At 71.6% G+C, this 114,437-nt stretch carries 100 protein-coding genes, 1 tRNA gene and 1 pseudogene (2 of these 102 running past the window's edge); 64 read left to right on the top strand and 38 right to left on the bottom strand.

Annotated elements, in window-relative coordinates:
• On the top strand, positions 1-1,036 hold the 3' portion of the coding sequence (locus ACIGQF_RS06065; RefSeq protein WP_399706044.1) for an ABC-F family ATP-binding cassette domain-containing protein. Its footprint begins 608 nt before the window's first position; the window shows 1,036 of its 1,644 coding nt (coding positions 609-1,644); its start codon lies beyond the left edge, outside the window; its stop codon occupies positions 1,034-1,036.
• Between the two features lie 5 nt (positions 1,037-1,041).
• Here ACIGQF_RS06065 and ACIGQF_RS06060 read toward each other — a convergent pair whose 3' ends face one another.
• Positions 1,042-1,746 carry an HAD family hydrolase gene (locus tag ACIGQF_RS06060; RefSeq protein WP_399706041.1) on the bottom strand — a complete coding sequence of 235 codons (705 nt, stop codon included), beginning with the start codon at positions 1,744-1,746 and terminating at the stop codon, positions 1,042-1,044.
• Between the two features lie 198 nt (positions 1,747-1,944).
• Positions 1,945-2,032 (bottom strand) — tRNA-Leu (locus ACIGQF_RS06055).
• Positions 2,033-2,328: 296 nt separating this feature from the next.
• Between ACIGQF_RS06055 and ACIGQF_RS06050 the strand changes: the two genes are divergently transcribed.
• The 3 genes from ACIGQF_RS06050 to ACIGQF_RS06040 all read left to right on the top strand — a co-directional run bounded on the left by ACIGQF_RS06050 (position 2,329) and on the right by ACIGQF_RS06040 (position 5,187).
• A complete protein-coding gene (locus ACIGQF_RS06050) occupies positions 2,329-3,675 on the top strand; it encodes a M20/M25/M40 family metallo-hydrolase (RefSeq protein WP_399706038.1) in 1,347 nt (448 codons plus the stop codon).
• Between the two features lie 266 nt (positions 3,676-3,941).
• Positions 3,942-4,175 carry a chaplin ChpH gene (gene chpH / locus ACIGQF_RS06045; RefSeq protein ID WP_052867476.1) on the top strand — a complete coding sequence of 78 codons (234 nt, stop codon included), beginning with the start codon at positions 3,942-3,944 and terminating at the stop codon, positions 4,173-4,175.
• Positions 4,176-4,347: 172 nt separating this feature from the next.
• Positions 4,348-5,187, top strand: a complete 840-nt coding sequence (locus ACIGQF_RS06040; RefSeq protein ID WP_399706034.1) for a chaplin — start codon at positions 4,348-4,350, stop codon at positions 5,185-5,187.
• A 318-nt stretch (positions 5,188-5,505) separates the two neighbouring features.
• On the opposite strand, the gene ACIGQF_RS06035 is transcribed toward ACIGQF_RS06040, so the two are convergent.
• On the bottom strand, positions 5,506-5,694 hold the full coding sequence (locus tag ACIGQF_RS06035) for a DUF5703 family protein (protein ID WP_030252120.1): 189 nt from the start codon (positions 5,692-5,694) through the stop codon (positions 5,506-5,508).
• Between the two features lie 47 nt (positions 5,695-5,741).
• Between ACIGQF_RS06035 and ACIGQF_RS06030 the strand changes: the two genes are divergently transcribed.
• Entirely contained in the window at positions 5,742-6,569 is an 828-nt protein-coding gene (locus tag ACIGQF_RS06030; RefSeq protein WP_399706030.1) for a hypothetical protein, read from the top strand.
• Between the two features lie 189 nt (positions 6,570-6,758).
• On the opposite strand, the gene ACIGQF_RS06025 is transcribed toward ACIGQF_RS06030, so the two are convergent.
• Positions 6,759-9,311: a helix-hairpin-helix domain-containing protein gene (locus ACIGQF_RS06025; protein ID WP_399706393.1), complete on the bottom strand. Its 2,553-nt coding sequence runs from the start codon at positions 9,309-9,311 to the stop codon at positions 6,759-6,761.
• A gap of 509 nt (positions 9,312-9,820) precedes the next feature.
• Entirely contained in the window at positions 9,821-10,804 is a 984-nt protein-coding gene (locus ACIGQF_RS06020) for an aldo/keto reductase (protein WP_399706027.1), read from the bottom strand.
• Between the two features lie 285 nt (positions 10,805-11,089).
• Here ACIGQF_RS06020 and ACIGQF_RS06015 point away from each other — a divergent pair, with 285 nt between their 5' ends.
• Complete coding sequence (locus tag ACIGQF_RS06015; RefSeq protein WP_399706024.1) at positions 11,090-12,145, top strand: LLM class F420-dependent oxidoreductase; 1,056 nt, start codon at positions 11,090-11,092, stop codon at positions 12,143-12,145.
• Between the two features lie 285 nt (positions 12,146-12,430).
• Positions 12,431-13,219 carry a ferritin-like domain-containing protein gene (locus ACIGQF_RS06010; RefSeq protein WP_399706022.1) on the top strand — a complete coding sequence of 263 codons (789 nt, stop codon included), beginning with the start codon at positions 12,431-12,433 and terminating at the stop codon, positions 13,217-13,219.
• Positions 13,220-13,296: 77 nt separating this feature from the next.
• Here ACIGQF_RS06010 and corA read toward each other — a convergent pair whose 3' ends face one another.
• Positions 13,297-14,307 (bottom strand): magnesium/cobalt transporter CorA, encoded by a 1,011-nt coding sequence (gene corA / locus ACIGQF_RS06005; protein ID WP_399706019.1) that lies wholly within the window; start codon positions 14,305-14,307, stop codon positions 13,297-13,299.
• A gap of 82 nt (positions 14,308-14,389) precedes the next feature.
• Between corA and ACIGQF_RS06000 the strand changes: the two genes are divergently transcribed.
• The 4 genes from ACIGQF_RS06000 (at position 14,390) to mshC (ending at position 17,922) form a co-directional block, all read left to right on the top strand.
• On the top strand, positions 14,390-15,088 hold the full coding sequence (locus ACIGQF_RS06000) for a histidine phosphatase family protein (protein ID WP_399706016.1): 699 nt from the start codon (positions 14,390-14,392) through the stop codon (positions 15,086-15,088).
• Between the two features lie 103 nt (positions 15,089-15,191).
• On the top strand, positions 15,192-15,782 hold the full coding sequence (locus ACIGQF_RS05995) for a DUF3090 domain-containing protein (protein WP_361563559.1): 591 nt from the start codon (positions 15,192-15,194) through the stop codon (positions 15,780-15,782).
• Complete coding sequence (locus ACIGQF_RS05990) at positions 15,746-16,582, top strand: SCO1664 family protein (RefSeq protein WP_399706013.1); 837 nt, start codon at positions 15,746-15,748, stop codon at positions 16,580-16,582. The genes ACIGQF_RS05995 and ACIGQF_RS05990 overlap by 37 nt, the downstream gene beginning before the upstream one ends.
• Positions 16,583-16,692: 110 nt before the next feature.
• Positions 16,693-17,922, top strand: coding sequence for a cysteine--1-D-myo-inosityl 2-amino-2-deoxy-alpha-D-glucopyranoside ligase (gene mshC / locus ACIGQF_RS05985; protein ID WP_399706011.1), 1,230 nt, complete (start codon positions 16,693-16,695; stop codon positions 17,920-17,922).
• 116 nt (positions 17,923-18,038) lie between these two features.
• Here mshC and ACIGQF_RS05980 read toward each other — a convergent pair whose 3' ends face one another.
• From ACIGQF_RS05980 to ACIGQF_RS05945, 8 genes are all read right to left on the bottom strand, one after another.
• The gene (locus ACIGQF_RS05980) at positions 18,039-18,626 is read right to left on the bottom strand and encodes a hypothetical protein (RefSeq protein WP_399706008.1); all 588 of its coding nucleotides are present in this window, start codon (positions 18,624-18,626) and stop codon (positions 18,039-18,041) included.
• 52 nt (positions 18,627-18,678) lie between these two features.
• The gene (locus ACIGQF_RS05975; RefSeq protein WP_399706005.1) at positions 18,679-20,424 is read right to left on the bottom strand and encodes a S8 family peptidase; all 1,746 of its coding nucleotides are present in this window, start codon (positions 20,422-20,424) and stop codon (positions 18,679-18,681) included.
• A 372-nt stretch (positions 20,425-20,796) separates the two neighbouring features.
• Positions 20,797-21,978, bottom strand: coding sequence for a PAC2 family protein (locus ACIGQF_RS05970; RefSeq protein ID WP_399706003.1), 1,182 nt, complete (start codon positions 21,976-21,978; stop codon positions 20,797-20,799).
• Positions 21,979-22,333: 355 nt separating this feature from the next.
• Complete coding sequence (locus ACIGQF_RS05965; protein ID WP_399706000.1) at positions 22,334-23,005, bottom strand: FadR/GntR family transcriptional regulator; 672 nt, start codon at positions 23,003-23,005, stop codon at positions 22,334-22,336.
• Between the two features lie 164 nt (positions 23,006-23,169).
• Positions 23,170-24,783, bottom strand: a complete 1,614-nt coding sequence (locus ACIGQF_RS05960; RefSeq protein ID WP_399705998.1) for an FAD-dependent oxidoreductase — start codon at positions 24,781-24,783, stop codon at positions 23,170-23,172.
• Positions 24,784-24,787: 4 nt separating this feature from the next.
• Positions 24,788-26,314, bottom strand: a complete 1,527-nt coding sequence (gene glpK, locus ACIGQF_RS05955) for a glycerol kinase GlpK (RefSeq protein ID WP_399705997.1) — start codon at positions 26,312-26,314, stop codon at positions 24,788-24,790.
• Positions 26,315-26,381: 67 nt separating this feature from the next.
• Positions 26,382-27,170, bottom strand: coding sequence for an MIP/aquaporin family protein (locus ACIGQF_RS05950; RefSeq protein ID WP_399705995.1), 789 nt, complete (start codon positions 27,168-27,170; stop codon positions 26,382-26,384).
• A gap of 237 nt (positions 27,171-27,407) precedes the next feature.
• On the bottom strand, positions 27,408-28,172 hold the full coding sequence (locus ACIGQF_RS05945; protein WP_399705992.1) for an IclR family transcriptional regulator: 765 nt from the start codon (positions 28,170-28,172) through the stop codon (positions 27,408-27,410).
• 295 nt (positions 28,173-28,467) lie between these two features.
• Here ACIGQF_RS05945 and metH point away from each other — a divergent pair, with 295 nt between their 5' ends.
• The 4 genes from metH (at position 28,468) to ACIGQF_RS05925 (ending at position 36,550) form a co-directional block, all read left to right on the top strand.
• Entirely contained in the window at positions 28,468-31,977 is a 3,510-nt protein-coding gene (metH, locus tag ACIGQF_RS05940) for a methionine synthase (RefSeq protein WP_399705989.1), read from the top strand.
• 172 nt (positions 31,978-32,149) lie between these two features.
• Complete coding sequence (locus ACIGQF_RS05935) at positions 32,150-32,851, top strand: HAD family hydrolase (RefSeq protein ID WP_399705986.1); 702 nt, start codon at positions 32,150-32,152, stop codon at positions 32,849-32,851.
• 374 nt (positions 32,852-33,225) lie between these two features.
• Entirely contained in the window at positions 33,226-34,833 is a 1,608-nt protein-coding gene (locus ACIGQF_RS05930; RefSeq protein WP_399705983.1) for an ABC transporter substrate-binding protein, read from the top strand.
• Between the two features lie 130 nt (positions 34,834-34,963).
• Positions 34,964-36,550: an ABC transporter substrate-binding protein gene (locus ACIGQF_RS05925; protein WP_399705980.1), complete on the top strand. Its 1,587-nt coding sequence runs from the start codon at positions 34,964-34,966 to the stop codon at positions 36,548-36,550.
• Between the two features lie 115 nt (positions 36,551-36,665).
• On the opposite strand, the gene ACIGQF_RS05920 is transcribed toward ACIGQF_RS05925, so the two are convergent.
• Both ACIGQF_RS05920 and ACIGQF_RS05915 read right to left on the bottom strand, forming a co-directional pair.
• Positions 36,666-37,337 (bottom strand): response regulator, encoded by a 672-nt coding sequence (locus tag ACIGQF_RS05920; protein ID WP_399705978.1) that lies wholly within the window; start codon positions 37,335-37,337, stop codon positions 36,666-36,668.
• Positions 37,334-38,284, bottom strand: a complete 951-nt coding sequence (locus tag ACIGQF_RS05915) for a RecB family exonuclease (protein ID WP_399705976.1) — start codon at positions 38,282-38,284, stop codon at positions 37,334-37,336. The genes ACIGQF_RS05920 and ACIGQF_RS05915 overlap by 4 nt, the downstream gene beginning before the upstream one ends.
• A gap of 148 nt (positions 38,285-38,432) precedes the next feature.
• Here ACIGQF_RS05915 and ACIGQF_RS05910 point away from each other — a divergent pair, with 148 nt between their 5' ends.
• The 3 genes from ACIGQF_RS05910 to ACIGQF_RS05900 all read left to right on the top strand — a co-directional run bounded on the left by ACIGQF_RS05910 (position 38,433) and on the right by ACIGQF_RS05900 (position 42,135).
• Positions 38,433-39,932 (top strand): site-2 protease family protein, encoded by a 1,500-nt coding sequence (locus ACIGQF_RS05910; protein ID WP_399705974.1) that lies wholly within the window; start codon positions 38,433-38,435, stop codon positions 39,930-39,932.
• 243 nt (positions 39,933-40,175) lie between these two features.
• On the top strand, positions 40,176-41,195 hold the full coding sequence (locus ACIGQF_RS05905; protein ID WP_399705971.1) for a tRNA (adenine-N1)-methyltransferase: 1,020 nt from the start codon (positions 40,176-40,178) through the stop codon (positions 41,193-41,195).
• Positions 41,196-41,529: 334 nt separating this feature from the next.
• Positions 41,530-42,135 (top strand): hypothetical protein, encoded by a 606-nt coding sequence (locus ACIGQF_RS05900; RefSeq protein WP_399705968.1) that lies wholly within the window; start codon positions 41,530-41,532, stop codon positions 42,133-42,135.
• 237 nt (positions 42,136-42,372) lie between these two features.
• Here ACIGQF_RS05900 and ACIGQF_RS05895 read toward each other — a convergent pair whose 3' ends face one another.
• Positions 42,373-42,666, bottom strand: a complete 294-nt coding sequence (locus ACIGQF_RS05895) for a ferredoxin (protein WP_030252045.1) — start codon at positions 42,664-42,666, stop codon at positions 42,373-42,375.
• A gap of 252 nt (positions 42,667-42,918) precedes the next feature.
• On the opposite strand from ACIGQF_RS05895, the gene arc reads away from it, so the two are divergent.
• The 6 genes from arc (at position 42,919) to prcA (ending at position 49,153) form a co-directional block, all read left to right on the top strand.
• A complete protein-coding gene (gene arc / locus ACIGQF_RS05890; RefSeq protein ID WP_361564862.1) occupies positions 42,919-44,685 on the top strand; it encodes a proteasome ATPase in 1,767 nt (588 codons plus the stop codon).
• A 273-nt stretch (positions 44,686-44,958) separates the two neighbouring features.
• Complete coding sequence (gene dop / locus ACIGQF_RS05885; RefSeq protein WP_399705965.1) at positions 44,959-46,470, top strand: depupylase/deamidase Dop; 1,512 nt, start codon at positions 44,959-44,961, stop codon at positions 46,468-46,470.
• 216 nt (positions 46,471-46,686) lie between these two features.
• Positions 46,687-46,905: a ubiquitin-like protein Pup gene (locus ACIGQF_RS05880; RefSeq protein WP_030252037.1), complete on the top strand. Its 219-nt coding sequence runs from the start codon at positions 46,687-46,689 to the stop codon at positions 46,903-46,905.
• A 7-nt stretch (positions 46,906-46,912) separates the two neighbouring features.
• Positions 46,913-47,506 carry an endonuclease VII domain-containing protein gene (locus ACIGQF_RS05875; protein ID WP_361564868.1) on the top strand — a complete coding sequence of 198 codons (594 nt, stop codon included), beginning with the start codon at positions 46,913-46,915 and terminating at the stop codon, positions 47,504-47,506.
• On the top strand, positions 47,458-48,303 hold the full coding sequence (prcB, locus tag ACIGQF_RS05870; RefSeq protein ID WP_399705963.1) for a proteasome subunit beta: 846 nt from the start codon (positions 47,458-47,460) through the stop codon (positions 48,301-48,303). The genes ACIGQF_RS05875 and prcB overlap by 49 nt, the downstream gene beginning before the upstream one ends.
• A gap of 76 nt (positions 48,304-48,379) precedes the next feature.
• Positions 48,380-49,153 (top strand): proteasome subunit alpha, encoded by a 774-nt coding sequence (gene prcA, locus ACIGQF_RS05865; RefSeq protein ID WP_399705961.1) that lies wholly within the window; start codon positions 48,380-48,382, stop codon positions 49,151-49,153.
• A 128-nt stretch (positions 49,154-49,281) separates the two neighbouring features.
• Here the strand turns inward: prcA and ACIGQF_RS05860 are convergent, their stop codons facing one another.
• Positions 49,282-50,277 (bottom strand): LacI family DNA-binding transcriptional regulator, encoded by a 996-nt coding sequence (locus tag ACIGQF_RS05860; protein WP_399706390.1) that lies wholly within the window; start codon positions 50,275-50,277, stop codon positions 49,282-49,284.
• Between the two features lie 254 nt (positions 50,278-50,531).
• Here ACIGQF_RS05860 and ACIGQF_RS05855 point away from each other — a divergent pair, with 254 nt between their 5' ends.
• From ACIGQF_RS05855 to ACIGQF_RS05805, 11 genes are all read left to right on the top strand, one after another.
• Entirely contained in the window at positions 50,532-51,788 is a 1,257-nt protein-coding gene (locus tag ACIGQF_RS05855; protein WP_399705957.1) for an MFS transporter, read from the top strand.
• Positions 51,789-51,797: 9 nt separating this feature from the next.
• Positions 51,798-53,159 (top strand): Pup--protein ligase, encoded by a 1,362-nt coding sequence (gene pafA / locus ACIGQF_RS05850; RefSeq protein WP_052867447.1) that lies wholly within the window; start codon positions 51,798-51,800, stop codon positions 53,157-53,159.
• Between the two features lie 159 nt (positions 53,160-53,318).
• Entirely contained in the window at positions 53,319-54,287 is a 969-nt protein-coding gene (locus ACIGQF_RS05845) for an FKBP-type peptidyl-prolyl cis-trans isomerase (RefSeq protein WP_399705954.1), read from the top strand.
• Positions 54,288-54,374: 87 nt separating this feature from the next.
• On the top strand, positions 54,375-54,749 hold the full coding sequence (locus tag ACIGQF_RS05840) for an FKBP-type peptidyl-prolyl cis-trans isomerase (protein ID WP_399705952.1): 375 nt from the start codon (positions 54,375-54,377) through the stop codon (positions 54,747-54,749).
• 217 nt (positions 54,750-54,966) lie between these two features.
• Positions 54,967-55,965: a WYL domain-containing protein gene (locus ACIGQF_RS05835; protein ID WP_361564886.1), complete on the top strand. Its 999-nt coding sequence runs from the start codon at positions 54,967-54,969 to the stop codon at positions 55,963-55,965.
• A gap of 17 nt (positions 55,966-55,982) precedes the next feature.
• Complete coding sequence (locus ACIGQF_RS05830; RefSeq protein WP_361564889.1) at positions 55,983-56,933, top strand: WYL domain-containing protein; 951 nt, start codon at positions 55,983-55,985, stop codon at positions 56,931-56,933.
• Positions 56,934-56,990: 57 nt separating this feature from the next.
• Complete coding sequence (locus tag ACIGQF_RS05825; protein ID WP_052867442.1) at positions 56,991-57,233, top strand: hypothetical protein; 243 nt, start codon at positions 56,991-56,993, stop codon at positions 57,231-57,233.
• 94 nt (positions 57,234-57,327) lie between these two features.
• Positions 57,328-57,546: a hypothetical protein gene (locus ACIGQF_RS05820; RefSeq protein WP_399705947.1), complete on the top strand. Its 219-nt coding sequence runs from the start codon at positions 57,328-57,330 to the stop codon at positions 57,544-57,546.
• Positions 57,547-57,743: 197 nt separating this feature from the next.
• On the top strand, positions 57,744-58,037 hold the full coding sequence (gene tatA / locus ACIGQF_RS05815; RefSeq protein ID WP_031062580.1) for a Sec-independent protein translocase subunit TatA: 294 nt from the start codon (positions 57,744-57,746) through the stop codon (positions 58,035-58,037).
• A 62-nt stretch (positions 58,038-58,099) separates the two neighbouring features.
• Positions 58,100-59,071 carry a twin-arginine translocase subunit TatC gene (gene tatC / locus ACIGQF_RS05810; RefSeq protein ID WP_399705945.1) on the top strand — a complete coding sequence of 324 codons (972 nt, stop codon included), beginning with the start codon at positions 58,100-58,102 and terminating at the stop codon, positions 59,069-59,071.
• Between the two features lie 139 nt (positions 59,072-59,210).
• Positions 59,211-62,036 (top strand): DEAD/DEAH box helicase, encoded by a 2,826-nt coding sequence (locus ACIGQF_RS05805; protein WP_399705943.1) that lies wholly within the window; start codon positions 59,211-59,213, stop codon positions 62,034-62,036.
• A gap of 135 nt (positions 62,037-62,171) precedes the next feature.
• On the opposite strand, the gene ACIGQF_RS05800 is transcribed toward ACIGQF_RS05805, so the two are convergent.
• From ACIGQF_RS05800 to ACIGQF_RS05790, 3 genes are all read right to left on the bottom strand, one after another.
• On the bottom strand, positions 62,172-64,472 hold the full coding sequence (locus ACIGQF_RS05800; RefSeq protein WP_399705941.1) for an ATP-binding protein: 2,301 nt from the start codon (positions 64,470-64,472) through the stop codon (positions 62,172-62,174).
• 164 nt (positions 64,473-64,636) lie between these two features.
• Complete coding sequence (locus ACIGQF_RS05795) at positions 64,637-65,110, bottom strand: ABA4-like family protein (RefSeq protein ID WP_399705938.1); 474 nt, start codon at positions 65,108-65,110, stop codon at positions 64,637-64,639.
• Positions 65,107-66,033, bottom strand: coding sequence for a hypothetical protein (locus tag ACIGQF_RS05790; RefSeq protein WP_399706388.1), 927 nt, complete (start codon positions 66,031-66,033; stop codon positions 65,107-65,109). Before ACIGQF_RS05790 ends, ACIGQF_RS05795 begins: the two co-directional genes overlap by 4 nt.
• Positions 66,034-66,228: 195 nt before the next feature.
• Here ACIGQF_RS05790 and ACIGQF_RS05785 point away from each other — a divergent pair, with 195 nt between their 5' ends.
• Entirely contained in the window at positions 66,229-66,852 is a 624-nt protein-coding gene (locus ACIGQF_RS05785) for a MerR family transcriptional regulator (RefSeq protein ID WP_399705937.1), read from the top strand.
• A 103-nt stretch (positions 66,853-66,955) separates the two neighbouring features.
• Here the strand turns inward: ACIGQF_RS05785 and ACIGQF_RS05780 are convergent, their stop codons facing one another.
• Together ACIGQF_RS05780 and ACIGQF_RS05775 are read right to left on the bottom strand one after the other, a co-directional pair.
• Entirely contained in the window at positions 66,956-67,822 is an 867-nt protein-coding gene (locus ACIGQF_RS05780) for a siderophore-interacting protein (RefSeq protein WP_399705936.1), read from the bottom strand.
• A 56-nt stretch (positions 67,823-67,878) separates the two neighbouring features.
• Positions 67,879-68,790 (bottom strand): 5'-3' exonuclease H3TH domain-containing protein, encoded by a 912-nt coding sequence (locus ACIGQF_RS05775; protein ID WP_399706386.1) that lies wholly within the window; start codon positions 68,788-68,790, stop codon positions 67,879-67,881.
• A 342-nt stretch (positions 68,791-69,132) separates the two neighbouring features.
• Between ACIGQF_RS05775 and ACIGQF_RS05770 the strand changes: the two genes are divergently transcribed.
• From ACIGQF_RS05770 to ACIGQF_RS05760, 3 genes are all read left to right on the top strand, one after another.
• Positions 69,133-70,389 (top strand): betaine/proline/choline family ABC transporter ATP-binding protein, encoded by a 1,257-nt coding sequence (locus ACIGQF_RS05770; RefSeq protein ID WP_399705934.1) that lies wholly within the window; start codon positions 69,133-69,135, stop codon positions 70,387-70,389.
• Positions 70,382-72,985, top strand: a complete 2,604-nt coding sequence (locus ACIGQF_RS05765; RefSeq protein ID WP_399705931.1) for an ABC transporter permease/substrate binding protein — start codon at positions 70,382-70,384, stop codon at positions 72,983-72,985. The genes ACIGQF_RS05770 and ACIGQF_RS05765 overlap by 8 nt, the downstream gene beginning before the upstream one ends.
• Positions 72,986-73,090: 105 nt before the next feature.
• Positions 73,091-73,828, top strand: a complete 738-nt coding sequence (locus ACIGQF_RS05760; RefSeq protein ID WP_399705928.1) for a helical backbone metal receptor — start codon at positions 73,091-73,093, stop codon at positions 73,826-73,828.
• A 61-nt stretch (positions 73,829-73,889) separates the two neighbouring features.
• Here ACIGQF_RS05760 and ACIGQF_RS05755 read toward each other — a convergent pair whose 3' ends face one another.
• Positions 73,890-75,032, bottom strand: a complete 1,143-nt coding sequence (locus ACIGQF_RS05755) for a TDT family transporter (RefSeq protein ID WP_399705926.1) — start codon at positions 75,030-75,032, stop codon at positions 73,890-73,892.
• Between the two features lie 70 nt (positions 75,033-75,102).
• On the opposite strand from ACIGQF_RS05755, the gene ACIGQF_RS05750 reads away from it, so the two are divergent.
• Positions 75,103-76,077, top strand: a complete 975-nt coding sequence (locus tag ACIGQF_RS05750) for a LysR family transcriptional regulator (protein WP_399705925.1) — start codon at positions 75,103-75,105, stop codon at positions 76,075-76,077.
• Between the two features lie 54 nt (positions 76,078-76,131).
• Here the strand turns inward: ACIGQF_RS05750 and ACIGQF_RS05745 are convergent, their stop codons facing one another.
• The 6 genes from ACIGQF_RS05745 to ACIGQF_RS05720 form a co-directional block, all read right to left on the bottom strand.
• Positions 76,132-76,857 carry a protein kinase gene (locus ACIGQF_RS05745; protein ID WP_399705924.1) on the bottom strand — a complete coding sequence of 242 codons (726 nt, stop codon included), beginning with the start codon at positions 76,855-76,857 and terminating at the stop codon, positions 76,132-76,134.
• Between the two features lie 442 nt (positions 76,858-77,299).
• Entirely contained in the window at positions 77,300-77,731 is a 432-nt protein-coding gene (locus ACIGQF_RS05740) for an ATP-binding protein (RefSeq protein WP_399705922.1), read from the bottom strand.
• A gap of 90 nt (positions 77,732-77,821) precedes the next feature.
• Positions 77,822-78,208: a DUF6415 family natural product biosynthesis protein gene (locus tag ACIGQF_RS05735; protein ID WP_399705920.1), complete on the bottom strand. Its 387-nt coding sequence runs from the start codon at positions 78,206-78,208 to the stop codon at positions 77,822-77,824.
• Between the two features lie 55 nt (positions 78,209-78,263).
• Complete coding sequence (locus ACIGQF_RS05730; RefSeq protein ID WP_399706385.1) at positions 78,264-79,517, bottom strand: helix-turn-helix domain-containing protein; 1,254 nt, start codon at positions 79,515-79,517, stop codon at positions 78,264-78,266.
• Positions 79,518-79,771: 254 nt separating this feature from the next.
• A complete protein-coding gene (locus ACIGQF_RS05725) occupies positions 79,772-81,106 on the bottom strand; it encodes a uracil-xanthine permease family protein (protein ID WP_399705917.1) in 1,335 nt (444 codons plus the stop codon).
• Positions 81,107-81,109: 3 nt separating this feature from the next.
• Complete coding sequence (locus tag ACIGQF_RS05720; RefSeq protein ID WP_399705915.1) at positions 81,110-82,243, bottom strand: arylsulfotransferase family protein; 1,134 nt, start codon at positions 82,241-82,243, stop codon at positions 81,110-81,112.
• A gap of 111 nt (positions 82,244-82,354) precedes the next feature.
• Here ACIGQF_RS05720 and ACIGQF_RS05715 point away from each other — a divergent pair, with 111 nt between their 5' ends.
• Positions 82,355-82,909, top strand: a complete 555-nt coding sequence (locus ACIGQF_RS05715; protein ID WP_399705913.1) for a helix-turn-helix domain-containing protein — start codon at positions 82,355-82,357, stop codon at positions 82,907-82,909.
• A gap of 32 nt (positions 82,910-82,941) precedes the next feature.
• Here the strand turns inward: ACIGQF_RS05715 and ACIGQF_RS05710 are convergent, their stop codons facing one another.
• The 3 genes from ACIGQF_RS05710 to ACIGQF_RS05700 form a co-directional block, all read right to left on the bottom strand.
• Entirely contained in the window at positions 82,942-83,652 is a 711-nt protein-coding gene (locus ACIGQF_RS05710; protein ID WP_399705910.1) for a gamma-glutamyl-gamma-aminobutyrate hydrolase family protein, read from the bottom strand.
• Positions 83,653-83,684: 32 nt separating this feature from the next.
• The gene (gene eat, locus ACIGQF_RS05705; RefSeq protein WP_399705908.1) at positions 83,685-85,157 is read right to left on the bottom strand and encodes an ethanolamine permease; all 1,473 of its coding nucleotides are present in this window, start codon (positions 85,155-85,157) and stop codon (positions 83,685-83,687) included.
• 120 nt (positions 85,158-85,277) lie between these two features.
• Positions 85,278-86,015, bottom strand: a complete 738-nt coding sequence (locus tag ACIGQF_RS05700) for a FadR/GntR family transcriptional regulator (RefSeq protein WP_399705905.1) — start codon at positions 86,013-86,015, stop codon at positions 85,278-85,280.
• A gap of 73 nt (positions 86,016-86,088) precedes the next feature.
• Between ACIGQF_RS05700 and ACIGQF_RS05695 the strand changes: the two genes are divergently transcribed.
• The 5 genes from ACIGQF_RS05695 (at position 86,089) to ACIGQF_RS05675 (ending at position 92,080) form a co-directional block, all read left to right on the top strand.
• Positions 86,089-87,456 carry a glutamine synthetase family protein gene (locus tag ACIGQF_RS05695; protein ID WP_399705903.1) on the top strand — a complete coding sequence of 456 codons (1,368 nt, stop codon included), beginning with the start codon at positions 86,089-86,091 and terminating at the stop codon, positions 87,454-87,456.
• 11 nt (positions 87,457-87,467) lie between these two features.
• Positions 87,468-88,835 carry an aldehyde dehydrogenase family protein gene (locus tag ACIGQF_RS05690; protein ID WP_399705900.1) on the top strand — a complete coding sequence of 456 codons (1,368 nt, stop codon included), beginning with the start codon at positions 87,468-87,470 and terminating at the stop codon, positions 88,833-88,835.
• A gap of 1 nt (position 88,836) precedes the next feature.
• Positions 88,837-89,619: a 3-oxoacyl-ACP reductase gene (locus ACIGQF_RS05685; RefSeq protein WP_399705899.1), complete on the top strand. Its 783-nt coding sequence runs from the start codon at positions 88,837-88,839 to the stop codon at positions 89,617-89,619.
• 98 nt (positions 89,620-89,717) lie between these two features.
• Complete coding sequence (locus ACIGQF_RS05680; RefSeq protein WP_399705897.1) at positions 89,718-91,019, top strand: haloacid dehalogenase-like hydrolase; 1,302 nt, start codon at positions 89,718-89,720, stop codon at positions 91,017-91,019.
• Between the two features lie 29 nt (positions 91,020-91,048).
• Entirely contained in the window at positions 91,049-92,080 is a 1,032-nt protein-coding gene (locus tag ACIGQF_RS05675; protein ID WP_399706382.1) for a DUF2510 domain-containing protein, read from the top strand.
• A 45-nt stretch (positions 92,081-92,125) separates the two neighbouring features.
• Here the strand turns inward: ACIGQF_RS05675 and ACIGQF_RS05670 are convergent, their stop codons facing one another.
• On the bottom strand, positions 92,126-93,340 hold the full coding sequence (locus tag ACIGQF_RS05670; RefSeq protein ID WP_399705894.1) for an amino acid deaminase/aldolase: 1,215 nt from the start codon (positions 93,338-93,340) through the stop codon (positions 92,126-92,128).
• A 227-nt stretch (positions 93,341-93,567) separates the two neighbouring features.
• Here ACIGQF_RS05670 and ACIGQF_RS05665 point away from each other — a divergent pair, with 227 nt between their 5' ends.
• From ACIGQF_RS05665 to ACIGQF_RS05650, 4 genes are all read left to right on the top strand, one after another.
• Positions 93,568-94,722 (top strand): hypothetical protein, encoded by a 1,155-nt coding sequence (locus ACIGQF_RS05665; protein WP_399705892.1) that lies wholly within the window; start codon positions 93,568-93,570, stop codon positions 94,720-94,722.
• The gene (mycP, locus tag ACIGQF_RS05660) at positions 94,719-95,858 is read left to right on the top strand and encodes a type VII secretion-associated serine protease mycosin (RefSeq protein ID WP_399705889.1); all 1,140 of its coding nucleotides are present in this window, start codon (positions 94,719-94,721) and stop codon (positions 95,856-95,858) included. Before ACIGQF_RS05665 ends, mycP begins: the two co-directional genes overlap by 4 nt.
• A gap of 109 nt (positions 95,859-95,967) precedes the next feature.
• Positions 95,968-96,702, top strand: a complete 735-nt coding sequence (locus ACIGQF_RS05655; RefSeq protein WP_399705885.1) for an SseB family protein — start codon at positions 95,968-95,970, stop codon at positions 96,700-96,702.
• 221 nt (positions 96,703-96,923) lie between these two features.
• A complete protein-coding gene (locus ACIGQF_RS05650; protein ID WP_399706380.1) occupies positions 96,924-97,670 on the top strand; it encodes an MIP family channel protein in 747 nt (248 codons plus the stop codon).
• A gap of 100 nt (positions 97,671-97,770) precedes the next feature.
• On the opposite strand, the gene ACIGQF_RS05645 is transcribed toward ACIGQF_RS05650, so the two are convergent.
• Positions 97,771-98,160 carry a DUF1844 domain-containing protein gene (locus ACIGQF_RS05645; RefSeq protein WP_399705882.1) on the bottom strand — a complete coding sequence of 130 codons (390 nt, stop codon included), beginning with the start codon at positions 98,158-98,160 and terminating at the stop codon, positions 97,771-97,773.
• A gap of 462 nt (positions 98,161-98,622) precedes the next feature.
• Between ACIGQF_RS05645 and infC the strand changes: the two are divergent.
• The 10 genes and pseudogenes from infC to ACIGQF_RS05595 all read left to right on the top strand — a co-directional run bounded on the left by infC (position 98,623) and on the right by ACIGQF_RS05595 (position 109,567).
• Positions 98,623-99,271: pseudogene (gene infC, locus ACIGQF_RS05640) on the top strand (translation initiation factor IF-3).
• A 124-nt stretch (positions 99,272-99,395) separates the two neighbouring features.
• On the top strand, positions 99,396-99,590 hold the full coding sequence (gene rpmI / locus ACIGQF_RS05635) for a 50S ribosomal protein L35 (protein WP_030251934.1): 195 nt from the start codon (positions 99,396-99,398) through the stop codon (positions 99,588-99,590).
• Positions 99,591-99,691: 101 nt separating this feature from the next.
• Positions 99,692-100,075 (top strand): 50S ribosomal protein L20, encoded by a 384-nt coding sequence (rplT, locus tag ACIGQF_RS05630; protein WP_030251930.1) that lies wholly within the window; start codon positions 99,692-99,694, stop codon positions 100,073-100,075.
• Positions 100,076-100,192: 117 nt separating this feature from the next.
• Entirely contained in the window at positions 100,193-101,047 is an 855-nt protein-coding gene (locus tag ACIGQF_RS05625) for a TrmH family RNA methyltransferase (RefSeq protein WP_399705878.1), read from the top strand.
• A 38-nt stretch (positions 101,048-101,085) separates the two neighbouring features.
• Positions 101,086-102,246: an ATP-binding protein gene (locus ACIGQF_RS05620; protein ID WP_399705876.1), complete on the top strand. Its 1,161-nt coding sequence runs from the start codon at positions 101,086-101,088 to the stop codon at positions 102,244-102,246.
• A 140-nt stretch (positions 102,247-102,386) separates the two neighbouring features.
• Positions 102,387-103,514, top strand: a complete 1,128-nt coding sequence (gene pheS, locus ACIGQF_RS05615; RefSeq protein WP_399705874.1) for a phenylalanine--tRNA ligase subunit alpha — start codon at positions 102,387-102,389, stop codon at positions 103,512-103,514.
• On the top strand, positions 103,514-106,021 hold the full coding sequence (gene pheT, locus ACIGQF_RS05610) for a phenylalanine--tRNA ligase subunit beta (RefSeq protein ID WP_399705870.1): 2,508 nt from the start codon (positions 103,514-103,516) through the stop codon (positions 106,019-106,021). Before pheS ends, pheT begins: the two co-directional genes overlap by 1 nt.
• A gap of 252 nt (positions 106,022-106,273) precedes the next feature.
• Positions 106,274-107,575, top strand: coding sequence for a PP2C family protein-serine/threonine phosphatase (locus ACIGQF_RS05605; protein ID WP_399705867.1), 1,302 nt, complete (start codon positions 106,274-106,276; stop codon positions 107,573-107,575).
• A 73-nt stretch (positions 107,576-107,648) separates the two neighbouring features.
• Positions 107,649-108,986: a transcriptional regulator gene (locus ACIGQF_RS05600; RefSeq protein ID WP_361564989.1), complete on the top strand. Its 1,338-nt coding sequence runs from the start codon at positions 107,649-107,651 to the stop codon at positions 108,984-108,986.
• A gap of 50 nt (positions 108,987-109,036) precedes the next feature.
• Entirely contained in the window at positions 109,037-109,567 is a 531-nt protein-coding gene (locus tag ACIGQF_RS05595; protein ID WP_399705864.1) for an NUDIX hydrolase, read from the top strand.
• Positions 109,568-109,634: 67 nt separating this feature from the next.
• Here the strand turns inward: ACIGQF_RS05595 and ACIGQF_RS05590 are convergent, their stop codons facing one another.
• Together ACIGQF_RS05590 and ACIGQF_RS05585 are read right to left on the bottom strand one after the other, a co-directional pair.
• The gene (locus tag ACIGQF_RS05590; RefSeq protein WP_361564994.1) at positions 109,635-109,892 is read right to left on the bottom strand and encodes a hypothetical protein; all 258 of its coding nucleotides are present in this window, start codon (positions 109,890-109,892) and stop codon (positions 109,635-109,637) included.
• Positions 109,893-110,356: 464 nt separating this feature from the next.
• Entirely contained in the window at positions 110,357-111,214 is an 858-nt protein-coding gene (locus ACIGQF_RS05585; protein WP_399705861.1) for a 3-hydroxybutyryl-CoA dehydrogenase, read from the bottom strand.
• A gap of 158 nt (positions 111,215-111,372) precedes the next feature.
• On the opposite strand from ACIGQF_RS05585, the gene ACIGQF_RS05580 reads away from it, so the two are divergent.
• From ACIGQF_RS05580 to ACIGQF_RS05565, 4 genes are all read left to right on the top strand, one after another.
• A complete protein-coding gene (locus ACIGQF_RS05580) occupies positions 111,373-112,659 on the top strand; it encodes a glycoside hydrolase family 10 protein (RefSeq protein WP_399705859.1) in 1,287 nt (428 codons plus the stop codon).
• Positions 112,660-112,841: 182 nt separating this feature from the next.
• Positions 112,842-113,039, top strand: a complete 198-nt coding sequence (locus ACIGQF_RS05575) for a DUF1918 domain-containing protein (protein WP_399705856.1) — start codon at positions 112,842-112,844, stop codon at positions 113,037-113,039.
• Positions 113,040-113,109: 70 nt separating this feature from the next.
• Positions 113,110-113,625 (top strand): GNAT family N-acetyltransferase, encoded by a 516-nt coding sequence (locus ACIGQF_RS05570; protein WP_399705853.1) that lies wholly within the window; start codon positions 113,110-113,112, stop codon positions 113,623-113,625.
• A 52-nt stretch (positions 113,626-113,677) separates the two neighbouring features.
• Complete coding sequence (locus ACIGQF_RS05565) at positions 113,678-114,247, top strand: histidine phosphatase family protein (RefSeq protein WP_399705850.1); 570 nt, start codon at positions 113,678-113,680, stop codon at positions 114,245-114,247.
• 39 nt (positions 114,248-114,286) lie between these two features.
• On the opposite strand, the gene ACIGQF_RS05560 is transcribed toward ACIGQF_RS05565, so the two are convergent.
• Positions 114,287-114,437, bottom strand: partial view of a D-2-hydroxyacid dehydrogenase family protein gene (locus ACIGQF_RS05560; protein ID WP_399705848.1) — the final stretch only. Its footprint extends 809 nt past the window's final position; 151 of the gene's 960 nt are visible here — the last part of the coding sequence; its start codon lies beyond the right edge, outside the window; it ends in the stop codon at positions 114,287-114,289.

Below are 114,437 nucleotides of genomic sequence, written 5' to 3'. Positions count from 1 at the left end.
CCACGACCGGGAGCTGCTCGACCTGGTCGACCAGATAGCCGACCTCCGGGCCGGCGAGGTCCACTGGTACGGCGGCAACTTCACCGCTTACGAGGCCGCGCTCGCCGTCGAGCAGGAGGCCGCCGAGCGCATGGTGCGGGTCGCCGAGGCCGACGTGCAGCGTCAGCGGCGCGACCTGAGCGACGCCCACGTCAAGCTGGCCCGCCGGGTCCGCTACGGCAACAAGATGTCGGCCAACAAGCGCGAGCCGAAGGTCATCATGAACGAGCGCAAGCGCCAGGCCCAGGTCTCGGCCGGCAAACACCGCATCATGCACACCGAGAAGCTCAAGGAGGCCAGAGAACGGCTCAGCGAAGCGGCCGAGGCGGTCCGTGACGACGAGACGATCCGCGTCGACCTTCCGCACACCGCCGTGCCGCCGGGTCGCGGCGTGCTCACCCTGCGGGACGTGACCACCCGCTGCGGCACCCACGTCAACCTCGAACTGCGCGGCCCCGAGCGGCTGGCGCTCGTCGGCCCGAACGGCTCCGGCAAGACCACCCTGCTCCGTACGGTCGCCGGCGCACTCGCGCCGACTGCGGGCGAGGCGACGGTCCACGTACCGCACCGCTTCCTGCCCCAGCGGCTGGACGTGCTCGACGACGGGCTGTCCGTCGCCGAGAACGTGGCCCGCTTCGCCCCGCAGGCCACCGACAACCACATCCGGGCCCGGCTGGCCCGCTTCCTGTTCAAGGGCGCCCGGGCCGATCAGCCGGCCGCCACCCTCTCCGGGGGCGAACGCTTCCGCGCGACCCTCGCCGCCCTCATGCTCGCCGAGCCCGCCCCGCAGCTCCTGCTGCTGGACGAGCCCACCAACAACCTCGACCTGGCGTCCGTGCGCCAACTGGTCGCCGCACTCGACGCCTACGAAGGAGCGCTGATCGTGGTGAGTCACGACGAACGATTCCTGGCCGAAGCGGGCATCACCCGCACGCTCGACCTGGGCGATCCGCCCCAGGGCCCCGGCGCGGGGGAGGGCGCGCCGCCCATGGAATAGCCGCCTCAGAAGTGGTGCAGCAGCTCCGGGAAGGCGGTGAGCCGCAGCACCTTCTCGTCCGCGGGATCCAGCTCGCTGTGCTCCAGCACCCACGTGTGGTCGTTCGGGATGAACACCGCGTTCATCCCGGCGGCACGCGCGGGCAGAATGTCGGATTTGGGGGAGTTGCCGATCATCCAGGCCGACTCCGGCGCCAGCGCGTACTCCCGCACCAGGGCGCGGTAGGTCGAGACGTCCTTCTCCGCGACGATGTGCACACCCCGGAAGTGGTGCGCCAGCGCGGAGTTGTCGACCTTCCGCCGCTGCTCCTCCGCGTCTCCCTTGGTCAGCAGCAGCAACTCGTGCCGGGCGGCCAGCTCGGCGAGGGTGGTGGCGACCCCGGGAATCAGCTCCACGGCGCCCCCGTCGAACGACGCCGCCCACGCCGCGATCCGCGCCAGCTCCTCCGCGGTGGCTTCCCTGCCGTGCAGCTGCGCCAGACACTCGCCCAGGCTGCGCAGGAACACCTTGCTGCCGTAGCCGTGCGCCTTCGCGTTCGCCGCCTCGACGGCGTCCAGCGCCGCGCGTACGCCCTCCCGGCCGAGCCGCAGCCCGATCTCCGGGTCGGTCATCCAGTCCAGGAACTCCTCGATGATCCGCTCGAAGACGACGTTGTTCTCCCAGAGAGTGTCGTCCGCGTCGAATACGAGAACCTTCTCCGTGCCGCCCAAGGCAGCCCCCTCCCGCGCTGTACTGATCCGTCGGCCGTCCGGCCCGCGCAGCGTAATGAGCGCGTCCGGCGTGACGCACGGGGTTATTGCGGAGAGCCGCCCGCCGGGGTCGTGCACGGAGGACCGGCCTCCGCTGGACACGCACGGGTCCGGAAACGACGATTCCCCACGGTCTGCGGGAGACCGTGGGGAACCGGTTGGTGTCCGAGGGGGGACTTGAACCCCCACGCCCGATAAAGGGCACTAGCACCTCAAGCTAGCGCGTCTGCCATTCCGCCACCCGGACAAGGTGTCTGTCGGGCGGGCCGTCTGCGCCCTTCCGACGTGGAAAACCATAGCAAACATTTGGGGGTGGTCGATCACGCGCTCGGCCGAGGGGGCGGCGCCGGCCACCTCGGAGGGGAGTGGGCGCGGCAGCGGCGGGTGCCGGACCGGCCGCCACCCGCACGCCCGTGACCAGCGTGTGTCGGGAGGATTGCGGCCTTGGGCCCGGGCCGGGGGAGAGGGAGGATGGCAGCGGACCCCGCCGCGGTGACCGCGCGTACCGGCGCGAGCCGCGGCCGTGAACCATGAGGAGGCAGCGTGAGCGAGTCCAAGCCCGCACCGGCCACATCGAAGCCGGCCCCGGGCGTCACCGGCGAGGACGAGGTCGTCGACCTGTGCCGCGACCTGATCCGGATCGACACGAGCAATTACGGCGACCACTCGGGCCCGGGGGAACGGGCCGCCGCCGAGTACGTCGCGGAGAAACTGGCCGAGGTCGGCCTGGAGCCGCAGATCTTCGAATCCCACAAGGGCCGGGCCTCCACGGTGGCCCGGATCGCGGGCGAGGACCCCTCGCGCCCCGCGCTGCTGATCCACGGGCACACCGACGTCGTCCCCGCCAACGCGGTGGACTGGACGCACGACCCCTTCTCCGGCGAGATCGCCGACGGGTGCGTGTGGGGCCGCGGCGCGGTCGACATGAAGGACATGGACGCGATGACCCTCGCGGTCGTCCGCGACCGGCTGCGCTCCGGCCGCAAGCCGCCGCGCGACATCGTGCTGGCGTTCCTCGCGGACGAGGAGGCGGGCGGCGTGTACGGCGCGCGCTACCTGGTCGACAAGCACCCGCACCTCTTCGAGGGCGTGACCGAGGCCATCGGCGAGGTCGGCGGCTTCTCCTTCACCGTCAACGAGAACCTGCGGCTCTACCTCGTCGAGACGGCCCAGAAGGGCATGCACTGGATGCGGCTGACCGTGGACGGCACGGCCGGCCACGGCTCGATGACCAACAACGACAACGCGATCACCGAGCTGTGCGAGGCGGTCGGGCGGCTGGGCCGGCACAAGTTCCCGGTGCGGGTGACCAAGACCGTGAAGTCCTTCCTCGACGAGTTGTCGGACGCCCTGGGGACCGAGCTGGACCCCGAGAACATGGACGAGACGCTGGCGAAGCTCGGCGGCATCGCGAAGATCATCGGCGCGACGCTGCAGAACACCGCGGCCCCGACCCAGCTGGGCGCCGGCTACAAGGTCAACGTCATCCCGGGCCAGGCGACCGCGCACGTCGACGGCCGTTTCCTGCCCGGCCTCGAAGAGGAGTTCCTGACCGACCTGGACCGGATCCTCGGGCCGCGGGTCAAGCGCGAGGACGTGCACGCGGACAAGGCGGTGGAGACCGACTTCGACGGCGCGCTCGTCGACGCCATGCAGTCCGCGCTGAAGGCCGAGGACCCGATCGCGCGGGCCGTGCCGTACATGCTCTCCGGCGGTACGGACGCCAAGTCCTTCGACGACCTCGGCATCCGCTGCTTCGGCTTCGCGCCGCTCAAGCTGCCGCCGGAGCTGGACTTCGCCGGCATGTTCCACGGCGTGGACGAGCGCGTCCCCGTGGACGGCCTCAAGTTCGGCACGCGGGTCCTCGACCGGTTCATCGAGCAGAGCTGACGGCTTCGTCGAGCAGGGCTGACGACCGGCTCACCGAGCGGGGCCGGCCCCTTCGCCGTACCGGGCCCAAGGGTCCCCGAGCAGGGGCAAGGAGGTGCGCGGGGCTGACGCCGACGTCCACCACGGACGTCAACTCAGGTCAGCCTTTCGTGAGCATTTAACTGAAAAGAGTGAATGCAACCATAGGCTCGTAGCTTCATTACGCCTTCCTCGTTACAGGAAATGCGACCCGAGGTTTGCGGTCGCATTGCCTACAAGGAGGAACAATGATCAAGAAGGTCGTCGCTGCTGCGGCTGCTGCTGGTGGTCTCGTGCTCGCCGGTGCGGGTCTGGCCGTTGCCGACTCGGGCGCGCAGGGTGCTGCCGTCCACTCGCCGGGTGTCCTTTCCGGCAACGTCGTTCAGGTCCCGGTTCACGTGCCGGTGAACGCCTGCGGCAACACGATCTCCGTGATCGGGCTGCTGAACCCCGCCTTCGGCAACACCTGCGTCAACAAGTGACGTTGGGCATCACCCCCAGGGGGGAGTGATCCGGTCGGCTCCGCGGCGCATGCCATGCGCTCCGGGGCCGACCGGCTTTCGGCGGGCGGACACCCACGACCGTCCGCCCCGGGGGGACGGAAACCCACGCTCCGTCCGCCCTTCGAAATGCGAAATGGGGAAGGGACGACCTATGCGTAAGGTCGCGAGAAAGAGCCTGATCACTGTCGTGGCCGCGGGCGGCGTACTCGCCGTTTCGGGTGGCTACGCGCACGCCGATTCGGGCACGAGCGGCTCGGCCGCTCATTCGCCGGGGGCGCTGTCGGGGAATTCGGTCCAGGTCCCCGTGGACGTCCCGGTCAACGTCTGCGGGAACACCGTGAACGTGGTCGGCCTGCTCAACCCGGCGGCGGGCAACAGCTGCGGGAACGCCTCGGGCGGCGGGCAGCACGGCGGCTCGGGCCCCTCGGCAGGGGCTCAGGGGGGCACGCACGACTCCCCGGGCGTCGGCTCGGGCAACAGCGTGCAGGTGTCCGTGAACGTCCCGGTCAACATCTGCGGCAACAGCGTCAACGTCATCGGCGGGCTCAACCCCGCCACCGGTCAGGACTGCGGCAGCGACGGCTCCACCAAGCCGCCGGGCAACCCGGACGAGCCGGGCCCGTCCCAGCCGCCGGGCGGCGACGACACGCCGCCCCCGCAGGAGCCGGACCACCCAGGGGAGCCGGACAACCCCGGGAACCCGGACAACCCAGGAAACCCGAACAACCCGGATCACCCCGGAAACCCGGCGGAGCCGTCGCACCCGGGCGGCGGTGACCAGGGCGGGGACATCCATCCGCAGACGCCGCCGCACTCGCACCACGAGATCGTCACCACGCCCGCCGCCGATTCCCGGCCGGCCGGGAGTCAGCAGCTCGCGGAGACGGGCCCGGGCCCGGTCGGCGCACTGCTTCCGGCCGGTGCGGCGCTGCTCGGTGCGGGCGTGATCCTGTACCGCAAGGCGCGTACGGCGAGCGGGGTGCGCGGCTAGCAGGCGGCCGGAAGAAGGGGCTGCCGCTTCCGGTCCCGTTGTGCTGCGGGGATGCCGGGCCGGCGGGATCGCCGGTGAGGCCGCCGAGGGGTCACGCAGGGGCGGTTATCGGCCGCCGCGCGTACGGAACTGGCCTTTTTCGGTGAGACGGCAGACGGACCGAATTCTCGTCGCGCTACTTCTCGAAGTGGAACAAACCGGGAGAAATACCCGCACCTTCGGGTGATGCCCCGCCTCCGGATATCCGGGGCGGGGCAGCTTTCGGCTCTCGACCGGCGTGGCGAACGGAGTGCGGCACGGACCCCTCACGGGCCCGTGTCACCAGGTCGCGCGAATCTGGCGGATGATCCGGCGGCGCAGCCGCACCTTGCGGCTGCCGTCCGGGTTCAGGCGGAGGCGGTCCAACTCCCAGTGTCCGTACTCGGCGTGGTCGGTCAGCAGGCGTGTGGCGGCCTTGCGGGAGACGCCCCGCGGCACATACACATCGCAGAATTCATATTCCGGCATCGCATCTATTGTGCGGGACCGGCCCGGGTACGGATAGCGTCTGCACTATGTCTGATGCTGCGCAGCCCTCCGCTGCCGAGGTACGTGCCGCCGCCGAGGCGGTCAAAGCCGCGCTGGACCGTCACCTCGACGCGGTCGAACGCCGCTCGGGTGAGGACGATGCCGCCGTCTACGCCGCGTTCGATCAACTGGCCGCGGCGGCCGAGGCGTACGACGAGCTGCTCTACGACACCTACGACGAGGTCACGCCCTTCGAGATTCCCGGCAGCGACGGGCTGCCCGCGTACGCGGGGCCCGAGGAGCCGAGCGCGCTCAGCGTGCTGATCCGCCGGGACTACACCGTCGTGGAGCCGCAGCGGCTGCTGTCGCAGGCGCAGCGCATCGCCGACCTCGACCCCGGGTCGGCCACGGAGCCGGGGGCCGCGCAGAGCCCGGCGAAGCCCGGCGGGAACGCCGCGTCCGCCGTCGTCGGCAGCAGTGTGCACGCGGCGCTCGGCGTGCTCTTCGGGGAGTACGAGCCGGACGAGATCGCCTCCCGGCACAAGGAGTTCGGCCTGGAGGAGGGCGACTCCACGCTCTGGGTCGCGGCGGCGGAGGAGCCGCCGGAGCCGGGCGAGTGGCTGGCCGCCCCCTTCGACCAGGCCGACCCGCAGCGCGTCGTCTGTCGCTTCGACGTCAGCTCCGTCTTCGACGAGGAGCTGGACTTCGACGACGAGGACGATCACGCAGCGCACGCGTCCGACGACCCCGACAACGATCTCCTCGACCCCGACCCCACCGAGGGCCCTGTCCGCCCCCGCAGCCGCCCGGTCTCCGGAGCCCGCGGCAGCGGACCGGGACTGGAGGCGATCGAGGCGGCCGACCGGGAACGCTGAGGGGCGGCGCGGGCGGCTGACCGAGGGCGCCGATGCAGGGCGCGGCCGGCCGACCGGGAGCGCTGAGGCAGGCCGGCCGGTCGGCCGACCGGCTTAGCCGCGTGGCCCGCGAATGAGCCGAGGTGACGGGGCCCGTCCGCTGTGGTGCGGGCGGGCCCCATCACGTCGGCGTTATCGGCGCCATCGGCGTCAGGCCGGGGGCGCTTCCCACTGGGTCTGCTGGAGCTGGAGCAGCGTACGCAGGCGGGTCGTGCGTTCCTTGGCGGGGATCTCGGCCACCGCGCGGGGCAGCGCCTGGTCCGCGCCCTGGACCACGGACAGGTGCCGCTCGCCGCGCCCGAAGGCGGTGTAGACCCACGAGCGGGTCAGCCCCGGGGCCGCGTCGCCCGGCACCACCACCACGGCCGCCGGCCAGCGCATTCCCACCGCCTGGTGCGCGGTGAGCGCCCAGCCGTGGCGCAGCGCGCCGCTCGCCACCTGGTCGCGGGGGACGACGACGGGCGCGCCGCCGCATTCCAGCCGCAGCCCGTCCGCTTCCGCACCGGTGACCCGGCCCGGCACCGTACGGCCGGGGACCGGGCTGTACGCCACCCGGTCGCCGGGGTCGAAGCCGCCGAACTTGCCCGGGCCGGGGTTGAGACGCTCCTTGAGCGCGGCGTTGAGCGCGCGGGTGCCGGCCGCTCCGCCGTGCCCCACGGTGATGACCTGGGTCTCCGCCGTCGGCACGCCGATCGCACGCGGTACGGAGTCGGCGACCAGCTGGACCGTACGGTGCACCGCCTCGCCGGGGTCCCGCACCGGGACGATCACGACCTCCTTCTCCGGCGCCTCGACCTGCGCCAGTTCGCCGATGCCGATGCCCGAGACCAGCTCGCCGATGGGGCCGAAGTCGGGCGTGCGGGAGGCGATCTGCGGGCAGCAGCGGGCGGCGAGCACGTCGGCGAAGAGCCGGCCGGGACCGGCGGACCAGAGCACGCCGGGGTCGCCGCTGAGGACGAGGCGGGCACCGTCGGCCAGCGACTCGATGAGCAGCGCGGCGGTCTCCAGGTCCAGCTGCGGAGCGTCCAGGACGACGAGCAGGTCCAGGGCGAGCGAGCCGTCCGCGTCCCGGCCGGGGCCTTCGCGGCCCGCGAGCAGCCCGCTGAGGGTGACGGCGGGGGAGGACTCCGCCGCCGCGCCGGCCTGCGCCGTGGGGGCGGACGCGGGGAGGCCGGAGGCGTCGTAGTGCGCGGTGGCCTCGGTGACGAGATCGGCGAGCCGGCGGCGGCCGTCCGCCGTGTGGGCGGCGCCGGCCGCCCGCAGGCCGAGTGCGCGGGCCGCGGCGATCAGCGCGGCGGGTTCGGCGCGTGCGGCCTCACCGCCGGTGTGCGCGACCAGGCCGCTCTGCGCAGCGGCCCGGATCAGCGTCCCGGCGGAGGACGACGGCGCGGCCGCCGCGACGGCCTCCCAGCGGGCGGCCGACACCCGGACGGGACGCGGGGGGATGTCGTCGGCGGGCCGGGCACCGGCCTGCGCTTCGGTACCGGTCTGCTCGTCGATACCGGCCCGCTCGTCGGCATCGGTCTGCTCTGCGGCGCCGGCCTGCGCTTCGGTGCCGGCTTCCGTGTCCGTACCGGCCGATGTGTCCGTGTCGGCTGACGTGTTCGTGCCGGCTTCGGGGGACTCCGTGTCCGCTTCCGCGGGCGTCCCGGCAGCGTCGGCGGCGGCTTCCTCGTCCGTCTCCGGGAGCGGTTCGAAGGTGTTGAGCAGGCGGGAGAGGCCGTCCGCGACGCTCTCCTCGGCCATGGCGAAGCGGTCCAGGCCGAAGAGCAGCCGGACGGGCTGTTCCTCGTCGTCCTCCGCGTCCGCCGGGCGCGGCGGCGCGGACGGGTCGTCCAGGGCGTCCTGGAACACCAGCACTTCGCCCTCGGCGATCGCGGTCTGCATGGCCTCGTCCGGGTCCGGAACGGAGCGGGCGGCCAGCGCGGAGCGCAGAGCGCTCGCTTCCAGGGCGGAGTGCCCCGCCAGCGCGGCCTGCTCCAGGAGCCAGCCGATCAGGGCCTGGGCACGGCGCTCGTCGCCGGGGCCGCACTCGGGGCCGAGCAGGGTGCGGGCGAAGGTGTCGGCCTGCTCGGGCCGGACACCCGCGACGGAGAGGAGCCGCCAGGGGTCCTCGCGCAGCGTCTCACCGGCCTGCTCGCCGAGTGCGCGTACGGCCTGCTCCGCGAGGGCCTCGGGCGCGCCACCGGCCGTGAGGACGTGCCGCACCCCGGCGATCCCGGGCGCGACGGGCCCACCCGGCGCCTGCCGCGCCGCATCCCCGTACGCACCGGCCCCCTGCGGCCCGTCCGGCCGCGCCCCCTGCGGGCCGCCACCGGGCCCGTAGGCACCGCCGGGACCGTTCATGCCGCCCGAGGGGCCGCCGCCCGGGCCCGCGTGACCACCGGTCCCCGGACCGCCCGTACCCGGGCCTCCCACGGGGCCGCCGCCCGCAGGTCCCCCGGCGCCGGGGCCGCCCGCTCCCGGGCCACCTGCTTCCGGGCCCGCAGCCGGTCCCGACGCGTACCCGGAAGGTGACGGAGCGCCCTGCGCACCGGCCCCCTGTCCACCGGGCCCATAGCCGCCAGCACCATCGGGGCCCGTCGCCGGGCCTGCCGGGCCATGTGAATCACCGGTGCCGGGTCCCGCCGGCGGACCGCCCTGGCCGCCAGGGCCTCCCGGACGGCCCGCAGGGCCCGCGCCCGGAGCCCCGGGAGCCGGAATCCCGGGCGACCGCTGCGCGCCCGGTGTCCGCAGGGCGCCCGGGGCGGACGGAGCCGGCCCGCGCGGGGCCTCATTGAAGAACGAGGCCGCCGACCGTTCGCCGCTCTCGACCGCCCGTACCGCGGCGGCCAGCGCGGCCGCGGACGCCTTGCTGCCACCCGCGCCGGCACCCGCAGCGCCGGCCGGGCCGCCCGCGGCTCCGCCGCCGGCCCCCGCCGAGCCGCCCGCGCCCGCGGTGCCACCCGCGCCATCCTCTTCCCGCACCGCACCCGCCGAGCCACCCGCAGCGCCGGACGAGCCGTCAGCACCCGCCGAGTCGCCCGAGCCGGTCGAAGCGCCCGACGCGCCGTCAGCACCCGCCGGGCCCCCCGCAGCACCGCTCCCGCCCTCAGCGCCCGCCGCGCCGCTCGTGCCCGTCGCGGTCGCGTCGCCCGAGCCGTCGGCGCCCGCCGGGGCCGGCGGGTCCGGGGCCTCGGCAGGGGCGGGGGCGCCGGTGGGCTGGTCGGTGTTCACAGGGTGCTCCAGTCGTGGTCGGGGTAGCGGTGCACGGGCGCGGAGACGTCGTCCAGTGCATGCCGGATCTCGTCAGGAAGACTAAGGGTCTCCACTGACAAAGCCGCCCTGAGCTGCTGCGCGGTGCGTGCGCCGAGGAGCGGGGCGGTGACGCCGGGACGGTCGCGGAGCCAGCACAGGGCGACCTGGAGCGGGGTGACGGCGAGACCGTCCGCCGCCGTGGCGACCGCGTCGACGATCCGGCCGGCCGTGTCGTCGAGATACGGCGCGACGAAGGGCGCGAGGTGCTCGGAGGCGCCGCGCGAATCGGGCGGCGTGGCATGCCGGTACTTGCCCGTGAGGACGCCGCGGCCGAGCGGGGAAGCGGGCAGCAGGCCGAGGCCGAGGTCGAGGGCGGCGGGCACCACCTCGCGCTCGATGCCGCGCTGCAGGAGGGAGTACTCCATCTGCGCGCTCGCCAGCCGGGTGCGTACGGCCGGCGCCGCCAGCTGCCAGGTGGCGGCCTTGGCGAGCTGCCAGCCGGAGAAGTTCGTGACGCCGACATAGCGGGCGCGGCCGCTGGTCACGGCCGTGTCCAGGGCTTGGAGGGTCTCCTCCATGGGGGTGAACGGGTCGAAGGCGTGGACCTGCCAGAGGTCGACGTAGTCGGTGCCGAGGCGCTGCAGGGAGTCGTCGAGCGCCGCGAGGAGATGGCGCCGGGAGCCGTCGACCCGGCGGTCCGCCTCCAGCACGCTGCCGGCCTTGGTCGCGACGACGAGGTCGCCGCGGGGGATCAGGCTCTCCATGATCCGGCCCAGGAGGTACTCGGCGCCGCCGTCGGCATAGACGTCGGCGGTGTCGACGAGGGTGCCGCCCGCCTCCCAGAACGTCTTGAGCTGGTCGGCGGCGTCGCGGTCGTCCGTGTCGCGCGCCCAGGTCAGCGTGCCCAGGCCGAGACGGGACACGCGCAGGCCGGTGCGGCCGAGGTGCCTTTGCTCCATGGGCCCTGAGGTTACTGGCCTGTCCCGGGCTCGCGGGGACCTGTGGACAACGCCGTGCGGCGACCTGTGGACAACGCCCGGAACGGGGTCCGCCACAGCAGGTCTTCGACAGATCTCCGCCAGGTCTCCGGCAGGTCTTACGCCCCGTCCCGGCGCCGCAGTACAGTCCCCGGACAGCATCACTACTGATGAGTAATCCGATGGATCCGGAGCTACCCGTAGCGCCGGCCACCGGACATCGCATATGACGGCGGATGATCGTCATCGATGAGTGAGGGGAGCCGCATGAAGCTCGGGATCAACCTCGGTTACTGGGGTGCCGGCATGGACGGGGACAACCTCGCCGTGGCGCAGGAGGCCGACCGGCTCGGGTACTCGGTCTGCTGGGCGGCGGAGGCGTACGGCTCCGACGGGCCGACCGTGCTGTCCTGGGTGGCCGCGCAGACCGAGCGGATCGACGTCGGCTCGGCGATCTTCCAGATCCCGGCCCGCGCGCCCGCCATGACGGCGATGACCGCCGCCACCCTGGACTCCCTCTCCGGCGGCCGCTTCCGGCTCGGCCTCGGCGTGTCGGGGCCGCAGGTCTCCGAGGGCTGGTACGGCGTCAAGTTCGACAAGCCGCTGGCGCGCACCCGGGAGTACGTGGAGATCGTACGGAAGGCGATGTCGCGCGAGCGGCTGTCCTACGAGGGCGAGCACTGGACGCTGCCGCTGCCCGGCGGCCCCGGCAAGCCGATCAAGCTCACGGTGCACCCCGAGCGCGAGCGCATCCCGCTCTACATCGCGGCGATCGGGCCGAAGAACCTGGAGCAGACGGGTGAGATCGCCGACGGCGCGCTGCTGATCTTCCCGGCCGCCGAGCATCTCCAGGACACGGCGATCGCGCCCCTGCGCGCGGGCCGGGAGAAGGCCGGGCTGACCATGGAGGGCTTCGACGTCTGCCCGACGCTGCCGATCGCCGTCGGCGAGGACAAGGACGTGCCCACGCTCGCCGACGCCTTCCGCCCGTACACCGCGCTCTACGTGGGCGGCATGGGCAGCCGCAAGCAGAACTTCTACAACCGGCTCGCGCAGCGGATGGGCTATGAGCAGGCCGCCGCGGAGATCCAGGACAAGTACCTGGCCCGCGAGAAGGACGCAGCGGCGGCGGCCGTGCCGCACGAGCTGATCGACTCCACCACCCTGCTCGGTTCGGTGGACCGGATCGCGGACCGCATGCAGGCGTACGCGGCGGCCGGGGTGACGACGCTGACGCTGTCCCCGGCGGGCTTCACGCTGGAGGAGCGGATCGCCGCGCTGCGGGCGGGCACCGAGGCGCTGGAGCGGGCCGGCCTGGCCTGAGGGCCGCCCTAGGGGCCGGTCCGGGGCAGGAGAACGGCCCTGGGGGAGGGGGGACGGCCCCAGGGCCGGACGGCTGCGGCCGTGGTGGGGGCTCGGGGGTCTTCCCCGCCACGGCCGTCACACAGCACAACGCGCCGACGTCCGGGGTGGTTACGCCCCGCATATGTGCCCACGGTCCATCGTTCGGGGGAGTTCGAGGGGCTTCGTGTTGCCGCGGACACCGCGGCGCACTTGACTTTTCCTTTGCGGGTGTCCTGTTCGAGGTGGAGTCATGGAGGTCCGTCGATGCTCACGGCGAAAAGTCTCTTCCAAGAAATCCTGGACCACGACGAGTCCTTCCGGCTGTTCTGCTCCATCGCCGCGAGCGGCGAGACCCAGGGCGGGTGGGAGAACGGGCGGATCGCCGTGCTGGTCCCGGAGAGCCAGCGGGCGATGGCCCGCAAGGTCGCGCGGCACGGCGCGGACGAGGAGAAGCACGGCCGGATCTTCAACGCCCTGCTGCGGCGGCGCGGGCTCCAGGCCGTCGCGGTACCGGCCGCCGCCGACTACACCATGCTCCTGGAGCGGCGCGGCATCGGCCTCGCGCACGAGAAGCTCCAGCGCGACGAGCCGCTGACGGAGTCGGACATCGTCACGTACCTGGCGCACAGCCGGATCACCGAGGAACGGGCCGCCGCCCAGATGGCGCTGCTCGTGAAGCACTTCGGTGACCACCCGGAGGTCGGCAAGGCGGTACGGATGATCGCCAGGGACGAGGACAACCACCTCGCGTACTGCCACGAGGAGCTGCTCCGGCTGTCCGACGAGGGGCACGCCGAGGAGATCCGGCGGATCCTGCACGAGAGCGTGCAGGCCGAGATCGCCGTCTACCGCGACGTCAGCCTCGCGGTCATGGAGCGGATGGGCCACATCCTGCGCTGGCCCCGCGCGAAGCGGGCGGTGCTCACGGGCGGCATCCACGCCGTGTACGCCTACGAGCGGGCCGTCGGGTGGCGGCGGATGGTCAGCCTGCGGATGCCCGAACGGCGGGACGCGCTGGGCGGCCCGGCCGCCGCGGCGCCGGAGTTCGCCTGACGGCTACAGCCGCCCCCGGGGCCCTACAGCCGCCGCCCCAGGCCCCCTCCCGGGCCCCACAGCCGCCGCCCAGGGCCCTACAGCCACCCGCGCCGCTTGAACATCCGGTAGAGCAGCACTTCCAGGACGGCCATGACCAGCAGGCACCCGGGATAGCCGTAGGTCCACTTCAGTTCGGGCATGTGTGTGAAGTTCATGCCGTAGATGCCCGCGATCATGGTCGGTACGGCGGCCAGCGCGGCCCAGGCCGAGATCTTGCGCATGTCGTCGTTCTGCCGCACGCCCATCTGGGCCAGGTGGGCGGAGAGGATGTCCGACAGCAGCCGGTCCATGCCCTCCACGGACTCGTTGGCCCGGGTGAGGTGGTCGTCCACGTCGCGGAAGAACGGCCGCGCCTCGTCGTGCACAAACGGTACGCCCGGGTTCTGCAGCCGCGACATCGGCTCGGCCAGCGGCCCCGTGGCCCGCCGGAACTCCAGCACCTCACGCTTGAACGCGTAGATCGTCTGCGCGGTGTTCTTGCTGCTCGTGCCGCTCCTCACGTCCGAGCCCACCGGCGCGAAGACGTCGGCCTCCAACTCGTCCAGGTCGAGCTGGAGTTCCGCGGCCACGTCGATGTAGTGGTCGACCACCGCGTCGCTGACCGCGTACAGGACCGCCGTCGGGCCGTGCTTGAGGACCTCGGGCTCGTGTTCCAGGCGGCGGCGCACGGCGGCCAGCGGGCTGCCCTCGCCGTGCCGCACGGTCACCACGAAGGAGTCCCCGATGAAGAGCATCAGCTCGCCGGAGCTGATGCTGCTGTCCTCGTCGTCGTAGGCGATCGGCTTCAGAACCATGAACAAGGAATCGTCGTACACCTCCAGTTTCGGCCGCTGGTGGGCCTTGAGCGCGTCCTCCACGGCCAGCGGGTGGAGCCCGAACTCCTCGCTGACCTGCTCGAACTCCTCCTCGCTCGGCTCGTGCATACCGAGCCACAAAAAGGAGTGCCCCTCCGCGCGGGCTTCGTCGAGCGCGGTGGAGTATCCCGCCGGCTTCTCGATCCGCCGGCCGTTCCGGTAGATGGCACAATCCACGATCACATGGGGCATTCTCGCTGCCCCGGTCCACTCCCGCCAGATCGGCCCCGGGCGGCACGTCCTCCGCTCGCGGCAGGGACGTAGGGTGGTCGCCATGCCCACGCTGATCCTCGTACGGCACGGCCGCTCCACCGCCAACAACTCCGGCGTCCTCGCGGGGCGCACGCCCGGCGTCGCCCTGGACGAGCGGGGCGCCGCGCAGGCCGCCGCGCTGCCGGACAGGCTGGCCGGCCTGCCGCTGGCCGCCGCGGTCGCCAGCCCCCTGCAGCGCTGCCGCGAGACGCTGGCTCCGCTGCTGGCGGCGCGCCCGGACCTCCCGCTGCACATCGAGGACGGCATCAACGAGTGCGACTACGGCGACTGGTCGGGGCGCAAGCTCGGCGAACTGACCGACGAGCCGCTGATGACCACCGTGCAGCAGCACCCCTCCGCCGCCGGCTTCCCCGGGGGCGAGACCATGCGCACCATGCAGAACCGCGCCGTGGACGCGGTCCGGGCCTGGAACGCGCGCATCGAGGCGGAGCACGGCTCCGAAGCGGTGTACCTGATGTGCTCGCACGGGGACATCATCAAGTCGCTCGTCGCCGACGCCCTCGGCATGCACCTGGACCTCTTCCAGCGGGTGTCCGTCGAGCCCTGCTCGGTGACGGTCGTCCGCTACACACCGCTGCGCCCGTATCTCGTGCGGCTCGGCGACACCGGGGATCTCGGTTCGCTGGCCCCGAAGGAGGACGGCTCCGGCGCCTCCGCGGAGCGCGACGCGGCGATCGGCGGTGGCGCGGGAGCATCGTGATCAGCGGGCGCAGTAGGGTGGTGCGACGGCGCTGCCCGCCACGCCACCTGTGATCCTTGTCCGTGACCACAGATCCCCGCAGTCGAGCAATCGGAGCAGGACCTTGTCCCGTCAGGTGTTCTTCTACGACGCGCCGGACCGCTTCGTGGCCGGCACGGTCGGGCTGCCTGGCCGCCGCAGCTTCTTCCTTCAGGCCACAGCGGCCGGCCGCACCACCAGCGTCGCCCTGGAGAAGACCCAGGTGGCCGCACTCGCCGAGCGCATGGACGAGCTGCTGGACGAGGTGGTGCGCCGCAGCGGCGGCAATGCCCCGGTGCCGGCCGTCGCCCCCTCGGAGATCTCCGACACCGCGCCGCTGGAGAGCCCGGTGGAGGAGGAGTTCCGCGTCGGCACCATGGCCCTGGCCTGGGACGGCGACGAGGAGCGAATGATCGTCGAGGCCCAGGCGCTGGTGGAGCTGGACGCCGACAACGACGAGGACCTCGCCGAGGCCGAGGAGCGGTTGCTCCAGGACGACGAGAACGGCCCCCCGATGCTCCGCGTCCGGCTCACCGGCACCATGGCCCGCGCCTTCGCCAAGCGGGCCCTGGAGGTCGTGAACGCCGGCCGCCCGCCGTGCCCGCTGTGCAGCCTGCCGCTCGACCCGGAGGGACACGTATGTCCGCGCCAGAACGGATACCGTCGGGACGCCTGACGCCCGCCGAGCTCGAGAAGCACCTTGAGCACGGCGAGCTCACCGTCCTCGGCCGGGTCCGTGAGGCGTCCAACGCCGTCCTGTACTGCTCCGTCACGTACCGGGACCGGACCGGCCACTGCGTGTACAAGCCGGTCGCCGGGGAGCGCCCGCTGTGGGACTTCCCCGACGGCACGCTCGCCCAGCGCGAGGTCGCCGCGTACGAGATCTCCCGCGCCACGGGCTGGGAGCTCATCCCGCCCACGGTGCTGCGCGACGGGCCGTACGGGCAGGGCATGGTCCAGGAGTGGGTGGACCCCTCCGACGAGGGCGACAGCCCCGAGCTGCTGGCGCTGGTCGAGACCGAGGAGCCGGAGCCGGGCTGGAAGGCCGTCGGCTTCGCGCAGGTCGGCGAGGGGCGTACCGCCCTCCTCGTGCACGCCGACGATCCGCGGCTGCGCCGGCTCGCCGTCCTGGACGCGGTGATCAACAACGGGGACCGCAAGGGCGGCCACCTGCTGCCCACCGCGGACGGCCGGGTCCTCGCCATCGACCACGGCGTGACCTTCCACGTGGAGGACCGGCTGCGCACCCTCCTGTGGGGCTGGGCCGGCGAGCCGCTGACCGAGGAGGCAGTGGCGGTGCTGGAGCGGCTGGCCGCGGAGACCGCGGACGGGGAGCCGCTCGCCGCCCGACTGGCCGAATGTCTCACCGCCGACGAGATCGCCGCACTGCGCGAGCGGATCGCCGGAATGCTGAATTCCAAAGTCCATCCGCAGCCCGGTGGCGAGTGGCCCGCGATTCCCTGGCCCCCGGTGTGACCGGTACGGCCCGGTGACGCACAGCCGGGCCGAAGACGCAAGAGCGCCTATCAGGCCAAGACCCACACTCCGGTTCGTATCCGGAAGCTGCGTCCGGTTACGCTCATGTCATGCATGCATGGCCCGCTTCTGAGGTCCCCGCCCTGCCCGGTCAGGGCCGCGACCTGAGGATCCACGACACCGCGACCGGCGGACGGGTAACTCTCGCCCCCGGTCCCGTCGCCCGTCTCTATGTCTGCGGCATCACGCCGTACGACGCGACCCACATGGGGCACGCGGCGACCTACAACGCGTTCGACCTCGTTCAGCGCGTGTGGCTCGACACGAAGCGGCAGGTCCACTACGTGCAGAACGTCACCGACGTCGACGATCCGCTCCTGGAGCGGGCCGTGGCCACCGGCGACGACTGGACCGCGCTCGCCGAGCGTGAGACCGCCCTCTTCCGCGAGGACATGACCGCTCTGCGGATGCTCCCCCCGAAGGACTACATCGGCGCCGTCGAGGCCATACCGGGCATCGTGCCGCTGGTGGAGCGCCTCCGTGACGCGGGCGCCGCGTACGACCTGGACGGCGACGTCTACTTCTCCGTCGAGTCCGACCCGCACTTCGGCGAGGTCTCGAACCTCGACGCCGAGGCGATGCGGCTGCTGTCCGCCGAGCGCGGCGGTGACCCGGAGCGCCAGGGCAAGAAGAACCCGCTCGACCCGATGCTGTGGATGGCCGCCCGCGACGGCGAGCCCAGCTGGGACGGCGGCTCGCTCGGCCGGGGCCGCCCCGGCTGGCACATCGAGTGCGTCGCCATCGCCCTGGACCACCTGGGCATGGGCTTCGACGTGCAGGGCGGCGGGTCCGACCTGGCCTTCCCGCACCACGAGATGGGCGCCTCGCACGCCCAGGCGCTGACCGGCGAGCACCCCTTCGCCAAGGCGTACGTGCACGCCGGGATGGTCGCCCTGAACGGCGAGAAGATGTCCAAGTCCAAGGGCAACCTGGTCTTCGTCTCCAAGGTGCGGCAGGACGGCACCGACCCGGCCGCGATCCGGCTCGCCCTGCTGGCCCACCACTACCGCGCCGACTGGGAGTGGACCGACCAGGTCCTGCAGGACGCCGTCGACCGGCTCGCCCGCTGGCGCGCCGCGGTCTCCCGGCCCGACGGCCCGTCCGCCGAGGCGCTCGTCGAGGAGATGCGCGAGGCGCTCGCCGACGACCTGGACTCGCCGGCCGCGCTCGCCGCCGTCGACCGCTGGGCCGAGCGGCAGCAGGCCGAGGGCGGCACCGACGAGGGCGCGCCGGGCCTGGTGTCCCGGGCCGTGGACGCGCTGCTCGGCGTGGCGCTGTGACCCGCTGACCCGGCAGACGTAACGGGGCGCTTCCTCCGAGGAGGAAGCGCCCCGCTGGTTTTCCGGTACCCGGGTCACCGGTCAGCCGGTGACCCGGTGTGCGCCCGGTCCGCCGGTCAGAACTTGCGGATCTGGATGCTGCGCAGGATGTGCGGGGTCTGCTGCTCCCAGACACCGATGACCTGGAAACCGCTCTTGAAGGCCTCGGAGACCTGGTCGAAGGTGGTGTCGTTGGGGTTGTTCAGCACGCGGATCTCGTTCTCGATGCGCAGGAAGATCGCGCGGGGGTGACCCGGGATCGGCTGGGGAACGGCGACGAAGCCGTTCGCCTGGCCGGCCCGCAGCTGCTGCTGCTGGACCTGCTGCACGACCTGCTGCACAGCCTGCTGCGTGACCTGCTGGAGGTGCTGCAGGACCTGCTGCTCCTGCTGCTGCGACTGGCCCATCTGCTGCCCGAACTGCTGCAGCAGGCCCTGGAAGGGCTGCTGCTGGCCGAGCTGCTGGAGCTGCTCCAGCATCCCGCCCTGCTGCTGGGGCTGCATCTGCCCGAACGGCTGCTGCTGCTGGCCGAACGGCTGCTGCTGCCCGTAGGGCTGCTGCTGGCCGTACTGCTGGCCCATGCCCTGCTGACCGAACGGGGAGGTGCTGGGCTGCTGCTGGCCGAGCTGACCGAGCTGCGCGAGCGGGTTCATCTGAGTGGTCATTGCTACCTTTCCCTGACTTGTTGGTGTGCTTCAGCCGGTGACGACCAGCTCGTCAGCCTGTGATGACCAGACCCACGACCTCGTCGTCGGAGTACCACACACGTACGTCGGGCCGTCCCCCCGCGAAGGCGGAGTGCACCGCCTGGCGCACCTCGGGCGCCGGCCGGTTCAGGTTCCGCCAGGCGCCGGCCACGAACAGCCGGAGCCGCGGGGGGAGTTCTCGGGGGTACGGGAGCAACTCGTCCCAGTACCGCTCGGCCTGGCCGGAGCCGACCGAGGTGGGCACCAGGTGCGTTACCGCCGCCCTGATGTCGGGCCGGTTGCCGATCCTCTGGGAGGCCGGCCGGCCCGGTGCGTCCTGCTGCGGGGACCCGGTGTTCCGCAGCACGTCACGTGCCTGCTCGGGACCCATCGGCTCCAGGCCCGCGGCCTTGAGCATGCCCTGGAGCGACGCCACCGCGCCGACCACGATGGGGGATGCCGATGAGGTGCCCGAGAAGCTGTCGGTGTACCAGGCGATCTCCTCGGTGCCGCCCTGGAGATCGCCGGGCCGGTCCCAGAAGCCGCCGGTCGTGGTGACCTCGCGGCCCCAGCCCTGGGCGTCCAGCCGGTTGCCGTAGTTGGAGAACCCCAGCCGGGACCGGTCCGGGCCGTGATCGCGGCCGTGGGTACCGGGCGGCGGGGCGCCGGCCCCGACGAAGATCGCGCCGGACGCCTGGTTGGAGGGGTTGAAGGGGTTGCGCCACCACTCCGGGAAGCGGTCGGGGCGGCGCTCGTAGAGCGCGTCGTCCAGGCTCTCCGCGCCGTTGCCGGCGGCCTCCACCACGACCACGCCCTTCGCCGTCGCCCAGCGGATCGCGGCGAAGTCGTCCGGCCACCACTCCAGCGCGATGTAGCCGCGCTGGTCGTCGCGGTGCTCGTAGTCGAACCGGGGGCCCGGCCGGTGCAGTTCGATCAGCAGGATGTCCCCGCGGGAGAGCCGCTCGGCCGCCGCGTGGATCGCGGCCGCCGAACCGATGCCCTGGATCGAGGCGGCGGCGGTCACGGCTCCGGGCGCGATGCCCACCACGCCCTTGTCGTTGCGGTCGCCCCCGATGACACCGAGGACGGCCGTACCGTGGTTGCGCCAGGCCAGGTCCTGGTACGGAGTGCCGACCACGACGCCGGCGAGCCGCTCGGACAGGTCCTCGTGGCCCAGCTGCCAGGCACCCTCGACGTCGATGATGGTGACGCCCTCGCCGTCGCCGCCCTGCCGCTGCCAGGCCCACACGGCGTTCACGCCCTCGGGCGCCGCACCGAGATGGCCCTGACGGCCCGTGAAGTCGGGCGTCGCCGGCGCACCCTCCTTGCGCCCCTGGCCCTCCTCGGGGTCGCGGGCGGCCGAAGAAGCGGGCACGGCCCCCGGCTTGAGGTACGCCGTCTCGATCTCCGGGAGGGCGGAGAGGCGGGCGGTCAGTTCGACGGCCCGGTTCTCGCCGCCCCGCACCCGGTAGAAGAGGGTGAGGTCCGGGAGCGTACCGGTGCCCGCCGTGGGCTCCTGGGGCATGGCCGCCCGGATCCGGTCCTCGTTGCCGAACAGCGGCTCGAAGGTGAGCTGCTGGTCACTCAGGAACATCTCCAGCGCGGAGATGTCCGCGCCCGAGGCCGACCGTACGCCGCCAGCGCCGGCGCGGAGCCGGGGCTCGGCCCGCGCGACGACGATCAGCTCCGGTTCGGCTCCTTGGTAGGTGAATCCCGCTCCGTCGGGTCCGGGGCCCGCCATACCGGGGCCCGTACCGGGAGGTGCCTGATCGGTCATCGCTGGGACCGCTCCCTTCGGGTGCTGCTCCGTGCCCTGCCCTGCCGCTCGTCGGCTGCGCACCCGGCACACGCCGCTACGTGCAACAGCGGTGTGCACCGGATGTTGCGGCGCTGTGTCGCCGGGGCTCCGGGGCGTCACCCTGCTACCTCCGTCCGCCTTCGTCCAGCGGGTGAGGGCCCCTGCGTTTGGGATCCGGCCGAAGTGGGAACCGTGGGCAAATCGGCCGGAAACCTATGACACCCCGTCAAGCGGTCAAACACTACGGAGACGTACGCGGGGTGCTGGGACGGAAGTGCCCGCTGACCACCTGTTCGGGGGCGGGAACGACGAAGCGGGGCGGTGCAAATGCACCGCCCCGCTCCGTTCCGGTCAGTCCTCCGAGGTATCGGGATCCGCAGAGTCCGGCGGATCCGCCGGCGCCGCCGGGTCCGTACTCCCGGGCCCCTTCGGGGCCGTTCCCCCGGAGCTCTTCGTGTCCGCGTCCTCGGAGGCTTCGGCGGCCCGCGGTCCGGTGTCCTGCTCCTCGTCCTGCTCGCGTTCCGGCCTGCCCTGCTGTTTCGCGGAACCGTCGTCCGCGCGGGCCGGGCCCTGACCGCCGTCCGGCTTCGGCGGCCTGGGCGGCCGGGTCCGTCCGCTGGGCGAGTCGCGCAGGTAGGAGCCGTCGCGGCTGTCGGCGAGCCCGCCGTCGGTGGCCAGGCCGGGCCCGGCCTGCGGGTCCCGCCGCCGCAGATAGCGCTCGAATTCGCGCGCGATGGCCTCGCCCGACGCCTCCGGCAGCTCGGCGGTGTCCCGGGCCTCCTCCAGCGACTGGACGTACTCGGCGACCTCGCTGTCCTCGGCCGCGAGCTGGTCCACGCCCAGCTGCCACGCCCGCGCGTCCTCGCTCAGCTCGCCCAGCGGGATGCGCAGGTCCAGCAGGTCCTCCAGGCGGTTCAGCAGGGCCAGCGTCGCCTTGGGGTTGGGCGGCTGCGAGACGTAGTGCGGCACGGCCGCCCAGAGGCTCACCGCGGGCACCCCGGCGTGCGTGCAGGCCTCCTGGAGGATGCCGACGATGCCCGTCGGGCCCTCGTACTTGCTCTCCTCCAGGTCCATCGTGCGCGCCAGGTCGGGGTCGGAGGTGACGCCGCTGACGGGGACCGGGCGGGTGTGCGGGGTGTCGCCGAGCAGCGCGCCCAGCACGACGAGCATCTCCACGCCCAGCTCGTGCGCGAAGCCCAGGATCTCGTTGCAGAAGGACCGCCAGCGCATGCTCGGCTCGATGCCGCGCACCAGCACCAGGTCGCGCGGCTTGTCGCCGCCCACCCGGACCACGGAGAGCCGGGTCGTCGGCCACGTGATCTTGCGTACGCCGTCCTCCATGAAGACGGTGGGGCGGTTGACCTGGAAGTCGTAGTAGTCCTCGGCGTCCAGCGCGGCGAAGACCTCGCCCTTCCACTCCCGGTCCAGGTGCGCGACCGCGGCGGAGGCGGCGTCGCCGGCGTCGTTCCAGCCTTCGAACGCGGCCACCATGACCGGATCGATCAGCTCGGGCACCCCCTCCAGCTCGATCACCCAACGCCTCCTTCCGGCCGGTGGGCCCTTCTTCGGCGGCCACCGGTTGCTGTTCCCGTTCCGTGCGCCCCCAGCCTACGGCGTCCGTGGTACCCGAACGCAGCCCCTCTGCACTAACGAGTGCTCATTCATCCGATCTGTTCCTGTCAACCACCAGCCGTTTGACCGGCGATGACGAGGCACCGAGGCCATACATCGGAGCGCGGCACAGATCGGATGTCCCTCCGTGCCACCGCCCCGCTCCGGCCGCCGCGCGGGCCCGGCGGCGGTCGCCGGCCGCCCGGCACGACGGCCGGTTTCCACGGCTCGCCGGCCACCCCCGGAACGGCCCGCCGGCCTCACCCGCGAGCGCCCGTCACAGTGACGCCCGCAGCCACTGCTCCACGCTGGCGATGTGCACGGTGGCCCAGGCGCGGGCGGCCTCCGCGTCGCGGGCCCGCAGCGCGCCGACGATGGCCCGGTGCTCGGTGAGGGTGCGGGCCACCGCGTCCTTCTGGGTCAGCCCGCGCCAGATACGGGCGCGGGTGGTGGGCCCGGAGAGGCCGTCCAGCAGCGAGCAGAGCACCGAGTTGCCGGAGGCGGCCACGATGCTGCGGTGGAACTCCAGATCGCAGGCGACCAGGTCCTCCACCGGTGGCGCCGTGCCGAGCGCGTCCAGCTGTGCGTCGAGCGCGTCGAGCTGCTCGGGCGTGATCCGGGCCGTGGCCATCGCGGTGGCGGCGGGCTCCAGGATGCGGCGGACGGCGAGGAACTCCAGGACGGTGTCGTCGCGGTGGAAGTCCACGACGAAGCTCATGGCCTCCAGCAGCAACTGGGGATCCAGGCTCGTGACGTACGTGCCGTCGCCCTGGCGGACGTCCAGGATGCGGATCAGCGCCAGGGCGCGGACGGCCTCGCGCAGGGAGTTGCGGGACAGGCCCAGTTCGGCGGCGAGTTCGCTCTCCTTGGGCAGCCGGTCGCCGGGGCGCAGCGCGCCGGAGACGATCATGCCCTTGATCTTCTCGATGGCCTCGTCCGTGACCGCCATGGCCGACCTCCCCGCTCGGAACGCCTGAAAGCCCGAAAACTGCCGCCAGACATCGGATGTCTGATGGGAGGCCATTATGCCCACGGGAACGCCTCGGGGCGGGACCCCGGTACCCGGAATCCCGCCCCGTCCTCGCCGGCGGACCGCCACCGCCGGGCGGTGCCTCAGCTCTTGCGGGCCGCCAGCACGTCCGTCACCTTCGCGCGGACCTCGTCCGTGGCCAGGCCCCGGATCGTCAGCGTCGTACGGCGGCGCAGCACGTCGTCCGCGGTCTCGGCCCACTCGTGGTCCCGGGCGTACACGACCTGCGCCCAGATCTCGGGCGCGTCGGGGTGGATACGCTCGGCCAGCGCCGGGTCCTCGTTCGCCAGGCGCGCGATGTCGAAGGACAGCGAGCCGTAGTGGGTGGCGAGGTGGCGGGCGGTGTCGGCGGACATCCGCGGGCCGGGGGTGCCGCCGTCGACCAGCAGCCGGTGCGCGACCGCCTGCGGGTTGGCGATGCCGGGCAGCGGCAGCTTCTTCGGCAGCTCGGAGACGGGCTCCATGTTCTCGCCGAGCGGGTGACCGGGCAGCGCGGCCAGCTTGCTCATGACCGTACGTCCGATGTGCCGGAACGTCGTCCACTTGCCGCCGGCCACCGAGAGCATGCCGCCGGCACCTTCGGTGACGACCGTCTCGCGCTTGGCCTTGGAAGTGTCACCGGGGCCGCCCGGCAGCACCCGCAGGCCCGCGAAGGAGTAGTTGATGAGGTCGCGGTCCAGCTGCTGGTCGCGGACGGAGAAAGCGGCCTCGTCCAGGATCTGCTTGATGTCCTTCTCGGTGACCGCGACGTCCGCCGGGTCGCCCTCGTACTCCTCGTCGGTGGTGCCCAGCAGCAGCTGGTCCTCCCACGGCAGCGCGAAGGTGATGCGGTACTTGTCGATCGGGGTCGCCAGCGCCGCGTTCCAGGGGGAGGTGCGCTTGAGGACCAGGTGCGCGCCCTTGGAGAGGCGGATGGAGGGGGCCGCCGCGGGGTTCTCCATCTTGCGCAGGTGGTCCACCCACGGCCCGGTGGCGTTGAGCACCAGGCGGGCGTTGACGCCGAACTCGGTGCCGTCGGTGCGGTCCTTCAGGTCGGCTCCGGTGACCCGGCCCTGGGTGAAGCGCAGCCCGGTGACCTCGGCGTGGTTCAGCACGGTCGCGCCGGCCGCGGCGGCCGCGCGGACCGTCATCAGAGCCATCCGGGAGTCGTTCATCTGGTCGTCGCCGTACACGGCCACGGCCTTGAGGTTCTCCGTACGCAGCTCCGGCACGTCGCGCTGGGCCTTGGCCGGGCTGATGACGTGGCCGACGCCGTCGCCGAACGCGGAGAGCGCGGAGTAGGCGAAGACGCCCGCGCCGAGCTTGGCCGCGCCGTGCGGGCCGCCCTTGTAGACCGGCAGGTAGAAGGTCAGCGGGTTCGACAGGTGCGGGGCGACCTGGCGGGAGACGGCGCGGCGCTCGAAGTGGTTCTCCGCCACCAGCTTCACCGCGCCGGTCTGCAGGTAGCGCAGGCCGCCGTGGAGCAGCTTGGAGGAGGCGGAGGAGGTGGCGCCGGCGAAGTCGCCGGCGTCCACCAGGGCCACCCGCAGTCCCGACTGCGCGGCGTGCCAGGCGGTGGAGATGCCCAGGATGCCGCCGCCGATCACCAGGAGGTCGTACGTCGCCTTGTCGAGCCGCTCCCGGGTCTCGGCGCGGCTCGGGAGTGAACCGTCGGCCGGGTGCGTCCCGAGTGCCGGGACGCTCTGCAGGGTGCTCATGTGATTACTCCTCGTCCTCGATCCAGCCCATGGTCCGCTCGACGGCCTTGAGCCAGCTCTTGTACTCGCGGTCACGGGTGGCCGCTTCCATGCGGGGGGTCCATTCGGCGGCCCGCCGCCAGTTGGCGCGCAGCTCGTCGGTGCCGGACCAGAAGCCCACGGCCAGGCCGGCCGCGTAGGCAGCGCCGAGGCAGGTGGTCTCGGCGACCATCGGGCGCACCACGGGGGCGTCCAGGAAGTCCGAGATCGTCTGCATCAGCAGGTTGTTGGAGGTCATGCCGCCGTCGACCTTCAGTGCGGTCAGCTCGACGCCGGAGTCCTTCGTCATGGCGTCGGTGATCTCGCGGGTCTGCCAGGCGGTGGCCTCAAGGACGGCGCGCGCGATGTGCGCCTTGGTGACGTACCGGGTCAGGCCCGCGATCACGCCGCGCGCGTCGGAGCGCCAGTACGGGGCGAACAGGCCGGAGAAGGCCGGTACGAAGTAGGCGCCGCCGTTGTCCTCGACCGTGGAGGCCAGGGTCTCGATCTCGGCGGCGGAGTTGATCAGGCCCATCTGGTCGCGCATCCACTGCACCAGCGAGCCGGTGACGGCGATGGAGCCTTCCAGGGCGTAGACCGGGGGCTCGTTGCCGATGCGGTAGCCGACGGTGGTCAGCAGGCCGTTGTAGGAGTTGACGGGCTCGCCACCGGTGTTCATCAGCATGAAGGTGCCGGTGCCGTACGTGGACTTGGCCTCGCCGCTGGCGAAGCAGGTCTGGCCGAACAGGGCCGCCTGCTGGTCGCCGAGCGCGGAGGCGACCGGGACACCGGCCAGCACACCGGAGGCGGTCTCGCCGTACACCTCGGCGGAGGACTTGATCTCCGGCAGCACCTCGGCGGGGATGCCGATGGAGCTGAGGATCTTGGGCTCCCACTGGAGGGTGCGCAGGTTCATCAGCAGGGTGCGGGAGGCGTTGGTGACGTCGGTGACGTGCTTGCCGCCGTTGACGCCGCCGGTGAGGTTCCAGATGACCCAGGAGTCCATCGTGCCGAAGAGGATGTCGCCGCGCTCGGCGCGCTCGCGCAGGCCCTCGACGTTGTCCAGCAGCCAGCGGATCTTCGGCCCGGCGAAGTACGAGGCGAGGGGGAGGCCGGTCTCGCGGCGGAAGCGGTCCTGGCCGACGTTCCGGCCCAGCTCCTTGCAGAGCGCGTCGGTGCGGGTGTCCTGCCAGACGATGGCGTTGTGGACCGGCTCACCGGTGTTCTTGTCCCACATCAGCGTGGTCTCGCGCTGATTGGTGATGCCGATGGCCTTGACGTCGTCGGCGGTGATGCCCGCCTTGTCGATGGCGCCGGCCACGACCTGCTGGACGTTCTCCCAGATCTCGGTGGCGTCGTGTTCGACCCAGCCGGGCTTGGGGAAGATCTGCTCGTGTTCCTTCTGGTCGACCGAGACGATGCGGCCGTCGCGGTCGAAGACGATGCAGCGGCTGGAGGTCGTGCCCTGGTCGATGGCCGCGATGAACGGGCCGGTGGTGTGGGTGTCGCTCATGGTGTGTGCTCCAGGAGGTGCTGTGGGGAGTGCGGCTCTTGTCTCGTACGGCTTCTGCTGCGGCGGCTCAGGCGAACGCGAGCTGGTAGATGCCACCCGCGAGGGCGCCGCCGATCAGCGGACCGGCCACCGGGATCCAGGCGTAGCCCCAGTCGGAGCCGCCCTTGTTCGGCAGCGGCAGCAGCGCGTGCACGATGCGCGGACCGAGGTCACGGACCGGGTTGATGGCGTAACCGGTCGGGCCGCCCAGCGAGAGGCCGATGCCGACCACCACGAACGCGACCAGGAGGCTGCCGAGCGGGCCGACGCCCTTGCCGTCGTCGCTGAGGCCGAGGGTCAGGATCGCCAGCACGAGCACGATGGTGGCGATGATCTCGGTGACGAGGTTCTGCCACGCGTTGCGGATCTCCGGGCCGGTGGAGAAGACGCCGAGGACCGGGCCGGCCTTGGGCGCCTGGGCCTGGTCGACGAGACCCTCGTCACCCCGCGGCGGGTTGATGACCTCGGGGTCCGTGAGGTGGGCCTTGAACTGGCCGTGGTAGGAGAGCCACACACAGACCGCGCCGATCATCGCGCCGAGCAGCTCACCGGCGAAGTACACCGGGACCTGGCTCCACTCGATGCCGCCCTGGATGGCCAGGCCGACCGTGACGGCGGGGTTCAGGTGCGCGCCGGACTTGGCGGCGATGTACGCGCCGGTGAGGACGGCGAATCCCCAGCCGAGCGAGATGGCCACCCAGCCGGCCTCATGGGCCTTCGAGCGCTTGAAAGTGACGGCGGCGCACACGCCACCGCCGAGCAGGATCAGCACAGCGGTACCGATGGTTTCGCTGATGAAGATGTCGGAGCTGGACACCCGCGACTCCTTTGTCCTTCGTCCAGATGGACACCGAGATGCGCCGTACCCCGGGTCCCTCCGGTGGTCCGAGCCCTCGGTGAGGGCGTTGGTCGGCGATCCGGCACTGACCACCATACGACAATCGTCGTATTGCGTTCGACAATGCCGACCGACGAACGGCAGTTTTGTTTACGGCCAGTAGCCCGTCAAGGGTTCTGTGAGGGAAAACCTAAGCTGAAATACCGGACAAACCGGTTAGAAGCGCTGTGCGCCAAGATCCCTGGACACGGCACGCGCGCAGTCCCGCACGGCCGCGATGATCTCCGGCCGCAGCTCCCCTTCCCGTCGCACCCGCTCCACGGCGCCGGAGATCCCCACCGCGCCCACCGGCATCCGCCGCCGGTCGTGGATGGGCGCGGCCACCGCTGCCACGCCCTCCCACGTCTCCTCCACGTCCGCCGCCCAGCCCCGGGCGCGGGTGAGATCCAGCACGCTCTCGAAGTCCTCCAGGTCGGTGAGCGTGTGCGAGGTGAACGCCTCCCGCGGCGCTTCCACCGCCTCGCTGTGCGCCACCGGGTCGTACGCGGAGAGGACCTTGCCCAGCGCGGTGCTGTGCAGCGGCTGCATGGCGCCCACCTCCAGCACCTGGCGGCTGTCGTCCGGCCGGAAGACGTGGTGCACGATCAGCACGCCCTGCTGGTGCAGCACGCCCAGATAGACGCTCTCGCCGCTGGAGCGCGCCAGGTCGTCGGTCCAGACGAGGGCGCGGGCCCGCAGCTCGTGCACGTCGAGGTAGCTGTTGCCCAGCCGCAGCAGCTCGGCGCCCAGCTGGTACCGGCCCGACGCCGCGTCCTGCTCCACGAAACCCTCCTGCTGGAGGGTGCGCAGGATCCCGTGGGCCGTGCCCTTGGCCAGGTCCAGCGCGGAGGCGATGTCGGAGAGCCCGAGGCGCCGTTCGCCGCCGGCCAGCAGCCGCAGCATGGCCGCGGCGCGCTCCAGCGACTGAATGGTCCGTGCCATGGAGCTACCTCCGGGAAGAGCGGTTCGACAATGCCAAACGATATCGGTCGATGCCGACCCCAGGGGAGTGGGTCGCGCACCGGACCATGATCATGGCCCGGCGGACGCCACGCCCACCGCCCCACCCCGCGCAGGTCAGCCGCGCGCCGCGGCCACCCCTGCCGTACGAGTGCCCCGCCGTCCCACGCCGTGGGACGCCCGCCACCGAAAGGTGCCCGCCAGCTAGGCTGGCCCGGTGCGCCCTCGTACCGGAAGGCGCAAAGCCGACAGCCGTCGCAACCACGGGAGCATCTCCATGGCCTCGCACACGCCTACGACCACACCCTCAGCCCGCATCGAAGCCTTCCGTGAGGCCCTCGCCTCGCGCGTCGTGGTCGCCGACGGAGCCATGGGCACCATGCTCCAGGCCCAGGACCCCAGCCTGGACGATTTCCAGCAGCTCGAGGGCTGCAACGAGATCCTGAACCTCACCCGCCCCGACATCGTGCGTTCGGTCCACGAGGAGTACTTCGCCGTCGGCGTCGACTGCGTGGAGACCAACACCTTCGGTGCGAACCACGCGGCGCTGGCGGAGTACGACATCCCCGAGCGGGTCTTCGAGCTGTCCGAGTCCGGCGCGCGCATCGCCCGCGAGGTGGCCGACGAGTTCACCGCCTCCACCGGGCAGCAGCGCTGGGTGCTGGGCTCCATGGGCCCCGGCACCAAGCTGCCCACCCTCGGCCACGCCCCGTACACCACCCTGCGGGACGCCTACCAGCAGAACGCCGAAGGCATGATCGCCGGCGGCGCGGACGCGCTGCTGGTGGAGACCACCCAGGACCTGCTGCAGACCAAGGCCGCCGTCCTCGGCGCCCGCCGCGCCCTGGAGGCCACCGGCACCCACCTGCCGATCATCTGCTCCGTGACGGTGGAGACCACCGGCACGATGCTGCTGGGGTCGGAGATCGGTGCGGCGCTGACGGCGCTGGAGCCGCTGGGCATCGACATGATCGGCTTGAACTGCGCGACCGGCCCGGCCGAGATGAGCGAGCACCTGCGCTACCTGGCCCGCCACTCCCGCGTCCCGATCTCCTGCATGCCCAACGCGGGCCTGCCGGTGCTGGGCAAGGACGGTGCGCACTACCCGCTGACGGCGGGCGAGCTGGCCGACGCCCAGGAGACCTTCGTCGCCGAGTACGGCCTGTCCCTGGTCGGTGGCTGCTGCGGTACCACCCCCGAGCACCTGCGCCAGGTCGTGGAGCGGGTCCGCGGCACCGCCCCGACCGAGCGCCGCCCGCACCCCGAGCCCGGCGCCGCCTCGCTCTACCAGACCGTCCCGTTCCGGCAGGACACCTCGTACCTGGCGATCGGTGAGCGGACCAACGCCAACGGTTCGAAGAAGTTCCGCGAGGCGATGCTGGAGGGCCGTTGGGATGACTGTGTGGAGATGGCCCGGGACCAGATCCGCGAGGGCGCGCACATGCTGGATCTGTGCGTGGACTACGTGGGCCGCGACGGTGTGGCGGACATGACCGAGCTGGCGGGCCGGTTCGCCACCGCCTCCACCCTGCCGATCGTGCTGGACTCCACCGAGGTCCCGGTCATTCAGGCGGGGCTGGAGAAGCTCGGCGGCCGCGCGGTGATCAACTCCGTCAACTACGAGGACGGCGACGGGCCGGAGTCGCGCTTTGCGAAGGTCACGGCGCTGGCCCGGGAGCACGGGGCTGCGCTGATCGCGCTGACCATCGATGAGGAGGGCCAGGCCCGTACCCCCGAGCACAAGGTCGCCATCGCCGAGCGGATCATCGAGGACCTCACCACCAACTGGGGGATCCGCGAGTCCGACATCCTCATCGACACCCTGACCTTCACCATCTGCACCGGTCAGGAGGAGTCCCGCAAGGACGGCATCGCCACCATCGAGGCGATCCGGGAGCTCAAGCGCCGCCATCCGGAGGTGCAGACCACGCTGGGCCTGTCCAACATCTCCTTCGGCCTGAACCCGGCCGCGCGCATCCTGCTGAACTCCGTGTTCCTGGACGAGTGCGTCAAGGCGGGCCTGGACTCGGCGATCGTGCATGCCTCCAAGATCCTGCCGATCGCGCGGTTCGACGAGGAGCAGGTCACCACCGCCCTGGATCTGATCTACGACCGGCGCGCGGAGGGCTATGACCCGCTGCAGAAGCTGATGCAGCTCTTCGAGGGCGCCACGGCGAAGTCGCTGAAGGCGGGCAAGGCCGAGGAGCTGGCCGCGCTGCCGCTGGAGGAGCGGCTGCAGCGCCGCATCATCGACGGCGAGAAGAACGGTCTGGACGCCGACCTGGACGCGGCGCTGGAGACGCGCCCCGCGCTGGAGATCGTCAACGACACGCTGCTGGCGGGCATGAAGGTGGTCGGCGAGCTGTTCGGTTCGGGACAGATGCAGCTGCCGTTCGTGCTGCAGTCCGCCGAGGTGATGAAGTCCGCGGTGGCCTACCTGGAGCCGCACATGGAGAAGACCGACGACGACGGCAAGGGCACCATCGTGCTGGCCACCGTCCGCGGCGACGTCCATGACATCGGCAAGAACCTCGTGGACATCATCCTGTCCAACAACGGCTACAACGTCGTCAACCTCGGTATCAAGCAGCCGGTCTCCGCGATCCTGGAGGCCGCTGAGGAGCACAAGGCCGACGTCATCGGCATGTCGGGGCTGCTGGTGAAGTCCACGGTGATCATGAAGGAGAACCTGGAGGAGCTCAACCAGCGCAAGATGGCGGCCGACTTCCCCGTCATCCTCGGCGGCGCCGCGCTGACCCGCGCCTATGTCGAGCAGGACCTGCACGAGATCTACGAGGGCGAGGTCCGCTACGCCCGCGACGCCTTCGAGGGTCTGCGCCTGATGGACGCCCTCATCGCGGTCAAGCGCGGCGTGCCCGGGGCGACCCTGCCCGAGCTGAAGCAGCGCCGGGTGCCCAAGCGGGACACCGCTGCGCTGGAGGTCGAGGAGCCCGAGGGCGCGGTCCGCTCCGACGTGGCCACCGACAACCCGGTCCCGGAGCCGCCGTTCTGGGGCACCCGGGTCGTCAAGGGCATCCAGCTCGCCGACTACGCCTCCTGGCTGGACGAGGGCGCCCTCTTCAAGGGCCAGTGGGGCCTGAAGCAGGCCCGTACGGGTGACGGCCCGACGTACGAGGAGCTGGTGGAGACCGAGGGCCGGCCGCGGCTGCGCGGCTGGCTGGACAAGCTCCAGCGGGACAACCTCCTGGAAGCCGCGGTCGTGCACGGGTACTTCCCCTGCCACTCCAAGGGCGACGACCTCATCCTGCTGAACGAGGACGGCACCGAGCGGACCCGCTTCACCTTCCCGCGTCAGCGCCGCGGCCGCCGGCTGTGCCTGGCGGACTTCTTCCGCCCGGAGGAGTCGGGGGAGACCGACGTGGTCGGCCTGCAGGTCGTCACCGTCGGCTCGAAGATCGGCGAGGAGACCGCCAAGCTGTTCGCGGCCGACTCCTACCGCGACTACCTGGAGCTGCACGGCCTCTCCGTCCAGCTCGCCGAGGCCCTCGCGGAGTACTGGCACGCCCGCGTCCGCGCCGAGCTGGGCTTCCAGGGCGAGGACCCGGCCGAGATGGAGGACATGTTCGCGCTGAAGTACCGCGGCGCGCGCTTCTCCCTCGGGTACGGCGCCTGCCCCGACCTGGAGGACCGCGCGAAGATCGCGGACCTGCTCCAGCCGGAGCGGATCGGCGTCCAGCTCTCCGAGGAGTTCCAGCTCCACCCGGAGCAGTCCACGGACGCCATCGTCATCCACCACCCGGAGGCGAAGTACTTCAACGCGCGATAGCGCATTTGCAGTGTTCCCGGAGGTCCGAAGCCGGGCCTCCGGTCGGGGACCGAAGCGTACGGACCGGCACAGTCGTACACTTATCGGTCCGGTAGCGGCCGGTCGTCTTTCCCCGCGGGAAGGCGGCCGGCCCTTTTGTCCCTCCGGGGACCCCTGCAACGGAGGTGTACGGATGACCAGCAGCATCCCCGCCGTCGGCACCCGAACGGCCGAAGGCTCCACCCTCCAGGCCGTCTTTCTCGATCTGGACGGCACCCTCGTCGACACCGAGAACTTCTGGTGGGAGGCGGAGGCCGAGGTCTTCGCCGACCTGGGGTACGTCCTGGACGAGGCGCACCGCCAGGTCGTGGTCGGCGGGCCGATGAGCCGCAGCGCCTCGTACCTCATCCAGGCCACCGGTGCCACGATTGCGCTCGCCGAGCTGACCGTGCTGCTCAACGCCCGTTTCGCCGCCCGGATCGCCCGCGGCGTGCCGCTCATGCCCGGCGCCCGCAGGCTGCTGGCGGAGCTGGCGGCACACCAGGTGCCGACCGCGCTGGTCTCCGCCTCGCACCGCGACATCATCGACCGCATGCTCGAATCGCTGGGCGCGGAGCACTTCCACCTCACCCTCGCCGGTGACGACCTCGCCCGCACGAAGCCGCACCCCGACCCGTACCTGACCGCCGCGGCCCGGCTCGGCGTGGACCCGGCGCGGTGCGCGGTGGTGGAGGACACGGCGACCGGCGTGACGTCGGCCGAGGCGGCCGGCTGCCGGGTGGTCGCCGTACCGTCGCTGCTGCCGATCGAGCCGACCCCCACGCGGACCGTCGTGGGTTCCCTGGAAGAGGTCGACCTGCCCTTTCTGCGGTCCCTCATCACGGAAAAGCGATGAGCCGGCACTGAGCGTCGTCGGAGGAAAGGCCGAAGGGACGCTGAGGAGCGGACTGCTCATTTTCCGTGACTAATACAGCCACTGAATTCCCATGCTGCTGGTTGCATTGTGATCCGTGACGTTTATCACGCCTCCGCCTCTCGACAGTCGGGGGGAATGCTGTTCCAAGGGGGTGAGTGAAGGGGGTGGGCGGGGGTAAGTGTCCGGATTGATGAATCGGCGTACGAATCGTTCCAGTGTCCGGATATCGGTCACCCCGGGAGTGTTATCCCGGCGTGATATGCGCTCAACTCTGCTGTGTCACGGACCCGCTGACCGTTCCTACTAATGTCGACGCGAGCAACACCTCTGCGCTGATAAGGAACCTGCCGACGATGAATCGCAAGACCTTGGTGCTGCCGGCCCTGGCCGGTCTGCTCGCCCCTGTGCTGGCCGCCTGCGGCGGTGGCGACAGCGCAGGTGGAGACGGTAAGGCGATCGTCGTCGGTACCACCGACACCATCGAGGCGTCCAAGGCTGCCCCGGCCCCCTTCGACCCCGTCCAGACGTACGACGTCGGCGCCTGGAACGTCCTGCGCGGCACCTACCAGACCCTGATGCGGCTGCCCCGCACCGGCACCGAGCCGGTCCCCGAGGCGGCCCGCTCCTGCGGCTTCCGCGACACCCGGAACGAGCAGTACCGCTGCACCCTCCGCGACGGCCTGAAGTTCTCCAACGGCGACTCGCTGACCGCGGCCGACGTGAAGTTCTCCGTCGACCGGATGCTGCGCATCAACAACACCAACGGTCCGGTGACGCTGATGAACAACATCGACACCGTGGAGACCTCAGGGCGGCACGAGGTGGTCTTCCACCTCAAGAAGCCCGACGCCACCTTCCCGCAGAAGCTCGCCACCCCCGCCGCCGCGATCGTCGATCACAAGGTCTACCCGCGCAACGCCCTGTACAAGGGCTTCGACCTGGTCGGCTCCGGCCCGTACCAGCTCAAGGCCGAACACAGCGGCAACCGCGTCACCAAGGCCGTCTTCACCCGCAACCCCGAGTACAAGGGGGGCATCGAGCCGCAGAACGACGAGGTCGAGATGCGGTTCTTCGACGACTCGGAGGCCATGGAGAAGGCGCTGCGCAAGGGCGACATCGACCTGATGAACCGCACCCTGTCGCCGCATCAGATCGAGGGCCTGCAGAACGCCCGGGACTCCCACGTCGTGCTCCAGGAGATGCCCGGCCAGGAGATCCGCTACCTCGCCTTCAACACGGACGCGCCCGTCGTACGCAACAAGGCGGTACGCCAGGCCATGGCCCAGCTGGTCGACCGCCCGGCGCTGGTCCGCGACGTGTACGCGCACACCGGCGACCCGCTGTACTCCCTGGTGCCGACCGGCCTCACCGGCCACATCAACTCCTTCTTCAGCAAGTACGGCAACGCCGACCCGGCCGAGGCCAAGCGCGTCCTGCGCAGCGCCGGCATCCACACGCCGGTGAAGATCACCCTGGCCTACACCGAGAACCACTACGGCTCGACCACGAAGGACGAGTTCGAGGAGCTGCAGAAGCAGCTGAACAAGGGCGGTGTGTTCGACGTGAGCCTCAAGGGCGTGGACAGCTGGCAGACGTTCCGCGAGGACTCCGGCAAGGGCAAGTACCCGGTCTGGGGCATGGGCTGGTACGCCGACATCCCGGACGCCGACAACTACCTCGCGCCCTTCATCGGCAAGGGCAACTTCCTCGGCTCCCCGTACCGCAACCGCGAGATCGAGGACCGGCTGATCCCCGCCACCCGCCAGCAGGCGGACCGCAACGCCGCGGCGGGCAGCTTCAAGCAGGCACAGAACATCGTGGCCGACGACGTTCCCGTCCTCCCGCTGTGGCAGGGCAAGCAGTACGTCGCCGCGCGTGATGACATCACCGGCGTGGAGTGGGCACTGAACTCCTCCTCCGCGCTGCAGATCTGGGAATTGGGCCGCGGCGTCGCCGACTGACGCCGGAGCAACGGCCGGCCGGCACCCACCAGGGCGCCGGCCGGCCCGCCCGCAGAGCGAGCCTCTCGCTCTCATCGGCCGGCGGCCTCGTCGGCAGGCAACCGCGACACCAACTGTGAGGAACGCGCACGTGAGGAAACGTGACCAGCTGCTCGCCGCCCCCTTGTGTGCGGGGCTGGCCGCAGCCCTGCTTGCCGGGTGCGGCTCGGGCGACGACGAGGGTGCCGGGGTCGGCGAACCTGTGGTCATGGGCATGACGGACACGATCCAGTCGATCGACCCGGCGGCCGGCTACGACCCCGGCTCCTGGCTCCTGTTCAACAATGTGTTCCAGTCCCTGATCAGCTTCCCCAAGGGCAGCACCACCCCCCAGCCGGAAGCCGCCAAGAGCTGCACCTTCACCGACGACAGCAGCAAGGTCTACCGCTGCACCCTCAAGGACGGGCTGGAGTTCAGCAACGGGGACCCCCTCACGTCCAAGGACGTGAAGCACTCCTTCGACCGCACCCTGCGGATCAACGACAAGAACGGCCCCGCCGTCATGCTCGCCGGCCTGGACAAGATCCAGACGCCGAACGACAAGACCGTGGTCTTCCACCTCAAGACGCCCGACGCGACCTTCCCCATGAAGATCGCCTCCGGCGCCGGCTCCATCGTCGACCGCAAGGAATACCCGGCCGACAAGCTCCGCACCGACGGCAAGGCCATCGGCTCCGGCGTCTACAAGCTCGACAGCTACGGCACCAAGCAGGCCGTCTTCTCGGTCAACCCCTCCTACAAGGGGCCGGCCAAGGTCAAGAACTCCGGCATGACCATGAAGTTCTACGACTCCCAGACGACGCTGAAGCACGCCGTGCAGGACGGCAAGGTCGACCTCGCCTACCGCGGCCTCGCCAACAAGGACATCGCCGGCCTCGACCAGGCCGTCGACAGCGGCCGTACCCAGGTCGTCGAGGGCGACAGCGCCGAGACCATGAACCTGGTCCTCAACACCAAGGACCCGGTCGCCGGCAAGCTCGGCGTCCGCAAGGCCATGGCGTACACCATCGACCGCGCCGCCCTGGTCCGCGACGTCTACCAGCGCACCGTCGAGCCGCTGTTCTCCATCGTGCCCGCCGGCATCACCGGCCACAGCACCGCCTTCTTCGACACCTACGGGTCCCGCCCGCAGCACGACAAGGCCGAGGCCGCGCTCCGCGGCGCCGGCATCCAGGGCAAGGCGAAGCTCACCCTCTGGTCCACCCCGACGCGCTACGGCCCCGACACCGACGCGGCCCTCCAGGAGATCGCGCAGCAGCTCAACTCCAGCGGCCTCTTCGACGCCAAGGTCAAGAGCGTGCCGTTCGACCAGTACGAGAAGGGCGTGGCGGCCGGGAAGTACCCCGTGTACGTCAAGGGCTGGGTCCCCGACTACCCGGACCCCGACAACTTCACCCAGCCGTTCTTCGGCAAGGGCAACGTCCTGAACAACGGCTACGACTCCGCGCGCATCGCCCGCGGCCTGCTCCCCAGGACCGCGGCCGAGCCCGACCGCGGCGCCGCCAAGAAGGACTACCGCGAGGTGCAGCAGATCGTCGCCGACGAGCTGCCGGTGATCCCGCTCTGGCAGGGCAAGCAGTACGCCGTGGCCCGGGACACCGTCTCCGGCCTGGAATGGACCCTGGACTCCTCGACCGTCTTCCGCTTCTGGGAGATCAGCAAGAGCTCGGAGGAGTGAGCACGGCCCTCGCCCCCGCCGCATAGCGGCACGCACGGCGAAAGGCCCGGCGCGGTTCTCCCGCGCCGGGCCTTCGTGCCAGCTGCCGCCCCGAGTGCCGGCGGCGCGGGCGGCGTCACTGCGCGCCGGGACGCACCAGCCCGCTCTCGTACGCGTACACCGCCGCCTGCACCCGGTCCCGCAGGCCCAGCTTCGTCAGTACATGCCCCACGTGCGTCTTCACCGTCGTCTCGCTGACGAACAGGTCCGCCGCGATCTCCGCGTTCGACAGGCCGCGCGCGACCAGCTTCAGCACCTCCACCTCACGCTCGGTCAGCGTGCCGAGCGTGTCCGGCACCGGCTCCTCGCCCGACGGGAGATGCGTGGCGTACTTGTCCAGCAGCCGGCGCGTGATGCTCGGCGCGAGCATCGCCTCACCGGCCGCCACCACCCGGATCGCCTGCACCAGCTCGTTCGCCGGCGCGTCCTTCAACAGGAAGCCGCTCGCCCCCGCCCGCAGCGCCTCCACCACGTACTCGTCCAGATCGAACGTGGTCAGCACCAGGACCTTCGCCGGGCCGTCCTTCGCCGGACCGGTGATCCGGCGGGTCGCCTCCACGCCGTCCATCCGCGGCATACGGATGTCCATCAGCACCACATCGGGCTGGAGCGCCCGCACCTGATCCAGCGCCTGCACGCCGTCACCGGCCTCGCCGACGACCGCGATGTCCTGCTCCGCCTCCAGGATCATCCGGAAGCCGGTACGCAGCAGCGGCTGGTCGTCGACCAGCAGGACGCGGATAGTCACGAACTCTCCTTCGATTGGCCTGCGGCCCCATTCTGCCCTGCCGCGCCGTCCCCGGACTGCGGCGACGGGATCACCGGCAACGTCCCGTCGGCGGCCGGCGCCCCCGGCGCCAGCGGATACGGCGGGGGAGTGCCCCCGAACTCCGGACACACCGCCTGGTGATCGCACCAGTTGCACAGCTTCGTCGGCCGCGGCCGCCAGTCACCCGAATCCGTCGCCCGCTGGATCGCGTCCCACAGCGCCAGCAGCTTGCGCTCCACACCCCGCAGATCCGCCTCGGACGGGTCGTACGTCAGCACGTCGCCACTGCCCAGATAGACCAGCTGCAGCCGGCGCGGCACCAGCCCGCGCAGCCGCCACAGCACCAGCGCGTAGAACTTCATCTGGAACAGCGGGCCCTCGCTGTACTCCGGGCGCGGGGCCTTGCCGGTCTTGTAGTCCACCAGGCGCACCTCGCCCGTCGGCGCCACGTCCACCCGGTCGATGAAGCCGCGCAGCCGCAGCCCCGACTCCAGCACCGTCTCCACGTACAGCTCGCGGTCGGCCGGCTCCAGCCGCGTCGGGTCCTCCAGCGAGAACCACCGCTCCACCAGCGCCTCGGCGTCCGTCAGCCAGCGCGCCAGCCGCTCGCCCTCCGGATCGTCGGCGAACAGCTCCGCGAGCTCCGGACGCTTCTCCAGGAGCTTCGCCCACTCGCCCGGCACCATGGCCCGCGCGCTCGGCGCCGTACGCTCCGCCGCCGGCGCGTCGAAGAGCCGCTCCAGGACCGCGTGCACCACCGTGCCACGGGTGGCCGCCTCGCTGGGCTTCTCCGGCAGCTTGTCGATCACCCGGAAGCGGTACAGCAGCGGGCACTGCATGAAATCGCTCGCGCGGGAGGGCGACAGCGCCACCGGGCGCGCCGCGGCCGGCGCTGCCCGTACGGCCTTCTCGGTGCTCGTGTCCATAGCCATAGACCCTACGGCCCGCCACCGACAGCATTCCGCATACCATCGACGCGGACCGCTTCGCCCTGCATGATCGTGGTACTGAGAGCGTGGTACCGAACCGGACAGGCCGGTCAGGGCGAAGGCCGCACACCGACGAGGGGACACCGTGGACGAGAGCGGGAAGCCGCAGGGCCCGCAGGACGCCCAGGAGTCCGCCGCCGCACCGGAAACCGCAGACGACGGACCGCGGGACGGAGGAGCGGAGCCCGGCAAGGACGCACCCGAGAAGGAGGCGCCCGAGAAGGGCGTGGCCGGCGAAGCCGCACGCGGCGAGGATGTTCCCGCGAGGGACGTACGCGGTGAGGACGTGCCGGAGAAGGCCGTACGCGCCGAGGACGTACCCGAGAAGGAAGTACGCGCCGAGGACGTACCCGAGAAGGTGACGCCCCCGCCGGCCGGTGGCCGGCCCGCCGTCACGCCCGGGTCCGTCGACGGCGCCGCCAACGGACGCCGCGGCCCCGGCGGCGGCATCCTCATGGGCAAGCCCTTCGGCGTGCCCGTGTACGTCGCCCCCAGCTGGTTCCTGGTCGCCGCCCTCATCACCTGGGTCTTCGGCGGCCAGCTGGAGCGGGTGCTGCCCGAGCTGGGCGCAGCCCGCTACCTCGTCTCCCTCTTCTTCGCCGTCGCCTTCTACGCGTCCGTCCTGGTGCACGAGCTGGCGCACACCGTCGCCGCGCTCCGGTTCAAGCTCCCCGTACGCCGCATCCAGCTCCAGTTCTTCGGCGGCGTCTCGGAGATCGAGAAGGAGTCCGAGACCCCCGGCCGGGAGTTCGTCCTCGCCTTCGTCGGCCCGCTGCTCTCCCTCGTGCTCGCCGGCGTCTTCTACGGCGCGATGTACCTCGTCGAACCCGGCACGGTCCCCGGCGTCCTGATCGCCGGACTGATGATCTCCAACCTCATCGTGGCGATCTTCAACCTGCTCCCCGGCCTCCCGCTCGACGGCGGCCGGATGCTCCGCGCCGTCGTCTGGGCCGTCACCGGCAAGCCGATGACCGGCACCGTCGCCGCCGCCTGGGTCGGCCGCGCGCTCGCCGTCGCCGTGCTCATCGGACTGCCGCTGCTCACCCACACCGGAGCGCTCGGCAACGAACGCCCCGAGATCGGCGGCGTCGACTCCCTCACCGACGCCCTGCTCGCCGCGATCCTCGCCGCGATCATCTGGACCGGCGCCGGCAACAGCCTGCGCATGGCCCGGCTCCGCGCACACCTCCCCGACCTCCGGGCCCGTACGCTCACCCGGCGCGCCGTCCCCGTGGAGCCGAGCCTGCCGCTCTCCGAAGCGCTGCGCCGCGCCAACGAAGCGGGCGCCCGCGCCCTGGTCGTCGTGGACGGGCACGGCGTGCCCACCGCCGTCGTCCGCGAGGCGTCGATCGTCGCCGTCCCCGAGCACCGCCGCCCCTGGGTCGCGGTCAGCGGCCTCGCGCAGGAGCTGAAGGAGGGCATGCGGGTCCCGGCCGAGCTGGCCGGCGAGGACCTCCTGGACCACCTCCGCACCACCCCGGCCACCGAGTACCTGGTCGTGGAGGACACCGGCGAGATCTACGGCGTCCTCTCCGCCGCCGACGTCGAAAAAGCCTTCGTGGCGGCGATGGCGCGGCCCTCCTGAGAGCGCCGAAAAGCGCCGGAGGAGCGCCGACCGCGATTCCCGCAGAGCGCCGACCGCGATTCCGGCCCACCCCTCCTGGGTAACCCCCAGCCGGGGGGACGTGGGTGTTCGACCCGCCCCGTAGGCGCCGCGCCCGGGTGCCCCCGGCTGCGCCGGCCCCGCCCCACCCACGTGCCCCGCCCCGCCCCCGCCTCCCGGCCCGCCCTGGTACGGAGTGCTCCGCACGCCCGGTAGGCTGGTCACATGTCCGAACCGACCGGTGCCGCCCGCCGTCGCGGGCCCTTCAAGGTCGGGGACCAGGTCCAGCTCACCGATCCCAAGGGTCGCCACTACACGTTCACGCTCGAAGCGGGGAAGAGCTTCCACACCCACAAGGGAGCCTTCCCCCACGACGAGCTGATCGGCGCTCCCGAGGGCAGTGTTGTCCGTACCACCGGGAACGTCGCCTACCTCGCGCTGCGCCCCCTGCTCCCCGACTACGTCCTGTCCATGCCCCGCGGTGCCGCCGTGGTCTACCCCAAGGACGCGGGGCAGATCCTGGCGATGGCCGACATCTTCCCCGGCGCCCGCGTCGTCGAGGCGGGAGTCGGATCCGGCTCGCTCAGCAGCTTCCTGCTGCGCGCCATCGGCGACCAGGGCATGCTGCACAGCTACGAGCGGCGCGCCGACTTCGCCGAGATCGCCACCCAGAACGTCGAGCGCTACTTCGGGGGCCCGCACCCCGCGTGGACGCTCACGGTCGGCGACCTCCAGGACAATCTCTCCGACACCGAGGTCGACCGGGTCATCCTGGACATGCTCGCTCCCTGGGAGTGCCTGGACGCCGTCTCCAAGGCGCTCGTCCCCGGCGGCATCCTCTGCGCGTACGTCGCCACCACGACGCAGATGGCCCGCACCGTCGAGGCCATCCGCGAGCACGGCACCTTCAACGAGCCGTCGGCCTGGGAGACCATGGTCCGCACCTGGCACGTCGAGGGCCTCGCCGTCCGCCCCGACCACCGCATGATCGGCCACACCGGCTTCCTGCTCACCGCCCGCCGCCTCGCGGACGGCGTGGAGCCGCCGCTGCGCCGCCGCCGGCCCGCCAAGGGCGCGTACGGCGAGGACTACACCGGCCCCGGTGGCCAGTCCGCTCCCGCGCAGGAGCACAAGAGCCCGGCCCAGAAGCTGCGCGAGAAGAAGGAGCGCGAGCAGGCCGGTCAGGAAGCGGCCGCGCAGGCGGACGCCGGCCCGGAGAGCCGCGAGGACTCCACCGAGAGCTGACTCCGTACGGCTCACCGTCACGTACCGAACCGCACGGCGCCGCCCGTGAGTTCCCGACAGGGAACCACCGGCGGCGCCGACGCGTTTCGGGACACGGGACGAGGCACGGGACGAGGCACGGGACGAGGCACGGGCGCCGGGCGTCCGCATGGCCGGTTCCGGTGTGTTTTTCACCGTTCGGGAACCCCGCGTGGGGCAGCCGCGTTCCCAGGGCAAGGACCGAGTTCTTCAAGTTTTCTTCTTGGTCCGGACTTGTTGGTTCCGTGGCAGGGCGTCGTGTGGAACGATGCCGGGCAACCCCCACCGCCACAGCTCTTCCCAGGAGTTATTCCGCGTGCAGTCCTTGGCAGGCCCGGACCTTCCGCACACCAGCACGACCTTCATGCAGTGGCTGGCCACCGCGACCGCCGTCGCGGGCGTGGTCGCCCTGGCCTCCCTCGTCCAGCCTGCCGGCACGGTCCCGACCGCCTCCGCCGCGACCTCGGCCGGCGGCCGCCCCGCCCCCGCGGCCACCGCCCCGGACGCCCGGTCTGCGCACTACCCGCTCGACTGCGGGCCCAATCCGGTCCAGGTGACCGAGAAGGTCTCGGGGGACCTCGACGGCGACGGCGGACCGGAGACCGTCGCGGTGGTGCGCTGCAAGGCCGAGATGGGCACGCCGCCCAGTGGTGTGTACGTCCTCGCCGCGCCGTCCGTGGAAGGGGCCGCGCCGCGCGTCGTGGCGACTCTCGTCGACCCCGCGGACAAGTTCAGTGTCCAGGGCCTCACGCTCTCGGGAGGGGCCGTGAGCGCCACCCTGCTGGGGTACTCCGACACCGATGTGCCGCGCTGCTGCCCCGACATTCACAAGGGCACCAAGTGGCGGTGGCAGAACGGCAAGTTCGTCCAGAGCGAAACGTCCAGCGCCGGAAGCGAGTTCCCCGCCTCCCAGGGCATCTGACCCCGGCCCGCCCTACCCGGGCATCACACCGCGGCATCCGGCCTCGCCGTGCGTGCGCCCGACCGCTTCCCCGACCACTTCCTGCGAGTGCCCATCCGAACAGTGCGGTTTCCGGCCACTCCCTATGAGTGTCCGACCGTACGGCGCGGGCCCTTGTTCCGGTCGGCCGGCCGTCACGTGACGTGACCGGCGGCCACCGTCCCGCCCCGCCCCCGCCCGGCGGCCGCGGCCCGCCGGCTACTCCGCGTCCGGGCCGTAGACCTCGGCCTTGTCCGACACCCGGCGCACGTGGATGCAGTCGCCGGGGCACTCCTTCGCGGAGTCCCGCACGTCGTTGAGCAGCGGCAGCGGTACCGGCGTGGTGGCGCCCTTGTCCTGGAGCAGCTCGTCGTCGGCGCTCTTCACGTACGCGAGCCCGTCGATGTCGAGCTCGAAAACCTCCGGCGCGTACTGCGCACAGATGCCGTCGCCGGTGCACAGGTCCTGGTCGATCCAGACCTCGAGCTCGGTGGCTTCTTCCTGGGCGCTCATCTCGCCTGCCGTTCCTACGTGCGTTTAACCGATGTTGACTAAGTAGTGCCAGCACTGACGGGTGTTGACCGTGTCGACGATACAACCGGTCGCTTTCGGATGTTGTCGGGTGGGTATCACCCCAGGGTGAGGACGTGCGCAAGGGTGAAGATCGGACACACCCCGACAGTCTTTTCGATCTAGGGGTTTCAACCTGCACCGGCCCAGGTAGGGTCAGGAAGCGTCCAGCTCCCCTTGGAGGAGGTGAGGACCGTGGCAGCCCACGACGACGACATCAACCGCGGCATCCGGCCGGGGCGGGGGTCTGACGACCCTGCCGGCCAGGTTGCCTATCTCGAGCAGGAGATCGCCGTCCTGCGACGCAAGCTCGCCGACTCTCCGCGTCACACGAGGATTCTCGAAGAGCGGATCGTCGAGCTGCAGACAAACCTGGCCGGCGTATCGGCTCAGAACGAGCGACTCGCCAATACTCTCCGTGAGGCCCGCGACCAGATCGTCGCGCTCAAGGAGGAAGTCGACCGGCTCGCGCAGCCGCCGGCCGGCTTCGGTGTCTTCCTGACGGCGAACGAGGACGGCACGGCCGATATTTTCACCGGAGGCCGAAAGCTCCGGGTCAATGTCAGCCCGAGCGTCGAGCTCGAAGAGCTCAGGCGTGGCCAGGAGGTCATGCTCAATGAAGCGCTCAACGTGGTCGAGGCCATGGAGTTCGAGCGCGCCGGGGACATCGTCACCCTCAAGGAGATCCTGGAGGACGGCGAGCGCGCCCTGGTGATCGGGCACACCGACGAGGAACGGGTGGTGCGGCTCGCCGAGCCGCTGCTGGACATCACCATCCGCCCCGGCGACGCCCTGCTGCTCGAACCCCGCTCCGGCTACGTCTACGAGGTCATCCCCAAGAGCGAGGTCGAAGAGCTGGTCCTCGAAGAGGTACCGGACATCGACTACACCAAGATCGGCGGTCTGGGCGGCCAGATCGAGCTGATCCGGGACGCCGTCGAGCTCCCGTATCTCTACCCCGATCTGTTCAAGGAGCACGAACTGCGCCCGCCGAAGGGCGTCTTGCTCTACGGCCCGCCCGGCTGCGGCAAGACACTCATCGCCAAGGCGGTCGCCAACTCCCTCGCCAAGAAGGTCGCCGAGGTGACCGGCAAGCCCGCGGGGAAGAGCTTCTTCCTCAACATCAAGGGCCCCGAGCTCCTCAACAAGTACGTCGGCGAGACCGAGCGGCACATCCGCCTGGTCTTCCAGCGGGCCAGGGAGAAGGCCAGCGAGGGCACGCCCGTCATCGTCTTCTTCGACGAGATGGACTCCCTCTTCCGCACCCGTGGCTCCGGGGTCAGCTCGGACGTGGAGAACACCATCGTCCCGCAGCTGCTCTCCGAGATCGACGGCGTGGAGGGCCTGGAAAATGTGATCGTCATCGGTGCCTCGAACCGTGAGGACATGATCGACCCGGCGATCCTGCGCCCCGGCCGTCTCGACGTGAAGATCAAGATCGAGCGTCCGGACGCCGAGGCCGCCAAGGACATCTTCTCGAAGTACCTCACCGACCGGCTGCCGCTGCACACCGACGACCTCTCCGAGCACGGCGGGTCGCCGAAGGCCGCGGTCAGCGCCATGATCCAGTCGGTCGTCGAGCAGATGTACGCGGAGTCCGAGGAGAACCGCTTCCTGGAGGTCACCTACGCCAACGGTGACAAGGAAGTCCTGTACTTCAAGGACTTCAACTCCGGCGCCATGATCGAAAACATCGTCGGACGCGCCAAGAAGATGGCCATCAAGGCCTTCCTCGAACAGAACCAGAAGGGCCTCCGGGTCGCCCATCTGCTCCAGGCGTGCGTGGACGAATTCAAGGAGAACGAGGACCTCCCGAACACCACCAACCCCGACGACTGGGCCCGCATCTCCGGAAAGAAGGGCGAGCGGATCGTCTACATCCGCACCCTCGTCACCGGCAAGCAAGGCGCGGACACCGGCCGCTCGATCGACACGGTGGCGAACACCGGTCAGTACCTGTAACACCGCTCACCGGCTGCGGATGTCCCAGGCGGGGCGTCCGCAGCCGGACGCATTTCCAGGGGTGGGACGCCCCCTGGAGGGGACCCGGCGGAACAGGGAAAACCGGACTGGAGCAATGACTGTAATGATCTCCCCAGCGCCGCATCGGCGTTCTAGGCTCTTCGGTACCGCCGCACCACTCAGTGCGGAAGCGGGGACCGCATACGGACCGGAAGCGCAGCGGTACTTGAGCGCCGACCCCAGCAGGGGGCGCCGCCGGGCAAGGAGGGCCGCATGACCGTACGGCGAGTAATGGGCATCGAGACGGAGTACGGCATCTCCGTCCCCGGCCACCCCAACGCCAATGCCATGCTCACCTCGTCCCAAGTCGTCAACGCCTACGCGGCGGCGATGCACCGGGCCCGACGCGCCCGGTGGGACTTCGAGGAGGAGAACCCGCTGCGGGACGCCCGCGGCTTCGACCTCGCACGTGAGAACGCGGACTCCAGCCAGCTCACCGACGAGGACATCGGCCTGGCCAACGTCATCCTCACCAACGGCGCGCGCCTCTACGTCGACCACGCGCACCCCGAGTACAGCGCCCCCGAGGTCACCAACCCGCACGACGCCGTGCTGTGGGACAAGGCCGGCGAACGCATCATGGCCGAGGCCGCCGAGAAGGCCGCCCAGGTCCCCGGCGCCCAGCAGATCCACCTCTACAAGAACAACACCGACAACAAGGGCGCCTCCTACGGCACGCACGAGAACTACCTGATGAAGCGGGAGACCCCCTTCTCGGACATCGTGCGCCACCTCACCCCCTTCTTCGTCTCCCGCCAGGTCGTCTGCGGCGCCGGCCGCGTCGGCATCGGTCAGGACGGCCACGAGCACGGCTTCCAGATCAGTCAGCGCGCCGACTACTTCGAGGTGGAGGTGGGCCTGGAGACGACGCTCAAGCGGCCCATCATCAACACCCGCGACGAGCCGCACGCCGACGCCGAGAAGTACCGCCGGCTGCACGTCATCATCGGCGACGCGAACCTCTCGGAGATCTCCACCTACCTGAAGCTGGGCACGACGGCGCTGGTCCTCTCCATGATCGAGGACGGCTTCATCAACGTCGACCTCGCCATCGACCAGCCCGTACGCACCCTCCACCAGGTTTCGCACGACCCGTCGCTGCAACAGCTCATCACGCTCCGCAGCGGCCGGACGCTCACCGCCGTACAGCTCCAGATGGAGTACTACGAGCTGGCGCGCAAGTACGTCGAGGAGCGCTTCGGCGCCGACGCGGACGCGCAGACCAAGGACGTCCTCAGCCGTTGGGAGGACGTGCTCGGCCGGCTGGAGAACGACACGATGAGCCTGTCCGGCACGCTGGACTGGGTCGCGAAGCGGGAGCTCATGGAGGGCTACCGGCGCCGCGACAACCTCGACTGGGACGCGGCGCGGCTGCACCTGGTCGACCTCCAGTACGCCGACGTACGGCCCGACAAGGGCCTCTACAACCGGCTGGCGGCGCGCGGCAAGATGCAGCGCCTGCTGACCGAGGCGGACGTGGAGAAGGCGGAGATCAAGCCGCCGGAGGACACCAGGGCCTACTTCCGGGGTCGCTGTCTGGAGCAGTACGCGGACGATGTCGCGGCCGCCTCCTGGGACTCCGTGATCTTCGATCTGCCCGGCCGCGACTCCCTCCAGCGGGTCCCGACCCTGGAGCCGCTGCGGGGCACCCGGAACCACGTCAAGGAGCTCCTGGACCGCTGCCGCACGGCGGAGGACCTGGTCCGGGTACTGAGCGGCGGCTGAGGCGGTAAGGAGGCGTACGGGCCGCTCACGGCCTGATGAGAGGCCCGATCGTGACCGATCCGGCGCCCGCCGGGCGGCTGAAAGGCCCGCCCGGCGGGAATCATCGAAGTGGGTCCCGGACGTTGAGGGAAAGTGCAGGGCCGATGTCGGACCCAGCTTGTAAGGTCTGATCTTGACAGTCACATCGAGCGGGGCGAACCGAGCGGGGTGAGGGATATGGCGACCAAGGACACCGGCGGCGGACAGCAGAAGGCTTCGCGCAGCACCGAAGAGGTCGAGGAGCAGACTCAGGACGCGGAAGCGTCCGAGGACCTCAAGGAGCGCCAGGAAAAGCTGTCTGACGACGTGGACTCCGTGCTGGACGAGATTGACGATGTCCTCGAGGAGAACGCTGAGGATTTCGTGAGGTCATTTGTCCAGAAGGGTGGCGAGTAATCCCTAGATGTCCGAATTGCATCACGAGAAGAACTGCTCACGATGCAGACGGACGTTGTCGTCGGGGGCATTCGCCAGCAACAAGTCGATGCGCGACGGCCTGCAGGCGTACTGCCGGGAGTGCTCCGCGGAGTACTACCGGCAGCGCCAGGCGGCCAAGGGGCGGACGGTCCGCGAGAAGATTCCTGTGCCTCGCGGATCCAAGCGGTGCCCCCAGTGCGAGGAAGTAAAGCCGCACGACCAGTGGGAGCAGAACAAGTCGTCGTCGGACGGCTGGGCAAGCTACTGCCGGTCGTGCCGAGCCGAGCGGAATCGCGAGAGCTACTTCCGACGCAAATACGGCCTCACCGAGGCCGAGCGGGATGCTCTTCGCGCCGAGACGAAGGGGCTCTGTCCCATCTGTCTCGCGGCTCCGGCCGTGCATGTGGATCACGATCACGATACGGGTAAGGTCCGTGGCGTGCTGTGCTTCAGCTGTAACGCAGCGCTTGGGCAATTCAAAGATCGGCCGGACGTCCTGAGGCGTGCGGCCGAGTATCTGGAAGGAAAAGTGTGGAAGCCAATACTCGAAGCACCGGGCGTCTACCGTCTGCCTTCCTGACGCCTGGATCCTCCTCGTTCATGGACTTTCTCAGCGAGCACTCGCCGGAGCTGCTGCCGGGGAACCGGCCGTTGCCGCCCGTGCAGGGGGCGATCGAGGCGCCGCACGGCACGACGATCGTCGCGGTGACGTTCCCCGGGGGCGTCGTGCTGGCCGGTGACCGTCGCGCGACGATGGGCAATGTCATCGCGCAGCGGGACATCGAGAAGGTCTTCCCGGCGGACGAGTACAGCGCGGTCGGCATCGCCGGCACCGCGGGCCTGGCTGTCGAGATGGTCAAGCTCTTCCAGCTGGAGCTGGAGCACTACGAGAAGGTCGAGGGCGCGCAGCTGTCCCTGGAGGGCAAGGCGAACCGTCTTTCGACGATGATCCGCAGCAATCTGGGCATGGCCATGCAGGGCCTGGCCGTGGTGCCGCTGTTCGCGGGGTACGACATCGACCGCGAGAAGGGCCGTATCTTCTCGTACGACGTGACCGGCGGGCGTTCGGAGGAGCGGAATTACGCCGCGACGGGCTCCGGTTCGGTCTTCGCGCGCAGTGCTCTGAAGAAGCTGTTCCGGGACGACTTCTCGGAGAACGACGCGGCGACCGCTGTCGTGCAGGCGCTGTACGACGCCGCGGACGACGACTCGGCCACCGGTGGGCCGGACATGGGCCGGCGGATCTATCCGATCGTCACGGTGATCAATGACGAGGGCTTCAAGAAGCTCACCGAGGACGAGGTCTCCGAGATCGCCCATGCCGTCCACGAGCGGCGCATGGAGCAGCCCGACGGCCCGCGGGCCGCACTGCTCTGACGTGACGACAGCGGATGACGGATCCGGAGGGGCTTTCGCCGTGAGAGAGCCATTGACAGAAAGGGACGGATAGCCGGTGTCGACGCCGTTCTATGTCTCACCCCAGCAGGCCATGGCCGATCGCGCCGAGTACGCCCGCAAGGGCATCGCGCGCGGACGCAGTGTTGTCGCCCTGCAGTATGCCGACGGCGTCGTTTTCGTCGCCGAGAATCCTTCCCGTGCACTGCACAAGGTCAGCGAGATCTATGACCGGATCGCCTTCGCGGCGGTCGGTAAATACAACGAGTTCGAGAACCTCCGTATCGGTGGTGTGCGCTACGCCGATCTGCGGGGGTACACCTACGACCGTGAGGACGTGACGGCGCGCGGGCTGGCGAACACCTACGCCCAGACGCTCGGTGCGATCTTCTCCAGCGCCGGTGAGAAGCCGTACGAGGTCGAGCTGTTGGTCGCCGAGGTGGGGAACACCGCCGAGGACGATCAGATCTACCGGCTGCCGCATGACGGTTCGATCGTGGACGAGCACGGTTCGGTCGCGGTCGGTGGTAACGCCGATCAGATCAGCAGCTATCTCGACCAGCACCACCGGGACGGCATGACGCTGGGCGAGGCGCTGAAGCTCGCCGTGGAGTCGCTGTCGCGGGACAACAACGGTGGTGAGCGCACGCTGACCGCCGAGCAGCTGGAGGTCGCGGTCCTGGACCGCAAGCGGCCGCAGCAGCGGAAGTTCAAGCGGGTGCTGGGCCGCCAGCTCGCGCGGCTGCTGGAGTCGGACGGTGCGGCCACGGCGCCGGCCGCCGAGGCCGATGCCGGGGGCGAGGCCGAGGAGGGCTCCGACTCGGAGAGCTGAGCGCCGCTCGCGTACGTTCCGCGCCGCCCCGGTGGGTTGTTTCCCGCCGGGGCGGCGCGGTGTGTGCGGGCCCCGGCGGGAACCCACAGGCATCCTGACAGCGCGTCAGGGGTGCGGCTCGCGGTGTGTCAGGAGCGCGGCTCGCCGGGTGGGGGCGGGGCGGTCGAGCCGCGGGTGACCAGTTCGACGGGGAGGGTGGTGGGCGCGGCGGGTGGCCGGCCGGCCAGGACGTCGATGAGGGCGCGCATGCCGGCGGCGCCGAACTCCTCGGCGGGCAGCCGTACGGTCGTCAGCTCGGGTTCGACGGCGGTGGCCAGCGCGAGGTCGTCGAAGCCGGTGATGGAGACGTCCTCGGGTACGCGCAGGCCGAGGCGGCGGGCGGCCTTGCAGGCGCCGGCGGCGAGCAGGTCGTCGTCGCAGACGAGGGCGGTGGGGCGGGGGCCGGGGGCGGTCAGCGCGGCGTGGGCCGCGTGCAGTCCGGCGTCCACGCTGAGCGGTGCGGGCAGGCGGTGCAGCGCTGCGCCCGGTACGGCCGCCACGGTCTCCGCGAGGGCTTCTGCGCGGAGGTGGAAGGTCCAGGAGTCGACGGCGGCGGCGAGGTGGGTGAGCCGGCGATGGCCGAGGCCGAGCAGGTGGCGGGCGGCGAGGCGGGCGCCGTGGGCGATGTCGAGGTTGACGGTGGCGGCGGCGGGGGTGCTGTTCGGGTCGCTGTCCAGCATGACGAGGGGGAGGCCCTCGCCGTAGAGGGCGGTGAGTGCGTCCGCGGCCATGGAGGAGGCGATGACGCCGTCGAGGGTGGCGCGGGCGGAGTCGAAGGGGTCGCGGGCCGGGCCGATTCCTTCGGGGGAGGGGTAGAGCACGAGGCCGAAGCCGCTGTCGGCGGCGATGCGGGCGGCGCCGGTGTAGACGCGGGCGAAGAATTCGGTGGTGAGGGCGGGGACGACGAGCAGGGCGGTGCGGGTGCGGCCGAGGCGGAGGCTGCGGGCCGCGAGGTTGGGGCGGTAGCCGAGTTCGCGTGCCGCGGTGCGGACGGCGTCGGCCTTGGCCTCGGAGACCCGGCCGCGCCATTTGTCGCCGAGGACGAGGGAGACGGCGGCCTGGGAGACGCCGGCGGCCCGCGCCACGTCCTTGCTGGTGACGCGGGGTGCTTCGGCCGCCGTGTGCGACCGGGGGCGGTGTGTCCCCGTGTCCGGCGTTCCGGTGTCCCGTGCCGCCGCGCCCTGTTCGGTCACTGGTGTGGCTGCCCTTCGTGCGGCGGTGCTGTTGTGGTTGCGCGGTGGACCCGCGGTCAGCGGCCATGGTACGTATGGCGGGACACGTTATACGTAACACTTGATGGCGGGCACCCGGCCTCGGCGGCCGGCGGAGAGGGGCGGACATGGCCGCGGGTTACGCGGAGCTGCTCAGGACGCGCCACGCGGCGCGGTTGCTGGTCGGCACGTTGGTCGGACGGCTGCCGAACGCCACGGCGGCGCTGGCGGTGGTGCTCTTCACCCGGGCGGAGGGCGGCAGCTACGCCCTGGCGGGGGTCCTCTCGGCCGTGTACGGCCTCTGCAACGCCGTAGGACAGCCGCTGCTGGGCCGCGCGGTGGACCTGTGGGGCCAGCCGCGCGTCATGCTTCCCGCGGCCCTCCTGTCGGCGCTGGGCATGGTCCTGCTGGCCGCGGTCGGCATCGATCCGGTGTGGCCGGCGTACGCGGCCATGGTGGTCGCCGGGTTCTTCACGCCGCCGCTGGAGGGCGGGCTGCGGGCACTGTGGCCGGGCGTCCTGAAGCGTCCGGAGCGGGTGCACGCGGCGTACGCACTGGACGCGGTGGCGCAGGAAGTGATGTTCGCGGTCGGCCCGCTGCTGGTGACGCTGAGCGTCGCGGCCTGGTCCGAACGGGTCGCGCTGCTGGTCATCAATGTCCTCGGTGTGCTCGGCGCGCTGTCGGTGGTGGTGTCGGCGCCGTCGCGCGAGTGGCGCAGCGCGCCGCGCGAGGCGCACTGGCTGGGGGCGCTGCGCTCGTCCGGCATGCTGGTCCTGATCGGGTCGTTCTTCTTCGTGGGGCTGGCGCTGGGGTCGATCGCGGTGGCGGCGGTGGCGTACGCCGATACGCACGGCGGCGGGATGGTCTCCAGCTACCTTCTCTCCGCGCTGGGCGCGGGGGCGCTGGTCGGCGGTGTGGTGTACGGGGCGCGCGAGTGGCCGGGGGAGCCGGAGCACCGGTTGCGGGTGCTGATCGGGCTGCTGGCGCTCGGGTATCTGCCGTTGTCGCTGGCGCCGGGGGTGGCCGGGATGACGGCGCTGACCGGGCTTGCGGGTGTGTTCCTGGCGCCGGCGCTGGCGTGCGCGTTCATCGTGGTGGACCGGCACGCGCCGGGCGGCACGGTGACGGAGGCGTTCTCGTGGCTGGTCACGACGTTCGGGGTGGGAGCCGCTGTGGGTACGTCCGTGGTGGGCCCCGCGGTGGAGCTGGGCGGCGCGACGGCGGGTTTCGCGGTCGCGGGCGGCGGTGGCGTGGCCGCGCTGGCCGTGATGACGGCGGCGCGGCGTTTTCTGCTGCCGTCCGGGATTCGGACGGGTGGCGTCCAGGCGGAAAATGATCGGAACGGTGCCGTCGAACCCGGTTTCAGAGCTGGCCGTCAGGCGTAATGTTCAGTCATGGACCGCCGCATTTTCGGGCTGGAGAACGAGTACGGCGTCACGTGTACGTTCAGGGGACAGCGCCGCCTGTCTCCCGACGAAGTGGCGCGGTACCTCTTCCGCCGTGTCGTGTCATGGGGCCGCAGCAGCAATGTCTTCCTGCGGAACGGTGCCCGCCTGTACTTGGACGTGGGATCGCACCCGGAATACGCAACTCCCGAGTGCGACAACGTGACCGAGCTGGTCACCCACGACAAGGCCGGCGAGCGCATTCTCGAAGGCCTGCTCGTCGACGCCGAACGCCGCCTGCATGAGGAGGGAATCGCCGGAGACGTCTATCTCTTCAAGAACAACACCGATTCGGCGGGAAACTCGTACGGCTGCCACGAGAACTACCTCGTGGCACGGCACGGGGAGTTCTCCAGGCTCGCGGACATCCTCATTCCGTTCCTGGTGACCCGTCAGCTGCTGTGCGGTGCCGGAAAGGTGCTGCAGACGCCGCGCGGTGCGGTGTACTGCGTGAGCCAGCGCGCCGAACACATCTGGGAAGGGGTCTCCTCCGCGACGACCCGTTCCCGGCCGATCATCAACACCCGGGACGAGCCGCACGCGGACGCCGAGCGCTACCGCCGGCTGCACGTCATCGTGGGTGACTCCAACATGTCCGAGACGACCATGCTGCTGAAGGTCGGCGCCACCGACCTCGTGCTGCGCATGATCGAGGCGGGCACGGTGATGCGGGACCTGACCCTGGAGAACCCCATCCGGGCGATCCGCGAGGTCAGCCACGACATCACCGGTCAGCGCAAGGTGCGGCTGGCGAGCGGCCGGGAGGCCTCGGCCCTGGAAGTCCAGCAGGAGTACTACGAGAAGGCGGTGGACTTCTGCGACCGCCGTGGCATCCGTACGGGCACCGTCGAGCGGGTCCTGGAGCTGTGGGGCCGCACGCTGGAGGCGATCCGGGACGAGCAGCTGGACCGGGTCGCGACGGAGATCGACTGGGTGATGAAGTACCAGCTGATCGACCGTTACCGCGCCAAGAACAACATCACCATGTCCCACCCGAGGGTGGCGCAGATAGACCTCGCGTACCACGACATCCACCGCCGTCGCGGGTTGTACTACCTCCTGGAGAAAAAGGGCCAGGCGGCGCGGGTGTGCAACGATCTGAAGATCTTCGAGGGCAAGTCCGTGCCGCCGCAGACGACACGGGCCAGGCTGCGCGGCGATTTCATTCGCCGGGCCCAGGAGCAGCGCCGGGACTTCACCGTCGACTGGGTGCATCTCAAGCTCAATGACCAGGCGCAGCGCACGGTGCTGTGCAAGGACCCGTTCCGGTCGGTGGACGACCGGGTGGAGAAGCTCATCGCGGGAATGTGACGCCTTCCGCGGCACGGCGGTGTGTCAACGGCCATTGAGCCGGTGCACACCGCCGTGTTGTCTCCGGAAAAGGGGCGGCGTTCGGCTCGTGGCGCGGAGGGGTTCAGGTCGTAGAGTGGCGGGCATTGCCCACCCACCCCTCTAGCCCGAGTTGGACTGATGAAGCTCACGAAGAACACCCGCCGTGCCGCGGCCGCGGCGATCGCCGTGCCCGTCCTGATGTTCACCGCCGCGTGCGGGTCCGATGACGACTCCGCCGATTCGGGCGTCGTGAAGGTGGACGGCAAGGCCGGCGAGCAGCCCAAGATCAGCGTGCCCAAGGGCGCCAAGCCGTCGGACAAGACGGTCGTGAAGACGCTCCACGAGGGCAAGGGCGCGACCGTGAAGAAGGGCGACTTCGTTCGGCTGGACTTCATCGGGCAGACGATGAAGGGCCAGTCGCTGGGCAGCACCTGGTCCAAGCAGCCGGGCGCCAAGGAGCGGGCGCAGGTCGTCGGGGAGGTCGGCCAGCCCTCGCAGATGCTGCCGTCCCAGGTGATGGAGGAGGCGGAGGGGAAGAAGGTCGGTACCCGCTTCGAGATCGAGGGCACCGCCAAGTCGATCATCGGTGACCAGCTGAACCCGCAGGCGGGTGTGAAGGCGGGCGACGGCCTGGTCTGGGTCGTCGACGTCGTCAACGCCAAGAAGGTCGACAAGAAGGCCGCCGCCAAGGGGGAGCAGGCGGCGCCGGAGGCCGGTATGCCCGAGGCGAAGGACAACGGGCAGAAGCCCGCCACGATCACCGTCCCCAAGGGCGAGAAGGCCCCCAAGGACACCAAGGACCAGGTGCTCATCAAGGGCGACGGCCCGAAGGTGAAGGCCGGTCAGGGCGTGATCGCGCAGTACACCGGTGTGAAGTGGGAGGACGGCAAGATGTTCGACTCCTCCTGGAAGCACGGTGGCGCCACCGCCTTCCAGATCGGCACCGGACAGGTCGTGAAGGGCTGGGACAAGGCGCTGGTCGGCAAGAACGTCGGCGACCGTGTCCTGGTCGTCGTGCCGCCGAAGGACGGCTACGCCGCCAGCCCGCAGTCCGGGCTGGCGAAGAACACGCTGGTCTTCTCGGTGGACATCATCGGAGCCGTCTGAAGCCGTCCGCGGGCCGCGATCACCACCGCGTCGTCATCTGCGAGACTGTCCGGCGTTGTAGAACGATTCGTTCGTAGGAGCACATACGTGAGCATCGACAAGCCCGAGATCGACTTCCCGGAGGGCCCCGCGCCCGCCGATCTGGAGATCGTGGACCTGTGGGAGGGTGACGGGCCGGTCGCCAAGGCGGGGGACACCGTCTCCGTCCACTACGTCGGCGTCTCCTTCAGCAGCGGTGAAGAGTTCGACGCGAGCTGGAACCGCGGCAAGCCGCTGCAGTTCCAGCTGGGCGCCGGCCAGGTCATCGCGGGCTGGGACCAGGGCGTGCAGGGCATGAAGGTCGGCGGCCGCCGCCGGCTGACCATCCCCGCGCACCTGGCGTACGGCGAGCGTGGCGCCGGTGGCGGCCGCATCGCCCCGGGTGAGACGCTGATCTTCGTCTGCGACCTGGTCTCGGTCTGAGGACGCGACGCCGGGGCCGGCCGAGCCCGGTCCGGCGCTGATTTTCGCCCACGCGGACACCGTGTCCGGACGCCGGTTACGTCCTTGTGCGGCGCCGGCACGGCGCGTGGTGCGAGTATTGAGGGCCCATACCCCCGAGGGGGTATGGGCCCTCGGCTTTTGAAGCGGCTCGCGGTAGCGGTACGGTCATCGGTCGGGAGCTAGAGAAAGGGCGTCGATGGCCATTGCCAAGGCCGAGCGGCTGATGAACCTGGCGCTGTGCCTGCTGGGGACCCGGCGCCCGCTCACCAAGCGGGAGTTGCGCGGTTCCATCGAGGCGTACGTCGAGGCGTTCGGCCCGGGGGACACCGTGGCCGGCGCGGGCGACGAAGCGTTCAACCGCATGTTCGAGCGGGACAAGGACGACCTGCGTGAGCTCGGCATGGTCATCGAGACCGTCGAGGGACTGGACGGTGAGACCGGCTACCTCGCCCGCCGCGACTCCAACCGCCTCCCGCCGATCACGCTGGACGCCGAGGAGGCCGCGGCCCTGGGCCTGGCCGCGAAGATCTGGCAGCAGGCCCGGCTCGCGGGCGCGGCCAGCGGCGCGCTCCAGAAGCTGCGCGCGGCCGGCATGCCGCTGGCGTCGGAGGACGAGGGCCCGTACGACCCGGCGCAGCCGCACAGCGCCCTGGAGCCCCGCATCCCCGCCCACGAGGCCGCCTTCGAGCCGCTGATGCTGGCCTGCCGCGACCGCCGGCCGGTCGTCTTCGACTACCGCAAGGGCAACGCCGCGCGGCCCGAGCAGCGCCAGGTCGAGCCGTGGATCCTGGAGTGCTGGCGCGGCCACTGGTACCTGGCGGGCTGGGACCGTGACCGCAAGGCCGAGCGGGTCTTCCGGCTCTCCCGCATCACCGGCAAGGTCCGCTCGCGCGCCGGGAAGTTCACCGCCGAGGTGCCCGACCACGTGACCGTGCGGGAGACGGTGGAGAGCTGGGCGGGCGAGACCGCGACCGGCACCGCCCGCATCAGGCTGCGCGCCGACCACGGCTACCCGCTGCGCGCCCGCGCGCTGTCCGTGCGCGCGACGGGCGACGGCTGGGACGAGCTGGAGATCCCGTACGGGCACGGGCTGGACGCCTGGCTGGTGGAGCTGGGCCCGGACGTGATCGTGCTGGAACCGGCCGAACTGCGGGCCGACGTGGTGGACCGGCTGCGTGCCGTGGCCAAGGGCTGAGGGGGAGCGACCAGACCATGGCGACGAACGCCATCGACCAGACCCGCCGGATGCTGTCCCTGGTGACGTACCTGCGTGAGCGCCCCGGCGCCCACGTCAGCGACGTGGCCCGGGCCTTCGGCATCACCGAGGACGAGCTGATCGCGGACCTCGACGTACTGCCCATGTGCGGTACGAGCTTCCGCGGCGGCGACCTGCTGGACATCGACACCGACGGCGACCGCATCTGGTGGCACAACCCCGACGACGTCGCCGAGCCGCTGCGGCTGGCCGCCGACGAGGCGACCGCGCTGCTGGTGGCGGCGCGCGCGGTGGCCACCCTGCCCGGCCTGCGCGAGGGAGACCGGCAGGCCCTGCTGCGGGCCACCGCCAAGCTGGAGGCCGCGGCGGGCGAGGCGGCAGGCGCCAGCTCCCGCCTCTCCGTCACCTTCGAGTCCGAGGGCGGCGTCTTCGCCGACGTGGACCGGGCCATCGCCGAACGCCGCCGGCTCTGGCTGCGCTATTACTCACCGGCCCGCGACGAGCTCACCGAGCGCGAGGTGGACCCCATCCGCCTCTTCACCATCGGCCACACCTACGTCGAGGCCTGGTGCCGGCTCTCTGAGGCGCGCCGCACCTTCCGGCTGGACCGGGTCGCCGAGATCAAGCTGCTCGACGCGCCCTCGGACCCGCCGCCGATCGAGCTGCGGGACCTGTCCGAGGGCCTGGTGCAGCCGGCCGCCGAGGACCCGGAGGTCGTGATCGAGGTGGGGCCCGGCGGCCGCTGGGTCGCCGAGTACTACCCGCACGACACCGCGGAGGAGCTGCCCGAGGGGGGCCTGCGCATCACCCTCCGTACGCCGGACCCCGCGTCGCTGCGGCGGCTCGCGCTGCGGCTGGGCCGGGACGGGCGGATCGTGGCGCCGCAGGAGCTGGCGGACAGCGCGCGGGACGCGGCGGCCCGGGCGCTCGCCGCGTACGGCGGCTGAGCGGGCGGCCCGGAGCACACGGGAGTGCCGAGAAACAGCAGGGGAGCTGTGAGTGCGATGACGACGGTGCCGACACCGGCTGCGCCTGTGGTCTTCAAGGCCGCCTGCCCGGACTGCCGGGGCCGCTTCGAGCTGGCCTCGGACGCGCTGCGGCTGGCGATAGGCGGCAGCCGCCGCACCACCTTCTACTCCTTCACCTGCCCCGACTGCGGCTCCGCCGTCCGCAAGCCGGCCGGCGAACGCATCGTGGAACTCCTGACCGGCGGCGGCGTACGGACGCTGCGGCTGCACACGGGGTGAGGAGGCGGGCTTCCCGCGTGCCTCCCCCGGGTAATCCCCCGGTGGGGGCACGGGCTCGTTCGATTCGCCCCGTAGGCGCCGGTAGGCTCGCCCCATGCTCTGGCCCATGATCGCCATCGCCCTCGGCTTCCTCGGCCTCGCCGTCCTCGGTGTGCTCGCCGTCCGTGTCTTCGTCGAGGTACGCAGGCTCGCCCGGCAGGTGGAGCACACCTCGCGCCGGATCCAGCAGGCCGCGCAGGACCTGGAGCGGGCCGCCGGGCCGCTCGCCGGCAACGCCGGGGCAATGGCCGGAACCCGGCGGGAGACGGTCTGAAAATCGCCCGCCCACGGGCGGTACGCTGCTGGATGCGGGTCGACGAGCGAGGCGCGGCCCGCAATCGGGAGTATGCACGGGGATTGCCGCCGGTTAACCCCCGCGCGTTACGATCGCTGGCAGCACGGCGAAACGGACGCTTGTCCGACCAGTCGGGCAGCCCCACCCCAGCCGCCTCGGTGAGAAGGTAAACACTTATGTTCACTGGAAAGATCGGCGCTCCCGAGATCATCCTCATTCTCGTCGTCGTCATCCTTCTGTTCGGAGCGAAGAAGCTCCCCGAGATGGCCCGCTCCCTCGGCAAGTCGGCGCGCATCCTCAAGAGCGAGGCGAAGGCGATGAAGTCCGAGGGCTCGCAGTCGCAGTCCGCGCCGTCCGACCCGCCGAACGACGCGCAGGGCGAGACGCCGAAGACGATCCAGGCCTCGCCCGGTGACGTGAACAGCTCCCGCCCGGTCGCCGAGCCGACCGACAGCACCACCAAGCGCTGATCCAGGGTCGACCGGGGCGGCGGCCCGGTACCGCCGCCTGCCGCACGAGATGAGGACGTGGGTTGCTCAAGTCTGCCCCCGACAAAGAAAAGAAGAACAAGGACCCCGAGGGGCGGATGCCCCTCGCGGAACACCTGCGCGAGCTCCGCAACCGGCTCGCGAAGGCCGTGCTGGCGATCGTGATCGCGAGCGTCGTCGCGGCGTTCTTCTACCAGGACATCATCAACGTCATCACCAAGCCGGTGCTGCAGACGGTCGGGTGCGACCTGTCCTTCTCGGAGCTGGCGCAGAAGCAGGGCGGTGAGACCTGCGCCCGCATCGTGATGATGGACCTGCTCGGGCCCTTCACCTTCGCGCTGAAGGTGTCCCTGATGGCGGGCATGATCCTCTCCTCGCCGGTCTGGCTCTACCAGCTCTGGGCGTTCCTCGCGCCCGGTCTGCACCGCAGCGAGAAGAAGTACGCGCTGAGCTTCGTCGGCGCCGGCTTCCCGCTCTTCCTGGGCGGCGCCTACTTCGCGTACAACGTCCTGCCGACCACGGCCAAGGTGCTCATCGAGTTCACCCCGCCGGGCGTCGACAACCTCGTGACGCTGGAGAAGCTGCTCGATCTCGTCACGCGGATGATCGTCGTCTTCGGCCTCTCCTTCGAGCTGCCGCTGCTCCTGGTCCTGCTGAACATGGGCGGCGTGCTCACCGGCAAGCGCATGCTCGGCTGGTGGCGCGGAATGATCATGGGCATCACGGTCTTCGCGGCGGTCGCCACGCCCAGCGTCGACCCGGTGTCGATGATCCTGCTGGCGGCCCCCATCGCCGTCCTGTACTTCGCCGCCGTCGGCATCTCGCTCATGAACGACCGCCGCAGGGACCGCGCGGTCGCCGCGGGCCCCGCCGACGACGAGGCTTCCGAGCTGGACCTCACCCCCGAGAGCATCGGCGGGATCGAGGCCGTCGACGCGCCGAAGGCCCTTCCGGAGCAGTCCGTGAACGGGCACGAGCTGGAGCGGCGCCGCAACGACATGGACGACATCACGTAACGCGTCCGCCCCGGTACGGGGTGTGCGAGGGCCGGTTCCCGGGGTGGGGCCGGCCCTCGCCGCGTTTGCGGGGTGCCGAGGATCGCGTGGCATAAAGATCGCGTGACTGTCAGAGGTGGCCGGTAGTCTCGTAGACACGATGACCGAGGACATGTCCCCTGCTGAGCGCTATGCCGCCGCGCGTGCTCGCGCGGCCGAGCAGGCCACCGCACTCTTCCCTTTCAAGGAGATGTACGACTTCGCGCTGGACGCGTTCCAGATCGAGGCGTGCGAGGCCCTTGAGGCCGGCAAGGGTGTGCTGGTCGCCGCTCCCACCGGATCCGGCAAGACGATCGTCGGCGAGTTCGCCGTCCACCTGGCCCTGGAGCAGGGCCGCAAGTGTTTCTACACCACCCCCATCAAGGCTCTCTCCAACCAGAAGTACCAGGACCTGGTCAAGCGGTACGGCGCCGAGAAGGTCGGCCTGCTGACCGGCGACAACAGCGTCAACGGCGACGCCCCGGTGATCGTGATGACCACCGAGGTCCTGCGGAACATGCTGTACGCGGGCTCCCAAGCGCTGAACGGCCTCGGCTATGTGGTCATGGACGAGGTGCACTACCTCTCCGACCGCTTCCGCGGCGCCGTCTGGGAAGAGGTGATCATCCACCTGCCCGAGTCCGTGACGCTGGTGTCGCTGTCGGCGACCGTGTCCAACGCCGAGGAGTTCGGCGACTGGCTGGACACCGTACGCGGCGACACCGAGGTGATCGTCTCCGAGCACCGGCCCGTGCCGCTGTGGCAGCACGTCCTCGCCGGCCGCCGGATGTACGACCTCTTCGAGGAGAAGGAGGGCGGCGAGCCCGGCCGCGGCAAGCGCGAGGTCAACCCCGACCTGGTGCGGCTCGCCCGGATGGAGAACAGCCGCCCCACCTTCGGCCGGGACAAGCGCCGCGGCCGGAACAACCTCCGGGAGGCGGACCGCGAGCGGGACCGCCGCCAGCGCAGCCGCATCTGGACACCCAGCCGCGCCGAGGTGATCGACCGGCTGGACAACGAGGGCCTGCTGCCCGCGATCACGTTCATCTTCAGCCGGGCCGGCTGCGAGTCGGCGGTGCAGCAGTGCCTGTACTCGGGCCTGCGGCTGAACGATCAGGCGGCGCGGGAGAAGGTCCGCAAGATCGTCGAGGCGCGCACGGCCGGCATCCCCGACGAGGACCTGCACGTCCTCGGCTACTTCGAGTGGCTGGAGGGCCTGGAGCGCGGCATCGCGGCGCACCACGCCGGCATGCTGCCGACCTTCAAGGAGGTCGTCGAGGAGCTGTTCGTGAAGGGCCTGGTCAAGGCCGTCTTCGCGACCGAGACCCTGGCGCTGGGCATCAACATGCCGGCCCGCTCCGTGGTCCTGGAGAAGCTCGTCAAGTGGAACGGCGAGCAGCACGCCGACATCACCCCCGGCGAGTACACCCAGCTCACCGGCCGGGCCGGGCGCCGCGGCATCGACGTCGAGGGCCATGCAGTGGTGCTGTGGCAGCGCGGCATGGACCCGGCCGCCGTCGCGGGCCTGGCGGGCACCCGTACGTACCCGCTGCGCTCCTCCTTCAAGCCGTCGTACAACATGGCGGTCAACCTCGTCTCGCAGTTCGGCCGGCACCGGTCGCGCGAGCTGCTGGAGATGTCCTTCGCGCAGTTCCAGGCCGACAAGTCGGTCGTCGGGATCTCGCGGCAGGTGCAGAAGAACGAAGAGGGGCTGGAGGGCTATCGCGAGGCGATGACCTGTCACCTCGGCGATTTCGAGGAGTACTCGCGGCTCCGCCGGGACCTGAAGGACCGTGAGACGGAGCTGGCCAAGCAGGGCGCGGCGCAGCGCCGTGCCGCCGCGGCCGCGGCGCTGGAGAAGCTCAAGCCGGGCGATGTGATCCACGTGCCGACGGGGAAGTTCGCGGGCCTGGCGCTGGTGCTCGACCCGGGCATGCCGTCCGGGCGGACCAACGGGCACCGCGGGCACCACGCCGAGGACGGTCCGCGACCGCTGGTGCTCACCGCGGAGCGGCAGGTCAAGCGGCTGGCGTCGATCGACTTCCCGGTGCCGGTGCAGCCGCTGGACCGGATGCGCATCCCCAAGTCGTTCAACGCGCGCAACCCGCAGTCGCGCCGGGACCTGGCCTCCGCGCTGCGGACCAAGGCCGGGCACATCCCGCCGGAGCGACACCGCAAGAAGCGGTCGCAGGCCGCCGACGACAAGGAGATCGGGCGCCTGCGCGCCGCGCTCCGTGCGCATCCGTGCCACGGCTGCGACGAGCGCGAGGACCACGCGCGGTGGGCGGAGCGGTACCACCGGCTGCGGCGTGACACGCGGCAGCTGGAGCGCCGTATCGAGGGCCGTACGAACACCATCGCGCGTACCTTCGACCGGATCTGCGCGCTGCTGACCGAGCTGGACTATCTGCAGGGCGACACGGTCACGGACGAGGGCCGGCGGCTGGCGCGGCTCTACGGCGAGCTGGACCTGCTGGCGAGCGAGTGCCTGCGCGACGGCGTCTGGGAGGGCCTGTCGCCCCAGGAGCTGGCCGCGTGCGCGTCGGCTCTGGTGTACGAGGCGCGGCAGGCGGACGACGCGGTCGCGCCGAAGCTGCCGTCGGGGAAGGCGCGGGCCGCGCTGGGCGAGATGGTGCGGATCTGGGGGCGGCTGGACGCCCTGGAGGAGGAGCACCGGATCAACCAGGCGGAGGGCGTCGGCCAGCGCGAGCCGGACCTCGGCTTCGCGTGGGCGGCGTATCAGTGGGCGTCCGGGGTCGGACTCGACGAGGTGCTCCGCGAGGCGGAGATGCCGGCCGGCGACTTCGTCCGCTGGTGCAAGCAGCTGATCGACGTCCTCGGCCAGATCGCGGCCGCAGCGCCGGAGGGCAGCACGGTCACCCGGGCCGCCCGCAAGGCGGTGGACGGGGTACTGCGCGGCGTGGTCGCGTACTCGTCGGTGGGCTAGGTCCGGTCACCCTCGGCACCGCGGTGTTGCGCGTCGGCGACGACGAGCGCGGCGGCGCGGTGCCGAGCTCCTGGCCGCGAGGCGGGTGCGCCCGGCGGACCCGGGCGCCGGGCCCCGTTCACGGCTGTCCGTCGTTCACGGCTGTCCGTCCGCCAGGGTGGGGGCGATTTCCGTGCGGGAGGAGCAGCCGAGTTTGCCCAGGATGTGTTCGACGTGGGCGTCCGCGGTGCGCTTGGAGATCACCAGGCGCTCGGCGATCTCCCGGTTGGACAGGCCCTGGCCGACCAGATCGGCGACCTCGCGCTCGCGTCGCGTCAGGCCGTTGCTCGCCTGCCGTTCGTCGTGCGTGGGCACCGCCGTGCCGGGAAAATCGGCGTCCGCCTCGGCGAGGTCGACGGTCTCCTGAACGGACAGGTCGGAGCCGAGCCGTCGCATCCGCTCGAAGCGCGCTTCCCCCAGTGCTTCGGCGGCCTCCACCCGTGCGCGGACGTAGGCGTCGACGAGGGTCGGCACGCCGAGCAGAACGGCCGCCAGGTCCTCCCCGAGCTTCTCGGCCGCGCCCACGAGCCAGGCCGCGCGACCGTGGCGCTGCTGGCCGACGGCGAGCCAGGCCAGGATGGCCAGGCAGGCGGCCACCCCGTCCTTGTCGGCCATCCGGTATTTCTGCCGGGCCCCGGCCCGCATCGCGGGGGAGGCCGCCGCGATGTCCCCGGCGCGCCAGTGCGCGAGGCCCTGTGAGATGAACACGTAGCCGCGGACCCAGCTTTCGCCGGGATGTTCGGCGAGGAGGCCCTGGGCCTCGGCGGCGAGTGCCAGTGCCTTGTGCGGGTCGCCGCCGATGGCGTGCGCGATGCCGTAGTCCATCAGCGCCTTCGTCAGGCCGGGGCCGTCGCCGAGGCGCTGGAAGCGTATGCGGGCGTCCTCGAAGGCGGGCACGGCGGCGTGGATGTCGCCGTCGAGGATGCTCTGCATCGCCGTGTACTGGGTGGCGAGGGCCAGCAGCCGCTCGTCGCCGAGCCGTTCGGCGACGGTGCGGGAATCGCGGGCCGCTGCGTGCGCGGCGTCGTGGTCGCCCTGGCGGATGGCGTACCAGCACAGCAGTCGCAGCGCGTCCGCGCGTTCCGGGACGGGCTCGGGCACCTGCTCCAGGCATCGTGACAGCCATCGGCGCCCTTCACGGAAGTACGACCCGAAGCCCCAGTAGTGTCCGAGGGAGACCGCGAAGGCCAGCGCCTCCCGGGCGTGCCCGGTCCGCAGACAGGCGTGTTCGAGGGCGGCCCGCACGTTGGCGCGTTCGCGGTCCACCGTCCCGAACAGCTCCACCTGTTCGCAGCTGCACCAGTGGTCCTCGAAGCGCTGTGCCAGCGTCCGGTAGTGCGTCAGGTGCCGCTCCCGGCAGGCGGTCGCCTCGTCGGCGCCGAGGCCGGCGAGCCAGTCGGCCCCGTACTCGCGGATGGTGTCGAGGAGGCGGTAGCGGACCTCCTCGCCGTCGGCGCCGTCCAGGCGGATGACGACCGACTTGTCGACGAGCCCGATGAGCGTTTCCACCACCTGGTGGGCGGCGAGCGTGCCGCCCCCGCACACCGCCCGTACGCCGGCCAGGTCGAAGGAGCCGGCGAAGACCGACAGCCGTGCCCACAGCAGCCGTTCGGCGTCCGTGCACAGCTCGTGGCTCCAGCCGATGGCCGTGCGGAGTGTCTGGTGACGGGCCAGTGCGGTGCGCCGGCCGCCGGTCAGGACCCGGAACCGCTCCTCCAGCAGGTCCACCAGCTGCTTGAGCCCCACCGCCCGCAGCCGGACCGTCGCCAGTTCGATCGCCAGCGGGATGCCGTCCAGGCGGCGGCAGAGCGTCTCGACGTCGGGGCGGGTCCGGTCCGTGAGGGCGAAGCCCGGGGTGGCGGCCGCGGCGCGCTGCGTGAAGAGTTCGACGGCCGTGCCGAGGGGCAGGGGCGGCACCGGGAAGACGTGTTCACCCGGTACGTCGAGGGGCTGGCGGCTGGTGGCGAGGACGGTCACTCCGGGGGCCGCGCCGAGCACGATGTCCGCGAGCATCGCGCAGGCGTCGACCAGGTGCTCGCAGGTGTCCATGATCAGCAGCAGGTGCCGGTCCAGGAGGTGGTCGACGAGAGCGTCCAGCGGCTCGGCGGTGGACTGCGGCGGGACGCCGAGCAGGGTGCACAGGGCGTTGGGCAGCAGCTCGGGGTCGCGCAGCGCGGTCAGCTCGGCCACGCAGAGGCCGTCGGCGAAGTCCTCCCGGAGGGCGGCGGCCGCGCGCAGCGCCAGCCGCGTCTTGCCGACCCCGCCGGGCCCCACGAGCGTGACCAGCCGGGCCTCGGCCAGCATCCCGCGCACCTGGGCGAGCTCTTCCGTACGGCCGACGAAGCCGGTCAGCTCTACCGGGAGGAGGGCACTGCGCCGACGGAACTCAACTGCCATGTCACCCGTCCCATGTGCGGACAGCCGGGGCGCCATACGGTACGCCGCGCGGGACACCCGGGAGGGCGGAACGGCGGCCCACCATCCGAAGGGGGGACCGGGGGGTCGCGGTGGCGGACACCGGCGTATCGGTTTCCCCTCGCGCCGGTGTCCGCTGCCGGGCGCTACGTTCCCGCCGTAGCGGACGCCGTCGGCGCCGTCCTCGCGGTACGGGTCCGCGGCGTACGGCTCCGTGCCGCCCGGAGGGCGAGGAACAGCAGGACGCCGATCGGGGAGAGCAGCACGGTCAGGACCAGCAGGGGGCCCATGACGAGCGGGTGGATGCCGAGGCGGCGGGCCTCGCGGTACATCCACTGGCCGAGGAAGAGGTCCCAGGCGATGACCTGGGCCCAGATGGCCGCCGCGCCGCCGTCCACCGTCATCAGGTCCTGGAACGAGGCCAGTTCGGGGCTCGACACCGCGGCCCAGAGCCGCGGGAAGACCGGCACGGCCAGCGCCAGGTAGACGGCGAGGACCGGCACCAGCGGCAGTGGCGAGGCGGCGATGCGGTCGGTCCACCGCCGGCCGGGCGCGAGGATCAGCAGGGCCCAGAGTGGCGCCGCGAGCCAGAAGGCGAGGTCGAAGAGGAAGCCGGTCATGCGGTGAGCTCCTGGGGACGGGCCGGGATGTCGGTGGTGTCGTCGTACGGGCGGGCGGGGGCGCGCAGTGCGGCGTACATGCCGAGGGCGGTCGCCGCGAGCAGGGCGGCGAGGGCGCCCAGCGTCGGCGCGTCCGGGCGGAGGAGCGGCTGGCCGCGCAGGGCCTGCCAGGTCACCAGGGCCAGCAGCCCGGTGTGCAGGCCCGCGGCGATCAGGACGAGCCGCAGCCGTACCCGCTCGGCCCGCAGCCGGGGTATTCGGCGGCCGAGGGTGTCGAGGGCGAGCAGGAAGAGGGGCAGGGCCTGCAGCGCGTGCATGCCGACGAAGTGCGGTATGCGCAGGTCGCCGCCGGTGGTGCTCCAGCCGGTCAGCGGCATGGCGGGGCCGCCGTCCGGTACGCCGACGCTGTGCGCGCCGACGATCTCCCGCACGCCGTGCGCGGCAGCGGCCTGCTGGTCCGGGGTGGGCGCGAGCATCAGTCCGCCGAGCGCGAGGCCGGCCAGGGCGATCAGTACGCCGAGCCGGACCGCCCGGGTGGCGGCCGGGTCGGCGCTCCGGCCGCGGCGGAACTGGAGCAGGGCGATGACGAACGTGGCGACCCACAGGACGACGATGGTCACGCCCATGGTCGCGAAGAACGCCTGGTCGAGCGGGGTGGCGAAGTTGAAGTGGCTGCGCCGTCCGCGGACGGTCTGGCCGACGATGACGGCCATCTCGACGGTGCCGGTCCCGGCGATGACCGTGCCGGCCCACCAGCCGGTACGGCTCCGCGCCGGGGACCGCCCGAGCATCCAGGCGAGCGTCAGCCCGTAGAGGGCGAAGGAGACCGAGAACTTCAGCGGTTTGAACCAGACCCGCGCGCCGACCAGCATCCGGTCGTCGGCCACGAGCCCGATCGCCGAAACGGCGGCCAGGGCGACCATGGCGAGCGAGAACCAGGTCAGTGGCGGGTGCGGTGAGGCTGCCGGACGCAGCGCGGGCAGGAGCGGAGCGGGCATGAGTGACCCCCGTCATCGTCATGTCGCGAGAATGGATAGTGGCACTTACCGCTATCTGATAGTGCGACTATCTACGATGAGGGGGCGATTCGGCAAGACCTGAAGGGAAGTGAACGGCGCGTGCGCATCGGCGAGTTGAGCCGCCGGACCGGGGTGGCGGTACCGACGATCAAGTACTACGTCAGGGAGGGGCTGCTCCCGGCAGGCCGCCTGACCAGCCCGAACCAGGCGGACTACGACGAGACGCACGAGCGGCGGCTGCGGCTGGTCCGCGGGCTGATCGAGGTCGGCGGACTGTCCGTTTCGGCCGTGCGCGAGGTGCTCGCCGCGGTGGAGGACACGGACCGGCCGGTGCACAAGGTGCTCGGTGCGGCGCACAACAGCCTGACACCGCCGCCGGGCGTGGAGTCCGAGGAGCTGGCGGGGGCGCGCGAGGCCGTGGCCGCGCTGATCGAACGGCGGGGGTGGAAGGCCGCGGCGGGCCATCCGGCGGGCGAGGCGCTGGCCGCCGCGCTGGCCACGCTGCGGAGCCTGGGGCACGGCCGGTTCGAGGAGATGCTCGACGTCTACGCGGACGCCTGCGAGCGGATAGCGACGGCGGACCTGGCCTACGTCGGCGCCGTCGCGGAGGTGGAACGGCTGATCGAGGGCGTGGTCGTGGGCACCGTCATCGGTGACGCCGTGCTCTCGGCCATGCGGCGGCTGGCGCACACGGACGCCTCGGCCCGTATCTACGGCGAGTAGGCCACCTGACGGGGGCGAGGCCGTCCGACGCACGGCAGAGGCGCCCGCCGGTGGGCGGACGCCGAGTGGAGCGCCGGGAGGCGGGCCGCCCGCCGTCCCGGGGTCAGGAGGCGGCTGCCGGCTTCTCCTGCTCGGCCTCGACCGCCTCGTTCCACTCCTTCTTGGAGGCCTGCCAGCCGTCCTCGTCGTGGCCGCGGCGCCAGTAGCCGGAGATGGAGAGGTCGGCGCGCGGCACCTCGCGCTCGACGCGCAGCAGCCGGCGCAGCTCCTTCACGAAGCCCGCCTCGCCGTGCACGAACGCCTGGACGCGCCCGGGTAGCCACTCCGTCCCGCGGACGGCCGCCACGAGCCGCTCGCCGACCGGCTCGTCGTTGCGGTGCAGCCAGACGATCTCCGCGCCGGCCGGGACCCGCAGCTTCTGCTCCTCGCGGGCGTCCGGCACCTCGATGAAGGCGCGCACCACCGCGTCCTCCGGCATCCGGGCGAGCGAGGCGGCGATGGCCGGCAGCGCGCTCTCGTCGCCGGCCAGCAGGTGCCAGTCGGCCGAGGCCTCGGGCACGTACGCGCCGCCGGGGCCGAGCAGGCGGATCTCCTCGCCGGCCTCGGCCTGCTGGGCCCACGGTCCGGCCAGGCCCTCGTCGCCGTGGACGACGAAGTCGATGGTCATCTCCAGGGCCTGCGGGTCCCAGGCGCGCACCGTGTACGTCCGGGTGCGGGGCCACTGGTCGCGCGGGAAGTCCGCCCGGATCTGCGCCATGTCGAACGGCTCCGGGTAGGTCACGCCCGGCACCGGGAAGAGCAGCTTGACGTAGTGGTCCGAGTACTCCTCGGCGGTGAACTCCGCCAGCCCCGCACCGCCCAGCACGACCCGCATCATGTGCGGGCTGAGGCGTTCGGTGTGCACCACGCGGGCGCGGTGGGTGACGGCCTTCTTACGGGCGGGACGTTCGGCGGGACGGTCTGCTGCCACGGTGGGCCCCCTGGACGTTCTGAGAATAAGTTAGGTACACCTAACCTAACAGCACATCATGAGAGTACGCCGAGGACGCGCTGGAGCGAACCGCCCAGTCCCCATCGGCCGGCCAGCTCCTCCAGCGTGGCCGGGTCGGCCGGCTCCTTCGGCACCGCCGGGTCGAAGTCGGGCAGCGTCACGTCCCTGGCGACGCGGACGACCTCGGGGGCGACCTCGATGTACGGGCGGGCCTCGGTCAGCCGCTTGCGCTGCGTGGGCGTCAGCTTCGCCGCCGGGTCGTCGACCGCTGCCATGATCCCGGCCAGGTCCCCGAAGGACGCCAGCAGCTTCGCCGCGGTCTTCTCGCCGATGCCCGGCACGCCCGGCAGGCCGTCGCTGGGGTCGCCGCGCAGCGTCGCCAGGTCGGCGTAGCCCGGGCCGTCCACGCCGTACTTCTCGCGGAGCCATGCCTCGTCGGTGAGCTGGAGGGTCCCGACGCCCTTGAGGGGGTGGAGCACGCGGATGCCGCGGGCGTCGTCGACGAGCTGGTAGAGGTCCCGGTCGCCGGTGACGATGTCGACCGGCCCGGCGGCCCGGGTCGCGAGGGTGCCGATGATGTCGTCCGCCTCGTATCCCGCGGCCCCGACGCGGGCGATGCCCAGCGCGTCCAGCACGGCCTCGATCACCGGGACCTGCGGCGAGAGCGTGTCGGGGATCTCCTCGGCGTCGGGCTCGGCGGAGCCCTCGGGGGCCTCCTCGGCGACGCGGTGCGCCTTGTACGTCGGGATCAGATCCACCCGCCACTGGGGGCGCCAGTCGGCGTCCATGCAGGCCACCAGGTCGTCCGGGTGGTGGTCCTGGAGGAGGCGGGCGATGAAGTCCAGCAGGCCGCGGACGGCGTTCACGGGCGTGCCGTCCGGGGCGCGGACCGAGTCCGGCATGCCGAAGTAGGCACGGAAATACAGCGAGGCGGTGTCGAGAAGCATCAGGCGTCGAGTCACACGCCGATGATGCCGCACCCCACTGACATCGCCTGACGTGCGCCTCCGTCACCGTGAGTCGCGTCTGGGTCGCGAGCGGGCGTGTCCGGGTCGCAAGTGACGCCGTGTCAAACCTGTGACCTTTGTGAGCCGTGCCACTGATGTGTTTGGTGTGAATAAAGGGGGGCAGGCGCGCATCCGGAGCGGAACCGGTAAGGGATTCAACTTTCTCTTTCCGGTGCAGGCGGCCCGAAGCCGTGCTGCTCCACGGCCCCTCCCCAGCCTTTCGGCCTGGGGATCACCCATGGCTGGGACGGGCCGTACCTTGGTTCAACTCGAGAGGTGTATGTGTCCAGGCTGCAAGCCGAGCACCTGTACAAAGTGTTCGGCAGACGACCCGATGACGCCGTGCGGAAACTCGAAGGCGGGGCAACCCGCGACGAGCTGCGCGCCGAGGGTACGACGGCAGCGGTGATCGACGCGTCGTTCACCGTGGACGAAGGCCAGATCTTCGTCGTCATGGGTCTGTCGGGTTCCGGCAAGTCCACGCTGCTGCGCATGCTGAACGGGCTGCTGGAGCCGACCGCGGGCAGTGTGCGGTTCGACGGCCAGGACCTGACCACGCTCAGCCCGAAAGAGCTGCGCCGGGTCCGTTCGCAGAAGATCTCCATGGTCTTCCAGCACTTCGCGCTCTTCCCGCACCGCAGCGTGCTGGAGAACGCCGCGTACGGCCTGGAGGTCCAGGGCGTGCCGAAGGCCGAGCGGCAGAAGCGCGCCCTTGAGGCGCTGGAGCTCGCGGGCCTGAAGGGCTGGGAGAAGTCCTGGCCCGACGAGCTGTCCGGCGGTATGCAGCAGCGTGTGGGCCTGGCCCGTGCGCTGGCCACGGACGCCGACCTGCTGCTGATGGACGAGTCCTTCAGCGCGCTGGACCCGCTGATCCGCCGCGACATGCAGGACCAGCTGCTGGAGCTGCAGAAGACGCTGAAGAAGACCATCGTCTTCATCACCCACGACCTGAACGAGGCCATGCGACTCGGCGACCGGATCGCCGTCATGCGCGACGGCCGGGTCGTCCAGAACGGCACCGCCGAGGACATCCTCGTCCGGCCCTCCAACGACTACGTCGCCTCCTTCATCCAGGACGTCGACCGCACCCGCGTGCTGACCGCCGGCGCGATCATGACGGACGTGGCGTCGGTGCTGGGCGGCAAGGACGCGGACGGCGAGGAGATATCCACCGCCGAGCGGTTCCGTGCCGCGGCGCCCGCCACGGTCACCGAGGACACCCCGCTCGTCGACCTGTTCGCGCCCTGCTCGGCCAGCACGGTCCCGGTGGCCGTCGTCGACGCCGCCGGCGAGCTCGTCGGCGCCGTGCCCACGCAGCGGCTGCTGGCCGTGCTCGGCGAGGCCGAGGCGGACACCGCTCCCGCCGCCGGAGTGCCCGCCCAGCAGGCTCCCACGGACGCGCCGGAGGACGCGAAGCCCGAGGACGCGACGCCCGAGGGCGGCAAGTCCGCTGACGAGAAGCCGGCCGACGCCCCCGCGGCCGAGAAGGCCGGGGACGAGAAGTCCGCCGGCGAGAGCAAGGTGATCGCCGGTGCCTAGGATCGAGATCGGCTCCTGGGCCGACGCCGCCGTCGACTGGCTGCGGTCGAACGTCGCCTGGCTCTTCGACGCCATCACCAGCGTGCTCAACACGGTGTACGGCTTCTTCCACACGGTGCTCGCCGCGCCCGAGCCCCTGATCCTCGCGGGCATCCTCGCGGTGCTCGCCTGGTGGCTGCGCGGCTTCCTCGCCGCCGTACTGACCTTCCTCGGCTTCGCACTGATCGACTCGATCGAACAGTGGGGCGCCACCATGGAGAGTCTCTCCCTGGTGCTGGTGGCCTGCCTGGTCATCGTCGTCATCTCGGTGCCGCTGGGCATCTGGGCCGCCCGCAACCGTGCGGTCAGCGGCGCGGTGCGCCCGGTCCTGGACCTGATGCAGACGATGCCGGCGATGGTCTACCTCATCCCGGGCATCCTCTTCTTCGGCCTCGGCGTGGTCCCCGGCATCGTGGCGACCATCGTCTTCGCCATGCCGCCCGCCGTCCGCATGACCGAGCTGGGCATCCGGCAGGTCGACGAGGAGCTGGTGGAGGCGGCCGACGCCTTCGGCACGCACCCGCGCCGCACGCTCTTCCGCGTGCAGATCCCGCTCGCGCTGCCCACGATCATGGCCGGCATCAACCAGGTCATCATGCTGGCGCTCTCCATGGTCGTCATCGCCGGCATGGTCGGCGGCGGCGGTCTGGGCTCCTCCGTGTACGACGCGATCAGCTCCGTCGACGTGGGCCTGGGCTCCGAGGCCGGTCTCGCGGTGGTCATCCTCGCCATGTACCTGGACCGGATGACCGGCGCCCTGAACCAGCGGGTCTCGCCGCTCGGCCGGCGCGCGCTGGCCAAGGCACAGGCCGCGCTCGGCGGCTGGAAGTTCCTGCAGTGGCGCCCGGCGACCTCACTCGCGATGGTCGGCGTGGTCGTGCTCGCGCTGGCCGCGGGCGGCATGAACGCCTTCGGCAGCAAGGGCGACGACGCGGCGGCCGGCATCGGCGGCGGCCGTTCGATCAACCTGGGCTACGTCAACTGGGACGAGGGCAAGGCCACCACGTACCTGTGGAAGGAGCTGCTGGAGCAGCGCGGCTTCAAGCCCAAGGCGCAGGCCCTGGAGGCCGGCGCGCTCTACACGGGCCAGGCCCAGGGCGACATCGACGTGCAGACCAACTCCTGGCTGCCGGTCACCCACGAGTCGTACTGGAAGAAGTACGAGAACAAGCTCGAGGACTACGGCGCCTGGTACGACAAGACCTCCCTGGAGATCGCCGTACCGTCCTACGTCAAGGGCGTGAAGACGCTCGACGACCTCAAGGGCAAGGGCAAGCAGTTCGGCGGCAAGATCACCGGCATCGAGCCGGGCGCCGGCGAGATGAAGATCGTCAAGGACAAGGTCCTCAAGGACTACGGCCTGGACGGCGAGTACAAGCTCCAGCAGTCCAGCACCTCCTCGATGCTGGCCGAGCTGGACCGCTCGATCAAGGCCAAGAAGCCGATCGCGGTGACCCTGTGGTCCCCGCACTGGGCGTACAGCAAGTACAAGCTGACCAAGCTCAAGGACCCCAAGGGCTCCTTCGGCTCCGGTGACGGCATCCACGCTCTCGGCCGCAAGGGCTTCTCCAAGGACGAGCCGCAGGTCGCCTCGTGGATGAAGAAGTTCCACCTGAGCGAGGAGCAGCTGACCAGCCTGGAGGCGGAGATCCAGGACGCCGGCAAGGGACACGAGCAGGACGGCGTCAAGGCCTGGCTGAAGAAGAACCCGGGCATGGCCGACAAGCTGGCCCCGGCCCCGGGCGCGTACGCCAAGGGCAAGGACGCCGGTGCCGCGCCGAACATCGGCTACCCGTCCTGGGACGAGGGCATCGCCACCTCCTTCCTGTGGAAGTACGTCCTGGAGCAGCGCGGCTACAAGCCGAAGATGCGCAACCTCGACGTGGGCCCGATGTGGACCGGGCTGTCCACCGGCCAGGTCGACGTGGAGATGGACGCCTGGCTGCCGGTCGCGCAGAAGCAGTACTGGGAGAAGTACAAGAAGGATCTCGTCGACCTCGGTGCGTGGTACGACAAGACCTCCCTGGAGATCGCGGTGCCTTCCTATGTGAAGGGCGTGAAGTCCATGGAGGACCTGGGCAAGCGCAAGGACGAGTTCAAGGGCAAGATCATCGGTATTGAGCCGGGCACCGGCCAGATGAAGCGCCTGAAGAGCAAGGTCCTGCCCGCGTACGGCCTGGAGGACATGAAGGTCACCGAGGCCGGTACCAGCGCCATGCTCGCCGAGCTGGAGCGGTCCTACGCCAAGAAGGAGCCCATCGCGGTCGTCCTGTGGTCGCCGCACTGGGCGTACGACGAGTACGACCTGACCAAGCTGAAGGACCCGAAGGGCACCTGGGGCGCCAACAACCAGATCAAGACGGTCGCGAACAAGAGCTTCCCCAAGAAGTACTCCGAGTTCAACGGCTGGCTGAAGAACTGGCACATGGAGCCCGAGGAGCTGGCGAGCCTGGAGCAGGCCGTCAACAAGGCGGGCACCGGCCATGAGGAGGAGGGCGTCAAGAAGTGGGTCGACGCCCACCCGGGCATCGTCGACGAGATGGCGCCGGTGAAGTGACGCCGTACCGGTTCTGACCGGCCGTCGCCTTCGCAGGAACGGGCCCCGCCACCGCACTCCGGTGGCGGGGCCCGTCCGCGTCCGCGCGGGCCCTACGGTGGGGCGATGACCTCTCACGCCGTCGTACGCAAGGTGGTCTCGCTCGTCCCCTCGCTGACCGAGGCGGTCGCCGGTACCGCGCCCGAACTGCTGGCCGGCGTCACGGACTGGTGCAGCCACCCGGCCGGCCTCGACGTCCCGCGCGTCGGCGGGACCAAGAACCCCGACACCGCGCGGATCGCGGCGCTCGCCCCCGACCTGGTGATCGCCAACGAGGAGGAGAACCGTCCCGCCGACCTCGCCGCGCTCCGCGCCGCCGGGCTGGACGTGCTCGTCACCGAGGTCCGCGACCTGCCGCAGGCCTTCCGCGAACTGGACCGCGTCCTCGTGCGCGGCTGCGGACTGGCCCGCCCCGGCTGGCTGGACGCGGCGGAGGCGGCCTGGCGCGAGGTCCCGGCCTACGACCCGCCGCGGTCCGCTGTGGTGCCGATCTGGCGGCGTCCGTGGATGGTCCTCGGCCGGGCCACCTTCGCGGGCGACCTGCTGTCCCGCCTGGGCGTCCGCAACGCCTACGCGGACCACGCCGACCGCTATCCGAAGATCCCCCTCGACGAGTTGAACGGCCGCGGCGCCGACCTCGTGGTCCTCCCCGACGAGCCGTACCGCTTCGCCGCCGACGACGGGCCCGAGGCCTTCCCCGGGCTGCCCGCCGCGCTGGTCAGCGGCCGCCATCTGACCTGGTACGGCCCGTCGCTGGCGGAGGCTCCCGGGGTGCTGCGCGCTGCGCTGGAAGCGGCCGCATAGCGGTACGGGCGGCGCACCGGCGTCGCCAGCCGGTGCGCCGCCCCGGGGACAGTCGCGTGCGTCAGGCGGGCGTGGGGGCCGGCGCGGAGGCGGGCGGCGCGAGGAGCGTGCCCCGGAAGAGGCCGCGGGCCGTGTACACGAAGGCCGTCAGCCAGCCCGCCACCAGGAGCAGGTACAGGCCGACGGTGAGCCAGTCGTAGAGGGCCAGGCCGGTGTGGCCGGCCAGCCCTGCGGCGCCGGTGACGCAGGTGCCGACGGGGAAGGTGAACGCCCACCAGGTCATCGAGAAGCGCATGCCGCCGCGGAACGCGCGGGCCACCAGCGCGGCGGAGAACAGCAGCCACAGCAGCGCGAAGCCCATCACCGGCACGCCGTACAGCACGGAGAACGCGGTCATCGCCGAGCTGTACGAGGAGCCGGCGGCGGGCGCGGCGTTCGCGAGGTTGCTCACCGCGGTCGTGGACTGGCCGAGCGGGCCGAGCACGAGGACCAGCGCGGGGGTCGCGGCGAGCGGCAGCGGACCGTGGTGGATCAGCCGGGAGAGCACCAGAGGCAGCATGGCCAGCACGGTCAGCAGGGACAGGCCGAACATGCCGTAACAGCCCAGCAGCATGGCGGACCGCCACTGGCCGGCGGGCAGGTGCGGGATCAGCCCCGGGCCGATGGCCGCGGAGACCATGGGCGCGACGATCGGCAGCAGCCATGCGGGGGAGGCACTGCCGACATCGATGCGGTGCCGGGTCACCATCAGGTACGGCACCGCCGCCGCTGCTGCCAGCCCGGTCACGGTCCCCGCGACCCACAGGACGCCGTCCACCGCCACCGCCGCGGACAGCCCGATCACGTCCTTGCCGACGGCGAGCGTGCCGCCGCCGACCGCCAGCAGGGCCATCGCCAGGCAGCCGTAGAACGGGGCCACCGCCGGGTCGAGCAGGTGCGCTCGGGCCTGGTCGGTGTGGCGGATCCAGTGCGCGGCGCGGGCGACGAGCAGGACGGCCAGCAGGACGGCCGACAGCGCCCAGACGACTTCGAGGACGGCGCGCAGAGCGGCGGAGTGCGCCGGGAGGGTGGCACCGGCGTTGGCGATGATGGCCGTGCCCATGACGGCGGCGTACCAGTTGGGGCCGAGGTGCCGTACGGAGCCGCGGGTGCGGCCGCCGGGACCGGTCACCGGGCGGGAGCGGGGATGCGCGAGGGTAGCCATGGCTCCAGCGTTCCGCCGCGGGCCCCACCCCACCAGGGGCCATTCCTCTATGAGGGCATAAGCTGAAGTTATGAGTGGTGAAGCGGAGCGGACGCACGGGGACGGCGCGGCGGAGGGTACGGCGGAAGGAGCGCACGACGGCCGGCTGGCGCATCGCGTCCCGGAGCTGGGGGCGCTGGAGCTGCTGCTCGCCGTGGCCCGACTGGGCAGCCTGGGCCGCGCCGCCAAGGAGCTGGGCATCACCCAGCCCGCCGCGAGCAGCCGGCTGCGCGCCATGGAGCGGCAGTTGGGCGTCGGGCTGGTCGAGCGCTCGCCGCGCGGCTCCCGGCTCACCGACGCCGGTGCGCTGGTCACGGACTGGGCGCGGCGGATCGTGGAGGCGGCCGAGGCGTTCGACGCGGGCGCGCAGGCGCTGCGGGCCCGCCGGGACTCCCGGCTCCGCGTGGCCGCGAGCATGACCATCGCCGAGTACCTCCTTCCCGGCTGGCTGATCGCCCTGCGCTCCCAGCGCCCGGACACCGCGGTGTCGCTGTCCGCCGGCAACTCCACCGTGGTCGCGGAGCGTGTGCTCTCCGGCGAGGCCGACCTCGGCTTCGTCGAGGGCCTGGACGTTCCTTCCGGCCTGGACGGCGCGGTCATCGGCCACGACCGGCTGATGGTGGTCGCCGCCCCGTCCCACCCATGGGCCCGCCGCCGCACCCCCCTGACCGGCCGCGAACTGGCCGCCACCCCCCTGATCCTCCGCGAACAGGGCTCGGGCACCCGCCAGGTACTGGACGCGGCCCTCGCGGCCTGCGGCCCCCTCGCACCCCCGCTCCTCGAACTGGCCTCCACGACCGCCGTGAAGGCCGCGGCGGTCAGCGGCGCCGGCCCCTCGGTCCTCAGCGAACTCGCCGTCGGCGAGGAACTGGCGGCGCGACGGCTGGTCGAAATCCCGGTCCCGGGCATCCGCCTGGGCCGCGACCTGCGCGCGGTCTGGCCCACGGGCCAGCGTCCGACGGGTCCTGCCCGGCATCTGCTGGGGCTGACGCGGGCGATGGGCTGAGCAGCACGATGACGGGCTCACCTCTCCGACTGAGCTTCGCTCTCGTCACGCTCGTCAGCGCGCGTCCAGGAGTTCTTGGCACACCTCCGCGCTGGTCGGCCGGTCATCGGGGTTGGGGCTCATCATCTGCTCGATGAGGCTGCCCAGCGGTCCCGGTACGTTGATCCGCCGGTGTGGTGTGGTTGCGATGGCGCACCGCTGCTCCTCGCGAGAGGCATCGTCGGGGTAGTCCACGTGACGCCAGCCGGTGGCGGAGATGAACCAGGCCGCGCCCAGCGCGTAGACGTCCGCCTGCTGTGTGGGTACGGCGGTGTCGTGTTCCAGGAGGGCGCGGGAGATCTCCGGTGCTTCGTAGTGCACCAGGCAGCCGTGGTAGCGGAAGTCGTAGTCGTCGGGGACTACGCCGCCGTGTGCCAGCGCCAGGTCGATGAGAGTCGTCTCGGTCGCGCCGATGATGAAGTGGTTGGGCTGGACGTCTCCGTGTGCCCAGCCGTGTTCGTGCAGGCTGGCAAGTGCTGCGGCGCAGGAGTGCGCTTCTGCAAGGTCGGGCGGCGCCGGCTTGGTCGGGTGCCGGTGTGGTTTCCATAGGTCGAACAGCGATTCTCCCTCGCGCCACGGCTGTGCGCTCCACGTGCCCTCCTCCCACTCGCCGCAACGGATGTCCTCAGGGATGAGCTGGCACAGGATCGAGGCTTCTCGTGCGGGCGCGAGCGCCGTCCACTCGTGCGTCTGGCTGCGATACCCCAGCTTGACGGCTTGTCGGCCGCCCGGCGTCAGCATGTCCCACACGGTCGAGCCTCGCCTGTTGATGACAAGTCGTCTGCTCGTCGGCGCGAGCGTGCTTTCGACATGCTTCGGGAGGTCGAACGGTCCTCGCCCAGACATCTATGGATCCTTCCAGCGGGGGGCCGGCCCCTGGCGCAGAGCCGGCCCCATGGTCACAGAAAGCGAGGGCCGGTCAGCTGAAGTAGTCGCGGCCGTCGTCGGAGTCGCCGGTCGGGGGGTTGCCGGGGACCTCGTCATCTTCCTCGCCGCCGCGAACGGTGGCCATACGGAGCAGTGCTTCCTTGAGGTTCACGTGTCTCCTTCGGGATATCGGCGCGGAGGCTGTCTCCGTACCGCTGTGCCTTTGCTGACCCGCTCCGGCCAGGAGACTGCATTGGGGCCGGGCGAAGCGGGGGTCTTCAGGCCGCCTACGACGGCGGAGTGACGGCGGCTCTTGTCACTGGGCGTCGAGCTGGGCCAAGCCGACCGCGTAGGCGTCGCTCTTGAACACGCACCAGACGGCCTTGCCGCGGCGGGGGTGCGGGGCGACGCCCCATGCGTCGGAGCACGCGGCGACGAGGACCAGGCCGCGGCCGTGCTCGTCGTCCTTCGCCGCCGCGCGGCCGTTGCCGGCCCATACATCGCCGAAGTCGTGCACCTCGACGCGGACCAGGCTCTCGTCGACCACCAGTCGGACGCGGAAGTCGTAGCCGGTGGGGGCGTACCGAATGGCGTTCGTGACCAGCTCTGACACGCACTGGTCCAGGCCCTCGGGTGCGAAGTGGGTGGGGGCGAGCTGGTTGAGCCGGCCGGAGACCCATGCGCGTGCCCGCCCTGCGGATTGTGCGATGGGGGGATAGAGGGCATCGGCGGTGTATGGCTCACCCACGGCGGCCCCCGAGGAGGATGGCGACGGCGAGGACAAACCAGAGGACGGCCAGAACCGTGAGGGAGGCGGTGGACGGTCGCGCGCCGCGGCTCACCGCTCCGCCGCCTGGCACAGCGCGAACAGCCACTGACAGTCGCGGGCGAGTATCTGGACCTGGGCGAGGTGCGCGAACTGGTCGTGCGGAGCAACGCTCTCCGACAGCTGCTGGTCGATGGCGTCCAGTCGGGAGATCTGCAGAGGCCACTCGGTCTTGCCGTGCCAGAGGCGGTCGGCTGCCTCGCGGGCCGGGCCGATCAGCAGGCCGATGTGACTACGCAGCAGCGCCTCGAAGCGGCGAAGGTTCGCGATGTCGATGCGCCTGCTGCCGGCGCTGAGCGCCGTGATGATGGTGTCTCGGATCGTCTCCGCGTCGACCGGCGCATCAGCGGTGGTGACGGGCGATTTCCCGGCCGGCGGCCGTGCACGCTCGGTGTCCATGCAAGGACCGTACGGGCGCCGTGCCGGGAGAGGGGGCACAGTTTGTGCCCCCTGCTCAAGCAGCCAACAATCCGATTTTGTCGGCCAGTTCGGATGCCCGCCTGCGGCGGTCGGGGGAAGCCGCTTCGGTCTCTTCGAGCACGATACGGCGGGCGTACCCGTTGTATCGGATCGTCTCCGGTGCGGCTTCGTGCGCCTGCGCCAAGGTGGCGAGCGCTGTCTCCGGCTGGTTGTCGAGGTGGTACCCGCGGGCCTGCTCGATGCGGTGCCGCGCCCTGCGGGGACGGGACTTGATGGCCGTGGCCTCGGCACGTGCGGCCTGCCGGGCGGACTCATTGCCCGAGTGGAGTTCCACCGCCACGGTGACGGCGTGCGCGCCCATGATGGTCGGTCCGAAGGATGTCACGGGGTGGTGGTAGTCGGCCGGTAGCCGGTCGGCCATCCGACGGGCGGTCTCCCACCTGTGCCACGCGGTGCCGGCGCTACCGCGTCGAGCCTCGGTGTATGCCGCCTCGAATTCGAGTGCTCCGGCGATGGCCAGGACATTCGTTTCGGCGTCCGGGAGCAGCGGGCGCAGGTATTCGAGCGTTGCCAGGTTGACGGCGTCGGCGGCGTCGAAATGCCGATTGCCGGCGTCGCGGTGTGCTTGCGTGGTGAGCCATGCTGCTACGCCGATGGCGTGCGGGTCCTCGGATTCCTGAGCGGCGACGAGTCCACGTTCGGCGACGCGCCACAGCAACGCGGCGTCGGGCTGGTACGCCAGGAAGAACTGCGACAGTGAGTAGACCTCGGAGAGAACCGCCTGCGCGGCACGGCGGTCGGCCGAGGAATCGCTCTGTCGGACGGCGAGTTGTGCGTCCGTGATGAGGTCGGGGAGCAGCGCCCCGATGACCTCGCGGTGATTCGGCGCCTTGTGCCGGGCCGACCATGCGCCGTCGAGGCGAGCGCGCAGGTGCGCGATGGAGGGGGCCTCGCGGGACGCGTCCACCGGGAAGGCGTTGATCGCGGCAGCGACGGCCGGCAGGCGGGGGTGGCCGGGCCCGGTGAACAGATCGACCTGCATCGACTGCCTGCCGGTGAGTTCAGCGAGGTTGTGGACGCGCAGGGCTTCGGCGATGCGGAGGATCATTTCCAAGCTTGGTGTGTGGAGCTGTCCCTTTTCGACGCGCTTGACCCATGAGGTCGACATGCCGACCAGGCCGCCGAGGACGACACGGCTCATGCCGCGCCGCTGCCGGAGGATCTGCATGCGTTGTCCGAACGCGATCGGCTCCGCGTACGGCTCGGGGGTAGCATCTTCATGAGACATGGCCGTGCCCCTCTCTGAACAGCTCGTCACTGTCAGGGTATGGGGCACGGCGCTTTGTAGGGTACTGATCCAGTCCCGACGGGCCGCCACTGTGCGGGGGCGCGGCGCTGATGCCGGTATCTACGACCGTCAGCTGCTTCACCCCTCTTGGCGCTCAGTCGACCGGCCCGGTCACGCAACCGGCGCTTGTCCGGCCGGACGGCCCCGCGTCCTCGGGAACCGTCGAAGACACCGTCGGGTCCCAGAGGTGTTCCTTACCGTCGTTCTGGTCGAGTTGTACGGGTCAGGCCTCGGGAAGCTCGCGTCCGGGGTCTGGTGACGAGTGCCGTAAGCACCACCGCCGTGATCGCTCCCGCTGGGACGCCGCTGCCGAAGAGGGTGCGGGCCCAGGTGGGGAGGGGGGTGTAGAGGTCGGGGGCGAGGATGGGGAGGAGGCCTGCGAGGAGGGTGAGGGCGACGACGGTGATGACCGGGCCCTCGAAGGTGTCGGCGCGGCGGAGCATGCCGAGGCCCATCGCGGCGATCACGGCGTAGATGACCAGGCCCGCGCCGCCCACCACGGGAGTGGGGAGGGCTGCCAGGAGGCGGGAGACGGGGGACAGCAGGCCGATCAGGACGAGCAGTGCCCCGGCGCCGGCGGTGACGAAGCGGCTGCGGACGCGGGTGAGTTGGACGATGCCGATGTTCTCGGCGCTGGTCACCATGATGGAGGTGCCCAGCAGGCCCGCGGCGAGGGAGGTGAGGGCGTCGGCGCGGACCGTGCGCGGCACGTCGCGGGCGGGGGCCGGTTCGCGGCCCACCGCCTCGCTGTTGAGGACCGTCTGCCCGGTGGCCTCGGCGAGCGAGGCGAGGGTGAAGACGATGAGGGGGACGGCGGCGAGGAGATCGAAGTGGGGCGCGCCGTAGGGGAAGGGGTGGGGGAGGGCGAGGATCGGGCCGGTGGCCGGGACGGCGTGCGTGCCCGTACCGGTGAGCAGTGCCGCCGCCGTGCCCGCCGCGATGCCCAGCAGTACCGACATCTGCCGCCACACGCCGGGCAGTACGAGGTAGCAGAGTGCGGTGGCGCCGATGGTGATCAGCGCGAGCCAGGTGTCGTGGGCGATCATCGGGGCGGTGACGTTGACCATGTTGATGCCGATGAGCAGGACAGTCGTGCCGAGGACCACCGGTGGGAAGAAGCGCACGATGTGGCGGTAGAGGGGGAGGACGGCGAGGAGGAAGGCGGCGGCGATCAGGACGGAGCCGGAGGCGGTGGCGGCGCCGTGTTCCTTCGCGGTCTGCAGGAAGATCGCCACCGCCGCGCCGCCCGGGAGCATGACGAACGGCAACCGCGCGCCGATCCGCAGGACGCCGAAGGACTGGAGGAGGGCGCCGGCCCCGCACAGCACGAGTGTCGCGCTGAGCAGGGCAGCCGTGCGATCGGGGGACAGGCCGAGGCCCGTGGCGATCAGGAAGGCGGTGGAGACCGGGGCCGCGAGCATCGCGAGGACGTGCTGCGCGGCCAGGGGGAGGAGGCGGAGCGGCGGAAGCCGCTCGTCCACCGGGTGTACGGCGGCCTCGGCGCGGGTGGTGCCGGCGGGGGCCGTCACCGGTCAGCCCCGCTCCGGCAGCCAGGGCAGGTCCTCGGCGCCGTAACGGTACGCGCGGAACAGGGCGTTGTGCTGGGCGGGGAAGATCCGGCCGACCTCGGGCTCGCGGTAGCCGCCGAAGTGCGGGACGACGTACTCCCAGCAGAGGTATCCGTCGGCGGTCACCTCGAAGATCCGGCCCGCGGGGGAGTCACAGATGAGGGTGTTGCCGTTGGGGAGGCGTTGGGCGCTGCCCATGAAGGGGGCGAAGAAGGCTTCGCGGGCCGGGTCGTGGTACTCCCAGGCGATCTTCCCGGAGGACCGCTCGACCTCGATGACGCGGGAGAAGGGGACGTCCCAGTGCGGGCGGAAGACGCCGTTGTCGAAGATGAGGATGTTGCCGTTGGGGAGTTCGGTGGGGTTGTGCTGCTGGGAGACGATGCCCGGTTCGGTACGCCACAGGATGTCGCCGGTCTCGCGGCTGATGACGAGGACCGCCGAGGCGCTGCGGAGGCTGGCGAGGATGTTGCCGTCGGCGAGCGGGAGGACGGCGTTGATGAGGGGGTAGTGCTCGCGGGAGTAGTCGGGGTGGAGGGGGAATTCGTCGCGGTCGAGGTGGTCGGAGACGCGCCAGGACCACAGCTCGGTGCCGTCCGCGTCGACCTCCTTGATGGTGTCGGCCCAGACGGTCGGGCCGTCGGCGGTGACCGGCTCGGAGCCGGGGACTCCGCCGCGTACCGCCGCAGCGCGCTCGCCGGTGAGCGGCTCCAGGGCGGCGTAGAGGATGCGGCCGTCGCCGAGGTGGTGCGCGTCGTGGTGCTGGAGCGGGTCGATGTGCTCGCGGACGACGGTGCCGTCGGGGGTGACCTCCTGCATCACGCCGCCCCGGTACTTGTGCCACATCGGGAACAGCGCCTCCTGGTCCGGGAGTACGCCGTTGTAGGCCAGGTTGCCGTTGGGGAGGATGCGGGCGTGCCGGCCCGGCCGGTACGGCAGGTTCCACTGGTGGACGACCTCGCCGCGCAGGTCGACGAGGTAGACCTCGCCGGTGCCGGTGAGCGGGGCGTAGAGGGTGTATCCGGGGTACGCGGCGTCCTCGTCGAGGGCGAGCAGGCCGGTGCCGCGGCGGCGGCGTGTGTTTTGATCGACAGCGGTCATGGCGGGGTCCCTCTCGTCAAACTTTGTTTGATGGCGTCAAACAGGTTCGAGGCTAAGGGGCGTGTGTTGCAACGCTGTGAACGTGGCGATAAAGGGGAGAAGGAGTGCGCGATGCGTGAAGATCAGGGGGCGCCGCGGGTCGGCCGGGCGATGCGGCGCCGCCGCCGCGCGCTGGACCTCACGCTCGCGGACCTGGCAGGGCGTACCGGCCTGTCCAAGCCCTTCCTCAGCCAGGTGGAGAACGACCGCGCCCGGCCGAGCATGCGCTCGCTCCAGCGCATCGCCGACGCGCTGGAGACCACGGCGGTCCAGCTGCTCGGCGCGGCCGAGGACCGGCGGGCCGTCGACGTGGTGCGCGCCGACCCCGCCGCCGCGCTGGAGGACGGCGCGGCGGGCGCGGTACGGCCGTTGGTCCGCGGGCAGCAGCAACTGCACGCGCTGGAGTTCACCGGCGCCCACGAGTGGGGCCGGGAGTTCCGGCACCCGAACGACGAGCTGCTGTACGTCGTCGAGGGCGCGGTGGAGGCGGAGGCCGACGGGCAGCGGTACGAGCTGGCGCGCGGCGACACGCTCTACTGCACCGGCGGGGTGACGCACCGCTGGCGCGCACGGGAGGCGGGCACGCGGGTGCTGCTGGTGGGCGTCGCGGACGACATCGGCCTCTGACGCCGTCCGCCGGGCGTACCGCTGACGGTGCGTCAGTGTGCGGCGGCCGCCACCAGGGCCTCCATCACCCGCAGGTCGTCGCCCGCCTCCGGGTGCCACTGCACGGACAGCGCGAAGGCCTCGGCGTCCGGCGCCTCCAGCGCCTCGACCGTGCCGTCCTCGGCGTACGCGGAAGCCAGCAGGCCGGTGCCGACCCGGTCGACGGACTGGTGGTGGTACGTCGGTACGGACAGCGGCTCCGGCAGCGCGGCGGCGAGCAGGGTGTCCGGCACCGGCTTGATCTCGTGCCGGGCGAAGACGCCGGGCGGCCCGGAGTGCCCGTCCATGTGCTGGTGCAGCGTGCCGCCGAGGGCGACGTTCAGCAGCTGCATACCGCGGCAGATGCCCAGCAGCGGGGTGCCGGAGTCCAGCGACGCGTGGATGAGCGCGAGTTCCCAGGCGTCGCGGGCGAGCGCTGCCGGGCCGGTGCGGGGGTCGGTCTCCGCGCCGTACCGTTCCGGCCGGACGTCCGGGCCGCCCGCGATCACCACGCCGTCCAGACGGGCGACGACGGCCGCGGCCGCCTCGCGGGCCTCGTCCCGGCCGAGATCCGGCTCGTGCGGCGGCAGCATGGCGGCCAGGCCGCCCGAGCGCTGGACGAGGCGGTGATAGCCGGCCGGAAGCAGTGCGGCCGGGAGCGTCCACACGCCCCAGTGGGCCTCGGCTTCCAGGTACGTGCTGATGCCGATGAGCGGCTTGGACAAGGGAACCTCCGGTCGGTGTGCGGGACGGACGGTCAGTCGCGTTCGAGTTCGGCCTCCGCCGCCGCCAGCGCGGCGAACTCCTCCTCGGGGGCCGCGGCCACCAGCCGGTGCCGCGAGTAGAAGGCGAAGTAGGCCAGCGCGACGGCGTACACGACGAGCGCGATGACGGCCGCCTCCTTGTCCACCAGGAACGTCGCCACCAGCGCCGAGCAGGCGAGCACGAACGCGACCGAGGAGGTGAGGATGCCCCCGGGGGTGCGGTACGGGCGCGGCAGCTCCGGCTCGCGGCGGCGCAGCACGATGTGGGAGAGGGCCATCAGGGCGTAGGAGATGGTGGCGCCGAAGACCGCGACGTTCAGCATCCGGGCGCCGTCGCCGGTGGCGGCGGCCAGCGCGAAGCCCAGCGCGCCGGGGACCAGGAGGCCGAGGTAGGGGGCCTTGCGGCGGCTGGTGAGGGAGAGGAAGCGGGGCAGGTAGCCGGCCCGGGAGAGGGCGAAGAGCTGCCGGGACCCGGCGTAGATGAGGGAGAAGAAGGAGGCGATCAGGCCCGCCAGCCCGGCGTAGTTGACGATGCGGGAGGCGACGGTGGGCTCGCCGTGCGGCTGCAGCGCCTGGACCAGCGGGTCGCCCACGGACTGGATGGCGGCGGCGCCGCGCGCCCCGGTCGCGGTGAGGAACGTGACCAGCGCGAGCAGCAGCAGGACGCCGATCGCGGCGGCCATCGCGCGCGGCAGGGTGCGGGCCGGGTCCTTGGTCTCCTCGGCGGCCAGCGGCACGCCCTCCACGCCGAGGAAGAACCACATGCCGAAGGGGAAAGCGGCCCAGATGCCGAGGATGCCGAAGGGCAGCCAGGAGGACGCGCCGAAGGCGTCCTTGTCGGCCGGGATGTCGTTCAGCGCGCTCACGTGGAAGTCGGTCGCCGCGGCGAGCGCGAAGACGACCAGGGCGGCGACCGCGATGGCCGTGACCACCAGGCTGAAGCGCAGCGCCTCGCCGACGCCCCACAGGTGGATGCCGATGAAGATCACGAAGCAGGCGAGGTAGACCGGCCAGCTGGAAGTCAGCCCGAAGAGGCCGAGGGACTCGACGTAGTCGCCGATGAAGATGGAGATCGCGGCGGGCGCGAGGACGTACTCGATGAGGATGGCGGTGCCGGTGAGGAAGCCGCCCCACGTGCCGAGCGCTCTGCGCGCGAAGCCGTAGCCGCCGCCCGCCGTGGGCAGTACGGACGCCAGCTCCGCCAGCGCGAAGACCAGGCAGGTGTACATCAGGCCCATCAGCACGGCCGCCACCGCCAGGCCGCCGAAGCCGCCCTGGGCCAGGCCGTTGTTCCAGCCGGAGAAGTCGCCGGAGACGACGTACGCGACGCCCAGGCCGGTCAGCAGCAGCGGCCCGGCGCTGCCCCGGCGCAGCGCGCGCTTCTCCAGGTAGGCGTCCGCGGGCCCGGCGGCCCCGGGTGGCGGGGAAGAGGTCGGTGCGGTGCGCGGTTCCGTGCTGTCGGCCATGAGCCGCTCCTGCCTCGGCTTGGATAAAGGTTTAGCGCCATACCTTTGTGGCGGGGAGCGGTCCGGCGCAAGACCCGTGCCGTAAAGGAACGGTTACGTTGCCGGCGCGCCCGGTACGGCTCACGGTGCCGGCGGCGGGCCCGTGAGGAAGCCGCGCAGCAGCGCCGCCGTACCGCAGCAGTGCTCCCGCATCACCTCCCGCGCCCCGTCCGCGTCGCCCTCCAGCACCGCCTCCACCAGCGCGGTGTGCTGCGCCTGCGAGTGCTCCAGGTTGCGCACCAGCAGCGGGATGCAGTCCAGCAGGTCGTTGACGGTCGCCCGGACGGCCGCGTACTGGGCCGCGAGCGTGGCCGACCCCGACAGCTCGGCCAGCGTCAGGTGCAGCAGCGTGTCCCGCCGCCGGTAGTCGGAGAGCGGCGCGTCGTGCGTGGCGGCCAGCGCCGCGCGCAGCCGCTCCGCCTGCCCCCCGTCCAGTCCGTACCCCGCGCACAGCCCGGCGGCGCCCACCTCCAGCACCTCGCGGAAGCGCAGCGTGTCCTCGACGTCGACCCGCTCGATCCGGCGGCGCAGCTCGTCCTCGCCGTGCGTCTCCGCGCGCTCCCGTACGAACGTGCCGCCGTACCGCCCGCGTCTGCTGATCACCAGCCCCTCGTCCTGCAGCACCTTCAGCACCTCGCGCAGCGTGACCCGGCTGATCTGCAGCCGCTCGGCCAGCTCCCGCTCGGCGGGCAGCCGTTCGCCCTGGGGGACCAGTCCCAGCCGCACGATCTGGAGTATCTGCTCCAGTGCTTCCTCGAAGCCGTTGCCCGCCCGCACCGGGCGCAGCACCGGCGCCAGCCGGTCCGCCGCTCCGTCCACCGCTACCCCTTCCCAATCAATGGTTCGTGTGCCTACCTTATGACCTCCGGACGCAGCGACAGGAGGCACCACCGTGGCAGACCGCACGCCCCCGCTCTCGGTCGAGGAGCTGAGAGTGCTCGTGGACGCCGGGGAGATCGACACTGTCGTCCTCGCCTTCACCGATATGCAAGGCAGGCTCCAGGGCAAGCGGTTCGCCGCCCGCTTCTTCCTCGACGACGTCCTGGCACACGGCTCGGAGGGATGCAACTACCTCCTCGCCGTCGACGTCGACCTCAACACCGTCGACGGCTACGCCATGTCCTCCTGGGAGCGCGGCTACGGCGACTTCTGCATGCACGGCGACACCGGGACGCTGCGCCGTACGCCCTGGAGCCCCGGCACCGCGCTGCTCACCGCCGATCTCGCCTGGCACGACGGCAGCCCTGTCGTGGCCTCCCCGCGACAGATCCTCCGCCGCCAGCTGGACCGGCTCGCCGAGCACGGCTGGCGCGCGTACGCCGGCACCGAGCTGGAGTTCATGGTCTTCAAGGACACCTACGAGGACGCCTGGTCCCGCGGCTACCGCGACATGCACCCGGCCAACCTCTACAACGTCGACTACTCCGTGCTCGGTACGAGCCGCGTCGAGCCGCTGCTGCGCCGCATCCGCAACGAGATGGGCGCCGCCGGCATGATCGTGGAGTCCGCCAAGGGCGAGTGCAACCTCGGCCAGCACGAGATCGCCTTCCGCTACGACGAGGCGCTCACCACCTGTGACCAGCACGCCGTCTACAAGACCGGCGCCAAGGAGATCGCCGCCCAGGAGGGCATGGCGCTCACCTTCATGGCCAAGTACGACGAGCGCGAGGGCAACTCCTGCCACATCCACCTCTCGCTCCGCGGCGAGGACGGCGCCCCCGTACTGGCCGACGCGGACGGCGAGTACGGCATGTCCCCGCTGATGCGGCACTTCCTCGCCGGGCAGATCGCCGCGATGCGCGACTTCACCCTCCTCTACGCGCCGAACATCAACTCCTACAAGCGCTTCCGGCCCGGCTCCTTCGCACCCACCGCCGTCGCCTGGGGTCCGGACAACCGCACCTGCGCCCTCCGCGTCATCGGCCAGGGGCACGCCCACCGCCTGGAGAACCGTCTCCCCGGCGGCGACGTGAACCCCTACCTCGCGGTGGCCGGCATGGTCGCGGCCGGGCTGTACGGCATAGAGCACAAGCTGGAGCTGCCGGAGGCCTGTACGGGCAACGCGTACGCGGGCGACGCGCAGCACGTGCCGACCACCCTCCGCGAGGCCGCCGACCTGTGGGAGAAGAGCCCCATCGCACAGGCCGCCTTCGGCGAGGAGGTCGTCGCGCACTACCTCCACATGGCCCGCGTCGAGCTGGACGCCTACGACTCCGCCGTGACCGACTGGGAGCGGTTCCGCTCCTTCGAACGCATGTGAGGACCAGTCACTTGCTTTCCGAGCACCACATCCTGAACCCGGCCACCGAAGAGGTCATCGCGACCGTCCCGGCCACCACCCCCGACCAGGTCGACGCCGCCGTCGCCCGGGCCGCGGCGGCCCAGCGGCAGTGGGCGGCGCTCGCCCCCGGCGACCGCGCCCGGCTGCTGCGCCGCTTCGCCGCCACCGTCGACACCCACCTCGAAGAGCTCGCCCAGCTGGAGGTGCGGGAGGCCGGCCACCCGGTCGGCAACGCGCGCTGGGAGGCCGGCAACGCCCGCGACCTGCTCGAATACGCGGCCGGCGGCATCGAGCGGCTGACCGGTGCGCAGATCCCGGTCGCCGGCGGCCTCAACCTCACCCTCCACGAACCGCTCGGCGTCGTCGCCGTCATCGCGCCGTGGAACTTCCCGATGCCCATCGCCGCCTGGGGCACCGCGCCCGCCCTCGCCGCGGGCAACGCCGTCCTCCTCAAGCCCGCCGAGACCACCCCGCTCACCGCGCTCCGCCTCGCCGAGCTGGGCCTTGCCGCGGGCCTGCCCGAGGGCCTCTTCCAGGTCCTGCCCGGCGCCGGACCCGTGGCGGGCAGCGCGCTCGTCGAACACCCCGGCGTCGCCAAGGTCGTCTTCACCGGCTCCACCGGCGTCGGCAAGCAGATCATGGCCAAGTGCGCCGACGGGGTGAAGCGGGTGACCCTCGAACTCGGCGGCAAGAGCCCCAACATCGTCTTCGCCGACGCCGACATCGAGAAGGCCGCGGCCGCCGCGCCCGGCTCCTTCCTCGACAACACCGGCCAGGACTGCTGCGCCCGCAGCCGCATCCTCGTCCAGCGGTCCGTGTACGACCGCTTCATGGAGCTGCTGGAGCCCGCGGTCAGGGCCGTCACCGTCGGCGACCCGGCCGACCCCGCCACCGGCATGGGTCCGCTGATCTCCGCGGCCCAGCGCGACCGCGTACGCTCCTACGTCCCCGACGGCGCCCCCGTCGCCATCCGCGGCGAGGCCCCCGAGGGCAAGGGCTTCTGGTACCCGGCGACCGTCCTGGAGGGCCGGCCCGAGGACCGCGCGGCCACCGAGGAGATCTTCGGCCCCGTCGCCGTCGTGCTGCCCTTCGAGGACGAGGCCGAGGCGGTACGGCTCGCCAACGCCACCGACTACGGGCTCTCCGGCTCGATCTGGACCCGGGACGTCGGCCGCGCGCTGCGCGTCTCCGGCGCCGTCGCCGCCGGCAACCTCTCCGTCAACTCGCACAGCAGCGTCCGCTACTGGACCCCGTTCGGCGGCTACAAACAGTCCGGCCTCGGCCGGGAGCTGGGCCCCGACGCGCTCGCCGCCTTCACCGAGACCAAGAACGTCTTCATCGCCACCGAGGAGCAGTGACATGACCGAGACCCCAGTCTGCCGCCGGCTGGTCGGCCGCACCGCCGTGATCACCGGGGCCGGCAGCGGCATCGGCCTGGCCACGGCGCGCCGCCTCGCCTCCGAGGGCGCCAACGTCGTCTGCGCCGACATCGACGAGAGCGCCGGCAAGGCCGCGGCAGCCGAGGTCGGCGGCCTCTTCGTCCAGGTCGACGTCACCGACGAGGGCCAGGTCGAGGCGCTCTTCAAGACCGCGTACGACACCTACGGCTCGGTCGACGTCGCCTTCAACAACGCCGGCATCTCGCCCCCCGACGACGACTCCATCCTCACCACCGGGCTGGACGCCTGGAAGCGGGTCCAGGACGTCAACCTCACCTCCGTCTACCTGTGCTGCAAGTACGCCCTCCCGTACATGCAGCGCCAGGGCAGGGGCTCCATCATCAACACCGCCTCCTTCGTCGCCGTCATGGGCGCCGCCACCTCCCAGATCAGCTACACCGCGTCCAAGGGCGGCGTGCTGTCCATGTCCCGCGAGCTGGGCGTGCAGTTCGCCCGCGAGGGCATCCGGGTGAACGCGCTCTGCCCCGGGCCCGTCAACACGCCGCTCCTCAAGGAGCTGTTCGCCAAGGACCCGGAGCGCGCGGCGCGCCGGCTGGTGCACGTGCCGGTGGGCCGGTTCGCCGAGCCCGAGGAGATGGCCGCCGCGGTCGCCTTCCTCGCCAGCGACGACTCCTCCTTCGTCAACGCGGCCGAATTCCTCGTCGACGGCGGCATCGCCGGGGCGTACGTCACGCCCGTGTAGAGACCACGGGTATGGTTTGCCGATCATGTCCGGGCCGCCGGCCACGCGCCGCCGGCCCGGACGTGTCCCGCCCCGGCCCGCACCGTCAAGGAGGACGCATGCGCATCCGGCACACCCTCGCGCCGGCCCTGGCACTGGCCGTCACCGCCACCCTGGCCGCAGCCGTGCCCGCCACCGCCGCACCGGCCACCCCCACGGCCCGGCACGCGAGCTGCCCGCAGCTGTCGAAGAGCCTGAAGTGGTACGGCACCAACCGTGACAAGCTCCAGCGCACCATCGACGAACGCGGCGTCTGCTCCCACCCGGAACTGGCGCACGGTCACGGGCAGCGCCCGGTCGCCGCCTTCGACTGGGACAACACCATCACCAAGAACGACGTCACCGACGCGACGCTCGTCTGGTCCCTCCAGCACGACAAGATCCTCCGCCCGGCCCGCTGGCGCGACACCAGCAAGTGGCTGACCCCGGCCGCCGACCGCGCCCTCACCAAGGCGTGCGGCACCGACGTCCCCGTCGGCGCGCCCCTGAACACCTCCACCAACACCGCCTGCGCCGACGAGATCTTCTCGATCCGCGACGAGGCGAAGACACACGGCGGCGCCGAGGCCTTCGCCGGCACCTGGAACCACCGGCGCACCGTGCCGCAGTACGCGTGGATCCCGCAGCTGTTCGCCGGCCACACCGTCGCCGAGCTGAGCTCCTACGCCGCCGCCGCGCGCAAGCGGGCCCTCGCCGCGCCGATCGGCAGCGAGGACAAGGTCGGCAGCCACACCGTCCCCGGCTACGTGCGCTACTACGACCAGCAGCGGGACCTGGTGAGCACGCTCCGCCGCGCCGGTTTCGACGTCTACATCGTCTCCGCCGGCTCCGAGCCCGTCACCGAAGTCTGGTCGAAGGGCATCGGCATCGACAAGAAGCACACCGTCGCCATCCGCAGCGTCCTCGACAAGCACGGCCGCATCACCTACGAGAACCAGGGCTGCGGCGGCATCGGCGACAACAAGGGCGAGGCCATCCCGTACGTCGACGGCAAGCGCTGCTGGGTCAACCAGGAGATCTTCGGCATCAAGGGTGCCAAGGCCTGGCAGCAGCAGGACTTCGGCCACCGCATCGCGGTGGGCGGCGGCGACGCGGACACCGACGTCACCTTCGTCGGCGACGCCACCGGCGCGCACCTCGTGCTCAACCGCAACAAGAACGAGGTGATGTGCCGCGCCTACGACAACGCCGACGGACGCTGGGTGGTCAACCCGATGTTCATCGAGCCGCTGCCGCGCAAGTCCGGCACGTACCCCTGCTCCACGGCGGCGAACATCGAGCCGGAGGGCGGCTTCGGGCCGGTCCGCCGCGCCGACGGCAGCGTGGTGCCCGACCAGCGGGACAGTGTGTACGGCGGCTGATTCCGCGCCATAAAGTGTCCGGCGTGAGCATGACGACACCGCCGGGCTGGTACCCAGACCCCGGGCACACAGGCAACGGTCCCGCCCCCGAACGCTGGTGGGACGGCTCGGCGTGGACCGAGCAGACCCGCGCGGCACAGGCCGCACCGGCGGCGTACGGCACTCCGGACCAGGGGACACCCGGGGCGTACGGGTACCCGCAGCAGGGGGCGCCCGGGGCGTACGGGTACCCGCAGCAAGGGACGCCCGGGGCCTACGGCTATCCGCAGCAGCAGCCGGGCTACGGGTATCCGCAGACCGCGCCGGGCGGGTTCGGTCCCGGCCCCGGCCAGGACGGCGGCGGCCGGAAGCGCGGCCCGGTGATCCTCGCGATCACCGGTGCCGTGGTCGCGGTGGCCGCCCTCGGCGTCGTCCTCGCCGTCACCCTCGGCGGCGACGCGCAGGACGACCCCAAGCCCGCCCCCACGGCGAGCAAGAGCACGAGCCCCTCGCCCGAGCCGTCCACGAGCTCGGCGGCGCCCGGGCCGGTGCCCACCGACGACGAGGACACCCTCGTCGACGCCCTGAACAGCATCGCCATCCCGGTGCTCGACGGCTGGCGCAAGGAGGACTTCGGCAACGACATCGACATGTACATCGGTCCGTACTACTGCAAGGGCGCGGACAGCAAGCAGTGCATGCGCGGCAAGGTCCTCTCCGAGACCGCGGCCGGCTTCACCGAGACCACCGCCGAGGGCATCGCCAAGGCCGACATCAAGAAGAACATCGAGGCCACCTACGGCAAGGGCCCGTACGGCGACAAGGACTACTACGGCGGCATCGAGAACCACGAGGAACTGAAGTCGGAGAAGGTGACCGTCGCGGGCCAGAAGGGCTACCTGGTGCGCTGGAAGGTCACCAACAAGAAGGGCCCGGACGGCATCGTGCAGTCCGTCTCCTTCCCCTCGCCCGGCGGCTCCGGCTCCATGGTCGTGGTCCGCTTCAACTTCGACGTCGGCGGCCAGGCCCCGCCCCTCGCCGACATGGACAAGATCCTCGAAGGGATCAAGCCCACCGCGTGAGCCGCACGGGGCGGACCGGCACCCGGCGCCGCCCCGTCGCACCGCCTACAGGAACGTGTGCCCCTCGCCCCGGTACGTCGGCACGGTCTCCACCACCCGGTCCCCGTCCACCAGCCGCAGCGCGTCGAACCGCTCGCACAGCTCACCCGCCTTGGCGTGCCGGAACCACACCTTGTCGCCCACCCGCAGCCCGTCGGCGGCCGCGCCCAGCAGCGGCGTCTGCACCTCGCCGGCGCCCTCCTGCGGGTCGTACGCCAGCCCGGCGGGCAGATACGGCTCCGGCAGCCGGTCAGCGCCGGGCGCACCGGACGCCGGATAGCCGCCACCCAGCACGGTCACCACACCCGGCCCCGGCCGGCGCACCACCGGCTGCGCGAACAGCGCCGCCGGCCGCCCGCTGAACGAGCGGAAATTGTCGAACAGCCGCGGCACGTACAGCCCCGACCCGGCCGCGACCTCCGTGACCGCCGCCTCCGCCGCGGTGCCCTGCACGCTGCCCGTCCCGCCGCCGTTGACGAACTCCAGATCCGGCGCCTCGGCCCGGACCGCGCGCACCGCCTCCCAGCGGCGCCGCGCCAGCTCCCTGCGCGCCGCGGCCTGCATCACGCGCACCGAACGCGAGAACAGCGGCCGCCCCGCCACCGCGTCCCCCACGCCCGCCACATGGCCCTCGTACGCCATCAGACCGACGACCTTGAAGCCCGGCCGGCGCGCCATCAGCCGAGCGAATTCAGCCAGTTGTGCGGGCTCCCGCAGCGGAGAGCGGCGCGCGCCCACCCGCATCCGGCCGCCCGCGGTACGGAACGCCGTGTCCAGCTCCAGACAGACCCGGATCTCCGCCCGGCCGCCCGCCCGCGCCGCGTCGATCAGCTCCAGCTGCGCCACGTCGTCGACCATCACCGTGACCGCCGCGGCGAGTTTCGGATCATCCGCCAGCTCGGCGAACGCGGCCCGGTCCGCCGACGGATAGGCCAGCAGCACGTCGGAGAAGCCGGAGCGCGCCAGCCACAGCGACTCCGCGAGCGTGAAGCTCATGATCCCCGCGAAGCCGTCCCGCGCCAGCACGCGTTCCAGCAGGGCCCGGCAGCGCACGGACTTGCTCGCCACCCGCACGGGCTTGCCGTGCGCGCGACGCACGAGATCCGCGGCATTGGCGTCGAACGCCGCGAGGTCGACAATGGCCAGCGGCGCGTCGAGGTGAGCGGTGGCCCGGTCGTAACGGGCCCCGAGAGCGTGGGAATCGGTCGTGAACCGGTGCATGACGGCAGCCTGCCAGACCGCATTACCGCAGGGTAGGGGAGAGATCGATACAGACCGGACACGGCGAGGCGACCGGTACCGGACACGAGTTGCGGCAGGGGGCGCGACAGCCCGTAAAGTGGCGCACGCCGTGGCCCGCAGACCCGCGGCACCAGGTCTGATCCATACGTTCCACCCGGCATGCCGCCGTCCGGGCACGGGACCGTACTGCGCGAGGGGGAGCGCGGGTGAGCACCGAAGCCAATTACGCCGGCCCGCGCCGCCTGCCCCGGATACCCCCGCCCCCGCCGTACCGCCCGACGACCGGAGCGGCCGCCTCCGAAGAACCCGCGCCCGACAGCGGCCCCGTCCCGCCGGTACCTCCCCGGCCGGCCGTCCCGCCGAAGCCCAGCCGCCCCGCGCCGCCCGGATACCGCGACACCGCGTCCTTCCACCTCGCCCACGCGGAGGCCGCCTGGCAGCGGACGAAGAGCGCCAAGCCACCGGCCATGAAGGCGGCCCAGAAGCCCGCAGGGCCGGCGAGAGCGGAAACGTCCCCCCAGGACCGGCCCGCCGAGCGCACGCCGCTGCCCCCGGAGAGAGGCGCCGTCGCCCCCCTCGGACAGCCCGGCCCCACCCCGCCGCGCCGCCCGGCCGTACGGAAGGCCGTCGCCGCCGCCTGCCTCGTGCTCGGCCTCGGCCTCATCGGCGGCGCCGCGGCCGGCAGCTGGCTCGCCGGCGAACCCGGCCCCGGAGAGGCGACCGCCGCCACCTTCGGCGAGACCCGCGGCCTGTGGCACAGCCTCCCCGTGAACACCCTCTTCCCGCGCACCCTGCACGGCACGGCGGCCGGCCCCGGCGGCGCCGACCGCACCTGGAAGCGGATCGCGGTCGCCCCCGACACCGGCTGTGCCGACGCCTTCGACCCGCTGCTCGCCAAGGCCCTGGCCCCGGCCGGCTGCAAGCGGCTGCTGCGCGCCGACTACGTCGACGCCACCCACAGCAGCGTGATCACCGTCGGCGTGGTCACCACCAGGGCCGACGCGGCCGGGATGCGTGCCCTGAACAAGCGGTTCACCACCGAGCGGCTGGACAGCCGCCGGGACCTGATGCCCCGCCCGTACACCGCCCCCGGCACCCTCGCCGCCGGCTTCGGCCCCGAGCAGCGCGCCAGCTGGAGCATCCAGGTACTGCCCGACGCCCCGCTCGTCGTCTACGCGGTCTCCGGCTTCGCCGACGGCCGGAAGGTGCCCGACCCGCAGCCGGCGAGCGAGGCCACCCGCACCGGCGCCACCTCGGCACCCGCCCAGTCCGGCCTCGGCCACGACGCCGCCGGCGTCGCCGACCGCATCGAACACGCCTTCCGCACCGAGGCGGCCAAGGCCGGGGAGGAAGCCGAATGACCCGCCGCCGAGCTCTCCTGGCCGCCCTCACCGCCACCACCGTCGTGGCCCTCGCGACACCGCCCGCGCACGCCGACGGCATCCGCACCCAGGAATGGGCCCTGGACGCCCTCCACGTCGACGACGCCTGGCGGACCACCAAGGGCGACGGCATCACCGTCGCCGTCCTCGACACCGGCGTCGACGCCACCCACCCCGATTTGAAGGGCCAGGTCCTGCCCGGCAAGGACCTCATCGGCTTCGGCGCCGCGCGCGGCGACAAGACCTGGGCGGGCCACGGCACCGCGATGTCCGGCATCATCGCCGGGCACGGCCATGGCCACGACAACGCCGACGGCGTCCTCGGCATCGCCCCCGAAGCGAAGATCCTCCCCGTCCGGGTGATCCTCGAAGACGCCGACCCGCAGCGCAAAAAGGCCCGCACCGAGCGGTCCAACGCCCTCGCCGACGGCATCCGCTGGGCCGCCGACCACGGCGCCGACGTCATCAACCTCTCCCTCGGCGACGACAGTGACTCCGCCCACCCCGAACCGCGCGAGGACGCCGCCGTCCAGTACGCCCTCGCCAAGGGCATCCCCGTAGTCGCCTCGGCCGGCAACGGCGGCGAGCACGGCGACCACGTCTCCTACCCGGCCGCCTACCCCGGCGTGATCGCGGTGACCGCGGTCGACCGCTACGGCTCCCGCGCCTCCTTCTCCACCCGCCGCTGGTACGCCACGGTCAGCGCCCCCGGCGTCGACGTCGTCATCGCCAACCCCGACCGCAAGTACTACGAGGGCTGGGGCACGAGCGCCGCCTCCGCGTACGTCTCCGGCGCGGTGGCCCTGGTCCGCGCGGCCCACCCCACCCTGAAGCCCGACCGCATCAAGCAACTCCTCACCGAAACAGCCGGCGACACCCCCGCCCAGGGCCGCAACGACGACCTCGGGGCCGGCCTGGTGGACCCCGCGGCAGCAATCAAAAAGGGCGCCCCCACCACGACCACCGGCACCAGCACCACCTACACCAAGCCCTACTTCGGCCCGGGCCCCACAGCGCAACCGGCGTCAGGCAACTCCTGGCTCCCCTGGACAGCCACCCTCGCCGGAGCCGCCCTCATCACAGCAGCAGTAACCCTCTGGCGCCGCCGCACCTGACCACTCACCTCACCCCCACCCACCCGTCCGTCACCGGGGCGCACCCCGACGAACAGAACCGCCGGGCACCGCCCGCGACCCGTCCCACCCCGGCCGATAGGCTCAAGCCGTGGACCAGAAAAACATCCCCAACCCCGGCTTCTCCGACGACAACGGCACCGCCGACCCCGAACTGGCGGCCGCCCTCGCCGCCTGGTCCGCGGACCGCACCGCCGAGCCCCGCCTCCTCGCGGCGCTCCGCGGCGCACGGCTGCTCGTACCGGTGGTCGCCCTGCTGGGAGAGGTGGAGACCGGTCCGGACGGGCTCCAGCGCGAGAAGACCAGCGACATGGCCGTGCCGACCCTCCAGGCCCCCGACGGCCGCCGCGCGCTGCCCGCCTTCACGTCCATGGACACCCTGCACCGCTGGCGCCCCGATGCCCGCCCGGTCGCCGTCCCGCTGGAGCAGGCGCTGCTCGCCGCGTCCCACGAGAAGGCCGACACCGTGGTCATCGACCTCGCGGGCCCCGTGACGTACTCGCTGACCGGTGCGGCGCTGCGCGCCCTCGCCGAGGGCCGGACCAGTACCGATCCGCTCGCCGACCCGCGGGTCACCGAAGCGCTGCGGGCCGTGCTGGCGGCGGAGCCCGGTGTCCGGGTCGCCCATCTGGCGCCGTCCGCCGACACGGATGCCACGCTGGCCCTCGGCCTCGCCCCGGACGCCCCGGCCGGCGAGGTGGCACAGCGCGTGGCCAATGCGCTGGCCTCGGACGCCGTTCTCCGCGAGCGCCTCGTACGCGGCCTCGACCTGGCCCTGCTGCACCCGGACACCGCCCCCCAGGGCGAGCCTCTGTTCACGCGCTGACATCACCGGTTTGGCCCACCGGCCCTCACCGAATCGAACCGATCAAGGCCCACCGGCCTTCACTTGGGCGACGACGCCAAGGCCCACGGGCCCCGAGGCGGGCACAGAGACCAGCCGGAACCGGCCGGGGCCACCCGGCCGAGCGCCCGCCGACAGGCGGACACCTCAAGGGCGACGCACAATCGCAGCAGGTGCAAGATCCCTTCGAGGAAGGCCCCTACATGGACACCCCGGAGACCCGCTCGGTCGTATCCGAGTTCCTCGGCACGCTGCTTCTGGTGTTCTTCGCGGTCGGCGCTGCCGTGCTGGCCGGGGAGTACATCGGGACCTTCGGCATCGCCCTGTCCTTCGGCTTCACCCTGCTGGCCCTGGCCTACGCGCTCGGCCCCATCTCGGGCTGCCACGTCAACCCCGCGGTGACGCTCGGCATGCTCGTCGCCCACCGCATCACCCTCCGTACGGCCGTCGAGTACTGGATCGCCCAGCTCCTGGGCGGCATCGTCGGCTCCGCGCTCCTCTTCCTGGTGGCCAAGCAGGTCCCGGGTCTGAAGACCGACGGCGCCTTCGGCAGCAACGGCTTCGGTGACCGCTCGGCGGTGCACATCAACCTCGGCGGTGCGTTCGTCGCCGAGATCGTGCTCACGTTCCTGCTGGTCTTCGTGGTCCTCGCGGTCACCCACAAGGTGGCCCTCGTCGGCTTCGACGGCCTGGCCATCGGTATCGCGCTGGCCACCATCCACCTCATCGGCATCCCGCTCACCGGTACGTCCGTGAACCCGGCCCGTTCCTTCGGTCCGGCGCTCTTCGCGGGCGGCGGGGCGCTCTCGCAGCTGTGGCTGTTCATCGTCGCGCCGCTGATCGGCGGCGCGCTGGCGGCCCTGGCGCACCGGCTCACGCACACCCCGTACAGCCCGCTGCGGCCCCCGGCCGACCAGGAGCCCCCGGCGGACGAACGCGCGGCGACCTGACCCGCAACACGGCCCCTACGACAGTGGCCCCCTGATCCACCGGGATCAGGGGGCCACTGTCATGTCGCGCGGGCGCGCCACTCGGCTACGGGCGCACCACTCAGCCGTAAACCGGCCCCGTGTACTTCTCCCCGGGCCCCTGCCCCGGCTCGTCCGGGACGACCGACGCCTCGCGGAAGGCCAGCTGGAGCGACTTCAGCCCGTCCCGGAGCGGCGCGGCATGGTACGAGCCGATCTCGGTGGCGCTGGCGGTCACCAGCCCGGCCAGCGCCTGGATCAGCTTCCGCGCCTCGTCCAGGTCCTTGTGCTGCTCGCCTTCCTCGGCGAGGCCGAGGTTGACCGCGGCCGAGCTCATCAGGTGCACCGCGACGGTGGTGATCACCTCGACGGCCGGCACGTCGGCGATGTCGCGGGTCATCGCGTCGAAGTCCGCGGGCTGCGTGCCCTGCGCTGCCGCGGGGTCGGAGGGGGGAGGGGTGGCGTCGCTCATGGCTCTCTATCTGTCCGTACGATCGGTGCGCCCGCTCCGTGCGGCCGGTGCGCTGCCCTCAGACTAGGCCCAGACGCGCGCCCGCCCGCGCGTGGGGCGCCACCCGCGCCCGGGGCGCCGCCCGCGGCCGTGCGGAAGCGGACGCGCCGGGCCTCGCGTATGCACGCGGGGACCGTACGCGCGTACGGCCGGTACGGGGCATGCCCGAGTCGTGTAACATTGACTGCGACCGGCCGGTCATCTATGTGTCCGGCCCACAAGTGGAGGCTCCGATCTCCCACCCGATTCCAGCCCTCAGGGCAGGCGGGTCATCGGTCAGGCTGCGCCCCGCGGTGACATTCGCGGCGGTGCTCCCGAGCCAGTTTCCGGAGCCCCGCCTGTGTCCTGTCCGGGGCGTTTTTCGTGCTTTCGGCAAGGATGGTCACACCGAACAGACGTTACGCGGCTGTCCGCCAGGCGGTCGTGTGGTGCTAACCGAGGAGGATCCATCAGCGCCGAGCCCCGCATCAACGACCGGATTCGCGTCCCCGAGGTGCGACTCGTCGGTCCCAGCGGCGAGCAGGTCGGCATTGTGCCGCTTGCCAAGGCCCTGGAGCTTGCGCAGGAGTACGACCTCGACCTGGTCGAGGTGGCGGCGAACGCCCGTCCGCCGGTCTGCAAGCTCATGGACTACGGAAAGTTCAAATACGAGTCGGCCATGAAGGCCCGTGAAGCGCGCAAGAACCAGGCGCACACGGTCATCAAGGAGATGAAGCTCCGGCCGAAGATCGACCCGCACGACTACGACACCAAAAAGGGTCACGTCGTCCGGTTCCTCAAGCAGGGCGACAAGGTCAAGATCACGATTATGTTCCGTGGTCGCGAGCAGTCCCGTCCGGAGCTCGGCTTCCGGCTGCTGCAGCGGCTCGCGGAGGATGTCCAGGACCTCGGTTTCGTCGAGTCGAACCCGAAGCAGGACGGCCGGAACATGATCATGGTCCTCGGTCCGCACAAGAAGAAGACCGAGGCGATGGCCGAGGCCCGCGAGGCGCAGGCCGCCCGCAAGGCGGAGCGCCAGGGTGCTGCCCCTGCCGAGCAGGAGCAGGCCGCCGAGGAGCCCGCCGAGGCGTGATTCCAGGGTGCTGCCCCGGATCAGCGCCGGGGTCACCGCCCCGGACACCGAACGAGACATCTGACGCTCCCATATGCCGGCCCGCCGGCCGGCGGGGGCGCCACTGACGAGGAGAGAACGGCGCATGCCGAAGAACAAGACGCACAGCGGCTCCAGCAAGCGCTTCAAGATCACGGGCTCCGGCAAGGTGCTCCGCGAGCGCGCCGGCAAGCGCCACCTGCTCGAGCACAAGTCGTCCAAGCTGACGCGTCGCCTCACCGGCAACGCCGAGATGGCCCCGGGCGACGCCAAGAAGATCAAGAAGCTTCTCGGCAAGTGAGTCGCCGCGCCCCTGAAAAGGCGGCGCGCGACCTCGACCGGGACCAGAATCGAACCGGGCCGTGTGCCGACCACCACGGCCCCGCTACAAGGAGTTAACAAGTGGCACGCGTCAAGCGGGCAGTCAACGCCCACAAGAAGCGCCGGGCGATCCTCGAGCAGGCCAGCGGCTACCGCGGTCAGCGGTCGCGTCTGTACCGCAAGGCGAAGGAGCAGGTCACTCACTCGTTCGTCTACAACTACAACGACCGCAAGAAGCGCAAGGGCGACTTCCGTCAGCTGTGGATCCAGCGCATCAACGCCGCTGCCCGCGCCAACGGCATGACCTACAACCGCTTCATCCAGGGTCTGAAGGCCGCCAACATCGAGGTGGACCGCAAGATCCTGGCCGACCTCGCGGTCAACGACCAGAACGCGTTCGCCGCGCTGGTCGAGGTGGCGCAGAAGGCGCTGCCGAGCGACGTGAACGCTCCCAAGGCTGCCTGAACCACAGCCTGAGGCAGTTGTCGCGCGGACCCGCAGGCCCCCGGCCTGCGGGTCCGCCGCCGTTTCGACCCCCGTACACCCTCCGTACGCACGTCCCGCAGAAGTGAGCCGCCGCCCATGGGCACCCCCGAGCTGATCTCCCCGCGTTCCGCACGCGTCGCCGCAGCGCGGCGGCTGGCCCGCCGCAACTTCCGCGGCAAGGAGCGCCGGTTCATCGCCGAGGGCCCGCAGGCGGTCAGAGAGGCCGTACGGCACAGCAGCAACGGCGAGCCGACCCTCGTCGAGGTCTTCGCCACGCCCGAGGCCGCCGAGCGCCATGAGGGCATCGTGGCCGCCGCCCAGGACGCCGGGGTACGCGTCCTGCTGGCCGACGACGACACCATCGCCGACCTCTCGCAGACGGTCACCCCGCAGGGGCTGGTCGGGGTCTGCCGCTTCCTGGACTCGCCCTTCGAGGAGATCCTGGCCGCCCGCCCGAAGCTGATCGCGGTGCTGGCCAACGTCCGCGACCCCGGGAACGCCGGTACGGTGCTGCGCTGCGCCGACGCGGCGGGCGCGGACGCGGTGGTGCTCACCGACGCCTCCGTCGACCTGTACAACCCCAAGTCGGTACGGGCCTCGGTCGGCTCGCTCTTCCACCTGCCGGTGGCCGTGGGCGTACCGGTCGAGCGGGTCGTGGACGGGCTCAAGGGCGCGGGCGTCCGCATCCTGGCGGCGGACGGCGCGGGCGCCGACGACCTGGACTCCGAGCTGGACGCGGGCACCATGGGCTCCCCGACGGCCTGGGTCTTCGGCAACGAGGCCTGGGGGCTGCCGGCGGAGACCCGGGCGCTGGCCGACGCGGTGGTCCGGGTCCCGATCCACGGAAAGGCCGAGAGCCTGAACCTCGCGACCGCCGCCGCCGTGTGCCTGTACGCCTCCGCGCGCGCCCAGCGGTCGGCCGGAGGGTGCCGCTCGGCCGCCGCGGGCTAGTAGGGTTGCGTGCCCAGATCCCGGGAGGGGGCAGCGGGATGAATGTGAGGACTTCCGGCACACGCGCATCCGTCGTGGACATCTGTCTCTCGGGTGATCCCGGCGAGAACCCTCCGCTCCCGTACGACCCGGCCGCCTCGGTCGGCGGACTGGATCCGGACGAGCTCCCCGACGGCCTCGTGGTGGCCGACGAGGCGGGCCGGGTGGTGTGCTTCAACGCCGCCGCCGCGCGGCTGACGGCCGTGGATCCCGCCGACGCGCTCGGCGAGCCGCTGGAGCGCGCCCTCCCGCTGCAGGACATGGAGGGCCGCCGCTGGTGGCAGCTGACCGACCCGTACGGCGGGCTGGCCATCCGCACCGGCCAGCCGGAGCGCAATCTGCTGCTCGGCGGCCGGGAGCTGCTGGTCTCCGCGCGGTACGTCCGCACCCGGCCGACGGGGCCGGTCCGCCGCCTGGTCGTCACGCTGCGCGGCACCGAGGCGCGCCGCCGTACGGAGCTGAGCCACGCCGAGCTGATCGCGACCGTCGCCCATGAGCTGCGGTCGCCGCTGACGTCCGTGAAGGGCTTCACGGCGACGCTGCTGCAGAAGTGGGAGCGGTTCACCGACGACCAGAAGCGGCTGATGCTGGAGACCGTCGACGCCGACGCCAACCGCGTCACCCGGTTGATCGCCGAGCTGCTGGACATCTCGCGCATCGACTCCGGGCGCCTGGAGGTCCGGCGGCAGCGGGTCGACATGATCGCCGCGGTACGGCGCCACGTCCAGGCGCAGACGACGGCGGGGCAGCGCCCGGACCGCTTCCTGATCCGGATGCTGGAGCCGCTGCCGGAGCTGTGGGCCGATCCGGACAAGGTCGACCAGGTGCTGGGCAACCTGCTGGAAAACGCGGTGCGCCACGGCGAGGGGACGGTCACAATCGAGGTAGCGCCCTCGTCGTCCGCTCCGCCCGAGCAGACGTGCACCGGGACGACCGTCACGGTGAGCGACGAGGGCCCCGGCATCCCGGAGGATTCGATGAACCGCGTCTTCACCCGCTTCTGGCGGGGCAGCAAACGCGGCGGCACGGGCCTCGGGCTGTACATCGTCAAGGGCATCGTCGAGGCGCACGGCGGCACGATCACGGTCGGCCGGGCCCCGGCCGGCGGCGCGCAGTTCCGATTTAGCCTGCCCGTCGGCACCCCGGCCTTCATGGCCTGACCGGGTCCGACGGGCGCTGTTCCGACTGGGGCGCCGGTGAGGCGTGGCCGCGGTGCCCCTTAGACTTGACCTTTGGCACCTTTGGCACTCAAGCGTCGGGGGCAAGCCGCGCGCCAAGACCATCGGAAGCACGGGAAGAGATGTCGGCACCGAACAAGTCGTACGACCCTGTTGAGGTCGAGGCCCTGAAACCGGAAGAGATCGAGCGGGTGCAGAGCGAGGCGCTCGCCGCGTTCGCCGCCGCGAAGGACCTCGACGAGCTCGCCCAGGCGAAGACCGCGCACACCGGCGGGACCTCGCCGCTCGCGCTCGCCAACCGGGAGATCGGCGCCCTGCCCCCGCACGCCAAGGCGGACGCCGGCAAGCGCGTCGGCCAGGCCCGCGGCCGGGTGAACCAGGCCCTCAAGGCCCGCCAGGAGGAGCTGGAGGCCGAGCGGGACAGCCGCGTGCTGGTCGAGGAGGCGGTGGACGTCACGCTGCCGTACGACCGCGTGCAGGCCGGCGCCCGGCACCCCCTCACCACGCTCTCGGAGCGCATCGAGGACGTCTTCGTGGCGATGGGCTACTCCGTCGCCGAGGGCCCCGAGGTGGAGTCGGAGTGGCTGAACTTCGACGCGCTGAACATCGCCCCGGACCACCCGGCCCGCACGATGCAGGACACCTTCTTCGTCGAGTCGGCCGCCGACGGCGACGAGAAGCAGACCGGTGTGGTGCTGCGCACGCACACCTCGCCGGTGCAGATCCGCTCGATGCTGGACCGTGAGCCGCCGCTGTACGTGATCTGCCCGGGCCGCGTCTACCGCACCGACGAGCTGGACGCCACGCACACCCCCGTCTTCACCCAGGTCGAGCTGCTCGCGGTCGACGAGGGCCTGACCATGGCGGACCTCAAGGGCACGCTGGACCACATGGTGCAGGCGCTGTTCGGCGAGGGCATGGAGACCCGGCTGCGTCCGAACTACTTCCCGTTCACCGAGCCGTCCGCCGAGATGGACATGGTGTGCTACGTGTGCCGTGGCGCGTCCGTGGGCAATCCGGACGCCCCCTGCCGCACCTGCTCCAGCGAGGGCTGGATCGAGCTGGGCGGCTGCGGCATGGTCAACCCGCGGGTGCTGACCGCCTGCGGTGTGGACGCGGAGAAGTACAGCGGATTCGCCTTCGGGTTCGGCATCGAGCGGATGCTGATGTTCCGCCACAACGTCGAGGACATGCGAGACATGGTCGAGGGTGACGTGCGCTTCACCCGGCCTTTCGGGATGGAGATCTGATGCGGGTCCCGCTTTCTTGGCTGCGGGAGTACGTCGACCTGCCGGCCGGTGAGTCCGGCCGTGACGTGCAGGCCAAGCTGATTGCCTCCGGTCTGGAGGTGGAGACCGTCGAGCAGCTCGGCGCCGGGCTCAAGGGCCCGCTGGTCGTCGGCCAGGTCCTCACGATCGAGGAGCTGGAGGGCTTCAAGAAGCCGATCCGCTTCTGCACGGTCGACGTCGGCCAGGCCAACGGCACCGGCGAGCCGCAGGAGATCGTCTGCGGCGCGCGCAACTTCGCCGTCGGTGACAAGGTCGTCGTGGTCCTCCCGGGCGCCACCCTCCCCGGCGACTTCAAGATCTCCGCGCGCAAGACGTACGGCAAGAAGTCGCACGGCATGATCTGCTCCGGCGACGAGCTGGGCATGGGCGACGACGGTTCGGGCGGCATCATCGTGCTGCCGCCCGAGTACGAGGTCGGCACCGACGCGATCGAGCTGCTGCAGCTGGTCGACGAGGTCCTGGACATCGCCGTCACCCCGGACCGCGGCTACTGCCTGTCGATGCGCGGCGTCGCCCGCGAGACGGCCACCGCGTACGGCCTGCCGCTGCGCGACCCGGCGCTGCTGGACGTGCCGCCGCCGAACTCCTACGGCTACCCGGTCAAGGTCACCGACCCGATCGGCTGCGACCGCTTCACGGCCCGTACGGTCGTCGGTCTCCAGCCGGAGGCGCGCTCGCCGATCTGGCTCAAGCGCCGCCTGCAGAAGGCCGGCATGCGCCCGATCTCGCTGGCCGTCGACGTCACCAACTACGTGATGCTGGAGCTGGGCCAGCCGCTGCACGCCTACGACCGTTCCCTCGTCGAGGGCACGATCGGGGTGCGCCGCGCCGAGCCCGGCGAGAAGATCACCACCCTCGACGGCACCAAGCGCGTCCTGGACGCCGAGGACCTGGTCATCACCGACGACCGCGGGCCGATCGGCCTGGCGGGCGTCATGGGCGGCGCGAACACCGAGATCGCCGACCACGCGGAGGGCCAGGGCACCACCGAGGTCGTCATCGAGGCCGCGCACTTCAACGCGCTGACGATCGCGCGCACGGCCCGCCGCCACAAGCTGTCCTCCGAGGCGTCCAAGCGCTTCGAGCGCGGCGTCGACCCCGAGGCCGCGTCCGCCGCTGCCCAGCGGACCGTCGACCTGCTCGTGCTGCTCGCGGGCGGCACCGCCGAGGCCGGCGTGACGGAGATCGTGTCGCCCAGCGCGCCCCGCTCGATCACCATCCCGGCGGACCACCCGGACAAGGTCGCGGGCGTGGCGTACGGCCGCGAGACCGTCGTGCGCCGCCTGCAGCAGGTCGGCTGCGATGTGTACGGCCAGGATGAGCTGGTCGTCACGGTGCCGTCCTGGCGCCCGGACCTGACCGACCCGAACGACCTCGCCGAGGAGGTCATCCGGCTGGAGGGCTACGAGAACCTGCCCTCCACGCTGCCGACGCCGCCGGCGGGCACCGGTCTGACCGAGCGGCAGCGGCTGCACCGCCGGGTCGGCCGCGCGCTGGCCGGTGCCGGTTACGTCGAGGCGCTGAACTATCCGTTCCTCGGGGAGGCCGTGCTGGACCAGCTCGGCATCGAGGCGGACGACCCGCGCCGCCGCACGGTCAAGCTGGTCAACCCGCTCTCGGACGAGGAGCCCTCGCTCCGTACGACGCTGATCCCGGGCCTGCTGTCCGCGCTGCGGCGCAACGACGGCCGGGGCACGCACGACCTGGCGCTCTTCGAGACCGGCCTGGTCTTCCGGCCGACCGGCGACGAGAAGCCGGCCGCCCGGCTGCCCGTCGACCGCCGTCCGACGGACGCGGAGATCGCCGCGCTGAACGGTGCGCTGCCCGAGCAGCCGCGCCGCGTCGCCGTGGTCCTCGCGGGCGCCCGCGAACAGGCCGGCTGGTGGGGCAAGGGCCGCCCGGCGACCTGGGCGGACGCCGTCGAGGCGGGCCGTCTTGTGGCCCGTGAGGCGGGCGTGGAGCTGATCGTCCGCCAGGACCAGCACGCGCCGTGGCACCCGGGCCGCTGCGCCGCGCTGCTCGTCGCCGTGGACGGCGAGGAGGTGCTCGTCGGCAACGCCGGTGAGCTGCACCCGCGCGTCATCAAGGCGCTGGGGCTGCCGGAGCGCACCTGCGCGATGGAGATCGACCTGGACCGCCTGGAGCGGGCCGGTGCCGGCCCGCTCCAGGCGCCGCGGATCTCCACCTTCCCGGTCGCCACCCAGGACGTCGCGCTGATCGTCGACTCCTCGGTCCCGGCCGCCGATGTCGAGGCCGCGCTGCGGTCCGGCGCCGGGGACCTGCTGGAGGACCTGCGGCTGTTCGACGTCTTCACCGGCGAGCAGATCGGCGAGGGCAAGAAGTCGCTGGCGTACGCGCTGCGCTTCCGCGCGGCGGACCGCACGCTGACCGCCGACGAGGCGTCCGCGGCGCGTGACGCCGCGGTGGCGGCGGCCGTCGAGCGGACGGGCGCGAGCCTGCGCGGCTGAGAAAGCCCACCCGAGCGGGTGGCGGTTCCGGTTCCGGCCGGTGCCGCCACCCGCTTTTTTCGTGCGCCGGCCCAATCGGGTGGCGTCAATCCGACTCATCACTCGTTCGGGTGAGAGGTGAGCTTTGGGTGGCGGGGCCGACACCGTGTGTGGCCAGAATCGATCACGCCGTAAGAGCGCGTACGCCGCGGCACCGGACAGGCAAGGGTGCAGCCACCCGAGCACGCGAGAGTACGGCGGAGGGGGATCCGGATGATCCGCACCTGGGCGCGGCAGTGCGGCCGGGTCCGCCGCCGGGTCCAGGCGTGGCGCCCGCTGCCGCCGGTCGAGGGGGAGACGTATTCCGGCTTCGCCCGCCGGCTCTTCGTCCTCGTGCTCCCCGGCCTCTGGGTGGCCGGCGTCCTCGCCTGGGAGCTGGCCGGATGCGGGCATGATCAGCCGCTCCAGCTCCTCGCCGCGGCCCCGGCCATCGCCTGCGCCGGCACGGGCCGCCGGGAGTGCGTGGTGCTCGGCGGGCTGTGCGCCCTGCTCGCGCTGGTGCCGTTCGGGCCGGGGAGCGGCATCGCCCCGCCCGCCACCCGGCTCTGGACCTGCGCAGCCGTCCTCGCCGTGGTCGTGGCCGGCTATCTGACGGCGGGCCGCCGCGCACGGCTGCTCCGCGAACTGGACCGCACCCGCGATATCGCGGAGGCGGCGCAGCGGCTCGTGCTGCGCCCGCTGCCGGAACGTCTCGGCGGCATCCGGGTCGCCGCCGGTCATCTCTCGGCGGGCGAGGGCGCGTTGATCGGCGGAGACCTGTACGACGCGGTGCCGACCCGGTACGGCCTGCGGGTGGTCATCGGCGACGTACGCGGCCACGGGCTGGGGGCGATCGGCACGGTCGCGGTCATGCTCGGCTGCTTCCGCGAAGCCGTGCACGACGAGCCGGGGCTGCCGGGCGTGCTGCGGCGGCTGGACCGCACCCTGGCCCGGCATCTCGCGGAGCGGGCCCGTGCCGAACACCCGGCGTGCGGCGGCGTGGTGACGGACAGCCCGGCGGCGGAGGAGTTCGTCACGGTCCTGCTGCTCCAGCTCGCGCCCAGCGGCGAGTTCACCGCGCTGAACTGCGGTCACCCGTGGCCGTATCGGTTCAGCGGCGGCGCAGCCGAGCCGGCCGCCGAGGACGGGCCGCTGCCGCCGCTGGGCCTGTTCCCGCTGCCGGACCGGCTGCGGCCGCTGTCCGGCCGACTGGACCGCGGCGAGGGGCTGTTGCTGTACACGGATGGCGCGGAGGACGCCCGTGACGCGGACGGCGCCTTCTTCCCGCTCGGCATGCAGCTGCGGGCGTGCCTGGCCGAGGCGGCGCCCGAACCGCCCCTCCCCGGCGCCCTCGTCACCGCCGTACGCGACCGGATCGTGCGGCACGCGGGGGGCCGGCTCACCGACGACGTCGCCCTGCTGGCCCTCGCCCCCGGCCGCCCCCGCGCCGCGGCCGGGGGCCCGCGCGTACCGGCTCAAGGGACGCCGCACACGCCGGACGTCCCACGGGGTCACCACGGTTCACACCCCGTGTGAACTTTCCCTGCTTACGCTGGAGACGAGGCGAAGCGCGCCCGCCGCTGACGACGGCGCGGACCGGGAGGGGGCCATGGAGCCCAATACCCTGCTCGACGCGATCCTGGACGAGGCGGGCATCTCGCATGCCGGTCTGGCCGTGCACATCAACCAGCTGGGCCGCCGGCGCGGCCTGTCCCTGCGGTACGAACACACCGCGGTGGCCCGCTGGCTGAAAGGGCAGCGGCCGCGCGGCCAAGTACCCGACCTGATCTGCGAGATCCTCAGTGAACGGCTGCACCGCCCGGTCAGTCTGGACGACATCGGGCTGAGCCGGCCCGGTACCCGCCGGGCCGCCGACACCCCGCTCTCCGGTTTCGTCGAGCGGGCCACCGCGCTGTGGCGCTCCGACGAGCAGCAGCGTCCGCACGTCCTGGCCGCGCCCGCGCTCACCGGTACCTCCGCGGTCATGCCCGTCTGGGAGTGGGAGAACCCGCCGGAGGACTCCGACGTCTCGCGCAGCGGCCTCACCCGGGTGTCCATGGCCGACATCGAGATGCTGCGGTCGGCGCGTACGCACTACGAGCAGATGTACCGCAAGGCCGGCGGGGTGGCGACCAGGGCGCGCATCGTCGGCTTCCTCAACACCGAGGCGGCGCCGTTGCTGCGGGGCAGCTACACCGACGCCACGGGGCGTCAGCTGCACCGCGCCACCGGCGGCCTGGTGGCCGTGGCCGGCATCTGCGCGTACGACTCGGACGCCTTCGGGCTCGCGCAGCGCTACTTCCACCAGGCGCTCCGGCTGGCCAAGGCGAGCGGCGACCGGGGGCTCGGCGCGTACATCATCGCTCTGCTGACGAATCAGTCCCTGTTCACGCGGGAGTACCGTCAGGCGGTCGCCTTCGCCGAGGCGGCGCTGCGCGCGGCGGGGCCGCACATCACCCCGGCGCTGGCCGCCGACCTGTACGCGATGCAGGCGAAGGCGTACGCACGGCTGGGCGACGGGGCCGGTGCGCTGTCCTGCATCCGCCGGGCCGAGGCCGCGGCGGAGCGGATCCGTCCGGGCCAGGAACCGGACGAGACGGGGTACGTCCAGCCGGGCCTGGTCAACGTACAGGTGGCGGAGGCGCTGCTCAGCCTGGGGGACCTCCGGGCCGCACGGGAGCAGGCGACCGCCGCCGTCGACACCCCCGCGCACGACCGCGGACGGGTGCATCGACTGGCCATGCTCGCGCACATCGAGTTGAGACAGGGGGAGACGGAGCGTGCCGTGGCCAGTGCGACGCAGATGGCCGAACAGGCACGGGGCATGGAGTCGCAGCGGTTACGGGACCGCCTGCGGGCGGTTCGCGAACTCCTTGCCGAAACCGGAAGCAGCGCCACCGACGCCGCGGCCGACTTGATCGATGAGGCGTTGCGCGTTCCGCTCTGACGGATGGCTCGTGTCCACGTGCCATCTCTACGGCGGAAGGTGGCAGACACGTGCGATGGAAGAACCTCAAGGAGCAGACCGTGTACGAGAACCGCTGGTTCCGGGTCAATCTCGCCGATGTGGAACTCCCGGACGGGCGGCATCTGGACCACTACCTGATCCGCATGCGGGCGGTGGCGGTGGCCACGGTGGTCAACGAGGCCAACGAGGTGCTGCTGCTGTGGCGGCACCGTTTCATCACCGACGCCTGGGGCTGGGAGCTGGCCGCGGGGGTGGTCGAGGACGGCGAGGACGTGGCCGTCGCGGCCGCCCGTGAGATGGAGGAGGAGACGGGCTGGCGGCCCGGCCCTCTCCAGCACCTGATGACCGTGGAGCCGTCCAACGGCCTCACGGACGCCCGGCACCACATCTACTGGTCCGAGGAGGCGGAGTACATCGGCCACCCCGAGGACGACTTCGAGTCCGACCGGCGCGAGTGGATCCCGCTCAAGCTGGTGCCGGACATGGTGGCGCGGGGTGAGGTGCCGGCCGCCAACATGGCGGCGGCGCTGCTGATGCTGCACCACCTCCGCCTGGGCTGAGCGCCCCGCCTGGGCTGAGCGCCCCGGCCGGGCCGGCCGCCACTGGCGCGGCCGGCCCGGCCGACGGTCAGGGCGCCAGAACCTGCCACACGGCGACCGCCAGGGCCGCGATCCCGGTGAGCGCGGCGACGGACGGCAGCGGCCACCGTCCGTGTTCGATGCGGGTGAGCCTGCTGTGCAACTCGTCCGCCTCGCGCTCGTACTGCTCGGTGCGCTGGGCGAGCAGCGCGAGCTGGCCGTCGACGCGAGCCGTGCGCACGTCACAGCAGCGTCTGAGCTCGGCCACGTCGCTGGTCACTGGGTCGGTATCTGGGTGGGCGGTCACGGTCCGCTCCTCATTCCTCTCGGTTACTCGGTGTTTTCCTTGCTACTGACAGTGAACTCCTTTGCGGGGAGGGGCGGGAGAGTGTGCGGGAGGAATATGCGTGTCAACGTCGCACACCCCGTGTGAATCCGGTGCCCCAGGCGTCCCCGCCGGGGGTGCGCGGGCCGCACACGGGGTGTGAACCGCGCACTCGAAGCGGGCCGTTTCACACGGTGCCGCGCACGGTGGCGGTGGAGTTGACTCGGAGATGCCACGGGGGCAGCAGCCGGCGGGCCGGGCGCCCCGCCGGCGGTGTCCGGCGCCGTCTTTCCCCCGAGCGGCGGCGGACGGCCGGACGGCCCACGCCTACGGATGCCGTCCGGCGCCCCCGTGGAACGACGACGGCCCGTGCCGCTCCGTGAGAGAAGGAGCGGCACGGGCCGATGCGCGCGCGGGAAGCCGGTACGCGGGTGCCGGCCGGATGCTCAGTACGGGTAGAAGCCCGAGCCGGTCTTGCGGCCCAGGCGGCCCGCGTCGACCATCCGCTGGAGCAGCGGGGGAGCGGCGTACAGCGGCTCCTTGAACTCCTCGTACATCGAGTCGGCGACCGAGGCGACGGTGTCGAGGCCGATCAGGTCGGACAGCTTCAGCGGGCCCATCGGGTGGGCGCAGCCCAGCTCCATGCCGTTGTCGATGTCCTCGCGGCTGGCGATGCCCGACTCGAACATCCGGATCGCGGAGAGCAGGTACGGGATCAGGAGCGCGTTCACGACGAAGCCGGAGCGGTCCTGGGCGCGGATGGCGTGCTTGCCCAGGTGGTTCTCTACCAGCGCCTCGGCGCGCTTGATCGTCTCCTCGCCGGTGGTGAGCGCCGGGATGAGCTCGACCAGCTTCTGCACCGGGGCCGGGTTGAAGAAGTGGATGCCGATGACCTGCTCGGGGCGGTTGGTCGCGACGGCCAGCTTCACCAGCGGGATGGAGGAGGTGTTCGAGGCGAGAATCGCGTCCGGACGCGTCACCACCTGGTCGAGCACCTGGAAGATCTCGGTCTTGACCTGCTCGTTCTCCACGACGGCCTCGATGACCAGGTCACGGTCGGCGAACTCGCCCAGGTCGGTCGTGAAGCTGAGGCGGTCGAGGGTCGCGTCGCGCTCGGCAGCGCTGATCTTGCCGCGTTCGGCGGCCTTGCCGAGGGAGTTGGTCAGGCGGGTGCGGCCGATCTCAAGGGCCTCGCCGGTGGTCTCGGCGACCATGACCTCCAGGCCGGACCGGGCACATACCTCCGCGATGCCGGCGCCCATTTGGCCGCAGCCGACCACTCCGACGCGTTCGATGTCGGTCACATCGTGCCTTTCGCTGATCTTCGGGACCGGCGGGAGCCGTAAGGGTCCGACGCCCGCCTCGGCCCCGACGTTACTCCGCGCGCTGGTGCGCAGGGGCGGGCGGGGCGGGCATTCTGAGCGAGGAGAGCCTCATTTACCGGACGGATTGGGGTGGCGGCATGCGACGAATAGGGAAAATCACCCGAAGAGGATTTGCCGTGGCAGCGCTGGGGGTGGCCTCCTCGGCGCTGTGGACACCAGGGGCCGCGGCGAGCACCCCCGGCGGCGCCGCCGAGACCGCGGGCCGGCGGCGGGAGCCGGGGGGCGGGAACAGCCACCGTCCGGAGTTCCGCGGGATGTGGCTGGCGACCGTCGCCAACCGCGACTGGCCTTCCAAGCCGGGCCTGACCGCCGCGCAGCAGCAGGCCGAGCTGACGGCCTACCTCGACAAGGCGGCCGCCGCCAAGCTGAACGCGGTGCTCTTCCAGGTGCGCCCCACGGCCGACGCGTTCTGGCCCTCGCCCCACGAGCCGTGGTCGCAGTACCTCACCGGCGTCCAGGGCCGCGACCCCGGCTGGGACCCGCTGGGCTTCGCCCTCCAGGAGGCGCACGAGCGCGGCCTGGAGCTGCACGCCTGGTTCAACCCGTACCGCATCGCCAACCACGCCGACCCGTCGAAGCTGATCGCCACCCACCCCGCCCGGCTGCACCCGGACTGGGTGCTCTCCTACGGCGGCAAGCTCTACTACAACCCCGGGCTGCCGGAGGTCCGCGCCTTCGTCCTCGACGCGATCATGGACGCGGTGCGCCGCTACCCCGTGGACGGCGTCCACTTCGACGACTACTTCTACCCCTATCCGGTCGCGGGCCAGACGCTGAACGACGACGCGGCCTACGCGCGGTACGGCGCTGGTTTCCCGGACCGCGCGAGCTGGCGCCGGGACAACATCGACCGGCTGGTACGGGAGCTGGGGGAGCGGGTCCGGGCGACCCGGCGCACCGCCCGCTTCGGGGTCAGCCCGTTCGCCGTCTGGCGCAACAAGGCGACCGATCCGACGGGCTCCGACACCCGAGCGGGCGTACAGACGTACGACGATCTCTACGCCGACACCCGTAAGTGGGTCCGCCAGGGGTGGATCGACTACATCGTCCCGCAGGTCTACTGGAACATCGGCTTCGCCGCCGCCGACTACGCCAAGCTCGTGCCGTGGTGGGCACAGACCGTGGACGGGACCCGGGTCCATCTCTACATCGGCGAGGCGCTCTACAAGGCGGGCGACCCGGCGCAGCCCGCCCCCTGGCAGGATCCGGTCGAACTCTCCCGCCACCTCACCTTCGACGACCGCTACCGGCAGGTGCGCGGCAACGTCTACTTCTCCGCCAAGGAGGTGGCCACGGACCCCACCGGGTCGATGGCCCGGGTGGTGGCCGACCACTATCCCTCCCGAGTGCGGCCACCGCGCTGACGGCCCGGCGGGCCCGGTGTCCGGCACGCCGATGGCCGGTCGCGACCGGCGCCCGGAGCGGCCGCCGGGCCTAGACTGGCCGTACGGGCGCGGCCCCCAGCGGTACCGGCAGCGCGCCCCTGACGGCTGCGGCCGGCGTGTCCGGGCGCACCCCGACCATCCGGATGTGGAGGTCACCTCTGATGCACGCTGAAAAGGGCGACCGATTGCTGGTGCACGGCAGGATCGTCGGGCAGCGGGACCGGGTCGCCGAGGTGGTCGAAGTGCTCGGCGAGAGCGGGAAACCGCCGTACCGCGTCCGCTTCGAGGACGGCCACGAAACGATCATGTCGCCCGGCCCCGACACCGTCGTACGGCACCCGGACCAGGCGACCGGCTGACAGCGGCCGGCGCGGGGGCGGCGGACGAAATCCGTTCGACGTCCCCGGGCCGGTCTGCCAGGCTCCGGCCATGATCCCCACATCCGGCCCGGAGCTGCCTGCCCCCGACGGCTACGAGATCTCCACCGACCCCGCCCGCCTGGACCGCGCCCTGGTCCACCACTGGCTGGCCACGGACGCGTACTGGGCGCTTGGCAGGACCCGCGAGCGCCAGGACCGGGCGATCGACGGGTCGCTCAACTTCGGGGTGTACGCGACGACATCGGGCCGGCAGGCCGGGTACGCCCGCGTGGTCACCGACCACACCACCTTCGCCTGGCTCTGCGACGTCTACATCGACCGCGCCGCGCGCGGCTGGGGGCTGGGCGCCGCGCTGGCCACCGCCGTCCGCGACCACCTCGCGCCCTGCGGCCTGCGGCGGATCATGCTCGCCACGCAGGACGCGCACGGCATGTACGAACGCGTCGGGTTCCGGCGGATCACCGACCCCGAGAAGTGGATGGCGCTCGCCGTCACCGGGACCGCCGCGCCCGCCGCCGGGGCGGAACATCACACTCCGGCGGTCGATACCGAACTTGCCCCGTAAATATGTGAGTTGAGGGGGTACGCAGCGGCGGCGGCGCTCTTACCATCACCGAATGACTGTTCGTCTCACGCTGGTCGCTGCCGGGCGCAGCTCCTCGTTGCTCGAAGCCCGCTTCGACGACGACCGGCCGCTGGACGCGATGGGGTGGCACGAGGTCGAGCGGGCGGCGCCCGCCCTCGGCCCCCTGGCCGCCGCCGAGCTGCGCTACTGCTCGCCCGCGGCCCGCAGCCGCGAGACCGGCGAACTGCTCGGCTTCACCCCACTGGTCCAGCCCGCCCTACGGGACTGCGACATGGGCCGGTGGCGCGGGCGCACGCTGCGCGATGTGGCGGCGGCCGAGCCCCAGGCCGTCGACGCCTGGCTCGCCGACCCCCGTGCGGCGCCGCACGGCGGCGAGTCCCTGCTGGCGTTCATCACCCGCGTCGGCGGCTGGCTGGACACCCGCCCGGTCGGCGACGGCGGCAGCGCCCTCGCCGTGGCCGAGCCCGGCGTCATCCGCGCCGCCGTCATCTACGCCCTCCGAGTCCCGCCCCACGCCTACTGGCACCTGGACGTCCTCCCCCTCTCCGTCACCACCTTCCACGGCCACCCCTACTCCTGGACGCTGGTGCTGTCGTCCTGACCGTTTCGCCTCGCACGGGCGGGAGCGGACTGCGGGCCCTCAGCCCAGCCGGCGCACCGGCTCTCCCGCGACGAACGCTGCGATGTCCTCCACCGCCTGCCGGAAGTAGCCCTCGTAGTTGCGCCGCGTCACATAGCCCAGGTGCGGGGTGGCCAGCAGGTTCGGCAGCGAGCGGTACGGGTGGTCGGCG

The organism is Streptomyces sp. NPDC053560 (assembly GCF_044544605.1).
Lineage (GTDB): Bacteria > Actinomycetota > Actinomycetes > Streptomycetales > Streptomycetaceae > Streptomyces.
The sequence above is the reverse complement of the archived record's forward strand: the minus strand, read 5'-3'. Positions and strand labels throughout refer to the sequence as shown.

What these genes read in the sequence shown, in the direction of transcription:
- chpH (WP_052867476.1), top strand. Translation starts at nt 3,942, where the DNA reads ATGATCAAGAAGGTCGTCGCTGCTGCGGCTGCTGCTGGTGGTCTCGTG.
- ACIGQF_RS06040 (WP_399706034.1), top strand. Translation starts at nt 4,348, where the DNA reads ATGCGTAAGGTCGCGAGAAAGAGCCTGATCACTGTCGTGGCCGCGGGC.
- ACIGQF_RS06035 (WP_030252120.1), bottom strand. Translation starts at nt 5,694, where the DNA reads ATGCCGGAATATGAATTCTGCGATGTGTATGTGCCGCGGGGCGTCTCC.
- ACIGQF_RS06030 (WP_399706030.1), top strand. Translation starts at nt 5,742, where the DNA reads ATGTCTGATGCTGCGCAGCCCTCCGCTGCCGAGGTACGTGCCGCCGCC.
- ACIGQF_RS06020 (WP_399706027.1), bottom strand. Translation starts at nt 10,804, where the DNA reads ATGGAGCAAAGGCACCTCGGCCGCACCGGCCTGCGCGTGTCCCGTCTC.
- ACIGQF_RS06015 (WP_399706024.1), top strand. Translation starts at nt 11,090, where the DNA reads ATGAAGCTCGGGATCAACCTCGGTTACTGGGGTGCCGGCATGGACGGG.
- ACIGQF_RS06010 (WP_399706022.1), top strand. Translation starts at nt 12,431, where the DNA reads ATGCTCACGGCGAAAAGTCTCTTCCAAGAAATCCTGGACCACGACGAG.
- corA (WP_399706019.1), bottom strand. Translation starts at nt 14,307, where the DNA reads ATGCCCCATGTGATCGTGGATTGTGCCATCTACCGGAACGGCCGGCGG.
- ACIGQF_RS06000 (WP_399706016.1), top strand. Translation starts at nt 14,390, where the DNA reads ATGCCCACGCTGATCCTCGTACGGCACGGCCGCTCCACCGCCAACAAC.
- ACIGQF_RS05990 (WP_399706013.1), top strand. Translation starts at nt 15,746, where the DNA reads ATGTCCGCGCCAGAACGGATACCGTCGGGACGCCTGACGCCCGCCGAG.
- mshC (WP_399706011.1), top strand. Translation starts at nt 16,693, where the DNA reads ATGCATGCATGGCCCGCTTCTGAGGTCCCCGCCCTGCCCGGTCAGGGC.
- ACIGQF_RS05980 (WP_399706008.1), bottom strand. Translation starts at nt 18,626, where the DNA reads ATGACCACTCAGATGAACCCGCTCGCGCAGCTCGGTCAGCTCGGCCAG.
- ACIGQF_RS05975 (WP_399706005.1), bottom strand. Translation starts at nt 20,424, where the DNA reads ATGACCGATCAGGCACCTCCCGGTACGGGCCCCGGTATGGCGGGCCCC.
- ACIGQF_RS05965 (WP_399706000.1), bottom strand. Translation starts at nt 23,005, where the DNA reads ATGGCGGTCACGGACGAGGCCATCGAGAAGATCAAGGGCATGATCGTC.
- ACIGQF_RS05960 (WP_399705998.1), bottom strand. Translation starts at nt 24,783, where the DNA reads ATGAGCACCCTGCAGAGCGTCCCGGCACTCGGGACGCACCCGGCCGAC.
- glpK (WP_399705997.1), bottom strand. Translation starts at nt 26,314, where the DNA reads ATGAGCGACACCCACACCACCGGCCCGTTCATCGCGGCCATCGACCAG.
- ACIGQF_RS05945 (WP_399705992.1), bottom strand. Translation starts at nt 28,172, where the DNA reads ATGGCACGGACCATTCAGTCGCTGGAGCGCGCCGCGGCCATGCTGCGG.
- metH (WP_399705989.1), top strand. Translation starts at nt 28,468, where the DNA reads ATGGCCTCGCACACGCCTACGACCACACCCTCAGCCCGCATCGAAGCC.
- ACIGQF_RS05935 (WP_399705986.1), top strand. Translation starts at nt 32,150, where the DNA reads ATGACCAGCAGCATCCCCGCCGTCGGCACCCGAACGGCCGAAGGCTCC.
- ACIGQF_RS05930 (WP_399705983.1), top strand. Translation starts at nt 33,226, where the DNA reads ATGAATCGCAAGACCTTGGTGCTGCCGGCCCTGGCCGGTCTGCTCGCC.
- ACIGQF_RS05915 (WP_399705976.1), bottom strand. Translation starts at nt 38,284, where the DNA reads ATGGACACGAGCACCGAGAAGGCCGTACGGGCAGCGCCGGCCGCGGCG.
- ACIGQF_RS05905 (WP_399705971.1), top strand. Translation starts at nt 40,176, where the DNA reads ATGTCCGAACCGACCGGTGCCGCCCGCCGTCGCGGGCCCTTCAAGGTC.
- ACIGQF_RS05895 (WP_030252045.1), bottom strand. Translation starts at nt 42,666, where the DNA reads ATGAGCGCCCAGGAAGAAGCCACCGAGCTCGAGGTCTGGATCGACCAG.
- dop (WP_399705965.1), top strand. Translation starts at nt 44,959, where the DNA reads ATGACCGTACGGCGAGTAATGGGCATCGAGACGGAGTACGGCATCTCC.
- ACIGQF_RS05880 (WP_030252037.1), top strand. Translation starts at nt 46,687, where the DNA reads ATGGCGACCAAGGACACCGGCGGCGGACAGCAGAAGGCTTCGCGCAGC.
- ACIGQF_RS05875 (WP_361564868.1), top strand. Translation starts at nt 46,913, where the DNA reads ATGTCCGAATTGCATCACGAGAAGAACTGCTCACGATGCAGACGGACG.
- ACIGQF_RS05855 (WP_399705957.1), top strand. Translation starts at nt 50,532, where the DNA reads ATGGCCGCGGGTTACGCGGAGCTGCTCAGGACGCGCCACGCGGCGCGG.
- pafA (WP_052867447.1), top strand. Translation starts at nt 51,798, where the DNA reads ATGGACCGCCGCATTTTCGGGCTGGAGAACGAGTACGGCGTCACGTGT.
- ACIGQF_RS05845 (WP_399705954.1), top strand. Translation starts at nt 53,319, where the DNA reads ATGAAGCTCACGAAGAACACCCGCCGTGCCGCGGCCGCGGCGATCGCC.
- ACIGQF_RS05835 (WP_361564886.1), top strand. Translation starts at nt 54,967, where the DNA reads ATGGCCATTGCCAAGGCCGAGCGGCTGATGAACCTGGCGCTGTGCCTG.
- ACIGQF_RS05830 (WP_361564889.1), top strand. Translation starts at nt 55,983, where the DNA reads ATGGCGACGAACGCCATCGACCAGACCCGCCGGATGCTGTCCCTGGTG.
- ACIGQF_RS05825 (WP_052867442.1), top strand. Translation starts at nt 56,991, where the DNA reads ATGACGACGGTGCCGACACCGGCTGCGCCTGTGGTCTTCAAGGCCGCC.
- ACIGQF_RS05820 (WP_399705947.1), top strand. Translation starts at nt 57,328, where the DNA reads ATGCTCTGGCCCATGATCGCCATCGCCCTCGGCTTCCTCGGCCTCGCC.
- tatA (WP_031062580.1), top strand. Translation starts at nt 57,744, where the DNA reads ATGTTCACTGGAAAGATCGGCGCTCCCGAGATCATCCTCATTCTCGTC.
- ACIGQF_RS05805 (WP_399705943.1), top strand. Translation starts at nt 59,211, where the DNA reads ATGACCGAGGACATGTCCCCTGCTGAGCGCTATGCCGCCGCGCGTGCT.
- ACIGQF_RS05800 (WP_399705941.1), bottom strand. Translation starts at nt 64,472, where the DNA reads ATGGCAGTTGAGTTCCGTCGGCGCAGTGCCCTCCTCCCGGTAGAGCTG.
- ACIGQF_RS05795 (WP_399705938.1), bottom strand. Translation starts at nt 65,110, where the DNA reads ATGACCGGCTTCCTCTTCGACCTCGCCTTCTGGCTCGCGGCGCCACTC.
- ACIGQF_RS05790 (WP_399706388.1), bottom strand. Translation starts at nt 66,033, where the DNA reads ATGGTCGCCCTGGCCGCCGTTTCGGCGATCGGGCTCGTGGCCGACGAC.
- ACIGQF_RS05775 (WP_399706386.1), bottom strand. Translation starts at nt 68,790, where the DNA reads ATGCTTCTCGACACCGCCTCGCTGTATTTCCGTGCCTACTTCGGCATG.
- ACIGQF_RS05760 (WP_399705928.1), top strand. Translation starts at nt 73,091, where the DNA reads ATGACCTCTCACGCCGTCGTACGCAAGGTGGTCTCGCTCGTCCCCTCG.
- ACIGQF_RS05755 (WP_399705926.1), bottom strand. Translation starts at nt 75,032, where the DNA reads ATGGCTACCCTCGCGCATCCCCGCTCCCGCCCGGTGACCGGTCCCGGC.
- ACIGQF_RS05750 (WP_399705925.1), top strand. Translation starts at nt 75,103, where the DNA reads ATGAGTGGTGAAGCGGAGCGGACGCACGGGGACGGCGCGGCGGAGGGT.
- ACIGQF_RS05745 (WP_399705924.1), bottom strand. Translation starts at nt 76,857, where the DNA reads ATGCTGACGCCGGGCGGCCGACAAGCCGTCAAGCTGGGGTATCGCAGC.
- ACIGQF_RS05735 (WP_399705920.1), bottom strand. Translation starts at nt 78,208, where the DNA reads ATGGACACCGAGCGTGCACGGCCGCCGGCCGGGAAATCGCCCGTCACC.
- ACIGQF_RS05730 (WP_399706385.1), bottom strand. Translation starts at nt 79,517, where the DNA reads ATGTCTCATGAAGATGCTACCCCCGAGCCGTACGCGGAGCCGATCGCG.
- ACIGQF_RS05720 (WP_399705915.1), bottom strand. Translation starts at nt 82,243, where the DNA reads ATGACCGCTGTCGATCAAAACACACGCCGCCGCCGCGGCACCGGCCTG.
- ACIGQF_RS05715 (WP_399705913.1), top strand. Translation starts at nt 82,355, where the DNA reads ATGCGTGAAGATCAGGGGGCGCCGCGGGTCGGCCGGGCGATGCGGCGC.
- eat (WP_399705908.1), bottom strand. Translation starts at nt 85,157, where the DNA reads ATGGCCGACAGCACGGAACCGCGCACCGCACCGACCTCTTCCCCGCCA.
- ACIGQF_RS05685 (WP_399705899.1), top strand. Translation starts at nt 88,837, where the DNA reads ATGACCGAGACCCCAGTCTGCCGCCGGCTGGTCGGCCGCACCGCCGTG.
- ACIGQF_RS05680 (WP_399705897.1), top strand. Translation starts at nt 89,718, where the DNA reads ATGCGCATCCGGCACACCCTCGCGCCGGCCCTGGCACTGGCCGTCACC.
- ACIGQF_RS05675 (WP_399706382.1), top strand. Translation starts at nt 91,049, where the DNA reads ATGACGACACCGCCGGGCTGGTACCCAGACCCCGGGCACACAGGCAAC.
- ACIGQF_RS05670 (WP_399705894.1), bottom strand. Translation starts at nt 93,340, where the DNA reads ATGCACCGGTTCACGACCGATTCCCACGCTCTCGGGGCCCGTTACGAC.
- mycP (WP_399705889.1), top strand. Translation starts at nt 94,719, where the DNA reads ATGACCCGCCGCCGAGCTCTCCTGGCCGCCCTCACCGCCACCACCGTC.
- ACIGQF_RS05650 (WP_399706380.1), top strand. Translation starts at nt 96,924, where the DNA reads ATGGACACCCCGGAGACCCGCTCGGTCGTATCCGAGTTCCTCGGCACG.
- ACIGQF_RS05645 (WP_399705882.1), bottom strand. Translation starts at nt 98,160, where the DNA reads ATGAGCGACGCCACCCCTCCCCCCTCCGACCCCGCGGCAGCGCAGGGC.
- rpmI (WP_030251934.1), top strand. Translation starts at nt 99,396, where the DNA reads ATGCCGAAGAACAAGACGCACAGCGGCTCCAGCAAGCGCTTCAAGATC.
- ACIGQF_RS05625 (WP_399705878.1), top strand. Translation starts at nt 100,193, where the DNA reads ATGGGCACCCCCGAGCTGATCTCCCCGCGTTCCGCACGCGTCGCCGCA.
- ACIGQF_RS05620 (WP_399705876.1), top strand. Translation starts at nt 101,086, where the DNA reads ATGAATGTGAGGACTTCCGGCACACGCGCATCCGTCGTGGACATCTGT.
- pheS (WP_399705874.1), top strand. Translation starts at nt 102,387, where the DNA reads ATGTCGGCACCGAACAAGTCGTACGACCCTGTTGAGGTCGAGGCCCTG.
- pheT (WP_399705870.1), top strand. Translation starts at nt 103,514, where the DNA reads ATGCGGGTCCCGCTTTCTTGGCTGCGGGAGTACGTCGACCTGCCGGCC.
- ACIGQF_RS05605 (WP_399705867.1), top strand. Translation starts at nt 106,274, where the DNA reads ATGATCCGCACCTGGGCGCGGCAGTGCGGCCGGGTCCGCCGCCGGGTC.
- ACIGQF_RS05600 (WP_361564989.1), top strand. Translation starts at nt 107,649, where the DNA reads ATGGAGCCCAATACCCTGCTCGACGCGATCCTGGACGAGGCGGGCATC.
- ACIGQF_RS05580 (WP_399705859.1), top strand. Translation starts at nt 111,373, where the DNA reads ATGCGACGAATAGGGAAAATCACCCGAAGAGGATTTGCCGTGGCAGCG.
- ACIGQF_RS05575 (WP_399705856.1), top strand. Translation starts at nt 112,842, where the DNA reads ATGCACGCTGAAAAGGGCGACCGATTGCTGGTGCACGGCAGGATCGTC.
- ACIGQF_RS05570 (WP_399705853.1), top strand. Translation starts at nt 113,110, where the DNA reads ATGATCCCCACATCCGGCCCGGAGCTGCCTGCCCCCGACGGCTACGAG.
- ACIGQF_RS05565 (WP_399705850.1), top strand. Translation starts at nt 113,678, where the DNA reads ATGACTGTTCGTCTCACGCTGGTCGCTGCCGGGCGCAGCTCCTCGTTG.